Here is a 115,343-nt window from a genome sequence, read left to right as displayed (position 1 = left end):
CGAGCACGGCGGCAAATCGTTTGTCGAGTCCGAGCGCGCGAGCGGCCAGGAAGATCACGAAGAACGTGATCAGCGAGACGATGGTCGCCTGTCCGATTGCGACCGGTCCCGCCCACACGAGCAAGGTGAAAGGCAGCGTGGCGCCGAGCAGGACAATACCGACCTTGATATAGAACTCGACCCGCAAGGCTGGCACGAGCCACGCGGGCAGTGTCACCAGGTTCGACACGACCAGGCCCAGCGCCAGCGCGATCAAGGGCGGCTCAAGGTTGTAGGTCGATGAATTCACCCACGCGCCGGCCACGAAGATCAGTGTCGAGAGCACGAAGACGGCGAGAAAGCCGGGCAGGAACTGCGTGGCGCGTTGACCCAGCGCCGCGGCCGCGATGCCGAACAGGATGGCGAAGAGCACGAACAGCGCGATGTAGTTCGGCAGATGCTGCACGAGGTCGGAGGAAGCCTGTCCAATGCTGGCCCATTTGGCCGGCGCGACGGCCAGCCACTTGATGCTCGTGCCCGAGGCGAACAGCAAGTAGGCCACGACGATGATCCCGAGACCGATCCACACCGCCCACCAGTCTTCGGTCCGCAATGGTCCGCTCACGGATTGTTGAGGATTGCTTTCAGCTTTGTAAGGAGAGCTTGTTGTTTGAGTATTGCTCATTGCCGTCCTGATGAAAAAGGGAAAACTTCGATGCACCCATGTCCGGATTTCAAACCGGATTATTGGTGGATCGAAACGGCGGACGCCAATATCGATTCGCTATTCCTATATCGTGAATTTTCATTAGAGCGGTTTCGCCGGGGCGAACCGCGTCCTGCGCGACGCCTGGGCGCGGTGAGCATTGCTCGAAGCATTCACATGAAAAACAAGTGCCGGGGCGCAGCCGTTCATTCCCGGTCCAGCCAGGAATCCAGCGCCACGCGAAACGCCACGGCGGCGATGACCGGCACGGTCAGCATCATGACAATGCCGAAGTTTTCAATCGCGTCGCCGTACATGACGGTGTGATAAAGCACGACGCTCGACACGATAACGAGAGCGATAAAGCCCACGATCACCATCAGGATATGGCGCATTGCCTGGGACGGCTGCCAGCGTTCAGGTTTTCCCGACGGCGTGCCGCCCGGCCCCGGATTCGCCGGTGTGTTGGCGTCGGACTTTTGTGGATTTTCTGGCATGGCTAAGAGCCTGAATTAAGGACCGCATTTGCTCGGTGCAGCAAGGCTCGTGACGGCGTAGATAAACATATATGGTACTCGCGTATGCCAGCGCCTAGCCAATGGGTGCGGAATTTGTCTGCGGATTTCCGCTCCTGATTTACTTCGGGACCTCTGCGTTGCGCGCATCGTGAAGGAGACTGTCGGACCAGCCGCCACCCAGATCGCCAATGAGCGACGCCGCGTCGAGCAGACGCGACTCCTGCACGTTCAATGCCGTTTGCTGACTGTTCAACTGCGTTGCCAGCGCGGTGGCGACGGTGGTGTAATCCACGGTCCCCGCCTGATATTCGTTAAGCGCGATTTCGGCGGCGCGCGTGGCGTCGCGCACAGCGCCGTCGAGTGTGTCGGACTGCTCGGCCAGGATGCGCAAACCGGACAGGTCGTTCTCCACATCCTCGAACGCGGTCAGCACCGTGCCGCGATAGTTGGCCAAGGCCGCCTGATAGGCAGCCTTGGCCGCCGCGACTTCGCCGCTGCGCTCGCCGCCATCGAATAGCGTTTCGGTCGCGCTGCCGCCAAGCGACCACACGTAGTTCGCTACATGAAGCAAGCCGCCCAGCGGCGACTGGGTGAAGCCGTCCAGCGCCGAGAGCGATACCGTCGGGTAGTACGCCGCCACCGCCACGCCGATTGCTGCATTCTGCGACGCCATCTGGCGCTCGGCAGTCGCAATGTCGGGCCTGCGCTGCAGCAGTGTAGACGGAACGCCGACCGGAATTGCCGGCAGGCTTGGCATAGCGGTGCTGTGCGGAATATCGAGGTCTTCCGGGTTCTTGCCGACCAGTACTGCAATTGCATGCGCGTCTTGGGCGCGGGAAACGCCGAGCGCGATCAGGCTCGATTGCGCGTTTTCAAGCTGGCTGCGCGCGGTCAATACATCGGAAGGCGGGACAATGCCAAACTGGTCCTGATCGGAGACCACTTGTAGATAGTGCTGGTACGCCTTCACGGTTTGCTGCAACAGGTCGATATTTGCGTCGCTCGTTCGTAATTCGATCACGGCGGTCGCGAGCGCAATCTGTTCGGAGAGCGTAGCATTCGCGAGCGTCGCTTCACTCGCCTGCGCGGTGGCTGCATTCTGCTCGATCGTGCGGCGCACCGAACCCCACAGGTCGGGCGCCCAACTGACATTGCCTTCCAGCGAGCCCGAGTTGTTCACCGTCTGGATGTTGCCAAGGCCACGGCTCAAGCTCGCATTCGATGTTCCCGTTGCACTACGCTGCCGTGTAGCTGAACCCGTTACGCCGATGGTCGGAAACAGGCCCGAGCGCGCCACCTTCACCTCGGCGAGCGCTTCCTGATAGTTGGCATAGTCCTGGCGCACGGTCTGGTTGGAGACTTCCACCAGCGGTTCGAGTTCGTTGAGCAGCGGATCGTTGAAGCCGGTCCACCAGGCGCCCTTGGGCCCGTCGGCATCCGGGTGCGCCTGCGTCCATCCGGGCAGTTCGCTGAACGTCGCCGGCACGCTGACGGGCGGCCGGTGATAGTCCGGACCGACCATGCAGCCGCCGAGCAGCAGGGCCGCCGTGGCGGCGAGGGGTGTGCGGGAAATCTTCATCTTCATGCCTTCGTATCCGTTTGCCCGAGCGTGTCGGCTTGCCGGTTCCACGGCAGTCCCGAAGACCATCTGACGAGCTTGAAACGCAACCGGTCCAGGTACAGGTAGATCACCGGCGTGGTGTAAAGCGTGAAAAGCTGGCTCACGATCAGTCCGCCCATCACGGTAATGCCGAGCGGCTGGCGCAGCGACGCGCCCTGGCCAATGCCGATGGCAAGCGGCACCGCGCCAAGGACAGCCGCGAAGGTCGTCATCATGATCGGCCGCAGACGCACGACCGCCGCTGCATGAATCGCGTCGCGAGCCGCCATGCCTTCATTGCGCTGCATCTGGATTGCCACATCGACCATCATGATCCCGTTCTTCTTGACAATGCCGATCAGCAGGATGATGCCGATCAGCGCGATCACGGAAAACGGCGTGCCGGAAATCAGCAACGCGAGCGTCGCGCCAATCCCGGCCGATGGCAGTGTCGACAGGATCGTGAGCGGGTGAATCGAGCTCTCATAAAGTATGCCGAGCACGATGTACACCACGCCGAGCGCGGCGAGGATCAGGAGCGGGACCGTGCCCATCGACTGGGCGTAGGCTTGCGCCGCGCCCGCGAATGCCCCATGGATGCTCGCCGGCATACCGATCTCGCGAGCCGCGTTCTGAAGCGCTTCCTGGGCGTTGCTCAACGATCCGCCAGGCGGCAGGTTGAACGAAATGGTCGCGGCGACCAGCCCGCTCTGATGGTTGACCTGCGTCGACGTATGGTTGCTCACGTAGCTGGCGAGCGCGGGCAACGGCACCATGGTCTCGGCCGATGTACTGTCTGCACTGCCGCTCGAACTGCCGCCCTTGCTGTTGGAAATGCTGTTGGTGGTCGCGTTGGCTTGCGCATTGGAGTTGAGCGAGTTCGTGCTAGACGCACTCGACGCAGCGCTGACCGCACTCGCGCCTGTCACGCCCTTGACCGTCGCGCCCGGCATTTGCGTTTGCTGCGTGCCGGTAGGATTGCCCGCGGCCGTGCTCAGGAAAATCTGCTTGAGCGTTTGCGGATATTGCCAGTACTCCGGCGCCACTTCCATCACCACGAAGTACTGATTGAGCGCATTGTAAATGGTCGATACCGTGCGCTGGCCGAACGCGTCGTACAGCACGTTATCGATTTGATTGGGTGCAAAACCGTACCGTGCCGCCGTCGCGCGGTTGAAGTTGACGTAGGTCTGCAAGCCGTTTTGCTGGAGGTCCGAGTTGACGTCGAGCAGGGCGCTGCGATCCTTGTTGAGCGCGGTCACCAGCTTGGGCGTCCAGGCGAACAGCGCGGCGGAGTCATCGCTTGTCAGTGTGTACTGGTATTCGGCGGCGGACTGCCGGCCGCCGATTCGCAGATCCTGCTGCGCCTGCACGAAGAGCCGCGCGCCCGACACCTGATTGAGCTTTGGCCGCAGGCGGTTGACCACTTCGGTTGCGGTGACATGGCGTTGCGCGAGCGGCTTGAGTTCAATGAACACGTTCGCCGTGTTGAGCGCGCGGCCGCCCGTGAATCCGGCGACCGATGCAACCGCCGGATCCTTCTGCACGATCTGCTGCAACTGGGCGAGTTTCTTTTGCATCGCCGGGAAGGAGATGCTCTGGTCCGCGATGATCTGCCCGATCAATATGCCCGTGTCCTGCTCAGGAAAGAACGTGGCGGGCACGAGCTTGAACAGGAACACGTTCGCGATCAGCAAGCCGATCAGCAACAGGATCACCAGCAGCGAGTGATCGAGCACGGCTGCGAGCGAACGCGCGTAGGCATTCTTGAAACGCTCGAACTGCGTTTCGACCCAGCGCGCCCAGCGTGCCTGCGCGTGTCCGGCGTTCTCGCGGCTCAGCACATAGGCGCACATGGCCGGCGTGACCGTGAGCGAGATCACGAGCGAGATCAGGATCGCAATCGAAAGCACGACCGCGAACTCATGGAACAGCAAGCCCACGATGCCCGGCATCAGCAGGATTGGCAGGAACACTGCGATCAGGGACAGGCTCATGGAAATCACCGTGAAGCCTACTTCGGCGCTGCCTTTCAACGCGGCCTCTTTTGGACCGAGCCCGAGTTCGAGATGACGCACGATGTTCTCCAGCACCACCACGGCGTCGTCCACCACGAAACCCGTGCCAATGGTCAGCGCCATCAGCGAGAGGTTGTCGATGCTGTAGCCAAGCAGGTACATCGGTCCGAAAGTGCCCACGATCGACAGCGGCAACGCGACCGCCGGCACGAGCGTGGCGCGCGGCGACTGCAGGAAGATGAACACTACCCCCACCACCAGCAGCACGGCAATGAACAACGTGCGCTCGGTGTCGCCCACCGACGCCCGTACCGACTCCGAGCGGTCGATCGCGACGTTGACGTGAACGCTGCTCGGCAGCGTTGCTTCGATGGAAGGCAGCACGTTCCGGATCTGCCTGACCGTGTTGACGACATTGCTGCCGGGCATTGGGTAGACAATGACCAGGATCGCCGACTTTGCGTTGAAGAGCCCGGCGTTGCGGATGTTCTCGTTGGAGTCGCGCACCTGGGCGACATCGCTTAGCAGCACCGGCGCGCCATTTCGGTATGCGACCACGAGTTGCCGGTAAGGCGCCGCCTTGGTGATCTGGTCGTTGGACACGACCACGTAGCGCTGGTCGCCCTGATCGATATGACCCTTGGCGCTGTCCGCGTTGGCCGCCGAGATTGCCGCGCGCACGTCTTCCAGGCCGATTCCATAGCTGCTCAGCTTGCCCGGCTGCAACTCGACGCGCACCGAAGGCAACGCGCCGCCGCCCAGCGTGATCTGGCCCACGCCATTCACCTGCGAGAGCTGCTGCTGGATCACCGAATCGGCGGAGTCGTAGAGTTGCGCTTTGGTGAGTGTGTCGGAGGTCAGCGCGAGCACCATGATCGGCGAGTCCGCCGGGTTGTACTGGCGATACGTCGGATTGGCGCGCAGCGTGGTCGGCAAGTCGGCGCGCGCGGCCTGGATGGCCGCTTCCACGTCGCGCGCGGCGCCGTTGATATCGCGGTTCAAGGCGAACTCGACCACGATCATCGAAGAACCCACGTAGCTGATCGATGTCAGTTCCTCCACGCCCGCAATCGTGCCGAGCCGCCGTTCGAGCGGTTCGGCCACCGTGGAGGCCATGATGTTCGGGCTCGCGCCCGCCATGTTGGCCTGCACCACGATCACCGGGAAGGCGATGTTCGGCAGCGGCGCGACCGGCAGCCGGAAATAGGCGAGCGCGCCCGAGATCAGGATCGCGATTGCCAGAAGCGTGGTCGCGACCGGGCGCCGGATGAATAACGCCGAGATGTTCACGGCGCCTGCTCCGTCGGCGTGTCAGGCAGGTTGCTCCGGCGATTGCGCCGGCTCTGCACACGCGTCGCCATGCGGTCGAAGAACAGGTAAATCACCGGCGTGGTGAAGAGCGTGAGCATCTGGCTCAGCGTCAATCCGCCGATGATCGCAAGCCCGAGCGGCCGGCGCAGTTCCGACCCCGTGCCGCTGCCGAGCAGCATGGGCAATGCGCCGAGCATGGCTGCGAGCGTTGTCATCAGGATGGGCCGGAAGCGCAGCAGCGACGCCTCGAAGATCGCATCGCGCGCGGATTTGCCGTGGTTGCGTTCGGCGTCGAGCGCGAAGTCCACCATCATGATGGCGTTCTTTTTCACAATGCCGATCAGCAGCACGATCCCGATAATGCCGATCACATCCAGGTCGCTGCCCGCGATCATCAACGCAAGCAACGCGCCAATTCCCGCCGATGGCAATGTGGAGAGAATCGTCACCGGATGAATGAAGCTTTCATAAAGCACGCCGAGCACGATATACACGGCGACCAGCGCGGCGATCAGCAGATACACCTCGCTCGAGAGCGAATCCTGGAACGCCTGCGCCGCGCCTTGCAGCGACGACGTAATCGACGGCGGCAGCTTGACCGCCTGTTCGGCTTCGTGAATGCGGTCGACCGCCGTGCTCAGGGACGCGCCCGGCGCCAGATTGAACGAGATGGTGACGGCCGGAAACTGCGCCAGATGACTGATCACGAGCGCAGACTTGGTGATCTGGATCTTCGCGATGGCCGAGAGCGGCACTTGCCCCGTGCTGCTCGTCTGGCTTGGCAGGTAGAGATCGCCTATCGATCCGACGGTGGGCAACGACTCGGGTCTCGCCACGAGAATCACCCGGTACTGATCCGACTGCTGGAAGATGGTCGAGACAATGCGCTGGCCGAGGGCGTCGTACAGCGCGTTATCGATGGTCGCCGGCGTGATGCCGAAACGCGCGGCCAGTTGCCGGTTGACCTCCACGTTCACGCTCATGCCGTCGGTGTTCATGTCGCTTTGAACGTCGGCGAGAGACGGAATTTGCTTCAGGCGCGCGATCAGTTCCGGGACGTACTTCTGGAACGCCTGCTGGTTCGGCCCGCGCAGCACGAAGCTGTACTGGTTCGGCGAGACCGTGGTGTCGAGCGTCAGGTCTTGCTCAGGCTGCATGTAAAGCTTGATGCCCGATACGTTGGCGACTTCCTGCTGCAAACGCCGCGCGATTTCCTGCGCCGTGTCCGAACGCTTGTCGCGATCGCGCAGGTTGATCAGGAAACGGCCATTGTTCAGTGTGGAATTCGTGCCGTCGATACCCACGTAGGAAGTGAGCGACGTGACATCGGGATCTTTCAGGATCGCGTCGGCGAGCGCCCGCTGGCGCGTGACCATCGCCTTGTAGGACACCGAGTTGTCGGCCACGCTGATACCCTCGATCACACCGACGTCCTGCGTCGGAAAGAGGCCCTTCGGGATCACCACGTACAGCACGCCGGTCAGTACAACCGTGCCGATCGCCACCATCAGCGTGAGGATCTGGTGATCGAGTACCCAGCGCAGGCCCCGTTCATACGCCGCGAGGGTTTTATCGAAGAGACCTTCGCTGATGCGCTCGAAGCGGCTCGGGTGGCGCTCCGCCTGCGCGCGCAACAACCGCGCGCAGAGCATGGGCACCACGGTCAGCGAGACCACCGCCGACAGCACGATGGTGACCGCGAGCGTCACCGCGAACTCGCTGAAGAGGCGCCCGATCACGCCGCCCATGAAGAGCAGCGGAATCAGCACCGCGATCAGCGAGATGGTCAGCGAGAGAATGGTGAAGCCGATCTGCCCCGCGCCTTCGAGCGCGGCTTCTAGCGGCGTCTTGCCTTCCTCCAGATAACGCACGATGTTCTCGATCATCACAATCGAGTCATCGACCACGAAGCCGGTGGCGATGATCAGCGCCATCAGCGAGAGGTTATCGATGGAGTAGTTCAACTGATACATCACTGCCAGCGTGCCGATCAGCGAGACCGGCACCGAAATGCTCGGAATGATGGTGGCCGGCACGTTGCGCAAGAACACGAAGATCACGGCGACCACCAGCACGATGGCAAGCACGAGTTCGAACGCGGCGTCGGATACTGACGAACGGATCACGCCCGTGCTGTCCGACACAACCGTGACCTTCATGCCGGCTGGCAGCGTGGATTCGAGCTGCGGCAACTGCTTCATGATCTGGTTGACGGTCGCGATCACGTTCGCGCCCGGCTGGCGCTGCACGTTGAGCACGATTGCCGGCGTGCCGTTGTACCACGCGCCGCGCTCCACGTCCTGGGGCGCCTGGGTCACCTTGGCGACGTCGCGCATGAATACCGGCGCGCCGTTCTGATACGCGACGACCGTGTTCAGGTAGTCCTTCGGATCGGTGATCTGGTCGTTGCCGTTGATGGTGTAGTCCAGATCCGGGCCGTCGAAGTTGCCCTTGGGCTGGCTCACGTTGACGTAGCTGAGCAGCGTGCGCAGGTCGTCGAGGTTCAGCCCGTACGCGGCCAGTTTCTGAGGGTCCGCTTCCACGCGAATGGCAGGGACATTGCCGCCGCTGGTGGTGACGACACCCACGCCCGACACTTCCGAGATCTTCGTGCCGAGACGGTTGTTGGCGGCGTCTTCGAGTTGCGTGAGCGACATCGACGTGGAGGTGACCGCGAGCGTCAGGATCGGCTGGTCGGCCGGATTGACCTTGGCATAGGTCGGCGGCGCCGGCAGGCCGCTCGGCAGGAAGCTGTTGGCCGCGTTGATGGCCTGCTGGACGTTCTGCTCGGCAATATCGAGGTTCAGCGACAAGTCGAACTGCAAGGTGATGACCGAAGCGCCGTCCGAGCTGTAGGACGTCATCTGCTGCAAGCCGGGAATCTCGCCCAGTTGCACTTCGAGCGGCGCGGTGACGGTCGTCGCCATCACGTCCGGGCTCGCACCCGGATAGAAGGTTTGCACCTGGATGGTCGGATAGTCGACGTTGGGCAGCGAGGAAACCGGCAATACGCGCACGGCGACAATGCCCACCAGCACGAGGGCGATCATCAGCAGCAGCGTGGCTACGGGTCTGAGAATAAACAGGCGGGAAATGTTCATCGGCGCGTGGGTCCGCTTCTACGAAGCAGCTTGCGCTGCGGACGCTGCGCCGCGGGCCTGCCGATGCTGTGCCTGAGAGCCGCTTGCCGGCGTTGCGGCACTGGCGCTGCCAGATGCGGGCTTCGGTTCCGCCGCCTGGATTTTCGCGCCGTCGCTGAGCCGGTCGGTGCCGTCGGTCACTACGATATTGCCCGCCGAAAGTCCCGACGTGATCACCGTGTTCCTGCCGTCGCTCGGGCCGAGCGTGACCTTGTGCACGGAAACGGTGTTGTTGGCGTTCACGAGATAGACATAGTCGCCCGGCGCACCGCTTTGCACCGCCGGCGTAGGCACCAGCACGGCGTTTTGAAGCGTATCTACCAGCAGTTTCACGTTCACGAACTCGCTTGGGAACAACGCTTCGTCCTCATTGGCGAAGGTTGCCCGCAAGGTGACTGTTCCCGTGCTTGTCGCCATCTGGTTGCTGACGGCGTAGAGCGTGCCGGTGGCGATCTCCCGCGAGTTGTCGCTGCTGTACGCGGTGACGGACAAGCGGGTGCCCCCGTTCATACGCTGCAGCACGTTCGCCAGCGAATCCTGCGGCACCGTGAATTGGACCGTGGTGGGCTTCATGGTGGTGATGACCACGATACCCGGCGACGACGAAGCCGTGACGTAATTGCCCGGATCGACGAGACGCAGGCCGACGCGCCCGGACACCGGTGCTGTGATATGGCAATAAGCGAGGTCAAGGTCGAATTGCGCGATGTTCGCGAGATCCACCTTGACCGCTGCTTCGTCCTGTTGCACGAGGAACTGCTGGTCGGCGAAGGTCTGCTCGGCAATCGACTTGCGCTCGTTCAATTGCGTGAAGCGGGCGAGGTCGGCGCGCGCCTGCGCGAGCGAAGCGCGGTCCTTGGCGAGTGTCGCCTCGGCTTGCTGCTTGTCGATCTCGTATTGGCGCGGATCGATCTGGGCGAGGAACTGTCCCTTCTGGACATCCTGCCCTTCGTGATATCCGACCGCTGTCAGGTAACCGCTCAGTTGCGGCAGCACGGTGACAGTCGCCGTGGGCGTCACCGTGCCCAGTTCGCTCAGGATTTCCGGCATCGAACCCAGGGTTGCAGTGGCCACGCTCACGACTTGAGGCGGCGCGGGTCGCGGGGCTTTTTTCCTGCCGAGCAAGTGGACGATCACGACCACGATCACAGCAAGAAGTAACACTGCCAGCACGATTCGCAACACAGATGAGCGCTTGCGCGGCTTCGGGGATTCGATACTTTGATCGGATGGCGTCATAAAGACCTTGGCAACATCTCAAAAATATTACGCACGGGTTCAATCGAGATTACGGCGTCTGATTCGTAGCGGATTGACACAGGCCGTGGAATCGATTGTCGCGGGGCATCGGGATTACATAATCAATACGATATGCATTACGAAGTATTTACTTTACGCATGCAGTTGGTTGTCAGCGGGCGCTGGCTCAATTCCAGATCGTATCAATCGTTGACATCGATCGGGTTACTGGAACATTGCACATTGTTACCAACGGGGGATGAGAGGCGGCACGAACCCTTTGCATCAGGTTCGGCGAGGACCTGAAGTAAAGATGGATTTCCTCAGGGAGGGTTGTGCCAAGGCGTTCCACAGAAATGCGGGACACCTGGGTTTTAACCGTGGACCATCGAGGGTATTTCGATTGATGACGTTGCGTCCACGGCTCCGTGCTCACGCGTGCAAAACCAGCTTCTGCACGCGCCAGTTAAGTAGCTCGGCGACGAAAAGCACGTTCTCCGACGGACACGCCATCTGGTGAATCCAGCCGAACTGCTTGAGCTGTTTGCCCGATTCACCCAGCACGCCGAGCAATTTGCCGTCGAGCGTCATCTTGTAGATGCGTCCGGGGAAGGCATCCGCGCTGTACAAGACCGGATTGGGACCCGGCGATATACAGATCGCCCAAGGCGAGCCGGGCGCAAACGTCCCGGCGGCAATGGCCGCTTCATCCGGCGCATAGCCAATTGCCGCACGCGCGCCCGGCGGCACGGGGACATCGATGGTGAACTGCCTCTGGAAATTGCCTTCGCCGTCGAACACCTGGATTCTACGGTTGCTTCGGTCCGCCACATACACGAGCCCTTCGGCATCGAGCGCAATGCTGTGCGGCGTGTGGAACTGGCCGGGACCCGTGCCGCGTTCACCCCACGATTTGAGCCAGTTGCCGTCGCGGTCGACCTTCGCCACGCGTGAATTGATGTAGCCGTCGCTGATGTAGGTGTTGCCTGCGGCGTCCCACGCGACATCGGTGACCTGGCGGAACCGGCCCGGCTCCGCGGGAAGCGGCGGGTTCGGATGCTTGAGAGGACCCGTTTCCTCGTCGGCGGCTTCCTGCTTGCGGCCGAACACCATCGCCACGCGGCCGTCCGGCGTGAACTTGATGACCATGTCAGAGCCCTTGTCGGTGACCCAGATGTTGTCCTGCTTGTCGACCTTCACGCTATGTGCGAACGACCACGCGTAAAGGTTGCGGCCGATCTCGCGGACGAACCGGCCGTCCGGGGCGAATTCAAGGAGCTGGGCTGCCGCGGCGGCGTACGCGGGTCCGCTCGTGTTACCGCGCGACAGCACGAAGATGTGGCCGTGCGAATTGAGTGCGACGCCGGAGCATTCGCCAAAATAGACATCGCGGGGAAGACGGACGGGGTTTGGAATGGAATCGAAAGCAATCTCGGGGACGCTTTGCGCGCGGGCCAGTTGCGGCGTAAGCGCCAGCGCCGCTGCGGCGCCCACGCCCAGTCGCAAGAAACCTCGCCGGTCGAGGCCGCGTTGTTCGATCCCGCAGCACGGGCATGACATCGAGTGGTATTGGCTCATCTGTGTTTGTCTCCGTTTTTGGTTGCAGGCCTATGCTAATCCGATTAAGTGAAACGCGACCGGTGGCGCAACCGGAACCGGCGGGCCGCCTGCATCGCGTTATGGGAAAATCCCCCACGAATACATGCGAACTGCAAAAGGCGTTGCCCATGCTTCAAGCGGTGATTCGCGAGACGCGGGCAAACTACATCGATCTCGACCAGGTGAGTGACGAAGATGAAAGTAGCGGTGATGGGTGCGGGTGCGGTCGGTTGTTACTACGGTGGCATGCTGGCGCGCGCGGGACACGAGGTGACGCTGATCGGCCGTCCGAATCATGTCGAGGCGATCACGCGTGACGGGCTGCGCATGCAGACCCTGCGTTTTGATGAACACGTGCGTGTGGCCGCGAGCACGCAAGCAAGCGCGGTCAAAGGTGCGGCACTGGTGCTGTTTTGCGTGAAGTCCACCGATACGGAAAGCGCCGCTGCCGAAATCAAACCGTATCTCGCGGACGACGCGCTAGTGCTGGTATTGCAAAACGGCGTCGACAACGCCGGCCGCGTGCGCAAGATCGTGGCGCAGGAAGTGGCCGCGGCCGTGGTCTACGTGGCAGCCGGCATGGAAGGTCCCGGGCACGTCCGCCATCACGGACGCGGCGACCTGGTGATCGAGCCATCGAGCGCAAGCGAGAGCGTCGCCCGCACGCTGATCGATGCACAGATTCCCACTGAAATTTCCCCCAACGTGACCGGCGCCCTCTGGGCCAAGCTGATCCTGAACTGCGCGTACAACGCGCTCTCCGCGATCACGCAACTGCCTTATGGACGCCTCGCGGAAAACGCGGGCGTGCAGGCTTCAATGCGCGATATCGTCGGAGAGTGTCTCGCGGTCGCGCGGGCGGAAAACGTCACCATTCCCGGCGATGTCGATGCGTCCTTGCGCATGATCGCCGAAACCATGCCGACGCAGTTTTCATCGACGGCTCAGGATGTGGCGCGTTCGAAGCCGACGGAAATCGACCACTTGAACGGACTGATCGTGCGTCTGGGCGAAGCGCATGGCATTGCCACGCCGGCCAATCGCGTATTGCACGCGCTCGTGAAAGCCATCGAGACGAAATACCCGAATCCGGCTTGATCTGAAAGTCTGCGCTGGAGGTCTGCATTGAAGGCCTGAAGATTGCGTGACGTCGCGTGGATCCAGCCACTTCATACGGGAGGCGCCAGCGTGAAAATCGCAACGTTCAACATCAACGGCATTCGTTCGCGCCTCGCCGCGCTGCTTGAATGGCTCGAGCGCGAATCCCCGGACGTTGTCTGCCTGCAGGAGCTCAAGGCGCAGGACGCGGCCTTTCCCATCGACGAGATCCGTGCGGCCGGGTACGGCGCGATCTGGCACGGGCAGGCATCGTGGAACGGGGTGGCGATCCTTGCAAAGGGCGGCGATCCGCTCGAAAGCCGGCGCGGCCTGCCCGGAGACAAGAACGATACCCACAGTCGCTATATTGAAGCGGCGATCGGCGGCATGTTGATCGGATGTCTTTATCTGCCCAATGGCAATCCGCAACCCGGACCGAAATTCGACTACAAGCTCGCGTGGTTCGAGCGGCTGATCGAATACGCGGCCAAGCTTTACGCAAGTGGGCATCCGGTGGTGCTGGCGGGCGACTTCAACGTCATTCCTACCGATGAAGACATCTACAACACCCGCTCTTGGAAGAAAGACGCGTTGCTGCAGCCCGAAAGCCGTGCCTGCTATGCGCGTCTCCTCGAACAAGGCTGGACCGACGCGCTGCGCGCGACGCACCCCGACGAACGCATCTACACGTTCTGGGACTATTTTCGCGAACACTGGAAAACCAATTCGGGCCTGCGCATCGACCACGTGCTGCTCAGTGCGGATCTCGCGCCAAGGCTACGGGGCGCGGGCGTTGACCGCTGGGTGCGGGACCGCCCTCGTGCGAGCGATCACGCGCCGGTCTGGATTGAACTGGGCGCGAGCGGCAAGGGTAAGGCAACGAAAAAAACCGGCTGAAGCTGGGCGCAATGACAGGAAAACGCCCCCTTGCGCCAATAACGCAACGTTTTCTGATCGTGGCCGCGCGTGCCGCCGGCGTTCGGCGCCGCCATGGCACGCATGATTTTCTGGTGGCTCGCCTTGCGGCGTCGGCCTCGGGACGCCCGAAAAGGTCCGCTTCGCCAAGGAGGCGCGGGATAGGTGGAACAGTTTTGAATCATTTTTGGAAGTTGGCTGGGAATGGCCTCTCGCGCCAAGGATTCCGCGATCAAACAGGCCCTTCCGGAAGATTTTTCGAACCGCGATGGGCCTCTGGTAAGACATTTGGCAGACAAAAGGGCTACGGGGATTAATCGTACGGATAACCGCCGGTCCCCGCTGATTTGTTCATAACTGAAACAAAAATCTTTTTGCCTCCAATGTTCGGTATGGCCTATCCCTTTCGCTTCCTTGATGGCATTGGGTTTGACACCTATTGGCACGGTCCTCGCTATGTATGTGGTACAGCGCTCGTTACGGTCGACAGTTAAAAACAATCAAACGACTTTGACGAATGCGCTTCGGGGCTGGTCGAGAACCGCGTTTCAAATGGATGCCGTCAGATGCATCAGGAAGGCGCGGAATTGACCGGAATAAAAGTACGGCGCATAGCGCAAGAATATAAAGAGAAGAACATCATGTTGACCCTTCAGTCCGATTTGCACGGCAACCATCTGTTGGGCGCGCTTCCCGCGCACGAATGGCAGGCGCTTACGCCTCACCTGGAACTGGTTCAGCTTCGTACGGAGCAGTTGCTCTGCGATTCGGGACAGCGCATTCACCACGTCTATTTCCCGACGACAGCCATCATTTCGCTCCTTCACACGATGGAAGACGGCGGCTCCGTGGAAATAGCCGCGATCGGCCGCGAAGGCATGACCGGCGTTCCGGTGCTGACCGGTGGCGATACCATGCCGACCCGCGTCCAGGTTCAATGCCCCGGCTTCGCTTATCGCATGAGCGCGTCCGCCTTGCGCGAGCAGTTCGGCCGTTCCGACTTCCTGCGCCGCCTGATGCTGCTTTATATGCAAGCACTGCTCACGCAAGTGGCGCAGACCGCGGCGTGCAACCGTCATCATTCGCTCAGCAAGCAGTTGTGCCGCTGGTTGTTGATCGAGATCGACCGGACGCCCACGGACCAGTTGCAGGTCACGCAGCAGATGATTGCCGACATGCTCGGCGTACGTCGCGAAGGCGTGACCGAAGCGGCAGGAAAGCTTCACGATGACGGCCTGATCCATCACAGCCGCGGTTGCATCAAGGTGCTCGATCGTGCGGGTCTGGAAGCGCGCGCGTGCGAATGCTACGGCATCGTCAAGCGCGAATTCGACCGGATGCTGCCGCGCGTGCGCCAGATCGAAGAAGTCTGCTAAGTCTTCTCGCGCGTGTGTGTCATGTTGGAAGCCATGCGTGGGGCGGTCTGCTAGGAGGCAGTGCCGATACTCGTCCCATGTCTCAACGATGGACGTCGTCAAGCTCCGGCAATAACATCACGCTTTCCTGGTCGTTCGGGTCGGTACGGGCAATGACCGTGACGCACGGCTCGGTGCTGCTCGGGTTATATGGCACGTGCGGAACATTCGCCGGGATATAGAAAAATTCGCCCGCTGCCACCGTTTCGTGATGCTGCAGGTTTTCCCCATACCAGACGCCGGACTCGCCGCTGATCACGTAGATCGCGGTTTCGTGCGCCTCGTGTTTGTGCGCTCGGGCGCGGATCATGGGCGGGAGTGTCGCAAGCTGCATGTGAATATGCCTTGATCCGACGGTTTGCGCCGATATGCCTTCCGCGTAAAGCAGTTTTTGTTTTCCGGCGCGCGCGGAGCCTGGCCGCACTTTGCGGCAGGCAGGGGTGACATCGACAGGTGTGTTCTCGGACATCATGTGAACTCCTGCTGTGGGTATGTTCGTTTCCCCTTGAGCGATTGACTCCCGCACGCCGGGGCGGTTGCCTGTCATGCCGGCTCCCGGAAATAACAACGCTTCGCCCGATCGTTCTATTCCATACAATCTGCCGGCGAGTAGCCGTGAGCACGGCGGGCCATCCTGTTGACTGCACTGCGCGGATTCCAATTTCACTGTAACGTCGCAACTTCGGGCGGCCCGATTCAAGTACGCGGGACGACGCGCGCGCTCTACGGCATCACGAACCGCGAACCACGATCAACCCCGGGTCACGCACGCACCCCGGGATTTTCCATTGTTGAACCGATCCTCATGAACCGACGTTTCCTGCAGCTAGCCATCGTGCTGGGCCTCATCACCGCCGTTGGCCCGTTTGCCATCGACATGTATCTTCCCGCGCTGCCGTCCATAGGCGGCGCGCTCCATGCAACCCCCGCCGAAGTGCAGCTGAGCCTGATGATGTTTTTCGTCACGCTCGGAGTCTGCCAGCTCGTCTACGGTCCGCTTGCCGACATGTTCGGGCGCAAGCTGCCGATCTATGCCGGTCTCGCGATCTTCACAGCCGGCAGCGTGGGCTGCGCGTTTGCACCGGACGTGCACCTGCTGATCGGCTTTCGCGTGCTGCAGGCACTCGGCGCGTGCGCGGGCATGGTCGTGCCGCGGGCGGTCGTGCGCGACCTGTACACGGGGCACGACGCCACGCGCCTGATGTCCCTGCTGATGCTGGTCGTGAGCATATCGCCCATTCTTGCGCCGCTGACGGGCAGTATCATCATCGCGGCGTTTGGCTGGCGTGGGGTGTTCTGGGCGCTGACGGTTGCGGGCGGTATCGCGTTCCTGCTCGCGGCAACGCAACTGGAGGAGACGCGCGAAGCGCATCATCGCGCCGATAGTTCCTGGGCCAGCGCATTCGCGGGTTATCGCAAGCTGATGACTGACCCGTCGTTTCTTGGGCTGACACTCGTTGGCGCGTTTGGCATGGCGTCGTTTTTTGTCTATCTGGCGAACGCGTCGTTTGTGATCATCGATCATTACGGGTTGACGCCGACCATGTTCAGCCTCTGCTTCGCGCTCAATGCGGCCGCGTTTTTCGGCGTCAGCCAGTTCACGGCGCGCTTTACCGCGAAGTACGGACTGCCGCGCGTGATTCGCGTCTCGGTCTCGGGCTTCGCACTTTCGATGGCGATCCTCGCCGTGTTGTTCGTCGCGGGCGCAGACAGCCTGCCGCTGATGATGCTGTTCCTGTTTATCGGCTATGGGTTCCTGGGACTCGTCATGCCTACGTCCGCGGTGTTGTCGCTCGAACATCACGGCGCGATCGCGGGCACGGCGTCGGCATTGATGGGCGCGTTGCAGTTCGTGGTCGGCGCGGCCGTGATGGCGCTCTCGGGGCTTGTGACAAACGGCGCGCCGAAGCCGATGGTGATTTGCATCGCCCTCGCGGCCATTACGGCGTTCGTGTTCGCGCATGTCACGCTGCGCGCGCAGCATTTCCGTTTGCCGGCAGCAGCGGAATAGACAATCCCGCCGGGCTGGCACAATCAACGGACCTTCGCTTCACCCGGGACCCTCATGTCACACGCTTTGTTGCCGCCGGAGCCCGCGCCGCCTTCGAAAGCGGTCGAACCGCTGTTCGCGCTGCTACCGTTCCTGCGTCCCTACGCCGGGCGTTGGGCGCTCGCGTTCCTCGCGCTGATAACGTCGGCAGGCGCTACCCTGGCGTTGCCGGTGGCGTTCAAATATCTGATCGACCGGGGCTTCGCCGGAGGCAACCGGGCCCATATCGACCGTTATTTTTTTGCGTTGTTCATTGTTTCGCTGGTACTGGCCGGCGCCACGGCGTTGCGCTTTTATCTGGTGTCATGGCTGGGCGAGCGCGTCACGGCCGACCTTCGGCGCGCGGTCTACGACCATATGCTCGGCATGAGCCCACAGTTCTTCGAGACCACGCAAAGTGGGGAAGTGCTGTCGCGGCTTACTGCCGACACCACGCTGATCCAGACGGTAGTAGGAACCAGCCTGTCGATGGGATTGCGTAACTTCTTCCTGCTCACCGGCGGCGTGGCGATGCTCGCGGTAACGAGTCCGGTGTTGTCGGGTTACATCATCGGCACCCTGGTCGTGGTGATTGCGCCCATTCTCATCTTTGGCCGTCGTGTGCGGCGGCTTTCGCGCGCGAGCCAGGACAAGATTGCCAACGCGAGCGCGCTGGCGGGCGAAGTGCTCAATGCCATGCCCACAGTGCAATCGTACGCGCAAGAACCGTTCGAGACGCGGCGCTTTGGCGGCGCGGTGGAACTGGCTTTTGAAACCGCGCTCAGGCGCATCCGGGCGCGTGCATGGTTGACGGCGGCGGTGATCGTGCTGGTGTTCACCGCGATCGTATTCGTGCTTTGGCTCGGCGCGCAGGCAGTGTTGGCCGGGCGCATGACCGCGGGGCAGTTGTCCCAGTTCATCCTCTATGCGGTGTTCACGGCCGGTGCCGTGGGCGCGCTCGCCGAAGTGTGGGGCGACCTGCAGCGGGCCGCCGGCGCCACCGAGCGGCTTCTGCAATTGTTATCGGCACGTTCGCCCGTGATGCAGGCCGCGACGACGGTCGCACTGCCGGCGCACGGTGAGGGCATCCGCTTTGACAACGTGAGCTTCTCGTATCCGTCCCGTCCTGGCATTGCGGCACTTTCGGGTCTCACGCTCAACGTGCGTTCAGGCGAGCATGTTGCGCTGGTCGGGCCATCGGGTGCCGGCAAGACGACGCTGTTTCAACTGCTTCTGCGCTTTTACGATCCGCAAACGGGCGGCATTCTGATCAACGGCGTTTCCACGCGCGATGTGCCGCTCGCCGACTTGCGCCGGGAAATCGGGGTCGTGCTGCAGGAATCGGTGATCTTTTCAGGCAGCGTGCTCGATAACATCCGCTACGGCGCACCTGAGGCCACGCTCGCGCAAGTACAGCGGGCGGCTGGGATGGCAGCGGCGGCGGGGTTTATCGAAGCATTGCCGCAGGGCTATGAAACGTTTCTTGGCGAGCGCGGCGTGCGTTTGTCCGGCGGGCAACGGCAACGCATTGCCATTGCCCGGGCGATCCTGAAGAATCCGCCTATCCTGCTGCTCGACGAGGCAACCAGCGCGCTCGATGCAGCAAGCGAACGGCTGGTGCAACAGGCACTGGACAACGCGGCGCACAACCGCACCACGCTGGTCATCGCGCACCGGCTCGCGACGGTTCAGCAAGCGGATCGTATTGTGGTGATGGAACAAGGGCGCATTGTCGCGCAGGGACGTCACGCCGATTTGCTTCTCAGCTCGCCGCTTTATGCGCAGCTTGCGGCGCTCCAGTTTGGAAGTGCCGAACTGCCATTGCACCAGTAAGCGCGTGATGCTGAGCGACCCTGAATATCGCTTTTGAGGCTTGATCAATGCTGCGTGAAGCAAGTGTGGTTATTGCGTGCCGGGGCGTTTTGGCGGCGGAAGTGAAGGATCGAGTCGGGCGGAATCCCTGACCAGGCTATCGGTCATCGCGGCTGCGACGGGATTTGTCCGGCGGCGGGACGGATCGTCATGAACGAGTGGGGCGGGCGGCGGCAACGCCGGGTCCAGCTTGGCGGACTCCCTGACAAGCTCATCCGTCACGACAGATGTCGCTGGTTTTGGGTTGTGGCTGCGCGTACTGTCGCGCGTGATATCGGCACGCGCTGTTTGCGCCGGACTCCTTGCGGGAGTGGATGGGCTGCGCGGGTTGGCTGCGTCGAGCGTTTGCGCGGGCGGCGGATTCGGCTTCGTGGCCGGTTGCGGCGGTGGCGCGATATTCGCGATAGGCGCAGCGGGCTCTGACGCGATATTCGCGATCGTGGACTGCGTGGGTGCATTGGCGACGACCCCTTCGCTGCCAGCGGAAGCTGTGCCAGCGATACTTCCCGCCGTGACATGCGTATCGCTCAATCCGGGGTCCGACTCCTCTTCAAGCGTGGAGCCGTCCGGTGCTGCGTGGGTTTCCGTCGACTCGTCGCCTTTGTGAAACACAAGATAAGCGCCCACGGCGAGTTCCGCGAGAAGCACCGCGATTATCAATGTCTTGCGGGTATTCCTCATATGAAGCAATGGTTCGTTTAAGCGACGCAATGCGGCCATGATAACCGCACGCTCGCCACGCTTCCCGAAAACGCGGGTTGTGCGGCGACGGCCACAACGCGCGCGACCGTGCGAGAAAGCATGTGACGAACGCCGCATGATCCGGACGTTTGAATGGTGGCCGGGCACGCAGGGTATCGTGCCCGGTCATGAAGCGCGCTCAGGTGTCCGGGTGGGACGACGAGAAGCTTGTGAACGCGTTGTACGGCTGGTTCAGCGTTGCACCGCTCACCATCAGGCCGTAAGTATCGTTGCCGCTGTCGAGCACGTAATACATGGCGGACTGGATGTTGTGCGTCTTTCTGGCGTTATAGAACTCGCCCAATTGGGTTGTGATGTAGTTCGCTCGATAAGCCGCACTCTGCTCGGGACCCGTGTTCCATTCCGTGATCATGAAAGGCACGTTGTAGCGAGCCTTGCAGTAGGTTGGCAGATCGAATCCCGGACCCGAACCGTCTGAACCGATGTTGAATATGTCGCCATACACTTCGTAGTTGTGCCACGTCGTGATGTCCCATTGGACTCTTGGATAGCCTCTGCTGCCATCGGGCTGCATGCCTTCCCACAGCGCATCTGCGGCTCCGACGTCGGCGACGCAGAAGTTGATGCCGCACTTGGCGTTCGACTGAACCGACTTCACGCCGTCGATCATGCCGCGCATCACACCTCGCATGGCCGGCCAGTTCGTATTGTTGAAGTCAACCGCTTTGGTGCCCGCTTGGGTGAAGTCCAGAATGGTCGAGTTCTGGCGGGTCAGCTCGTTGCCGCATTCGTACATGGTCACGCCATACTGCTTCAAAGTATTCGCAACAGTCGAAGCGACCGCGTAGCCCTGACTATAGGCAGCGTCCTCGCTGCCGAAGACATTGCCGTTGTTATCGGTCATGCCCTGGTTGATCAACACAAAGAGGGTGAGGCCCGCAGCCTGAAATGCCGCCGCCAATTTCGTTACAGCGGCAAGCTGCTGTGGATCATTGGTGCAACCTACGCGGAACGTCGTGCATCCCATTCCCTTCAAGATGGAGACGACCTGAGCCGGGGTATAAGGGTCATCCCAATGGCCGTTCATGCCGTAGAAGTTGCCCGGTATTGCAGCGCTCGCATGGCGCGGGTCGCTGGCTTGCAACCATCCGGCTGCGTCAGTCCAGAGATAGCACTGGCCTGACGTGTTCGTATGCCACATTCTGCCGCCGTACCACAGGAGCAAGGCGACGTTGAAGTTGACTCCGACAACAGAACCGTCGCGGTAGATGACTCCGTTGGATACGGTCCAGACGCGGCCTTGCGCGTCGATGATGGAGGACGCCGGGGGAATCATGGTGGCGTCCGCTGACATGTTGCTCACTGCTGCATTGACAACCGCTTTTCCACTCGATGCGCTGTTGACGGCTGCACCTGAAACGCTGCCGCCGTCGCTGGAACCGCCGCACGCAGCCAACATATAGCTACCGCTCAAAGCCGTGAGGCAACCTAGAAATTGACGTCTTTTTAACATGGCGAGTTGTGTCCAATGTCGAAAAAAGGCTCGACAAAAAAATGGTGTTGATTTCAGTTTGGGAGGCATGAAGCACTTGAAAGCCGTGCACTGATATCGCTCAAATAATTAGTAGAACTAAAAACTTAATGCTTGACCTCATTCTTTCAATTCCCGGGATAGCCACTGAAGACAGTGTTTCAGTTCGGACTACGAACCGAATGCCATGACCCGGCGCTGGTGTTCTGGAAACAATGTCCAGAATGTCCAGGCACGTCAATCGGCCGGATGGAACGTTTTCGCAAACGTTTTACCCAAAACATGCCATTACCGTGTTCTGTCCCGGCAAACTCTACCTTTTTCATCAAAGGCAGGCGCAAATCCTACCCGGAATGTCCGGTAGCGCTCAAACGAATTAATTTTTTTCGGGGAAAAAGGGAAAATTTTCTAATGCACCGGCGCATCCCACAAATATTTCCTCAGGAAATTGTTTGATTAATATGAGGAATACGATCATGATGTCTGATATTTGCCGGTTATCTCATTTGATTGGGGTAATTAATTCCTGATTATGTAACAATTTCTTATCGATATTTAGAAGGCAATCAATGGTGCCGATCCCGCCTGGATAAAGGGACTGATGAAGATTGGAGGACAGCCGGATCTTAAGGTGAGGGCGAGATTGAACACTATTAGTAATTAAAGCTCGTTTCCCGCGATTTGGTCCGTGACGGCCGGGCGTGCCCACAGGAGCTTTGCTTTGATCATATGGGATGGTTTAAGAAAAACTTCAACTTCATTGGTTAAGGCCGCTAAGTTTTTTGTGCGAAAAAGAAAGATTTAAAAATGAGATTAAATAAGGTGTTTTAACGGATTTATAAATTGGTGTAATTTAGATTATCTGGGTTTGTTTTATCGTGGTCGCGGAACTTTAAAGTGTATTTTTAAATACAAATACTTGCGCGTGCATTACGGAATATCTAATACTCGGTCCCCCGCTGTGCGATCCGGCGATGCGCCATTGTGAGGCGCGCCGTAATGCGTGATGTGTGGCTACATACGGGAAAGACACACAGGCGTGAAGGAGCCGGGGTCCTGGGTCGTATGAACGCAGGCCAGGCGAGGTTCAATAGCGCCTGATTATTACGGCGGTTAAATTTGTGACTTGGACCTTGGGCGCCATCAGGACTATTCTGCATTTTCGCTTGAACGGATCTTCGATTGCAACGTATGGCGGTTGCATCCATCCCGTTCAAGCGATCTGTAAGGAGAGCGCAAAAATGGTCGAAAAAACAGTGGTCCAGGCTTTTATTGCTGTTGTCGCAATGCTTGTGTACTTCACGCCGTCGATCGTGGCGGACAGGCGAGGGCGGCGCAACGTGCTGCTTCTCGCACTCATGAACGCGTTGCTTGGGTGGACGATCGTCGGATGGCTGAGCGCGCTTTACTGGGCGCTTCACCGCGACAGTCCCAAGAAGGTCGACCGCATCATGCGCCGCCAGATGCGCATCAAGGCCCATGCCACGGCCGATGCAATCGTCGAACGGGCGCTTGCGCGCAACGTTCCGCCAGCGAAGGCAATACGTATTTCCCGCGAACCCTACTGACAGGCGACGCGCAAGGCATCCGGCGTGCCTCATCGCCCGAGAGCGAGCGCACGCGAACGTCTGCGGCTCAACCCGCGCACCATCCATAGTCCAGCCACCATCACGGTAAAGGACAACGTGGTGGTCATGGTGCCAAGCGCGTAGATAACCGGCGTGGTCACCGAGGTCGTCAACCCCTGCAATTCAAGCGGCAACGTGTTCTGGTCGCCGATTGCCTGCGAGGTGCGCGCGATCTCGTCCCAGGACAACGTAAAGCCGAACATGCCCACGCCAATCACCGACGGCCCGATGATCGGCAACACGACGTGCCTGAAACTTTGCCACGGCGATGCGCCAAGGTCGCGCGCTGCTTCTTCGTACGCCGGGTTGAATCGATTGAAGACGGCGAACATCACGAGCAAGCCGAAGGGCAGCGTCCACGTGAGATGCGCGCCGAGCGCTGATGTATAAAGACCCATCGAGGTGGTGTAGTTGTCGACGAAAGATTCGTGCCCCATGAGCGTGGCGAGATATTTGACGCCGTTATCGAGTAGCCGGAACGTGAGTCCAATGCCCAGCGAGACAATGATCGAAGGCATGATCAGGCTTGCAACCGATACATAGAACACCGCGGTATCACCCCAAAAGCGCTTGCGAAACGCGAGTCCCGCAGCAACGGAGAACAGCACCGTCAAGACAGTCACCACGGCGGCGAGACGCACTGAACGTCCGAACGCAGCCCAGATGTCGATGTCTCCAACGCCCTGGCGCAGCACTTCGAACCAGTGCAATGACACACCGCGCATGGGGAAGGTGAGGCCGCCCTCCGGTCCCTGGAATGACAAAATGAAAATGGTGATGACGGGGCCGTAGAGAAACAGCACGAACAATGCGAACACGAGCGCAAGCCAATAGAAACTGGCAGGCCTGCGCTCGCGGTGTCTGAGACGGATCGCCGCCATGTCACAGCTCCTTGCGGATATCGACTACGCGGGTCAACGCCCACACGATCATGAGCACCACGGCGAGCAGGATGATCGCGTTGGCGGCGGCTGCGGGAAACTGCAGATAGCCCGTCTGCACCTGAATGATCTTTCCCACCGACGCAATCTGCTGGCCCCCCATCACGCCCACGGTCAGGAAATCGCCCATGACGATGGTGATCACGAAGATCGAACCAATCACGATTCCCGTCTTCGATAACGGCAGCACCACTTCGCGCATGACTTGCCAGCCGGTGGCGCCGGCGTCGCGTGCGGCCTCGAGCAGGGACCGGTCTATGCGCATCATTGCATTGAAGATCGGAACGATCATGAAGAACGTATAAAGATGTACGAACGCGAGGACGACGGAGAAATTCGAGTACAGCAGCCATTCGAGCGGCCGGTCGATCATATGCGTGCTTATCAGCGCCTGGTTCACGAGTCCGTTGCGCCCGAGCAGCGGCATCCACGAAATCATCCGGATCACATTGGAGGTCCAGAACGGTATGGTGCAAACGAGGAACAGCACGGTCTGCATGCCCGATGAGCGCACATGGAATGCAAGGAAATAGGCAATCGTGAAGCCGATCAAAAGCGTGACGGCCCATACGATCGCGCAGAACTTGAGGGTCGACGCATAGGTCTTGAAGGTCACGCAAACATCGGTTGTCGATGAACATCCGTCGAAAATCGCCGCATAGTTTTTCAGCGTGAACGCGGGGATGATCTGGTACTCGTTGAAGTCCCAGAAGCTCACAATCAACGTGATAATCAGCGGCACGACGAAGAACAGCGCAAAGGTCAGCGTCAGCGGCGTTGCCTGCAGCCATGCGGTGCTTCGCCGGTGTTTGACCGGCGCATCAAGTGTTTGAACGGGAAGCTCGATCGATGCCATTGCGTGACGATTCCCCATGAATGAACTGATGTGGCGGGTTTCATGCAAGGCATGAAGCCGGCACCCGCGAACTCAGGCCGCGATGAACTCATTCCATTTCTGGACCATGTAGATGTTCTCGTCCATCACCGCATTCCAGCACGCGATTGCGCCCATACGCTGGTTGTACGAGCCGCCGTCGCGCACGGTGCCGGCCTTTTCCAATAACTGGCCGTCGGGCGCCTTGATGTCCTGCGCCGCAGGCTTGCCCTCCATCCAGTAATCCCATTCGTAGGCCTGCATGTGGGGCTTGGCGGTGTCGGGCACGCCGGGGTAATAGCCCTGGCGCATCAGGTAGGCGCCTGCCCAGCCGTCCTGGAACCAGTTGATGAATTCATACGCGGCGTCGAGCTTGCGGCCCTGCAGTGAACGCGGCAGTCCAAACCCCGACGCCCACGACCGATACCCCTCCTTCAGCGGCTGGAACCTGCAGGCAACGCCCATGGTGCGGACCTTCGTCACGGCTGGCGACCACATGGACTGGATGACGACCTCGCCTGACGCCATCAGGTTCACGCTTTCGTTGAAGTCTTTCCAGAAGGCCCGGAACTGACCCGCGCGCTTCGCCTCGATGAGGATCTTGATGGTCTGGTCAATCTCGGCCTTGGTCATGTTGCCCTTGTCGCCGTACTTCATGTGGCCCATTGCCTCGATAGCCATCGCCGAATCCATGATGCCGATGGCCGGTATGTTGAGCAGCGCGGCCTTGCCCTTGAACTCGGGGTTGAGCAGTTCGGACCAGCTCGCGATTGGACGCTTGATCAGGTCGGGGCGGATGCCGAGCGTGTCGGCGTTGTAGGTGGTGGGGATCAGTGTCATCCATTCGGTGGGCGTCGCGGAAAATTGCGTCGAGCGTGGGCCTGTCAAAAACATCACTTTCTTCGGTGCGGTGCCCTGGTCGCCAATTTTCTTGCCGTCGACTTCGCCGCGAGTGAGCACAGGCGTGATCTTGTCGGCGAGCTTGATCTTCTTCGCGTCCATGCCGGCGAGTGTTCCGGCGGGGATCAGCTTCTTCAGCGAGAAGTACTCGGTGTCGACAATATCGAACGAGTTCGGTTGCGTGATGATGCGCTTGGCGACGTCGTCGGTCGTGACCGGGATGTACTGGATCCGAATGCCCGTGTCTTCCTGGAACTTCTTTGCGATATCCGAGCTCTGGTTCACCGCTGTGCCGAGATAGCGAAGCGTGATCTTTTCCTGCGCGTGCACGAAGGGGAACCCCGCAAGACCCGCTGCCGCCACCGCGCCCTTGAGCAAGCTGCGGCGCGTCAAGCCGTGGCCCGAGCCGAGGCCCGATTCAGCGGGCTCGCTTGCCGTAGTATCGGACGGGTATTCGTTTCGCTCGCTCATTGCAATCTCCCTTGGTTGACGTTCTCGCGCAGTCCCGCGCGGTTTTCATGTGGTGCGGCGCCGCTCGATCTTTCATGCCGCCAATGCGTGCGCATCGTGCTCGTTCCACCAGACCACGACGCGCGCATCGGGGCAAAGACGCTGCGGGTCGTATTCGTTATCGGGCAGCAGTGAGATGAGTTCGGGCGAACCGTCGAGCGGCGCCAGCGTCATGCGCAGATGCGTGCCCTGATATTCGGTCTCGCGGACCGTGCAAGGAATGCCGCCGATACGGCTAAGCCCGCCGTCGCTGGCCGTCGGCTGCACGGGCGTCGCGCCGTGGGGCGCAATTCGCAGATGATCGGCGCGCACGGTAAAGGCGCGTCCGTTGGCGCTGAGCACGTTATGGCCGCCGAGGAAACGCGCGACGAATTCAGTGCGCGGCCGGTTGAAGACTTCATGCGGAGAACCACTTTGTTCTATGCGTCCATGGCTCATCACCACGACCATGTCGGCGAGCGCCATCGCTTCTTCTTGCGAGTGCGTGACGTGCACGAAAGTGATGCCGAGTTCCTTCTGCCAGCGCTTGAGTTCAGCGCGCATCTGGATGCGCAGGAACGGGTCGAGCGCCGACAACGGTTCATCCAGGAGCAGGCAACGCGGTTCGTTCAGAAGCGCGCGGGCGAGCGCTACACGTTGTTGCTGGCCGCCCGATAACTGCGATGGCTTGCGTTCGGCGAACGCGCTCATTGCAACGAGTTCGAGCAGTTCGCCCGCGCGCTTGCGGCGCGCGTCTTTCGCCACGCCCCGCATCTTGAGGCTGAACGCGACGTTGTCGAGTGCGGACAAATGCGGGAACAGCGCATAGCTCTGGAAGACCATTGCGGTGCCACGCGTGGCGGGCGGTGCGCGCGTCACGTTGCGCTGGCCTATGAGGATGTCGCCATCGGTGATCGATTCGTGACCCGCAATCATCCGTAGCGTCGATGTCTTGCCACAGCCCGAAGGCCCGAGCAGGCAGCAGTACTGGCCGCCCGGAATGCGCAGGTCGATGGCGTCGACCGCGAGCGAGTCGCCGTATTGCTTCGACACGTGAACGAGTTCTATGTCAGCAGCTTCGGTCTTCACTACGGCTGAAGTGGACTGACTCATATGGACGGACTCACGAACGAACTCATGCGTTGCGTTTCCTGATCGATAACTGCACCAAGGGCTGCGGCCGGCTGATGCACCGTGAATTGCAAGACACATGCCACTTTGTTCGTGGTGCATTGCGTTTCATGCAAACCATCGCCCCTATTGAATGTCGACGATATGGCGTGTAAATTGCACACGATTCAAAATCGATCTGTCGGCGATCCAGGACCGAAAGCCGCACGGTCACGGTGCGTCGGCAGTCCGCGACAGTGCGCGATCCACCAAAAAGGTTCACGCGCAGCACGTTTCGTGTTGAGGTATTCGGGGGTTTTCGCACATGGTCATCATTAGTCACGCTGGCGCGTCGCACGGACCAGCGTTCGGTCCGCTCGCGACGCATGAGCGGTTTGCGTATCGCGCCATTTCCGATACCGATTCGTTTCGATGGCCGGGAGACACCGGACTTGCCGTTTATCTCGGCTTCAATATCGAGCACTTTGCGTTTGGCGAAGGACTGGGCGCGGCGCTTGGCCCCGTTTCGCCGCAACCCGATGTGCTCAACTACAGTTGGCGCGAATATGGAAACCGCGTAGGTGTATGGCGCTGCATGGAACTGTTCGATCAGCTCGGCCTGCCGTGCGGCACGCTGATCAACACGGCGCTCTATGATCATTGCCCCGATGTCATTGATGCATGTCTCGCGCGAGGCGACGAACTCATCGCGCATGGCCATACGAACGCGCAACGCCAGAGCGACCTGAACGAAGCCGATGAGCGTGCGTTACTGCTTCACTGCCGCGAGCGCATTGCGTCACATTCGGGGACGCCACCTTCGGGTTGGCTCTCGCCATGGATTTCAGAGTCGCACCTGACGCCAGACTTGCTCGCGGAAACGGGCTACGCTTACACGCTCAACTGGTGCCACGATGACCGCCCGGTTCGCATGGCGACGCGCGCCGGTTCACTATGGTCGATCCCGTATCCGCAAGAACTCAACGACTTGCCGATGATCATAGGCCGTCAGCTCGACGCACGCGCTTTTGCGGACATGATCATCGATCAATTTGACGAGATGCTCGATCAAGCCAGCAACAGCCGCCACAAGCAGGCGCTCGTGATGGGTATCGCGCTGCATCCTTACCTCGTTGGACAGCCGTACCGGTTGCGTCATTTGCGGCGTGCGCTTCGGCACATCGCGGCCGCGCGAGCGAATGGCGATGTCTGGATGACGACGCCCGGCGCGATTGCGCATCATATGGACGAGATGGAACGCGCAGGGCTCACCGGCCCGGAACATGCCACTTTTCATGCACGAACATGACACCCAGACCCGCGCTTCGAGTCGCGCAAAGGCCCGATACCTCACAGGAAGACATCGACACACGCCTCTATCAGGCGATCTTCGACGGCGTGCTCAATCATCGCCTGACGCCCGGCACCAAGCTGCCGGAACCGGAGTTGTGCCAGTTGTTCGGTGTCGGCCGCGCGGTCGTGCGGCGCGTGCTGGAGCGGCTGGCTTACGAAGGTATCGTCTCGTTGCGTCCGAACAAGGGCGCCGTGATTGCCGAGCCAACGCCTGAGGAGACGCGCGAGATTTTCGAAGCGCGCCGGTCGCTGGAACGCATCCTGGTGGAACTTGCGGTGCAACGCGCAAGCGCGCGCGATATCGACGTATTGCGCCGCCAGCTTGCCGACGAACACGAAGCAATGCATCGATTTGATCAGCCGTCATGGGCACGGCTTGCCAGCGGCTTCCATTTGCGCATAGCGGGACTCGCGGGCAATTCGATTCTGCAGCGCTATCTGAGCGAACTCGTATCGCGATGCTCGCTGATTGTCGGCGTGTACGAGCCGCCGGGCAACGCGCCATGCGAGCACGACGAACACACGGCAATTGTCGATTGCATTGAAGCGCGCGACGCATCCGGCGCAATCAGCCGCATGGAAGCGCATCTTCGTGAGCTGGAAGAACGCATTGAAACGTCACGCATGCAAGGCGAGCAAAGTCTCGGGCAACTGCTTGGTCTGCTTCAACCCTGAACCACTTGCACGCTGCCTCAAACCTGAACGGGCCATCATGGAAATCGACTTCGAAGCCATTACGGAATATCAGCGCTACAAGCTCATGGCGAGCCTGATCGTGCCGCGGCCCATCGCGCTGGTCACCACGTTGAGCGCGACCGGCACGATCAACGCCGCGCCGTTTTCGATGTTCAACATGATGGGCGAGGAGCCGCCCATTGTGATGATCAGCATCAACCGTCTCGATGACGGCTCGCTCAAGGACACGGCCGTGAACATTGCACGCAGCCGCGAGTTTGTCGTGCATCTGAGCGACGAGGCGATGGCCGGGAAAATGCATCGCTGTGGTGAGCGCCTGCCGCCCGATGTCAGCGAGCTAGAGAAAGTCGGGCTGACGCCGGTTGCAAGCTCGTTCGTGGCGCCGCCGAGAATCGCAGAGGCGCCTGTCGCATTCGAATGTACCTTGTGGGAGACGCTGGAAACCACGAGCCGGCACATCTTCATCGGGCGGGTTCACAGGTTGCACGCACGCGATGAACTCATCGATACTGAAACATGGCGCGTGCGGCTACAGCATTATTTTCCGGTCGGGCGGTTCGGTGCGAGCGACTACGTGAGCACGCGCGAGCGTTTCACGCTGGGTTAATCAGCGCCCAAGCAATCAGCGCCGCTGGCCGACCAGATCGTCGACCAGCGGCACGACCGCCAGCATGACAAGCATGGCGGAAAGTGGAATGGTTGCGACGAAACCCACGTATTTGAATCCCATCGCGCCCGCAATCCCGCCGATAAAAAACATCCCGAGCAGCGACGCCAGTAGCGCGAGCTTCGCGCGGTCGGCCTTCACCGCCTTCATGCCGGGCGCATCTTTGGTTGCGTTCCAGTACACGAGCTTGCCCAGTTCTATACCCACATCCGTCACGAGCCCAGTCATGTGCGTGGTGCGGATTTCCGCCTTCGAAATCTTGGTGATCATCGCGTTCTGCAGGCCCATGACAAAGCAGAGCAGCGCGACGGTCGCCGGCACGAACAGGATCCGGTCCTGTTCCAGGTTGGCGCCGAGCAAGCCGAAGAAGAGCAGCAATGCGGCTTCCAGCAGCAAGGGCAACGCGTATTCGCTTTGCGCGCCGCGCCGCCGGCCCCAGTTGATCATGATCGCGGACGTGGCGGCCCCGGTCATGAAGGCCAGAAGCGAACTCAGGCCGGCCACGACAAGACCGGTTTCGCCAAGCGACAGGTTATCGGCGAGCGCCGACACCACGCCCGACATATGGGACGTATATTGACCGACGGCGATAAAGCCGCCGGCATTCGCCGCGCCGGCTATGAAGGCCAGGCAACGCCCGAGACGCCGGTTGCTCTGGTCGGTGCGTTCGGGCCGCGTGAAGCTGCGCAGGTAATTCAGGGGCATGTGTTCCGCCATCGGCATGGCAGGCCGGGACCTGCGCGCGGCTGATCAGACTTCGGCGAGCCGCTCGCTATCGATAATCCGGATCTGCTTGCCGTTCGTATCCACGATCCGTTGCTTTTGCAGCTTCGAAAACATCCGGCTCACGGTCTCGAGTTTCAACCCGAGATAACTGCCGATCTCCTCGCGGGTCATGCGCAGATTGAATTCTGCCGCCGAATAACCGCGTGCTTTCATACGCGACGAAAGATTCATGAGGAACGTGGCGAGACGCTGCTCGGCGGTCATGGTGCCAAGCATCATCATCAGCCCGGACTCCCGTACTATCTCGCCGCTCATCATCCGGTGCACGTGCTGCTGCATGGCCTTGATGTCGTGGCAAAGCTCTTCGAGCAGATCGAAGGGGATCACGCAGACCTTGCTGTCCTCGAGCGCGACCGCGTCGCAGTTTTGCTCGTCGGAGCAAACACCGTCGAGACCCAACGGCTCGCCCGCAATGTGGAAACCTGTCACCTGCTCTTGTCCGTCACGATGCGCAATAACCGTCTTGAAGCATCCGGTGCGTACGGCATAGATGCTCTTGAACGCGTCGCCGGTCCGGTACAGCGTCTCGCCGCGCCGCACGAGCCGTGTCGAGCAGATGATCGCATCGAGCCTGCCAAGTTCGGCCTCGCTCAGTTGCGTCGGCATGCAGATGGCGTGCAGCGAACAGGCGGAGCAACGTGTATCGGGGCGGGAACTTGGCGAAAAGCCGGGAACGGCCGGACGTGCCGTGCGAGCCGAAGGTGGCGGGCTCGCAACTGAAGATGCGCAAGCAGTCGCTGAAGTCATGACGTCTTCCGTGAGTGGTGTTTGCATCAATGCGTTTGCGCGGCAATTCATACGGTGCAGTGTCCAACGCGCGCATCGGTACGCGCCACGGGTGTGTCGCGCAGAAGATTCAGCGGCTGATCGATGGGGTGCTTGCCGACGTGAGTCGATGACCCCGGAATCGGCCGACGCTCAGTGAGGGAGTATGGTCCACTCTGTCTCAAAATAAAATCAGCGAGCGGCGTCAGACAATGTAGGTATTCAAGAATTCATGTAGGAAATGGACTACAAAAACGTGAACGCCAGACTGTGGCGCTCAGGTTTCGTGGTCGTCTTCGAAGAGCTTGTGCCGCACGGCGTAGCGAATCAGCGCTGCGTCATGCGGCATCTGCATCTTGTCGAGAATCCGGGTCTTGTAGGTGCTGATGGTCTTGGCGCTGACCGACAGCGCCTGGGCGATCTGCGTGATCGTTTCGCCGCCCGCGATGCGCCGGAATACCTCGAACTCGCGGTCCGAAAGACGATGATGCGGCAGGTCGTCGCCGTGCTCGTTCAGACTTTGCGCAAGCCGTTCGGCCATTGTCAGGCTCACGTACACGCCGCCCGATGCAATCTTGTTCACCGCCGCGACCAGTTCGGCGCTCGCGCTTTCCTTCGTCAGATAACCCGACGCACCGGCTCTGAACGCGCGTACCGCGTATTGCTGTTCGGCGTGCATGGTCAGGACCAGCACGCGCAGCGCCGGTTTTTCGTCCTTGATCTGCTTGAGCAGTTCAACGCCGTTGCGCCCTGGCATGGACAGGTCGAGGACGAGCACGTCCGCCGTGGTGTCGCGGATCATTGCGAGGGTCGTGGCGCCGTCGCTGGCTTCGCCCGCCACCTCCACGCCGCTTGCGCGGTCGAGGATATGGCGCAGTCCGTCGCGAACGAGCGCATGGTCATCGGCTATCAGGACACGGGTCATTGCAGGAAATCTTCTTCAGTGCGTTCGGGGAAAAGTTGCGCGCGTCGGGTTTCCCGTCCGAACGGGGCTCGCGGACGGTAAAAAGATGCCCGCGAAATAGCGGGCATTAAGAATTGCGCACGGACACTGAGTCACGCGCGCAACACTGGTTCTTGGGACGTCGAGTCGACATTAACGAGACATTAATGAGACGTTAATGTCTCGTTAATGGGACATTAGCACGGCTGCGGTCATACTTTTTAACAAAGTTCGGGTAACGCCGCCGAGAACGCGTTCCTGAAACCGCGCATGTCCGTACGCTCCGAGCACCAAAAGTCCCGCGCTGGTATCGGCCAGCACATTGAGCAGGGCCGCGCCCGTGCTCACGCCCCACACGTGCGGAATCGATAAAACGCCGGCCCGCACCCGGTGGTGCCCGAGGTAGGCGGCGAGCGCGTGTCCGGCGCGCTCCGGCGTTCTGGCGCTTTCATCGCTCGTGGCGCGAGGCTGCTCGATGGTCACGATCTGCACTGAATGTGCAAGCCGGAGAACGGGAAGGGCGTCCGCTACCGCGCGTGCCGCAGCCCGGCTGCCGTCCCACGCAATGAGCACTGTCTCGCCAAAACGTTCGATGCGGCCGGCATACGGAAGCAGGATTGCCGGCCGCCCGCTGCTCATCACGAGGTCTTCGGGGAAATGCTTGCCAATGTACGCAGCCGGGTCCGCCGGATCCGGCTGGCCAAGGACGATCACATCGGCGTGGCGCGCGTGGAGGATCGCGGTATCGGCGGGCGGCCCGATGGGTGCGCGCCATTCCGATGTGCAACCGGACAGGCGGGTCGCCGAGAGAAAATGGTCGTGCGCCCGTTCAAGGCGCGCTCTCGCCTGTGCCTCCTGGACCGCGAGGTTGAGGCTTTCTTCCACGTTCAGGAAGGGCCGCAGCGCGTCCTGGCAGACCACGTACAAGCCGATCAGATGCGCATTGTGCTTGAGGGCGAGATCGACAGCGAAGTCGACCCGCGTGTGACTGCGCCGGCTGTCATCTATATGTACAAGGACGGTCTTGTAGCTCACGGTGTTGCTCCCGTGGCGTCCGGTTCCTTTTGCGGGGGCGAATCATGCGGGATCAGCAGCACCGGCCGCGTCGAAATGCGCACGAAGTGCTCGGCGACGCTGCCGAGGACGAGCCGCCGCCAGCCGCGCCGTCCATGCGTGCCCATCACCACGAGATCGGCCTCGAAATCTACTGCGGCATGCTCGATGCGCTGCGCGATGTCGTCGCGAAGCGGCTCGACTTCAATCAGGCTGGTCGAGCCCTTGCTGTCTTCAATGCCCCCGCGGCGCATCTTCGCGGCGGCATCGGCCAGCACGTGCTTGCCTTCCTCGACGAAAGCGGCGCGCACCGGCACGGGATCGAACGCCACGCTGGAATATGACAGCGGCGGGACATCGACCACATAGACCGGTCTTAACTCCGCGTTGTGCTCGCGCGCCAGTTCGATCGCGGCGTCAAGGGCGCGCGCGGACGTTTCGCTGCCATCGACTGGCGCGAGAATTCGCTTATACATGGGTATTGTTCCTGTGATCAATGCGACATCAGTACAGGCACGGTCATTGACTGGAACATGCTGCGCGTGGCGCCGCCCATGACCAGTTCCTGCCAGCGGGAATGACCGTAAGCGCCCATCACGATCAGATCCGCGCCCAGTTGCGATGCCTGCGAAAGCAACAGTCGCCCGGCTGGCGTGTTCTCTGCCCGGTCGATCCGGTCAAGCTGGACCACGTCCGCTTTGACGTTATGCCGGGCGAGGACGAGTGCAATGTCGGCGCCGGGAATACGGTTGCCGCGCGTCGTGTCGCGGGGCTCGTCGACCGTCACCACGGTGGTCCGCGTGGCGCGTTTCAGCAGCGGTAATGCGTCATGCACCGCGCGCACGGCCTCGCGGCTGCCGTTCCACGCAACCAGTGCGTTTGCGCCGAATGTATCGAATTCGCCTGCGTACGGATAGAAGAGCACCGGCCGGCCTGCTTCCATCACGAGGGTTTCCGGAAAGTGATCGGCGATAAACGACTCCGGATCGTTCGGATCTTCCTGGCCGGCAATGACGAGATCCACACGTCGGGCGAGACGTACCACGTCATTGGTCGGATCGCCGGTACTTTCGACCCAGCTTCCCGTAACACCCGCATTTCCCAGTTCCGCGTGAAAGGCCTGTTCAAGCGCGTTATGGCGTTCCTGGCGGAGAGTGCGATGGTCCTCGTAGTACTCGGAATATCCGGCCATGACGTAGAACGTGCGCGGGTCCGGCGTGAAGCACGACAGCACGCCCGTGAGATGTGCGCCATATTGCCGGGCAAGCCGCAACGCAAAGCTCAGGCGTGCCGGGGAACGTGAGCTCGTGTCGAGCTGGACCAGGATGCTTGTATAGCTCATCGGAAGAACTCCGTTGGTGAGTGAGCCGAGGGCTTCGCGCTGCCATCGGTTCGGTAGGCGGTGCCTGCAAAAAAGTCTATGAGCCCGCCACGTTCATCCGTTGATGTAGATCAACGCTCTCGCTGACAAGCGTGCGGCGGCATCGCCGATAATCGCTGCCTCATTACATCGGAGGTAATTGAACATATTCGGGCGCTCCCTAAGATGAGAGTCATCGCCTGGCGCGGCGCTGAGCATCAGAGCGCAAAGGCGGTCGTTTTTACATCTTTCAAAGGAGCTGGCAATGCATCATTTTTCTCTTCATACAGTTGAATCGGCACCCGAACAATCCAGGCCGACACTCGCGGCCCTCGTCAAGAAATTCGGCTTCCTGCCGAACGTCATGGCGACAATGGCCGCCAACCCGGTCTTGCTCAATGGCTTTGCAGGCAGCTTCGGAAGTTTTCACAGCGGAAGTCTGGACGAGTGCGAGAAACAGACCTTGTTGCTGACGAACGCAGTCACCATCAAGTGTCCGTGGACGGTCGCGGCCCACTCCACCTTTGCGCTCGAAGACGGCATGGACGAGGCCGATGTCAACGCCATCCGCGCCGGGAAATTGCCGGCCGATCCGAAATACGCGGCGCTTTCGGGCATGAGCCAGGCGCTAATCAAGAAACCGGGCAATGTAAGTGAGGAGGACATCGAGCGGTTTACATCGGCTGGATATTCTCCGCTTCAGATCTTCGAGGTGATCACGAGCATTGGCGTGTCGACCATGGCTGCAACAACAACCAACATGGCGGGCACGCCGGTCGAGGATCGCTTCAAGGCTCAGGCCTGGGTTCCTGCATAAACCCTGGAGCACATGCATGATCCCGCTCGCGCGGGGTCATGCGCGAGATGCCCAGTGGGTTTGGACGTATTCTTGCTAACCGAGCTTTTCAACCGAGTCTCGCATTGAACGAATCTCCGATGAAGCCCTCGCCTCGCACCACGAAACCCGTTACCGAACTTGGCACGCTGCTGCGCCAATGGCGAAGCACGCGCGGCAGGAGCCAGTTCGATCTGTCGCTCGATGCCGGGATATCGCAGCGGCATGTGAGTTTCATTGAAAGCGGCCGGAGCGCGCCGAGCCGCCAGACAGTTATCAACCTTGCACAGGCGCTCGACATTCCGCTTCGGGAGCGCAACACGTTGTTGCTTGCGGCGGGCTTCGCGCCCATTTATTCGGAAGGCGCGTGGGACGCTGACGAGATGCAGAGCGTCACGCGTGCGCTCGCGCGCATGTTGAAACAGCACGAGCCGTTTCCGGCGGTCGTCATGGACCGCTACTGGAATGTGCTTCTGCCCAACGACGCCGCGCCGCGCTTCTTTAACGGTTTCATCGATCTGAACGCGCGCAAGAGCCCGCGCAACATGTTGCACCTGATGTTCGATCCAAACGGCATGCGGCCGTTCATCGCGAACTGGGACGCGGTGGCGAAGAGCCTGATCCAGCGTGTGCATCGCGAATCGGTCGGGCGGGTTGTCGATGAAAAGACCCGTGAGCTGCTAGCCGATCTGCTTGCCTATCCCGGAGCGAAAAGCGGCTGGGAATCGCCTGACATGCTTGATGCAGGACCGGCCACGCGCACTATGCCCGTCATTCCCATCAGTTTCATGAAAGACGGTACAACGCTCAATTACTTTTCCATGGTCACGACCGTTGGCACGCCGCAAACGGTCGCCGCCGAGGAACTGCGGATCGAATCCATGTTTCCAGCGGACGATGCAACCGAGGCGCTTCATCTGCGAATGCCGGGCGACGTTCACGCAGCTTGAGCGCGGCGACTGCTTTTTGGTTGTCGTGGCACGGCTGTTAAAGTTGCGCATTCCACGCCACGGACCCGTTTCGACCACGATGAACCTTTGTCCCCGGCACCACGCGGCGGCTCGCTGCTTGCGCATCTTCAAACCCGGGCTGTCGTGCGTGCCGCTCGTTCTCGCGGCTGCCGGCGCGGCGCATGCGCAGGGCACGGTCACGCTTTACGGCACGATCGATACAAGCATAGAAGTCACGAATCCGGGCAACGGCTGGACCACGCGCATGGACTCCGGTGCATATCGAGGATCGCGCGTCGGGTTGCGAGGAAACGAACCGATAGACGCAGGAACCAGCGTGATCTTCGACCTGGAGAATGGCTTTGGTTCGACCAACGGCAGTCTCGACACTCCGGGCAGCATTTTCAACCGGCAAGCCTGGGTCGGCTTTGACGCGCCCTGGGGGCAGACGCGCTTCGGCCGCCAATACTCGCCGCTCTACATACCGTTCAAGGGCGGACTCGACGCATTCGGCGCGGGCACGATCGGCTCGGGCCTGAACAATCTTTCGAAGATCACGCCCTACACGGACAACGCGTTCACGTGGATCTCGCCAACCATTGCCGGTTTCGATGTCACTGGCATGTACGCATTGCGCGATCCGGGCGACGGCAATGGCATAGGCGGTTACTACGTGACGGCGAACTATTCGCTCGACAAGTTGCGCCTCTCGTATGCCCGGCAGCAAACGCACGGCGACGCCAGCTTGCGCGCCAATTTCGGGGGCGTCTCGTATCTGTTCGGGCCGGTGCACGCATACGCAGCCATCTTCAACGGCGACGGGGGCAGTCCGCGTTATCACGACGACGGTGTGTCGATATCTGCTTCGTGGGATTTATCGACCCAGGCTCGCGCGTCGCTGGGATTCGCTCATGCGCGCGATCGCAGCGGCCAGGGCAACAACGCCGATCAGTTCAGCGTGGCGTTCGAATACACGCTGTCGCGTTCCGTGGTTCTTTATTTCACCGCTGCGGATCTGGAAAACCGCGGCAACGCGCAGTTCGTATTGCGAGGCGTGAACGTGACCGGATTGCCCGTAGCGTATCCGGGCGCGCCGGTGCGTGGTGTGCAGGCGGGCATGATAGAACGGTTCTAGTGTTGCAGCATCAACTCGCTGAACCGGTCCAGATCGACATTGCCGCCGCTCAGTATGATGCCAACGCGTTTGCCTTTCAAACTGGCTTTCATCTGTCTTGCCGCCGCGAAACCAAGGCAACCGGTCGGCTCGACAATCAGCTTCATGCGGGACGCAAAGAAACGCATGCAGTCGATGAGTTCCGCGTCGCTCGCCGTCAATACGTCGGTCACGTCGCGACGGATGATCGGAAAAGTGTAGTTGCCCAGATGCTGGGTTTGCGCGCCATCGGCGATGGTCTTGGGTGTTTCGATATGCACGATGGAACCCGAGCGGAACGACTGCTGCCCGTCGTTTCCCGCTTCGGGCTCGACTGCATACACCGCGCAATCCGGCGACAACGCGCGCGTGGCGAGCGCCGAACCGGAGATCAGTCCGCCACCGCCGAGGGGCGCGAAAAGGGCGTCGAGCGGACCGGTTTCCTCGAAGAGTTCCTTGGCGGCGGTACCCTGTCCGGCGATGACGTCAGGATGATCGTAGGGCGGAATAAGCGTCAGGCCGTGTTTGCCGGCAAGCTCGCGCCCGATCTGCTCGCGGTCTTCTGTGTAGCGGTCATAGATCACGACGTTGCCGCCATAACCCTTGGTGGCCGCCACTTTCGCCACCGGGGCGTCGTGCGGCATGATGATCGTGGCGGGCATGCCGAGCAGCTTTGCGGCCAATGCGATGGCCTGCGCATGATTGCCGGACGAGAAAGCGACCACGCCTGCGCGCCGCTGGTGTTCGTCGAATCTGGATAACGCGTTGAATGCGCCGCGAAACTTGAATGCGCCCATTCGCTGCAGGTTTTCGCACTTGAAGAAGACTTCGGCGCCAAGTTCTTCATTGACCGTCTTCGACGTAAAGACTGGCGTTTTATGTGCATAACCCTCGATGCGCGCCGCGGCGGCGAGAACGTCATCGAAAGTGGGAAGGGTCAGTGTATTCATAGGAAAGGTTCACTCAACGGGTTACGGACCGGCTGGAAAAAATACCTGCATTTCATTTCGTGTCGTTATAGACCGTGGCCCGCGACACGCCCAGATGCTGCGCGATGATCTCCATGGACCGGCGCACTTCGAGGTATCCGGCTTCCTTGAGTTCCTGCATCAAGGTGCGCCGTTGTTCTGTCTTGAGCGACTGCGGCGTGGTTGCAAGACTGATTGCGAACTGGTCGATCCGCTCTCGTATTGTTTCCGCATTGGCCGGATCGAGCGACTCTTTTATGGCCGCGCCGTTTGCGCTGCAAAACTGATTCAGGATGTCCTGTATGCTACGAAACAGCGTAACGTCGATGTTCAGGCAGAGCGCAGCAATGTAATGCCCCTTTGAGTCCTTGATGCCGACTGATGTGCTCTTCGCGCGCCGGCCATCGGCAAACTGGTTGGTGTAATTGGCGAGCACCTGGGGATAATTTTTGTCCGCGATGCGCGCAAGCCCGAGTTCCGTTGCAGGATCACCAACTTCTCTGCCAGAGAGATTATTGTGAATGGCAAGAATGGAGTGTTCGGGCGTTCGCAGGTCGTGCACGACGATTTCACAAAAGGGTGCGAAGGTTGCGCCGAGTCCTTGGGCGATCTGCTTGATTTGCTCGACGAGCGATTCCTGCTCGGAGTTGGGCGGAGGACGTTTGCGCGAGAGGTCTTTCATGCTGGACATTTTATCCAGAGTTGTTTGTTTTGTATATATTAGTCGAGCGTTACCTGGAAAATTCGTCAAAGCATTTTCTTATTATCGGAGGATTGATGAGCCAGATGAAACCTGTTGAATATGCTGAGGCTTCGCCTGAAGTAAGGGCTGTTTACGATGACATAAAGGAGAAGCGGGGCGTGCCGGACGTCAATAATTTCTGGAAGTTCGTGGCGCAGCATCCTCCTACGCTGGCGCGTACGTGGGACAGCGTGAAAGATGTCATGGCGCCGGGTGCGCTTGATTCGCTGATCAAGGAGTTGTTGTATGTGGCGGTGAGTGTGACGAATAACTGTGGTTATTGCGTGGCGAGTCATTCGGCGGCGGCGCGCCGCGCGGGCATGACGGACGAAATGTTTGGCGAATTGATGGCAGTGGTTGGAATGGCGAACGAGACAAACAGGCTTGCGGTGGGATACCGGGTTCCGATTGACGCCGCATTTGAATGAGGGGAAGAGAACGGGTTGGGCGCGCGTGGACTAGCCCGAGAACACTGGTGGCGAAGCGTGTGGATGTAGGGATACGGAGGGGAAGGGTTTCAGGTGTTGGTAGTTATGGCGACAACGGTTCTTTTGAAGTCCCAAGCAGATGAAACTGCACGCTTGGTCCACTTAAGAATTAGCGGTTGAAAGGCGTTTTCTTTGCTTCGTTTCTTTTTCGCCGTTGGAAAAAGAAATGAAGTCCCGCCACGGATAGTGGCTAACAGTGCTAAAAATGACAGATAAAACAAACCGCGCGAAGACCTAAACAGCAACAACCCCAACACAAACTACCCTCTAACCCCCAAGTGCGAACGAACCCCAATCCGATTATTCCAACCGCCGCTTAGCACCCCACGAATCGATGGTTCGCACAAGCCCGACGCGCTGCTAAATTGACGGCGTGCATCCCACGCGCTGCACCGCATTTCTCGCCCAAACAATTTCCGCAGATCAAACCATAATGAAAATCAAACTTCTCGCCGCGGCTCTTACGGGGTCATTGCTATTGATATCGAGCGTCGCTCACGCTGACCGCCTCGACGACATCAAGAAATCCGGCGTGCTCCGCGTCGCTACCTTCGACAGCAATCCGCCATTCGGTTTCGTTGATCCGAAGACCAACAAGATTGTCGGACTCGACGTGGACTACGCCAAGGCCGTCGCCGACAAGCTTGGCGTCAAACTCGAGATCCAGCCGACCAATCCTGCCAACCGCATTGCGTTCCTGACATCGAAGAAAGTGGATCTGGTGTTCGCCAACTTCACCATCACCGATGAACGCAAGAAGGAAGTCGATTTCAGCACGCCGTACTTCGCCTCGGGCACGCAGTTCATCGCCAAGAAAGGCACGCTCAAGTCGCCGGAGCAATTGAACGATCTGCGCATCGGCGCCGACAAGGGGACCACGAACGAGCAACAGGTCCGCACCCAGTTCCCGCGCGCGACCATCGTGGCATACGACGACACACCTTTCGCATTCGCTGCGCTTCGAACGGGCAATGTGCAGGCGATCACGCAGGACGGCCCGAAGCTCGTGGGCTTGCTTGCCAACGTGCCGGATCGCGACAAATACGAAATTCCGGCCTTCACCATATCGAACGACTATGAAGGCGTGGGCGTTCCTAAGGGTGAGCCGCGCCTGCTGAGCTTTGTCAATGACACGCTCAAGGGTCTTGAAGCAAATGGTTCGGCCGGTCACATTTATGATCAGTGGTTCGGACCGAAAAGCGCCGCACCGTTGCCACGTTTGTTCAAGATCGGTGATCCGCAAAAGAGCTGATCGCGGCGCGTCTGACGAAGACCGGTTCGACCGCAAACGGTCGAACCGGGCGTGCCATGTAAACTTTCCATTCGTGTGTTGCTAGCTGATGATTCCGATGAACGGATGGCTCGCGCCCAAATACCTGACATGGCTGCTTCAGGGCTTCGGCATGACGCTTGGGTTGTCGGTGCTGGTGATCGTCGCGGCGACCGGTTGCGGTTGCTTGCTGGCGCTTGCCCGCACTTCGCGTGCGGCGCCTTTGCGCCGTGCCGCCGCGCTTTATGTCCTGGTGTTTCGCAATTCGCCACTGATCGTGCAGTTGCTGTTCTGGTATTTTGGCGTGGCAACTCTGCTGCCCGATGCGACCATGACCTGGCTGAATACGCCCCATGTTGCAGATATTGGCGGACTCAGATTGCATTGGCCGTCTTTCGAATTCGTGGCGGGATGGATCGGCCTGACCTGCTATTCGACCACGTTCATTGGCGAGGAGTTTCGATCCGGATTATCAGGCGTTCCATCCGGGCAGCATAATGCGGCAGCGGCCCTTGGACTGACTCCGCTCGCCGCGTTCTTCCATGTGATCCTGCCGCAAGCGGTCAGGATCGCAACGCCGCCATTGTTCGGGCAGTACATGAATATCGTGAAGAATTCGTCGCTGACCATGGCGATCGGATTGGCGGAGCTGTCGTATTCATCTCGTCAGGTCGATACCGAAACCTTCAAGACGTTTCAGGCATTTGGCGCCGCAACCGTGCTTTATATATTGACTATCGCCATGCTGGAAGTGGCGCTTATCGTAATTCAGCGCAGCGGTGCGCGCGGCGTGGTGCGCCGATGAGCGACGCCTTCTCCGCCATTCTCGCGAACGTGCCATATTTGCTTGTGGGCTCTTTTCCAAACGGGCCGCTGGGCGGGGCGTCTTTGACGCTCGTGATGGCCGCGATTTCGGCCGTGTTGTCGGCTGCGCTCGGGCTGGCAGGCGGTATTGGACTTGCCATGACGCGTGGCGTGATTCATACGATCCTGCTCGCGTTGATCGGGTTCTTTCGCGCCATACCCGTATTGATGCTGATTTTCTGGACCTTCTTTCTATTGCCGGTCTTGCTTCACGTCGATGTGCCGGGCCTCGCGACGGTGGTCGCGGCGCTTGCGCTGATCGGCGGCGCGTATCTGTCGCATTCGGTTCATGCAGGCATTGTCGCGGTGGGGGACGGGCAGGCTCAGGCTGGATTGTCGCTTGGGCTCACACGCTGGCAATCCATGCGGTACGTGTTGCTGCCGCAAGCGGTTCGGATCATGGCGCCGTCGTTTGTTAATCAGTGGGTGTCGCTTGTTAAGGATACGTCATTGGCGTATATCGTCGGGGTGCCGGAGCTCGCGTTTCTCGCGAATCAGGTCAATAGCCGGTTGATGATCTATCCAGTGCAGGTCTTTTTGTTTGTCGGGGCTCTTTATCTCGTCTTGTGTACGGCGCTTGATGCTTTCGCTAGTCGGGTTTTGATGAGGCGTCAGGGAGTTGTTGGGCTTCGTGCGCAAGCGGGGGGTGGGGCTGTTGTTGCGTCGCCGGAGTAGCTTTGGGCGTTTGGAGTTGCTGCTCTTTGGGTCTTCGCGCGTTCGTTGTTCGTTGATATTTTTAGCACTGTTAGCCACTGTCCGTGGCGGGACTTCATTTCTTGGTCCTTCGGCGACAAAGAAACGAAGCAAAGAAAACGCCTTTCAACCGCTAATTCTTAAGTGTCCCCAGCGTGCAGTCTTGACGTTTTTGGTCCTTAAGTAGAACCGTTGCCGCCATAACCACCGGCACCTGAAACCCTTCCCTTCCGTATTCCTACATCCACACGCTTCGCCACCAGCGGTCTCGGGCTAGTTCAAATGCTTAGCGTACCAATCGCCAAAATTTTTGGGGTTGCACTTTTAGCCCCCGACGCGCCGTCCAATCCAGGCGCGTCGATAACATTATCCGGAATCAGTCGTTTTGAACCGTGAATAGCATCTCTATACTTTGATGCTTCAAGACAAGTTTCCTGCTCCCGCCGTCTGCGCCTGGCGCACATCACTCAAGGAATGAACGCATGACATCAGTGCAGGCAGCCGCCTCGACATCTCGGCTCCATGCCGCATTGGCCAACCTGCCAGCACTGGCAAACGAGATCGGCAAAGACAGCGCCGCGCGCGAATCACGGCGCGAACTACCATTCGACGGCTTCACCAAGTTCAGAAAATCCGGCCTCGGCTTGTTGCGTATTCCGGCGGAATGGGGCGGCCTCGGCGGCTCACTGCAAGACTTGTTCGAAGTGATCGCCACACTCGCCGCAAAAGAGTCCAATGTCGCGCACGCATTGCGTATTCACTTCGACATGACCGAGTCGCTATTGATCTCGCCAAGATCGGAATTCAACGACAAACAAATCCGCCGCGTACTGGAAGGCGCAATCTTCGGCGGCGCCTCAACCGAGCGCGGTACGTCGCGCCCCGGCGAAATCGGTACCGTATTGCGCCGCGACGGCGACCACTTTCGCGTGAATGGCAAGAAATATTATTCGACTGGAACCGCGTTCTCAGACTTTGCACGCATCAACCTCCAAAACGAAGAGAACGAATCCGTCAGCGTCATCATTCCCGTCAACCGGGAGGGCGTGCACATTCTCGACGACTGGGACGGCATGGGCCAGCGAATGACAGCCAGCGGTAGCCTGGTCCTCGAAAACGTACAAGTCTTCGCGCACGAAGTCATGCAACGCGGCTCTACCACGCTTGCCGGCAGACACGGCGGCGCACTCCGGCAACTGCATCTGGTCGCGACCGCAGCCGGCATCGTGCGCAATGTGGTCGCAGACGCCGAACATTACGTGATCAAGCACGGGCGCCCCGTGCTGCACAGTCCAGCCGAATCAGCACGTACGGATTACTTCATCCAGCAAGTGGTGGGCGATCTGGCGGCTCACAGTCACGCAATCGATGCGCTGGTACAGCAGAATGCTCGCGTGCTCGATCGTTCAGCCGATGCCATTCGCAATCACAGCGACAACGCCGAGGCGCTCGTGCTGCAAGGCGCGCTCGCCACGGCGAAGACGCAGATCGTGGTCAGCAAACTCGCGCTGCACGCGGGAGAACGTCTGTTCGAGGCGGGCGGCGCATCGGCGACTTCCCGCGTACATAACTTCGATCGACATTGGCGCAACCTGCGAACGCTTTTCAGCCATAACCCACTGCTACACAAGGCACGTGTGATTGGCGATTACCAGTTGAACGGCGACACGACTCATCTGACCGAAGGGCGCGTGTTTTGATGCAGCAATGATCGAAACTTTTATCGGAGAATTCGCAGGCCGAGTGTTCGAGGCAGATTCCCATCAAAGGAGAAACGCGATGAGCGCAGCGCGGGCAATAAATACGAACGGCATCAAGGTAGTTCCGCTATCCGCGCATATAGGCGCGGAGATTCACGGTGTGGATCTGACCCGGCCACTTGCCGCCGAACACGTCGCCGCAATTCGCGCTGCGCTGCTGAAGTGGCGCGTTGTGTTCTTTCGCGAGCAATTCCTGACCCACGAGCAGCATGTGGCGTTTTCCGCGCAGTTTGGCAAGCCGACCCTTGGACATCCGGTCTTCGGCCATGTGGAAGGTCATCGCGAGATCTACTCCATCTCCAAGTTTCGAAAGGCGACGCGTTTTGAAGGACAGCCGTTATTGCGGCCTTGGACAGGCTGGCATACGGACGTCACCGCCGCCGTCAATCCGCCGTTTGCATCGATCCTTCGAGGTGTGACAATTCCGCCGTATGGCGGCGATACGCAATGGACGAATCTCGTCGTGGCCTATGAAAAATTATCGGCGCCGCTGCGCGGTTTCATCGATGGCTTGCGCGGGATTCATCGGTTCACGGCGCCCGTTGGCGCTAGCGCAACGGACGCATTCGAACAGGCAGTGAAAGAGCGCTCGCTGGTGAGTGAGCATCCGCTCGTGCGTGTGCATCCGGAAACGGGCGAGAGAGCGCTTTATGTCAGCCCGAGCTTTCTCAAGAGCATTGTTTGCCTGACCCCGCGCGAAAGCCAGGCGCTTCTCGATTTGCTCTGGGAGCACGTGACGCGTCCGGAGTTCACGGTGCGCTTCAAATGGGAAAAGGGCAGCGTCGCGTTCTGGGACAACCGGTCAACCGCGCATCTTGCACCTTCGGATATATTCGATCTTGAATTCGACCGGCAGTTGTACCGGACAACGCTTGTTGGCGATATTCCGCTTGGACCGGACGGCCGTGCTTCCGTAGCAATCGAAGGATCGCCGGTCGATGCAGCCGCGGCAGTCGAACTGAACTGAGAACTGAAGCGACTGGTCAGCATCTGCGTTACCGGAATCATGCTGATGCGTTCGCTTTCCCAAAACCGTTGCGTCGAGCGCGCCAAAGGGCTCGTCGGGAGCGTTAATTCTCCAGCACTGCCTGCCGCTCGGTTTGATAGCGATTGACCGGCCGCGCCAGTCCGAGATTCTCCCGCAACGTTTGGCCCTCGTATTCCGTGCGAAACAATCCACGCCGGCGCAACTCCGGCAACACCAGCTCGATAAAGTCGGTCAATCCACCGGGCAGCGTCGGTGGCATCACGTTATAGCCGTCCGCGCCGTGGTTGACGAAGCGCTCCTCGAGTTGGTCGGCGATGTCTTGACCGGTGCCCACGAGTTGCCAGTGCCCACGTGCACCGGCTACGCGCAGATAAAGTTGCCGGATGGTCAGGTTCTCGCGTCTCGCAAGTTCGATGGTCAATGCCTGACGGCTCTTGCTCGCATTGGTTTCGGGCAATTCCGGAATGGGGCCATCAAGCGGATATCCCGAAAGATCGATACCGCCGGTAAGACCCGATACAAGGGCAAGTCCGACCACGGGGTCGATCAACGATTGCAGTTCTTCGAACTTTTCCTGCGCTTCGGCTCGCGTGCGTCCGACAATCGGAAACACGCCCGGCATGATCTTGAGGTCGTCGGGATGACGGCCGTTGACGGCGAGACGGCCTTTGACATCCGCATAGAAGCCGGTCGCATCCTGAAGGGTCTGCTGGGCAGTGAAGATCACTTCCGCCGTGCGCGCAGCAAGCGTGCGGCCGGCCTCGGAAGAGCCAGCCTGCACGAGAACCGGATGTCCTTGCGGAGAGCGCGCGACGTTGAGCGGTCCCTTGACCTGGAAGAACCGGCCCTTGTGATCGAGCACGTGGCGCTTGTCCGGGTCGAAAAAGCGGCCCGAATTCTTGTCGCGTAAAAAGGCGTCGTCTTCCCAGCTGTCCCACAGAGCCCGCACCACCGTCGCGAATTCGTCCGCGCGCCCATAACGCTCGGCATGATCGAAATGCGTGTCGCGATTGAAGTTTTTGGCTTCATGTTCGCTCGACGACGTCACCAGGTTCCAGCCCGCCCGGCCGCCGCTGATATGGTCGAGCGACGCGAACTTCCTTGCGACGTGATAGGGCTCGTTGAAGCTGGTCGATGCCGTTGCGACGAAACCAATCCGGCTGGTTACGGCCGCAAGCGCCGACAGCAAGGTGATCGGCTCGAACTGCGCAATGTAGCTGTGCGCGGTGCGGCTGAGAAAGTCGAGATTGTCTCCGCGCGTGCCGACTCCGTCGGCGAGAAATACCAGATCGAACTTTGCCGCCTCAGCGGCCTGCGCAAGCCGGACGTAATGCTGGAAGTTGATGCCGGCATCCGCCTGACTGTCAGGATGACGCCACGCGGCAATGTGGTGTCCCGACGGATAGAGAAAAGCGCCGAGGCGCATGTGTCCAGTTCGTTTTGGCATAGGTGGGATATCGGGAAGAGGCGGGCCGGCGCGACGTATTTCTCATGTAACGCGGATTATCTTGCGATAGAGCCGGCCGATTCGTTGCACGCAACTCCGATCATAAGGAGCGTTGCAACGCAGCGGAACCGAGCATTGCTTCGATCGTTTCCACGTGCGGTGATTTGCGCCTCGGCCCCGTTTCCCTTTGCCGCCGAGCGCCTCAGAACTCGATGGTCGAACTCAGTTCGAGCGTGCGCGACAGCCCTTCGCCAATCTGACTTGAACCCGTTGCGCTCCAGTAGCGCTTGTTTGTCGCGTTCTCGAGATTGGCCTGAAGCGACACGCGTTTTCCAAAAATGCGCGTCGCGTAACGCGCGCCTGCGGTGTAAAGCGTGTAGCCGCCAATATAAGCCTGATCCGCGCTATTCACCGGACGTGGCCCGATGTAATACATGCCGGCGTTGAACGACAGGCCCGCGACAAGCGGCACTCGATACTCAGCGAAAAGACTCGTGGTCACGTGGGGGGTGTTTTCCGGCGTTTTACCCAGCAACGTGGGATCGCTGGAATCAATTTGCTTGGCGTCTATATAGGTCGCCGAGCCGATAAACGAGATATCCCGCGTGAGATCTCCCTGAACCGAAAACTCCACGCCGCGATAGCGCGCGTTGCCGTCGAGCACAAAGAGGTTGTCGGCGTTGGTATCGGCGGAGGCCTGCTTGATGTTGAACAGCGCAACCGATACAAGCGTGTTGTTGGCGAAACGTGTGCGCACGCCGACTTCTTCCTGCTTGCTGACGGCGGCGGGCAGGATCTGGTTGGCGTTGCTTGCTGTCACGGGCGCGCTGCCGGCGGATTCAAGCGCTTCAACGTAGCTTGCATACACGCTGGCGGCGGGCGTCAGCTTGTAGATCACGCTGCCCGATGGCGACGTATGGCTGATATCCGAACTCGGCGTGCCCGCTTGCGAGGTCATGTATTCGGATCTGCGCACACCGGCGACAAATTGCCATTTCGGTGTCAAGTCGATCCGGTCATACAGGTACGCGCCGCTATTGCGCACATGCTGCGCAAAAAATTGCTTAGGTGTACCGCTGGGCGTCAACTTGGTTATATCGATCGGATCGTAGATGTTCTGGGCGGCGGTGAAGAAGTTCGTCGTGAAATCGGGCTGATAAAGCCAGTCTTGCGAGACGCCCAAGGTAATGTCGTGGTGGATCGAACCCGTCTTCACGTCGCCGTTCACTTCCAGCCGGACAATCTTGTTTTCATACATCTGGCCGTTTTGCTGGCTTGCCTGCAGCGTGCCTGCACCGGTCGCGACGTTGTACTTCTGGAACACCCATGCCCATCTGTCTCGCCCCGTGATCGACTGGCCGAGGCTGAAGTTTGCGGACCAGTTATCGGAGATCGCGTAGTCTGCACGCAGCAACTGCGTGGTGGCGCTCGCCTTCGTGGGTTTGTCGCCGCTGACCAGCAGCTTGGTTGGATCGGGCAGTCCCGGCAGCGAGATCACGCCGTTTTTCGCGGCAAGCGGCGTAATGCCGGCCTGCTCGACAATGCTTGTCTCGATGTGCTCCAGGTCGTATTGAAGCTTGAGCTTGCTGTTCACCTTCCAGTCGAGCGCGGCGCTGACGAACTTGCGATAACCATGATCGCCGTCGATAGGGGTATCGACGTGTTCGTCCATTGCATTCACGCGAACGCCAAACTGGTCGTTCGTGCCGAAGCGCCGGGATATATCCACCGCCACGCCGACCGATCCATGCGAATCGCCAAGTGCCGATACGCTCGTCACGGGCTCCGTGCCCGCACGTTTGGTCACCATGTTCACGATGCCCGCAGGCGCCGCGAAACCATAGTACAGCGCAGAGGCCCCTTTCAGGACTTCGACGCGCTCCTTGTCTTCCATCGGCATCCAGATGTTGTTGTCGATGGGCAATACGCCGTTGAAGTAATAGCTCGCACGGTTATCTAGCGGTATGCCGCGAATCGAAAGATTGTCGTATGCGAGGCCGCTCAATTGTTGCCGTGAGACGCCGGCTACGTTGCGCAGCGCATCGTACAAACCAGTGTCGCCCTGGGCGTCCATGACTTCGCGCGTAACGACGTTGACCGTGGCGGGAACATCGAGCGCATCGAGCCCGCGATACGGGCCCGTTTCCACCGATACCGGCGCAAACCCCTGGTCTTTCTTGCCTGTGACCTGAACCGGCGCGAGCTGCTGCGTCTCGTCTTTCGCGGTTGCCGGTGCGGCGTCGTTTGAGTCGTCCGCTTTTGCGGGATTGATCATCGAACCCGCCATGCCGATCGCCAACACCGCGTTAGCGAGCAAGATATTTTTTTGGAGCAACGAACGCTTGCCCGCACCTTTACTACGACCCATGAACATCCCCGATTTAAGTAGCGAGCGCAATGTGAACCGGCCGGACTTAAGGCTTGAGCTGATTCTTACTTTCGTCTTTCATTGAAAATAAATGAATGCAACCGATTCGCGTTTGCATTTATATTGAACTCTATATTTCTGGTCAAGCTAAGCCGTCAGACAGGAGGGTCTTTGACTCTGCGGATTGGGTGTCCACGTAGTCAGGCGTCAAGAAACCTGACGAAGCGATTACGGAATCGTCGAGTGCGGGGACGGCGCCGGTGTGGCGCTTGATCGTTTGCGAGGCGCATAAACCAAGGCCATCTCTCCAAATTGATCAGGAAACCATATTAAAAAAATGGGCGTTCATCTGCTGTCAGATGACAATTTTATTAAAAGCCGCTATTTAATTTCGCGTCAACATATTCCATTACAAAAAACCAATTTCGGGCTGACATCTCCCCGGAATAATGCGCAGGGCAGGGACGTTTATGGTCTGGCCGCTCATGCAGCGTGTGGGCACGCGGCCGTCCCGCTACTCAATGAAAGGTGTGAATCCATGCAGTCATCCGAGCGCGCTTCTTCCTATTCGAAGCCTGCGATGTTCTTCCATTGGGCTACGGCAGTGTTCATTCTGGTTGGGCTTTTCGCCATCAACATTCGAGGTCCGAAAGGAACCGATAGCCGGCTCTTCTGGAACAGCGTTCATATATGGGCGGGATCGCTGATCCTGGCTTTGTCGATAATGCGGTTGCTGTGGAAACTCTGGCACGGCGCGCCTGCTGAACTCGCACACTCGCCCGTGCAGCTTTTCATGGCGCGCCTTGTGCATCTCGCGCTTTATTTGCTTATTTTCGTGCAGCCCTTGCTTGGCATTGCAATGGTCAACACTGGCGGCAACGCCGTGACGCTGGCCGGGACCGGATGGCATATCCAGTGGTTTTCAAAGGACCCGGTTGCCCATCAATTCCTTCACGATGCCCATTTCCTGATAGGCAACGCGGCCTATTGGCTGATCGGGTTGCACGCCTTCGCAGCGCTCGCGCATCATGTCGTGTTCCAGGACGCGACGCTCACGCGCATGAGCCGGTTTTCGCGCGACAGGTGAAACGCAAATTACTTGCGCAATAACCTCAGCCCGTTGCCGACCACCAGGAGGCTTGCACCGACATCGGCGAAGACGGCCATCCACATCGTCCCCATTCCGCCCAGTGTGAGCGTCAGGAAGATCGCCTTGATGCCTAGCGCCAGCGCAATGTTCTGGACCAAGATGACGTGGGTCGCCTTCGACAGACGAACGAATGCAGGAATCTTGCGGAGGTCGTCATCCATGAGTGCGACGTCCGCGGTTTCGATCGCAGTGCCGGTTCCCATGGCGCCCATCGCAAAGCCGATGTTGGCGCGCGCAAGCGCCGGGGCGTCGTTGATGCCGTCGCCTGCCATCCCGACGACAGCCCCGTTGGCGCCAAGGTCCTCGATTGCCTTGAACTTGTCTTCGGGAAGCTGATTCCCGCGCACTTCGTCAATGCCGACTTTCCTCGCGATCGTCTCCGCCGTATGCGGGTTGTCTCCCGTCAGCATGGCGGTACGGATGCCGAGGCCATGCAACTGCCCGATTGCTTCGCGGCTCGTTTCCTTGACTGTATCGGCGACCGCGTAGAGCGCCAGTACTTCGCGGTCATCGCTCAGCGTGACGACGGTCTTTCCTTCGCGCTCGAGTGCGTCGATACGCTGTTCGATAGAAGGTGAACACAAACCGGCTTCCTCCGCGAGGCGATGATTGCCGAGCGAATACGATCGTCCCTCGACCACTCCACGCACGCCGCGTCCGGGAATAGCTTCGAATTCGTCGATCGGAAAAAGCTTGACCCGATCATTTTCTGCAGCACGTGCGATCGATTGCGACACCGGATGATCCGATCGCGCTGCAAGGCCCGCCGCGATCCGCCGGTTTCTTGCGTGACCGAGTCCGCTGAGTTCTTCATAGTCAGTTTGTACGGGCTTGCCATGAGTGATGGTGCCGGTCTTGTCGAGCGCAAGCCACGCAAGCTTGCGGCCTTCTTCGAGGTACGCGCCACCTTTGATCAGGATTCCTTTGCGAGCCGCCGCGGCGAGGCCGCTCACAATGGTGACCGGCGTGGAAATGACGAGTGCGCATGGGCACGCGATCACAAGCAGGACAAGCGCTTTATAGATCCATTCGCCCCAGCTTGCATCGAGGAAAAGCGGCGGGACAAGCGCCGCGGCCAGCGCGATTGCGAACACAGCAGGCGTGTAGACACGAGCGAACCGGTCCACGAAACGTTGAGTCGGCGCCTTGGCGCCCTGCGCCTGTTCTACAGCGTGGATGATCCGCGCAAGCGCAGTGTTGCCGGCCACGGTCGTCACCGTGAACTCGAGCGAGCCGGACTCGTTGATCGTGCCTGCGAAGACCGTGTCTCCCACGGTCTTGTCGACCGGCAGACTTTCGCCGGTGATGGGCGCCTGATTGACTGCCGAGCGGCCGCTTGTCACGATACCGTCCAGGCCAATGCGCTCGCCGGGTTTGATGCGCACCACCGCGCCGATCTGCACGGTCTTTGCGTCCACATCGGCCCATGTGCCGTCGGCCTGGCGCACAGTCGCTTTCGCGGGCGTGAGCTGCATGAGCCCCTGAATAGCATGGCGCGCCCGATCGAGCGCCCTGGCCTCGATGAGTTCTGCAACGGTGAAAAGAACCATGACCATGGCCGCTTCGGGCCACTGCTGGAGAACGAGCGCACCGGTCACGGCAATGCTCATCAGTGCATTGATATTCAGGTTGCCGTTGGAGAGCGCAACCCAGCCCTTCTTGTAGGTACTCATGCCGCAGGTGAGCACCGCCGCGATCGCGAGGATTGCGCAAAGCCATGCTGACGCGCCTGACCAGCTTGCTGCTTCCGAAGCAACAGCCGCAGCGCCTGCGAGAGCGAGCGGCCGCCACGCTTTTTCGGACTCGACGGCCGCGGCATCGGGCTTGCCGGCCGGGCCGGGCAGATCCGGTGTGAATCCAAGCGATCGGATCGCGTCCAGGATGGCATCGAGCGAACCGGGCGTGTGCTCGACGGTCAATACCCGCTGCATCAGATTGAATTCGAGGCTTTTGACGGACTTCATCGCGCCGAGCTTCTTTCTGATGAGGGTCTCTTCAGTCGGACAGTCCATCTGCATGATCCGGATCGGTGTCCGGATATTGCGGCCGGTTTGCTGCGAGCCGGAGACGCTCGCCGGGGCCATGGCGGGGGCCACTGTGCAGCACGAGAGGTCAGCATGACCAGGATCGTCGTGCTCTCGATGCACACGGCTTGCGGCCCGAAGTCCGCAGCAATCGTGACCGCTCTTTTCGTGCGGAATGTGCTGTGGGCTTTCTGGTCCGATATCGGTTGAATCATGCATTGTGGCTTCCCTGCTGGATTTATGATGTAGTAGACACCTTGAAGTTGCTTCAAGGTCAAGCACTATCGGGAAACCATCGGGAGGTCGCATGAAAATCGGAGAGCTTGCGAAAAGCGCGCGTTGCACCACGGAAACCATCCGCTTTTACGAGAAAGAGGGGTTGATGCCCGATGCCGAGCGCACCAGCGGAAACTATCGGGATTACTCCGCCGTCCACGTCGAGCGGTTGCGCTTTATCAGGAACTGCAGGGTGCTCGATATGGCGCACGACGAGATCAGGGCATTGCTGCAACTGACCGACAAGCCGGCGGAGCAGTGCGGCGCCATCAATGCACTGGTCGATGAACACATTTCTCATGTGGATCATCGGATAGAAGAGTTGCAGCAGTTGAGGGCACAACTCGGCAAGCTAAGGAGCAGATGCGCGGTGGAACAGGCCGTGGGCGATTGCGGCATCGTGCAGGAACTGACGGCCATGGAAGTCACTCCCCCGCGCGTGAAACACTCTCACGTCGGATAAAGCCGGTTTCTCGTAGGATGTCGAGGCGCCGATATGCCACACGCATTGCCATAAGCATTGGCGCGCATCAGATCAACCAAGCTTTCTTTAAGGTCCAACCATGACAGAGCAAGTTGCAATAGGCATTGCCGGTGTCGGCAAGATTGCTCGCGATCAGCATTTGCCTGCTATCGCCGGGCACGCCGGATTCAGGCTCATTGCAGGCGCAAGCCGGAATGCACGAATTGACGGTGTCAACAATTACCCGAATGTCGAGGCAATGCTTGAGGCCGAGCCGCAATTGCAGGCTGTTTCGTTGTGTGCGCCGCCGCAGGTCCGCTTCTCGCAGGCACGTGCGGCGCTCGAAGCAGGCAAGCACGTGATGCTCGAAAAACCGCCCGGCGCAAGCGTGACCGAGGTTCAGGTGCTCGCCGCGTTGGCGCGGCAGAATCAATGCACCCTGTTCGCATCGTGGCATTCGCGTCATGCGCCGGGTGTTGAAACCGCACGCGCATGGCTTGCCGACAAAACCATCACGGCGGTCAACGTGCTATGGAAAGAAGATGTGCGCCGCTGGCACCCGGGGCAGGACTGGATCTGGCAACCGGGCGGCCTGGGCGTATTCGATCCGGGCATCAACGCGTTGTCCATTGTCACGCGTATCCTGCCGCGTGCGTTTTTCCTGAAATCGGCGGAGTTGTTCGTGCCGGCGAACAGGGACAATCCGATTGCCGCGAATCTTGATTTCAGCGATGCATCCGGCACGCCGATCCGTGCTGAATTCGACTGGCGCTTTGGTCCGCAGGAGTTGTGGCAGATCGAGGTGACCACGGGCAGTGGCGTCCTGCATCTGGCTCAGGGCGGGAAGTTCCTGAAGATCGATGACAAGGTGCACGACATCGGCGCGGAGCGGGAGTATCCGGGTCTTTATGAACGGTTCTTCGAGTTGATATCGACGGGGACGAGTGATGTCGATATCAGTCCGCTGCAGCATGTCGCCGACGCCATGCTGCTTGGCAAGCGGCGTGAGGTCGAGAAGTTCGAGGATTAGGCAGATCAGGCGGCGTCTATAGCGCGCCGCTGTCGGCAGCGGCGGCGCCACTCACGTTGTCGGGCGCTTGAAAAGCGTCAGGCCCGCCGCGTGGCAGCCGAGCGTCCGGCAAACAAATAATGCAGCAGCGCGAGCAGGGGAAACACGCTCCCGACACTCGCAATCAGCGTCCAGCCGCCGCGCTCGAACATCACGCTCGCAATCGCCGAGCCGCACGCACCGCCAATAAAGATGCTCGTCATATAAAGTGCGTTGAGACGGTTACGGCTTGCGGCATGGAGTGCATAGATTTCCCGTTGGCCGATAACCATGTTCATCTGCACGGCGAAGTCGAGCACGACGCCCGTCACTACAAGCCCGGCCACGCCCCACGCCGGATGAATGAGCGACGGCATGAATGACAACGCGCCAACGACCAGGGCAAGCAGCGTTGCGCGCCGGGAATGGCCGGCATCGGCGAGCCGTCCTGCAAGCGGTGCGGATGTCGCGCCAATTGCCCCGACCAGCGCGAAGAGCGCCACGCCGTTCTGCGTCAATCCGTAATGACGGATCAGTTCCACGGGCACGGCGGTCCAGAACAGGCTGAACGTGGCGAACATCAGGCCCTGGTACAACGCGCGATGCCGAAGGACTGGCATGGTCGCGACCAGCGTCCCAAGTGAGCGGATCAGTTGTACATAGGTTGCCTGGTGATCGGGCTGCCGCGCCGGAATGGTCAGCGCGAGGACCGCCGTCACGATTGCCATGAGCACCGCAGCCGAGCCGAATACCACGCGCCATCCGAAGTGACCTGCAATGAAACTCGAGATGGGCCGCGACAGCAATATACCCAGCAGCAAACCGCCCATGATCGTGCCGACCACGCGTCCGCGCGACTCATCCGGTGCGAGGTGCGCCGCGAGCGGAATCAGGATCTGCACCGCGACGGAGCTAAAACCGACCAGTAGCGAGATGGCAAGGAACGCGTGCGGCTGATGGACGAGTGCGGCGGCCGTGAGACTGGCGATTGCGACGAGCGCAGTCGTGATCATCAGCTTGCGGTTTTCCAGGAGATCGCCGAGCGGCACGAGGAAGAATAATCCCAGCGCATAGCCGATCTGCGTGAGCGAGACGATCAGGCTTGCCGCGCTGCTCGACAGGTGAATATCCGGCCCGATCAGTTCGATGATCGGTTGCGCATAATAAATATTGGCGACAATGGCGCCGCAGCAGAAGGCGAACAAGGCAATCAGGCCACGGGTCATCTTGACCTGGGCCGGACGCGCGGCGGCGGTCGGCGAATTCGAGGACATGCATACTCCACAGATTGAATGACTGGATGCTGTTTTTGAGGTGCGGACTGCCGGCAGGCATGCGAGATCGTTCCGCCGATGCCGGAACGCTGAATGAGGTTGCACCGTGGCGACCCGCCGGTGAGATGCCTGCAATCCACGCCATGGCGAGGACATCCGGTTGCGGCACGATACCACTAGCGCCAGGAGCTTGCTTGGCCGCCATTAGGCGCAGACACGCATTACCGCCCGAACCCGCGCCGCGCGATAAAGATAAACTGGTGCGCCGTCACACTGTTTCGATCAAAGGAGGCTGACCCTATGTACATCGCCATGAACCGCTTCAAAGTGGCCCCCGGATCCGAGGCCGAGTTCGAAGAACTCTGGACCAGCCGGGATACGCATCTCAAGGAGGTTCCGGGCTTCGTGGAATTCCACCTTCTGAAAGGGCCAAAAAAAGAAGACCACGTCCTGTATTCCAGCCACACGATCTGGTCGGATTACGAGGCTTTCGAAGGCTGGACGAAAAGCGAGGCGTTCCGTGCCGCGCATCGCAATGCGGGCAATGGAACACGCTCGCTATACCTGGGGCATCCGGAGTTCGAAGGTTTCGAAGTGATCCAGACGGTTAAATAGGCGCGTTGCTGAATGCGCCGAAGGTGCTGAATATGCGGAAAGCCGGCGGATTCACGCGATTGCGGGCATGGCCGCGTATGAATTCGCGCAGGCATTGACGCCTCGAACGGACTCCGCCGCGAGCAGATCGAGCACGACCAGCATGACCGGCTGGTTCTCCTCGTTGATCGCAATACCAACCACGTCACTGAGCCAGCGGCCAATCTTGGTCGCCGCGAAGTCGGCTGGCCGCGCTGTCTTTCTCAACGCGACGCCCAGTTTCACCGCGCGATAGTGATACGAAGGGACCTTATGCTCGGCGGCGATTCGCGAGAGCCCGCCCTTGTGGCTGGAATCCCGGCCCAGCGTTCCCGCGAGCACCACACGTTCATGGCGGTCAAGTCCGCCAACGAACTCGCGCGCGAGTTGCCGCACGCGTGCTTCATCAAGGCCATGCTGCAACAGCACCGAATTGACGGGATCGTCGAGGGCCTGGGCGTGTTCGTCAACCTGCTGGTCGATGCCGCTTACTTCCATCGATACATTGCGTTGATGGCTCGCGCTGCGTAGGCAATCGATCAGATAGCGCCTGAAATAAGCGCAAATGGCGTAGTTGTTCGATGGCGCGCTCTCAGCGCAGGACTTGGCGCTGGAGTGACCCGGTTCGAGCCGCAGCACCTTGGCGTAAATAAACTGCGCGACGAGTTCTTCTTTATCTTCGCGCAGTGACTGGAGTTCGAGCGGATGGTAAGCGCGCAGCGCGCCGCGTACCAGATGGTACATGGACACCATTTCGTCATGCGACAGATGTGTGCGGCGGCGCCAGAGATCCGGAAGTATCGCGGTGTCGGGGCGTGCGGCGCACGCGCGCATTGCCGTGGTGTCCATGGTGTTCTCCCTCGAATTTTTATTGGATGTCGAGCGGAAGTATGGTGATCGGACGCGGGTTCGGCTATATGGCTAAAGTAATAGCCGTCGGGTAAACTTGTGTAAGGACCTTAAGGTCCTTACCATTTCCTTGGATGTACACCACAACTCGTTCTAGCTGCAAGGTTCCTTGTCGTGCGGTCTTGAGTCACCCGAATGCATCACTATGTGCGTCAGCCAGGCGCGCAACCGGTAAAAAGGGGCTGACAAGATGCAGAACGATTCTATGCGGCGCGAAATAGAAAAGGATCTGGCCAAGGTCCTTTATGCGCAGGACCCCATTGCATTCGTTACACACTGGTTGTCCATTGCGGCCCTGAGCGCCGTCTATTTCCGGGCCATCCCGCAGCAAGGCCTGTTCACGGCCTGGATCGTCTTCTATAGCATTGCTAATTGTGGCGGAATTGCACTGTGGGCGTGCAACCGTTATTGGCCACGGGTATTCGGTCCGCGTCAGTGGATCAACCTTCACGCGTTGCGCAGCGTCGTGCTGTACAGCGCGCCCGGCCTTTCGATCTGGTTCGCGTTTCATAGCCAGCAGGCCGACCTGCCGATCCTCCATACCGTGCTGCTGGTCACGCTGGCGGCGGGCGTGTTCATGTCGAGCGGCTTTGACCTGTGCAACTTCTCCAGCGCAATTCCGTTACTCCTGATGCCCGCGATCGTGCTGAACTTCAGCTCGCCCACGCGCGACCGGATCGTGATCGGCGTGGTGCTTGTCGCGTTTTTTATCGCGATGAACGTGTATGCGGCGCGTTACCGGAAGCTGTTCAGGCGTGTCGTCGAGGCGCGCGTGAACCAGCAGGTCCTGGCCGAGTCGCTTGCTATCCAGCAGCGCGTGACGGAGGAGGCCAGCCGCGCGCGGACGCGCTTTTTCGCGGCGGCGAGCCATGATTTGCGCCAGCCCTTGCATGCCATCGGCTTGCTGGCGGAGTCGCTGAAGGACACATTGGCCTCCGTTACCCTACGCAGCGAAACGGCCGACAGCATCATTGCAAATGTTGAATCACTGAACGGACTTTTCAATCAGGTGCTCGACCTGGCGCGCCTCGAAAGCGGCGTGACGCAGGTGATTCCGCTGCATTTCCGGCTCTCGGAGATTTTTGCCCGCATCGATAACCAATACCGGCCGCTCGCGGCGGCGAAGGGTCTTGCATTGCGTATCGCGCCGACCGACGCCGTCGCCTTCACCGATCCGGTATTACTTGAGCGCGTACTGGGAAACCTTATATCGAACGCCGTGCGTTACACCGCGCGCGGCGCGATATGGATGGGTTATAGAAGCAGCGGCGGGCAGGCGACTGGCCGGATCGAAGTGCGTGACTCGGGAATCGGCATTGCGCCGGAAGAGCAGGAGCTTGTGTTCGAGGAGTTCTATCAGGCAAGGCTGCCAGACGGCAAACCACGCGAGGGACATGGGCTGGGATTGCCTACCGTCAGACGATTGGCGAACCTGCTTGGCGGTGATGTCACGCTGCGCTCTGCGCCGGGACGCGGCACCACAGTCTGCGTACCGGTCAAGCGCGGCGATGCGGCCCTGATCACGGCGAGACTGAGTGACGCAGCATCGGCAGGCCCAACGGCTGCAGGGCGGCGGATTCTTTGCATTGACGATGACCCCGCCATTCTCGCCGCGCTGGAACGGCTGCTTGGCCGCTGGGGTTGCATCGTGCGCAGCGTGCGGGACGAGCGTGCGGCGGTGCAGGCAGTCGAAGAGGATTTCGTTCCTGACGCGCTTCTCTGCGACTACCAGCTTGGCAACCACCGGACCGGCGCCCAAGCGGTGCGCGCCGTTCGGCAGGCGCTGTGGGAGCGGGGCGATGGCGACATTGTCACGCTCATGATCACGGGCGACATGGCGTCGTCCGAACTCAGCACGCTCGCCGCGCAGGGCATTCCCGTCCTGCACAAACCGGTGACGCCCGCCCGCCTGCGCCGCACGCTCGACGCGCTCTGGCAGCAGAGCGAACGCAACGCCGAGCTGGAGCGCCACCCCCCGGCGTCCTGATCAAAGCGTGCGGCCGGTTTCCAGCCAGCCGCCGATCAGTGCGATCGCGGCCGACCGGTTGTGAACGCACAGCGCGCGGAACATGACGGACAGATGCACCTTGACGGTTCCTTCCGCGACACCGAGTTCGCGCGCGATCATCTTGTTGGTCCAGCCGCGGTACACGAGCCGCATGATTTCCTGTTGCCGCGGCGACAGGTTTTCCATCAGGTGCCGATGATGCGGCTGGATCCCAACGGGCGACGACTCAATCACAGCCGCGCCCGAACGCTCGGCAGGCGGAGCGGGTGCGTGCGCCGGGCCAAGCAGACTAAGCGCTTCAATAGGAACGTAGGCGCCGCCGAGAAGCACGAGTTCGATCGCCTTGAGCATGACGCTGGCGGGTTCGCGTTTCGGCACGAAACCAAGCGCGCCGGCGGCTAGCACCGCGCGCATTTCGTCTGCGGATTCTTCCGCCGACAACACCACCAGCGGCAGTGCAGGATTCGCCTTCAACAGCGTCTGCAGCGATACCGCGCCTTCCATGCCGGACATGTGCAGGTCCACTATCGCGAGGTCGTGATTCGCGTCCGGCCTGGCTGCCGCGGCGAGCGTCTCCCAACTGTCGGCTTCGTCGAACTGGGCGTCGGGGTCGAGGCCGCGCAACAGCGCTTTCACGCCTTGTCGAATCAGTTCGTGGTCATCGGCCACCAGAAACCTCATGGCATCTCCGTGTTGCAACGCTGCTTGAAGCGTGTGGCGTAGGCGGGGTGTTCTTCAAGAATACGTAGCTTGCGTCCGTTGTGGCAAACGGAAGTTTGCTTGGAACTGCCGCGAAGGCGCCGCAGGTTGCCGCGACCCAACCCACCGCCTGCGCTAGTTAAACGAGCGGAAGACACGGTTTTTGAACGCGGCGCGCGCGCCGCTCAACCGTCAAAGCACGGCGAGCCACCCGCCATCGACATAAATGATCTGCCCGTTCACATAACTCGACGCCGCCGATGACAAGAACACCGCCGCGCCAACAAGCTCCTCCGGCGTGCCCCATCGTTGCGACGGATTGCTGCTTTTGACCCACGCGTCGAAGGCGGGATTCTCGACCAGCGGCTTGTTCATGTCGGTGAGGATGTAACCCGGCCCAATCGCGTTCGCCTGGATATTCGAGGCGGCCCACTCCGCGCTCATGGCGCGCGTGAGCATCTTGATGCCGCCTTTCGCGGCCGTATATGCGCCAACAGTCGCACGCGCGCCCTCGCTCGTGAGCGAACCGATGTTCACGATCTTGCCGCCAGCTCCGCGCTCGATCATGCGTCTGGCTGCCTGCTTTGACACGATGAACGCGCTCGTGAGATTGGTATCGATCACGCGTTGCCAGTCGCTTAGTTCAAGCTCGACAAGCGGCTTTCGAAACTGGATGCCGGCGTTGTTGACGACAATGTCGACCTGCACGCCTTGCCTGTCCCAATCCGCAAAGGCGTCGTGCACGGCCTGTTCGTTCGTGACATCGAATGCGTGGCCTTGCGCATTCAGTCCTTTGTTCGTCAGACGCGAGACTGCTTCGTTCACGGTGTCGGCCCGCGTTCCGTTGACGATCACGCGCGCGCCCGCATTCGCCAATCCTTCGGCGAGCGCGAAGCCGATGCCGCGCGCGGAACCGGTGACAAGCGCCGTGCGGCCGCTCAGATCGAAAAGCTGTGTCATGCGTCTGTCCCTTTCATGCCGTGTTGTGCCGGGCCGTCAAGGCTACGCTCTATCGGTGCGGGCCGCTTGCAGGCTTCCGCGTGCCGTGAGCCTGCCTCAAACCGCCGCCGCTTCCTTCACGGTGAAAAGCCTTACCGCTTCATCGAGCACGTCCGCGCGTTCGGCGAGCCGCAGCGCTGTCGCAGCCGCCTGCTCGACCAATGCGGCGTTCTGCTGGGTCGATCCGTCCAGATGCGCGACCGCCTGGTTGACCTGCCGGATGCCTTCGGCCTGCTCGCTGCTCGCGTTCGCCACTTCCGAAATGATCGCCGATACACGATGCACGGCGGCATCGATCGCGCGCATCTGGCTGGTCGTGCGCGCCACGAGATCCGTGCCTTCCGCGATCTGCGCAACGCTCGTCTCGACCACGACCTTGATCTCTCTCGCCGATGCCGCGCAGCGCTGGGCCAGGTTGCGCACTTCGGTTGCGACCACTGCGAACGAGCGGCCGGCTTCGCCCGCGCGCGCCGCTTCAACCGCCGCGTTTAACGCGAGGATATTGGTCTGGAACGCAATGCCATCGATCACGCCGGTGATGTCCGCGATCCGCTGCGACGCTGTATTGATCCCCGCCATGGTTTCTTCAACGCGAATGGCGATCTTGCCACCATCGCTTGCTGCCGTCTGCGCTTCCTTCACGAGTTCGAGCGCCCGTACGCTTGCATCCGCGTTGCCCGTCACGGTACTGGTCAACTGGTCCATGGTCGCGGCCGTTTGCTCGAGCGAAGCCGCCTGTAACTCGGTGCGTCGCGACAAATCCATATTGCCGCTGGAGATTTCGCGCGCCGCGTCCATCATTCCGCCAATCTGTCCACGCACGTCCAGCACAATGGCCGACAGATTCGCCTTGAGCTGGTTGAGCGCGTGCTGGACTTCGCCGAGGTCGTCGCGTTTGCCGGCTTCCATCGATACCGTCAGGTCGCCTGCCGCCATGCGTGACGCGTAACCGGACATTGCGCCCACGCGCGCGCCGATCTGGCGCGACACGCTGGCCCAGCCGAACGCGCTCACCAATGCGCTCACGCCAAAAGCGAACCACAACGGCAGCGGCGGCGCGCCGTTATACACAACCAGTCCGCTAGCCAGTACTGCAAGCGGCGCGCTTGCATAACCGAGCGCCACGCGTTTGGCCACGGGCATGTGCATCAATGCCCCGAGCTTGCCCAGGACCCCGCGGCGCACAAGCACGCCTTGCTGAAGACGCAGCGACCCCATCGCGCCGGCTCGCATACGTGCGTACAACGCGTCGGCGCTCGCTACTTCGTCGCGGCCGGGCTTGACGCGCACGCTCAGGAAACCCACCGCCTTGCCGTGTTCGATAACCGGCGTCACGTTCGCGCGAACCCAGTAGAAATCGCCATTTTTGCGGCGGTTCTTGACCAGCGCCGTCCAGGGCCGGCCGCCGCAGATGGTCGTCCACATGTCGGCGAAGGCATCGCGCGGCATGTCGGGGTGGCGGATCAGGTTGTGCGGCTGGCCGATGAGTTCGTCGCGCGAATAGCCGGATACGTCGATAAAAGCCGGATTGCAATACTTGATATTTCCAGAAAGATCGGTCGCCGAGACAAGCATTTCCGTCGATGGGAACTCGTATTCGTGCTGCGTGACAGGCTGGTTGTTGCGCATTTGATGTGTCCTTTCTCTCTTCTGGAAGGCGACGCACCGTTAGGTGGCGGGCGCGCTTTTCATGCATTTACGTTACCCATGGGTAACGGCATGTACCCACAAATTCTTTAGGGTTTTTATGCTTAAGAGTGTGGAAAAGGGCAGTGCGCGACGCGGCACGAAGGGTCTCTGAGCGCAGTGGAGCAGCAGTGCGCCTGAACTTAAAGCTTCGAGAAAACACGCCGTAAACCTGTCATGGGATGAACCCATATAAAGCGGCCAGCGTTAAGGTTCGCGCACGCCAACGCCAACGCTAACGCTAACGCCAAATAGACAAGGACAATCCAATGCGTGGTGCCGGAGGATCCGTTCGGCAATTGCCGCCCGCGCGCATCGGCGCGACGTTTAGCTCTCTCGCGATCTCGATTTCAACGTCGATTGCCATTGCATTCCGCCGCCGCGATGCGGTGAATGCATCCGGCTTCCGGCGAATGGCGTCCGCGTTCATCTTGAGCGTCTGTTCAATGCTTGCGCTGCCGGCGCTTGCGGCCGGAAATGTCTTGCGGGTCCTGGCGTGGCCCGGCTACGCGGACAGCGACCTCGTCAGGCAATTCGAGTCGCGCTATCACGCGAAGGTCGAAGTCACGCTGATCGACTCGGACGAGGCGCTGCACGACAGGATGCACGCGGGCGCCGCGCCCCAATTCGATGTCTTCGCTGCCAATACCGCCGAGATCGAACACTATTCGCACGAAAACCTGCTCGCACCGCTCGATCTCGCAAGCATTCCCAATACCCGGCGGCAATTGCCGCGCTTTCGCGAACTCTCGTCCGTGGGCGCTCTGACACGCGACGGCGAGGTGTACGCCATTCCATTTACGTATTCGTCGATGGGGCTTATCTACGATCGCAGGCAGATCGCCGTCGCGCCACGGTCCATGAACGAACTATGGAATCCGCGTTATCGCGGCAAGGTCCTGGATTTCAACAGCGGCCAGCACAACTACTCCTTCACCGCGTTGGCGCTGGGCTATCGCGATCCGTTCAATCTAAGCGCATCGCAAATGCGGACGATCACGCGCAGGCTGATTGATCTGCGCCGCAATCTCCTCACTTATTACACGCTGCCGGAAGAGGCGGCCGCGTTTTTCATCGAACATAAGGCGGCCTTGATGTTCGGCAACTACGGCACGCAACAGGTCGCGTTGCTGCGACGCGCCGGCGCGGATGTGGGCTACGTCATTCCCGACGAAGGTGCGCTCGCGTGGCTGGATTGCTGGGCCATCACGAACTCGGCGGTCAATCGTCCGCTCGCGCTGGCGTGGATCAACTTCATGCTCGAACCGCGCGTGAGCGAACAACTCACGCAGCGCCAGGGCCTTGCCAACACCCTGAGCGCGGAACCGGAAAGCAGCGGGCATGCGCACATTGTCTGGATCGAACCGGTGGAAGACAGTCAGCGGCGCGAGGCCCTGTGGAGCCGAATTGTCTCGGGCGACCGGCCGGGGCGGTTCTGATGCTGCGCCCCGGACTGACGTTCAGGCTGTCCGTCTTGCTTGCGTGCATTGGCGTGCTGGCGTCCGGCGCGACCGGTTACTACGCGTATCGCGCGAATCGCACGATGCTCGTGAAGGAGGCCGAGCACAGCCTGATGACATCGACGGAACTGCTGGCGCAGCGCTCGTCGGTCGCCATCGAGGATATTGCAGCCGACGCTCAGGTGCTGGCTTCGCTGCCTTCGTCGGCGGCGATCGCGCAGGCCGATGACGGCGCGGGCAGGAACGCCGCCCGCGAGAGACTCGCCCAGGTTTTTTTCAGTTTCATGGCGCATCACCGGGAATACCTGCAGGTCAGGCTGATCGCGCGCGGACACCACGGTCTCGAACTGATCCGCTTCGACCGTGACGCGAACCGCGCGGTGCGGGTCGAAGACAGCGGGCTGCAGGAGAAGGGGCAGTTTGCGTACGTGTTCGATACGCTTGCGCTCGGCGTGGGTCATATCTATGTATCGCCGATCACGGTCAATCACGAACGCGGCGCGCACGCGGCTGAAGGACGCCCCACGCTGCGCCTTGGAACGCCGGTTGCGAACGACCATGGCGTGATGGTCGGCGTGGTGGTGATCGACGTCGATCTTGCAAAGCTGCTTGAACGCTTGCAGGTCGACTTGCCAGGCAACTACGAGGTCTACCTCGCCAACGAATGGGGCGATTTCCTCGTTCATCCGGATGCATCGCAGACATTCGGTTTTGACAAGGGACGCCGGATCTTCATGCAGGAGCGCTTTCCCGCGACGCGGCCGCTGTTCGAAGCAGGACGATCCGCCGTGGTGCTGAACGGGCTGGCGCAGCCCGTTCAGGCGTCGGCGCGAATACTCGCTTTCATACACAGGCCGTTTGGCGAATCCGAAGGCAACCGGTTTGTGGTGCTGGGTTTGTCACGCCCTCTTTCGGACGCACTCAACGGCGCGAGCATGCTCGGCAACAGCATTGTTCGAATGGTGCTGATCTCGAGTCTGCTTGCCATCGTCCTGGCGGTCATGTTCGCGCGTGCACTGGTCCAGCCGCTGCAAACGCTCGCGCACGCCGCAACCCATTTCTTCGCCGATCACACCATGCAGGCGCTGCCGGTGCGCCGCACCGACGAAATCGGCGTGCTGGCGCGCTGCTTTGAGCGCATGCGCGGCGAAATCCGCTCGCACATCGACGGGCTGCACAGCAGGCAACACGAACTGGCGCACCTCGCGCGCCACGATGTGCTGACGGGACTTCCCAACCGGATGCTGTTCATGGAGCGGCTCGAGGAAGCGATCCGCGACGCTGCAGCGAGCGCCGCACCGCTTGCGGTCTTGTTCGTCGATCTGGATCGATTCAAGCAGATCAACGATCAATACGGCCACTCGGCCGGCGACGACGTGCTCGTTGAAGTCGCGCGGCGCCTGCAGGGTTTGCTGAGCAGCGCCGACATGGTCGCGCGGCTCGGCGGCGACGAATTCGTGGTCTTGATCAACGGTACGCGTTCGGCGGGCCCGGCGCCCGAAATCGCGTCCCGCATCAAGGAAACGCTGGACGACGTGCTGCTTGTCAACGAGCGGCGCATGACGGTGGGCGCGAGCATCGGCATCAGCCAGTTTCCCGGGGATGGCATCTCGGCTGGCGCGCTTTTGCTCAATGCCGACGCCGCCATGTATGCTGCGAAGTCCGACGGAAAATGCGCCTATTTGCGATACCAGGACTTGCCTGAAGCACAGCGCTCGCGCAAGACGGCAGGCCTGGCTGGCGAGTTCGACACTGACGATCTCGCGGCTGCGGCCGACGACGCTGGCGCAATGCTTTGATCCAGGGAAGCTTTGTCGTAAGGAGGTGCGCCTTCATCTGTCAAGTTTTCGAATGGCGCCGCCGTTATTCCGGATACACCTTGAAAACAGAGTGGACCTTGAAAACGGTTTGGAATCGCCACGCCTGGATTCATATTCGCATTGAATAAAAAAACGGTAGTGCTATTAAATGATTAGACAAATACTCGGCGGTTTATTGAAACGCGAATGCAATAGTTCTGTTGGAGTTTTGCAGCATTTTGTCGCTATTTTTTGTTTTGAATTCGGGCGCTGATTCTGCAGTCCGCGTAAGATATGATCAAATAATTGACTAAAGGCGACTTACTGTTTGGGCCAGCACCGGAGCGTTGGTACTTCGCGGTGCTGTGAAGCGGACTCGCAGGTTGAAGTTGACTCCAGATGTGAACGCGTGAGCGGCGGCATCGGGTGAATCTGGCGGGACGCGCTGACGGGGCGGCAGTCAGAGAATTTTTTCTGGAGTTGCTGATGATGGTTGAAGAAGACGGCCTGGACCTGTTTACGTGGTTTGGCACGACCAGCCCATGCTGGCGGCTGTCGATCGATAGTAACGCGCTCGAACTTGCTACCGTGCGGGGACCCGCGAACGTGAGCGTGCCGCTCGACGCGTCCCAAGCCGCGCAGATCAGGGCGCTCACGGGCGTAACGTCTCATCTGGCGCTCGACATCAAGATTTTCGGTTATCCGTACCGGCTGCATCTGGTCGGTAAAAAGATCAATATTCGTGAATGGGCCGGCACGGCATCGGACTATACGGACACGTCGTCGGTCGCCCGTGATCTTGTCCATGGCCTCGCATTCGCGGAGCAAGTTGTTTCCGAAGTGAATTCGCTCGTCGTCATTCTCGACGGCCGCGGCATTATTCAGCGCTTTAACCGCATGTGCGAGGAAGTCACCGGCATGCGCGAGGAAGACGTCATTGGCAAGAGCGCATACGTGCTTTTCATGTCGGACGACGAGGGCGCGGCATCGCGAAGCAATATCAACGGCTTTTTTGCAAGCGGCCAGCCGTATCAGGTCGAGAGATATATCAACACGGTCACAGGACCTCGTCTTTTTCTGTTCCGCAATAAATTCGTGCAGAGCGGCAGCGGTGTGGACGAGCGTTTTCTCATCTGCTCGGGTACGGATATCACCGAAGAACGCAAGGCCCAGCAGTTGCTCGTCAAGCAGGCAACAACCGACGAGCTGACAGGCTTACTCAATCGCAAGGCCATTCAGGAAGAAATCGAGAACGCCATCGCGGCCGAAAAAGAGGCGGGAGATAACGTTGGCGAAGAACACCTCGGCATCCTGTTTCTCGATCTCGACAACTTCAAGAAGGTGAATGACCACTACGGGCACGTGGTCGGCGACCGGCTGATCCGCGAGGTCTCGGCGAAGATCAAGAGCTGCCTGGCCCCCGGCGATACGCTCGCGCGGCTCGGTGGCGACGAGTTCGTCGTGGTCATTAGGAAATCGACCATTGCGCTCTTGACGAAGACGGCGGAAACCATTCTGAGCAGTTTGCAGCAGCCGTTCGACTTCGGTCTGATCAAGCTCTATACAGGCTGTTCCATTGGGATTGCGCTATACCCCGAGCACGGCGACCGGCTCGAGAGCCTGATCCGCAGTGCGGACACAGCCATGTATGTTGCGAAGGATGACGGCAAGCATACGTATCGCGTGTTCACGCCGGAAATGAACCGCAAGGTCGCGGAATACGTCTGGCTCGATACGAACCTGCGCAAGGCGCTGGAAGAAAGGCAACTCGAGCTCTACTACCAGCCGAAAGTCAGCCTGAGAACCGGCGAGGTCGACAGCGTCGAGGCATTGGTCCGGTGGAATTCGCCGGAGCGCGGCGTGGTCTCGCCGCTCGATTTCATTCCCTATGCAGAAGAGTCCGGACTGATCGGTCCGCTAGGACGATGGGTCATGCATGCCGCTGCCACCCAGGCGTCGAACTGGCAGATGCAGGGCATCGACTTGCGTATATCCATCAATGTGTCCGCGCGCCAGTTACGCGATACGGATATCGTCAAGCATTTCACCGAGGTGCTGGCGGAAACGCACTCGCGTTCATGCATGCTCGACGTGGAACTGACCGAGAGCTGTTTTATTGAAGACGAAGCAGCGGCGCTCGTGCTGATCGGCCAGTTCCGGAAGATGGGCGTGCGCGTGCATCTCGACGACTTCGGTACGGGCTATTCGTCGTTGTCGCAGTTGTCACGTATTCCGCTCGACGCCATCAAGCTTGATCGAAGCTTCATCAAGGGAATCGATGTAAACAGCAAACCGCAAGCGCTTGTTCGCGCCATGGTGGCGATTGCGCATGAATTGCGTTTGTCCGTGGTCGCTGAAGGTGTGGAAACCGAGGCTGAAGCGGATTTCCTGCGTGGCCTTGGTGTCGATCTTGTGCAGGGCTTCCTGTATGCGCGGCCCATGCCTGCCCGCGCATTCGAAGCATGGCTCGCCGAAAAAAGAAAGCTCAGGCTTATCGCCTGAGCTTCTCCTGGTTAAAGAGCCTGACCAAAGAGCGTTAGTGAAGCCTGATGCAGCTTAATGATGGTCGAGGTTCGCCATCTTCAGCTTGGACACACGGCGGTTTTGCAACATCACCAGCCGCTCCATGAAAGCCAGGTCCTTCTCTTCAATTGTGAAAGCGGCCCGCACCCAGTCCTCGGTAATCTCGATCAGTTCAGCGCGCGGCAACGCCAGTACGCGTTGCCGCGCCTTGATCATTGCGCGAATGCCGTTGAGCTTGGGACGGACGCCATCTATGAAGGTGCGCGTCGCGAGGAATGCGTCGCCGGGCTGGAACGTCTGATCGACAATTCCCTTCTCCGCGTACCAGTCGCCGGTATGCGCTTCTCCGGTACTGATCAACTCTTCGGCCAGCCGCATGCCGGCCTTGCGTTCGACCAGTGAATAACCGCCCATGCCGGGAAAGAGATTAAAGGCTATTTCAGGGAAACCCATTTTTGCATCGTTCTGCGCGAGCAGAAAATGGTGTGCCAAGGCTGACTCGAATCCACCTCCCAATGCCGTGCCTTCGACCATTGCAATGGATATGGCGCCGGTCCCGAATCCGCTATAGATTTCATGGAGTCCGTCGATACATGAGCGTGCATAAGCCATCAGCAATTCACGCCGCCCGGATCGAATGGCATCGACAAAGAAATCGAGATCGCCGCCTACATTGAAGATATCCGGAACGAGAGAACCGGTGACCCAGAAGTCAAAGCGCAAGCCTGACTCTCTTGCGGCGCGCGCGAGATCAATGATGTCATTGACGAGTTCTTGCGTGAAACAGGGACGTGGACGTGAACGAAGCATCATCCACATGGTGCGGCGTTCTTCCTCGTAATATGCGGAAATTTGTGACAGGTCTCCGGCCTCGAGGAAGGGACGGCAAGCTGGGTTGTTTTTAAGGTTCATGGCGATGATCCAATTTAAAAAGGGTTGAACTTGGGTAAAGCCATGAGAGGGTAAAGCACAGAATTTCATATCGGATGGGGTATACGAGGGGAAACCCACACTCGCGCAAAGCATTAATGACGCGTCAAAATTGGCTCAAAAAACGCGATGATTTAACGTTGCTAAGCGAACCATCTGGCTTTGAAAAAGTGTTCGCTTAGCAACGGCGAATCGTCGCGTTATGAGGTTTGCTGGGTGTGCTCGAATGGCTGACGACTTCCGGTAACAACTTGGTTTGGGACGGTGATCGTGCAGGTGGAACTGGCTGAAACATCCAAAAATGCCGCTGTGTTTCGGGTCGATGCCGTAGCAGCGATGTACCGCGTCAGGTGTCCGGTCCGACAAGGCGGCGTTGCTGGGCATGCTTGCGTTGGTCAATAACAGGTGCGGTCACGACTTTCGTTTATTCAGATCAAGATTTTGGCTAATAAAACTACTTTGGATTACGAATCAACTCAGAGGCGGAAAATTTTCACATGGGTGAGGCCAATGGCCGCACGTTCCGTATTCGGCTAATCATTGCCGGTCGGTATTGTGATCGCGTCTTCTGTGTGGGATTCAAAGTTGCTTGGCTCACAACCGCGGACGGTGCTTACGATTGGGACATGCGCCGGCTTTGGAGCCTGGCGGGAAGGACAATTGATGGATGATCGGTTTTCGCTCGCGAAGGAAAGCCATCGCAAGCGAAAACACCGCATTCTGATCGGACCCTTCACGTATGGCGTTCTTCGGCAAACGTGCCGCGCGGCGCGCTTTCCAGGGCCGTATCGTGTTTGAGCAGCAGCACGGCGGCAACGCCCACCAGCCCAGCGCCCGAGAGGCACAGCAGTCCGGCTGCGAAACTGCCGGTGCTGTCCTTGATCCAGCCCATCGCATAGGGTCCGAAAAAGCCCGCAAGATTGCCAAGGGAGTTCACAGCGGCAATGCCGCCTGCTGCCGCCGCGCCTGAAAGAAATGCCGCGGGCAATGTCCAGATAACGGGCAGGCAGCCGAAGATGCCAAAGCCGGCAATCGACAGCGCGATCATTTTCAGTACCGGATTGTCCAGCGCGGTCGATGCCGCGATTCCGCCGGCCGCAACCAGTAATGCAATCGCTACATGCCATTTGCGCTCGAGTTTGCGGTCCGAATGACGTCCCCAGTACACCATGCTGATTGCACCCACAACGTAGGGCAGCGACGTCACCAGTCCCGTTTGCACATTCGTCAGGCCGAACCCCTTAACGATCTGCGGCAAGAAGAAGCTCAAGCCGTAATTCGTTGCATTCGCACCGAAATAGATCAGTGCAACGGCAAGCACGCGCGGATTGAACAGCGCTTCCTTGACGCTGAAGCTGCGTACGGCTTCGCGTTGCTTGCGCTCCTCAGCCTGGCGGTTGACGAGCCAGTCGCGCTCTTCGTCGCTGAGCCACTTTGCGTCGGCGGGTTTGTCGGTGAGATAGGCTAGCACCGCGAATGCGAGAAGCAAGGCCGGCAACGCTTCGATCAGATACACCCATTGCCAGCCGGCAAGACCACCAAGCTTGTCCATGTTGAGCAGCGCACCGGAGATAGGCGCACCAATGACTGTGGACAACGGGATCGCGACCATGAAGTAACCGACTACACGCCCGCGATAAGCGCCGGGAAACCAGAGCGTCAGCAAGAAGATGATGCCGGGGAAAAATCCCGCTTCGGCAATCCCGAGCAGAACGCGCAGCGCGTAGAACACGTGCGCGGCGGACATCCCCGTATACCGTGCTATATGCGGAATGAAAGCCATCGCGCCTGCGAGGATGCCCCAGGTGAACATGATCCGTGCAATCCATCTGCGCGCGCCGAATTTCTCGAGCAGCAAATTGGACGGCACTTCGAAGAAGAAATACGCGATGAAGAAAATGCCTGCGCCAAAGCCAAAAGCGCTAGGTGAAAATCCAAGGTCCTTGTTCATTTGCAATGCCGCAAAGCCGACATTCACGCGGTCCAGATACGCGATGAAATAACAAAGAATAAGGAAGGGCACTAGCCGCGCGGTCACGCGGGCAAGGGTACGTTTCTCGAGGTCCATTCGCCATGTCTCCTGTTTTTAGGTCGTGATTCGTCTGAAACGTTTCATCCAGATACAGCAGTTTCGGCGGGCGCGTGTGCCGTGCTTTCACGCACCAGTAACTCCGCCGTAAAACTCAAATGAACACATTCATCCTGCTGGCCGCTCAAGAGCTTGAGCATCAACTGCCAGATAGCATGGCCGATGGCTTCCACAGGCTGGCGGATCGAAGTGAGATACGGCCGCAGTACGGACATCCACGGGGCGTCGTCAAAGGAAAGCAGTGACACGTCCAGGGGAATCCGCAAGTCGGCATCGCGAATGGCGCGCAGCGCGCCCAATGTGGTGACATTGCAGCCGGTGAAGAGGGCGGTCGGACGCATCGAGCCGCTCAAGATCTTCAACGTCGCCGCGTGGCTTTGCGCGGCTGTCATACCACATTCGACCACAGAAACGTATGTGTCGAGGTTGGCGTTGTGCATTGCGTCCATGTAGCCTTCGGCGCGCTCCCGTGAGTTCACAAGCTTGAGTGTGTTCACCAGGAACGCAATGCGCTTGTGACCAAGCGCAATGAGGTGCGCGGTTCCTTCGGCGGACGCGCTGCGGCTATTGGTCGTCACCGTGTTTGCAGGGAAAGTGTCGTCCACGCGATCCGCCATGACGAGCGGCACATGACATTCGCGGGCCTCGGCAATTGCGTGTTGAGCGCGTTGATAACCGCTGCACGGGATGACGATCATGCCTGCAACCTGACGAGACATGACAAAGCGGATGCGTTCCGTTTCGCGTTCCGGGTCCTCGCCGGCGTGAGCCAGGATGAGCTGGTAACCGTGCTGAAGCGCATGCGTTTCGAGGGCGCGCGCGATATCGACGAAGAACGGGTTCGTGAGGTCGGGGAGGACCAGACCTATGGAAGTCGGACGGCCGCGGCGCAGATCCGCTGCGATTCCATTTCGCCGATAGCCCATTCGACGTGCGGCATCCCAGACGCGGCGTGCACGCTCGGCGCTCACGCCCGATGCGCCGGAGAGTACCTTCGACGCCGTGCCGACAGACACTTCCGCCGCATTCGCGACATCACGCAGCGTGGGAACGGTTCTGTCAGAAACGCGCATGGAAAGCCCACTCGCTATCGACTGAAACGTTTCAGAGGATAGGTGATGAATGAAGCAACTACAAGATAAGCGGGCTTAGGGTATACGGTGGATTCGGGTAACTCCGGGTCTGATGGCGAGCCGCGTCAGTGACAGTACAAGTCGTTCTCGGCGATGAACATGTCGAAGGCAAGCTGCTTGGCTACCGTCTCGCGCACGGTTGCAAGCCATCGGCTCTGGCGCCAGCCGCGCACGGCGGTATAGATGAAACGCATGCTTGCGGCATCGCCGCCGGGAGTCGCAATGAATGCGGGCGTGGGCGCGATGGCGCCGGGAAGTACCCTGTAATAGCTCCAGTCGGGTTGCTTCAATAATGACTTGATGATGAGCTCGTCGTCCACCAATGCGGTGCATTCGCCGGCCTGGAAGGCCAGCAGCGCGTCCAGCGGGCGATCGAACGCCAGAAGGCGCGCGCCGTGCAGTTTCGCGGCGCGAGAACCGTACACGTTGCCCGTCGACGTGCAGATCGATCCCGCATGCAAGTCTTCCCAGTCGTGGACCTGTCCGTGGCGCAGGACGAGTCCCAGGCCTCGGCCGTTCGCGTAAGAGACGGGGGCAAAAGATAGCGATGCATTCGGTTGAAACGGCAGGCCATCGATTGCTACATCTGCCTTTCCCGTCGCGACGGCGGCCGCTGCTGAATCAGGATCGCGAAGCAGCAGGTCGACAGATAATCCGAGACGGCGTCCCAGGTCAGCGGCCAATGCGGCCGACAAAGGGTCAGGCGAGCGCAACGTACGATCCACGTGGCCGACGTTCAACACGGGTGCGGGCCGTGGTGGCACGGCGACAATCAGCGTGCCGCGAAGACGTGCCGCCGCGAACGGCCTCTCAAGACTGACAAACTGGCTTAACGCCACGCCGGCAAGTACGAGAACCAGCAAAAAAGCGGCCGCGCGATTGCGCGTGCTTGACCATGACCAGGAATTGGGAAAGCGAGCGCTATCGCTAGCCATTTTGTGTAATGCCAACACGCCAGCGCAGCAGCTTGCGTTCGAGCAACGACAGGCCGTAGTTGATCAGCAAGCCAAAGAGCGCAAGCAATACGATACCCGCGTACATATCGGGAATCTGAAAAGTCTCCTGCGAGTTCAGCGTGTAGAAACCAAGGCCCGAGCGCGCACCGATCATTTCAGCGGCGACCAGCGCGGTGATGCTGTATGCGCCGGCAAGGCGGATGCCTGTCAGTATCTGCGGCAAGGCCGCAGGCAAAATAACCTTCGCAAAGATAAAGCCTTGCGTGGCGCCCATCGACCGGGCGCAATCGATAAAGATTCGCTCGACCTGCTTTACGCCAGACAGCGTGTTGAGCAGCACCGGCCAGAATGCGGCCCACACGATGATCGCGATCTTCGACGATTCCCCAATGCCAAGAAAAAGCATGAACACAGGAAACAACGCGAATGCGGAGACCTGCCGCAGCAATTGGTAAAGGGGATCGGCGACGCGTTCGACACGCCGGAACCAGCCCAGCAAAAATCCGCCGACAATTCCGGCCGCGACGGCGAGCAACAACCCGGCGAGCGACCGGAACGCACTGGCGCCAATGTGCTTCCAGACTTCGCCGGTATCGAAGAGATGCGCGATTGCGATCATGACCGACGACGGTGGACTGAGATACGCCGAGCTGACAATGCCAAGGCGCGGCAGCAACTCCCACAACAGCAGGAATCCAATCAGCGCAATGCTGCGTTCGAAGACACGCACGGCATGAATGCGCAGCGGCGAAGGTTCTTTTAATGGCGAGCCGGCAGCGCTGTTGGATGCATCGGATGCGAATGGCTCGCTCGCAGCAAAGACGGCGGTAGCAGTTGATCGATTACGCATGGACGGTCCTTGTTTGCTCTTGAGCAGGCGCATTGCGTACTTCGGCGACCTCGGTTTTCAGCAGGCTCCAGGCGCGTTGCCGCAACGCCAGGAACTCCGTCGAATTTCGCACGGTCTCATCGCGCGGCCGTGGCAGCGTGATATCGACGATTTCCTTGATCCTGCCGGGACCGCGCGTCATGATCGCCACGCGGTCAGAAAGAAATATCGCTTCGTCTATGCTGTGTGTGATGAACACCACCGTCTTTGCGCTCTTCTCCCAAATGCCAAGTAGTTCGCTTTGCAACGACTCGCGCGTTTGAGCATCGAGCGCACCGAAGGGCTCGTCCATCAACAGCACTTCGGGTCCGTATGCCAGCGCGCGTGCAATGGCAACGCGTTGGCGCATGCCGCCTGAAAGCTGGTGCGGGTAATGATCGCCATACGCTTGCAATCCGACGAGCGACAGAAATCGCGCGGCTTCAGCACGGCGTTCGGCCCGTTTCACATCGCGAATCTCAAGACCGATTTCAATGTTCTCCATGACGGTACGCCACGGGAACAGCGCATACCCCTGAAACACGACACCCAGCTTGCGACTGACGCCGCTGAGGATCTGTCCGTCTATGCGCACATCGCCGCGGGTCTGCGGCACGAGTCCGGCGAGTATGTTGAGGAAGCTCGATTTGCCGCAGCCGCTCGGTCCCAGCACCGAAAGGAATTCACCCTCTCGCACTGACAGGTTGAAATCGTGAAGCACAACGTTGCTGCGTGAGCGCCCCGGCGTTCCCTGATCGATGTAGGCAAGGCCCAGCTGCTCGGCGACGATCTTGCCATGATGAAGCGGCACGCTGCTCACGATGCCGCTTCCGCCGGCGCATTCATCGCGGACTTGCCTGCATTCGTTGATGCATTCGCTCGCGCGGGAGGCTGCGCATACGGATTGAATTCGTTGGTGTACACGTCCTCGACTTTCACCTTGCCCTTTGGAATCTTGCCCGCTTGTTCGAGGATATCGATGTAGTACTGGATCGGCGGCGTGGTCACGACGAGGTCCTTGACGTAGGCATAACGCTCGACTACATCGACATCGATTCCCAGCCGTTCGGCGGTCAGCTTGCGGGCCTCATCGGGATGCGCGTTGACCCAGTTTCCAGCCTTGGCAATGGCGGTTACGAAGTCGCGTACCGCTTGCGGATGCGCGCGTGCAAACCCGCCGTTCACGCTATAAGGGGCCATTCCGCCAAGGCCGTGATCCTCGTCCCAGTCGCTCCAGAGCTTGTGAAGTTGCGGGTCGTGTTCGGCTGCGCCGGAGAACGGCGGGTGAATGATCGCGATGTCCACGTTCTTCGTGACCAGCGCCTGTTGCGACTGGTTGTCGGGAACGACCAGCCAGTTCACTTTTGAAACATCCACGCCATGCTGCGAGAGATATTTCTTGGTGACGAACTCCGCGCATGCGCCAAAACTGTTGAACGCTACCGTCTTGCCTTCGAAGTCCTTGGGCTGCGTGATGCCGGAGTCCTTGCGCGAGAAGTACTTCATATGCGGTGCGTCGGGCAATGTCTCGCCGCCGGCGGATACGACCTTGATGTCGGCCCCGCTTGCGATTGCGGAGATCACGAGTGGCACCATGCGCGTACCGAAGTCGATCTCGCCCGTGCCGACCAGAGGAATGATCTGTGGCGCCGATACTTTGCCCACGTATTTCGGACGCGTGCTGGTGCCATCGAAGTAACCCAGCTTGTCCGCGAGATAAACGAGGTCGAACGCGGGATTGTCGGGATACTTGAAGTAAGTGACCTTCGTGGCCTCGACGCTGCTGGCCGATGCAGTGCCCGGTGTTGCATCGCGGGAATTGCAGCCGCCTTGCAGGATCAGCAATGACGCCGCAATCGACGCAATGGCGGCGTACATCACGCGTTCGCGTAGACGCAAACGGGTTGGGACAGTGAGCATCGGGACACCTGAATATTTAAGCGACGAAAATACGGCAGGCGCGAATGCGGCCGCACATGGGCGAGCGCGCGTGTTCGAGACCTGGAGCTAAAGCAATTTTCGCGTTTGCCTGTCCCGTGCTTAACCAATTAAAAATGCTTTCGATATCAGGAAAGATGCGAGAGAGGAACAACATGCGGGCTTGAGCATGTGCAAGCCCGCATGTCTCGTGCGCTCAATCGATGTCAATGACAGCTATGTCCCGTCTCCCGCGGCGCGCTGGCGCCTGCATGGCCGGGTGCACTTTCATAACGATCGTGATGCCGCATCCAGTCGGTCATGCCGTGCGTTTCGTCGCGTCCTTTCGGCGTGATGTCGAGCAGGTCATAGGCGCCTATCAGGGGTTCCACGCCGCGTCCATACGCCGAGAACGTGTGATACACATCGCCGCGTTCGTCTTTGTAGAACACACTGACGCCGGGCATCTCGTCGCTGTCGAAACCGGGTTCCCTGGTTTCGTGTATCTGGAAGTTGTATTCGATCTTTCCCGTGGCTCGCTGCTCGGGCGAAAACGACACGTGATGGTCGAAATTGAAGTCGCTGCCGAACGACGATACCCATCGAAAATGCCAGCCCATGCGTTTCTTGAAGGCTTCTATTTTTGCGAGCGGCGCACGTGACACCGCGACATAGGCGACATCGCGCTGCTCGACGTGCATCAATGCGCCATCCATATGATCCGATACGAATGAGCATCCTGTGCATCCCGCTTCCCAATCCGGTCCCAGCATGAAGTGATACACGATCAACTGGCTACGTCCGTTGAAAAGGTCGGCAAGCGTCTTGCGGCCACTGGGTGTATCGAATATATAGCTTTTCTCGACCTTTACCCACGGCAGGGCGCGACGCTTTTCGGCGAGCGCGTCACGCGCATGCGTCAGGGCCTTTTCCTCGGCCAGATGCGCTTTTTGCGCAGCAAGCCATTCTTCCCTAGAAACGATCCGATGCGGTTCCATCTTTGCGTCCTCCTCCAGTAATCAGGCGAATTCCCGCACAAGCCCATCGAGGATTTCGTTCCATCCGGCCTCGTGGTTATCGCGCGCGGTTTCATCGAAGAACTGCTCGTGTTTCAGCGTGAGCAGCGTGAGTTCGCCATCGCGCCGCAGCGTGAACGTGACGAGCGATTCCCGTTCTGGCGTGCTGCGCCAGGCCCAGGTGTAGACGAGTTTTTCGTCCTGCACGACTTCCTTGAATACGCCGCTTACGTCGTGCTCCTCGCCAGCCGGCGAGCGCATGATGATCCGGAAGCGCCCGCCCACGCGCACGTCCATTTTCGCGTGGATCACGTCGTTGTTGTTGGGATGCATCCACTTCACGAGTTGCGACGGGTCCGTCCACGCGGCGTAGATTTTGGCGGGACTTGCATTGATTCGGCGCTGGAGCGTGAGACTGGGTTTGGCGGGCATGGGTCTTCCTCCACAAAGGCGGCGAGGCGATCGAGCGTGTCGGTCCAGAAGCGTTCATAGCGGGCGAGCCACTGCATCGCTTCCTCCATCGGTCCGGCGGCGAGCCGGCATGCGACGGTGCGGCCCGTCTTGGTGCGTGTGATCAGACCGGCCTCTAACAGCACATCGAGATGCTTCATCACCGCGGGCAACGACATGGCAAAGGGCTGCGCCAGATCGCTGACGGACAGGTCCGCGTTGGCGGCCATGCGTGCAAGCAGGGCGCGCCGGGTAGGGTCCGCTAACGCGTTGAATGTGCGGTCCAGGGCCGCTTCCTGAAACTTAACCATAAAGTTAAGTTTAGGACATGATCGACTGAAGTCAAGGAAGCTTAAGGCGAAATTTAAAGGCTAGGTGTTTACGCGGGTCACGGGCGGCTCCTGCAATCGCGAGGTGGGCGCACCGCTAAAGGGAAACTGGATTTGCAATCGCCGGGCGGACTGCAGAACCCTGTATTGAACGCCGACAAGACCGCGATTTCAATATACGACAAATCGCAGTGAAAAATAAAAGTTTCATCCGCTGAAGCGGCGGAAGACGCGACTTTTGTGCGTCGTTAGCATCCTTTCGTGATGAAACGTCGACAAGAGCCGCGCGGCATGACAATCACGGAAGGCAAGGCTTAAGGTTAGTCATACGAAATAAAAAGCGTTTTTGATAAATCCAAATCACGGGAAGATAAATGACGAAAATAGCTTCTATCGCCGCGGCAGCGGCGCTCGCGGGTGTCGCTGTTTCGGCGCACGCGCAAAACAGCGTGACGCTTTATGGCGTGATCGACGAAGGCCTCAACTTCACCAGCAACGCCAGAGGCCATGGCACGGTCCAGATGAAAAGCGGCGATACATACGGCAGCCGTTGGGGATTGAAAGGAAGCGAAGACCTTGGCGGCGGATATCGCGTGATCTTTCAGTTGGAGAATGGCTTTGACGCAAGCAACGGAACGCTGAAACAAGGCGGCCGTGAATTTGGCCGGCAGGCGTACGTCGGCATCCAATCCGACACTTACGGCACGCTGACGCTGGGTCGCCAGTACGATCCCACGCTTGACCTATGGAGCGGTCTTACGGGTGCGGGATCAATGACCGGCGATGTCTCGTCGCATCCGTTCGATAACGACAATGCCGACTTCGATTACCGCATCAACAACTCGGTGAAGTACACGAGCCCTTCTTATAGGGGATTCAAGGGCGAGGCCATGTACGGCTTCAGCAACGACACAGGCTTTGCGAACAATCGCATGTATAGCGCGGCCGGCCAGTATCAGAATGGCGGCCTGACTGCCGCAGTTGGTTACCTGAAGCTCAACAACGCGGGAAGCGCGACGGGCGCGGTTGCAACCGATACGGTTTTCGTAGGCTCGTCGCAGCAGAACATTGTGGCGGGTCTCGCCTACAAATTCGACAACACGAAAATAGGCTTTTCCTATTCGCATGTCGACGTGTACAACCCGACCAGCAATGGCTATTTCGCCGCGGCCGCGACTCAGCCCGCCGGCGGAAAATGGACATCGTGGAAATTCGATAACTTCGAAATCAACGGCAAATACCTGTTCACGCCGAGCTTATGGCTAGGCGGCGCGTACACATTCACCGAAGCGCATGTTCATTCCACGGTCGGCGACTTCCTGCCCAAATGGCATCAACTGTCTCTTATGCTCGACTATGACCTGAGCAAGCGGACGTCGGTATATGCACAGGGTGTTTATCAGCACGTGGTCAGCGCGAACACCGGTACCGGCTTCGATTTCGCGCAGACTCCGGCGTCGGCGGGGGTATCGTCGGGAGAGAACCAGATGGTTTATCGCGTTGCGATGATCCATCGTTTCTAATCAGCGGGCTGCATGGGCGTGGCTTGGGCTATATGTCTGCAGGAGTCACGCATGCTTACCCATGCAGCGGGCGAAGTATGGAAGCAATCCCTTTCGACGAAAGCGCGCTCTCGATCCCGAGCACCGTCCCGCCAATCGCGCCAGCGTATTGATTCAGCGCCGTGTTCTGGATCAGCAGGCTGCGTGTGGCGAGCGGCAGCGCTCGCCGGTAGACGACCGCGCGAACCCCGGCCAGCAGGTCGTCGCTGATCCTGGCCATGCGCCCGCCAAGCACGATGGCGGCGGGGTTGTACATATGCACGAGCATGGCGATGATTTCGCCGATCTCCTCAGCCGCCGCGCGAATCAGCCGCACTGCCTGAGGGTCGCCGGACCGCACGAGGCGCACGAGGTCATCCACGTTTTGCGCGACTACATCGGGCAGGGCCTGCAGGTTGGCGAGAACCGCGTGCGTGGATGCAACCGCCTCCACGCAGCCTATGTTGCCGCAGCGGCAGACCACGTCGTCGCGGCCCGGCACCCTGATATGGCCGATGTCGCCCGCGGAGCCATCGGCGCCACGGTGCAGCATGCCCTCGGACGTGATGATGCCGCAGCCGATCCCCGTCGATACCTTGGCGAAGAGCAGCGGCGACTGGTTGGCGGGCCGCGTGCGCGCTTCGCCCAGCGCCATGAGGTTCACGTCGTTATCAACAAGAACGGGCGTCTTCAGGCGCGCCTGAAGATACTCGGAGACAGGAAAGCCGTCCCATCCCGGCATGATGGGCGGGCGCACGCAAATGCCGCGGCTGAAATCCACGGGACTCGGCAAACCGACCACGACGCTGCGCACGGATTGATCGAGGAGCCGGTGCTCGTGCAGCAATTGACGGAATTGCTCGATGATCGATTTGAGTACCGGTTCCGGCCCAAGCGCAACGTCAATGCCGAACACACGTTCGGCGAGTCGCCGCTGCGCGAGATCGGAGATCACAAGGCGCCCGTGAGTCGCCCCCATGTCCGCGACGAGAACGACGCCGGCGCGGGGATTGAGCACGAGCATGGTTCCAGGCCGGCCTCTCGCCGACGCGCTTTGCGTCTGTTCTTTCACCAGGTCGCATTCAATCAACGGCTGGATCAATTGCGACACGGTCGAGCGCGCGAACCCGGTATTGCGTGCAAGGTCCGCGCGGCTGACGCCCTGCGACGACGCAATCAGTCTCGCGAGCTTGCTGTGCACCTCGAACTCTTCCAGCCGGAACGCGCGGTCGAAAGTAGCGAGGCGGGACGGAGCGGGCTGATTGCTTTGAGTGTGCATGGCGGCCAGGGCTTGGGAAATTGAGCTTACTTTAATCCGTGCACTAGCCACAAGTACGAATCTCACGCCGATAGGCAAAGTATTTATGTCGTAAATCGAATTAAATAATACAAAATGTCTTCGCTAGCGTGGCCTCGGTATTGTCCACTCAACCAAATGGAGTTTAAAAAAATGGCTGAGACAAAACCGGCTGGAACGCTGGGCGTGGCAATCGTCGGCGCCGGGATGATGGGCGCGGTGCATTCCAGGGCGAGCCGCCTGGCGGGTGCGCAGATAAAAGGTATCGCGACGTCCAGCCCGGAACGCGCCAAAGAGGCCGCGGCTCAACTGGGTATCGGGCGCGCGTATTCAAATGCCGACGAAGCCATTGCAGATCCGGCCGTACAGGTCATTCATATATGCACGCCCAATTCCACGCATTACCCGCTTGCCATGGCGGCGCTCGCCGCAGGCAAGCACGTGGTGTGCGAGAAGCCGCTTGCGACAAGCCTCGCCGATGCAAAAGCGCTGGCGAACGCCGCGCATTCGGCGCAGCGCGTGGCGGCCGTGCCGTTTGTTTATCGATATCACCCGATGGTGCGTGAAGCTCGCGCACTCGTGAAAGACGGGACCGTGGGCGCGCTGCAACTCATCCACGGAAGCTATCTGCAAGACTGGCTGCTGGGTCGCGACGATACCAACTGGCGTGTCGATGCTGCGCTCGGCGGCCCGTCACGCGCGTTCGCCGACATCGGGTCGCACTGGTGCGACCTGATCGAGTGGATCAGCGGCGAGCGCTTCGAATCCGTTGTTGCGACGCTTCAGACCACCATGAAGGATCGTCCGGCGGGATCGGTCGCGACGTTTTCAGCGGTGACGCCGGATGCATCGGCGGCAAGACAGGCCGTGACGACCGAGGACATCGCGGGCGCGTTGTTCCGCACGCAAGCCGGCGTCCTGACCACGCTGACCGTGAGCCAGGTGTCGGCGGGCCGCAAGAACCGCTTGTGGTTCGAGATCGATGGCGCCAATGCAAGCCTTGTATTCGATCAGGAAGAGCCCGAAAAACTATGGCTGGGCGAGCGCGACTCGACTCGCCTATTCGTGCGCGACCCATCGCGCGGCAGTGCCGAGCAGCGGCGTCTCGCGACCTTGCCGGCGGGTCACGCTCAAGGCTATGCGCAATGCTTCGAGGCCTTTGTCGCCGATACGTATGCGGCGATCCGCGGCGAAACGCGCGAGGGCCTGCCGACATTCGACGACGGGTATCGCTCGGGGCAGATCATTGATGCCGTGCTGGGTTCATCGAAAGCAGGCGCGTGGACGCAGATCTAATTCGAGGTGGTGTGCATCGATTAAAAACCCGCGTGAGCGGAATAACAGGAGACGAAGGATGAACGTACAAAAATGGCTCAAATCGACAACGGGCGTTGCAGCAGCGGCGCTGACGCTGGCCGCGTGGACGCCGGCGCAGGCGGCCGACATTGCCATAGTCCTGAAGACGCTGGCCAACCCGTACTGGGTCGCCATGCGTGACGGCATTCAGAAGGAAGCGAAAGCGAAAGGCGTCACGGTCGACATCCTCGCGGCCAACAGCGAAGAAGATATCCAGGGCCAGCAGCGTCTGGTGGAAGACGTGCTGAACAAGAACTACAAGGCTATCGGCGTTGCGCCCATCTCGCCCGTGAGCCTGATCCAGGCCGTCAGCGCCGCGACGAAAAAGGGTATCTACGTAGTCAATATCGATGAAAAAATCGATCAGGGCCAGTTGAAGGCCGCAGGCGGCGCGGTGATCGCGTTCATCTCGAGCGACAACGTGGCGCTCGGCAACAAGGCGGGCGATTACATCGTACAGAAGCTTGGCAGTGCGGGCGGCAAGGTCGCGATCATCGAAGGAAAAGCGGGCAACGTGTCGGGCGACGCGCGTCGTGACGGCGCCAAGCAAGCCTTCGCAAAAGTACCCTCTATCAAGCTCGTGGCAAGCCAGCCGGGCGACTGGGATCGCTCGAAAGCGCTCGACGTGACGACCAACATCCTGCAGCGCAATCCCGACCTGAAGGCCATTTACGCGGCGAACGACACCATGGCGCTCGGTGCTGCTCAAGCCGTGAAGAACGCGGACAAGCTCGGCAAGGTCGTCGTGGTCGGCACCGACGGCGTTCCTGAAGCGCTCGACTCGGTCAAGCGCGGCGAGCTGACCGCAACGATTGCGCAGGATTCCGCGGCCATGGGTGCAAAGGCGGTAGACCTGCTGGTCGACGCGTTGAAGAACAAGCCTGCTATCGACCCGAACAAGACGCCGGAATTCCTGCCGATCGAGTCGCATCTGATCACGAAGTAACACGGCCTGGCGAGGATCGGATGAACGATGTTCTGGTGGCTGTGCGCGGCATCACGAAACTGTTTCCCGGCACTACGGCGCTGAGCGACGTGAGCTTCGACGTTCGCGCTGGCGAAGTGCATGTGCTGCTCGGCGAAAACGGCGCCGGGAAATCGACGCTGATGAAAATCCTCAGCGGCATCTACGAGCCGACTTCGGGCGTGATCGTCGCGGGCGGAAATGAATACCCGAAGCTCTCGCCGTCATTGTCTGCCCAGCTTGGCATTTGCCTGATCTATCAGGAACTGAGCGTCATCGACTATTTGAGTATCGAGGAAAACCTGTTCGTCGGGCGTATTCCGACCATCCGGCGACTGGGCGTTTCGGTGGTGGATCGACGCAAGATGAATGCGAAAGCGCGAGAGGTTCTCGCGCGCGTCGGGCTTGCACGGGACCCGCGCACACTGGTTGGCGATCTCGGTATTTCGGAGAAGCAGCAGGTCGAGATTGCCAAAGCGCTCGCGAGCGAGGCGCGGCTCATCATCATGGACGAACCGACTTCCTCGTTGACCGATACGGAAGTCGCCAAGCTCTTCAACGTGATCGCCGACCTTAAGCGCGAGGGCGTGGGCATTGCTTATATCTCGCACAAGCTCAAGGAGATTCCGGTGATTGGCGACCGGGTCACGGTGCTCAAGGACGGCAAATACGTGGGCACGTATGATGCAAAGTCGATACCCACGGATCGCCTTGTCGCGTTGATGGTCGGCCGCGAGATTGTCCATGGGCGGCCGCAAGGTGAAGATGCCACGCATGGCGAAGTGGTGTTTTCGGTCGATCATCTTTCGTCGCGCGACGGCTGGGTGCGCGACGTCTCCTTCAATGTGCATCGCGGGGAGATTTTCGGTTTTGCGGGCTTGATGGGATCCGGTCGCAGCGAGTTGATGGAAACCATCTTCGGCGTGCGTCGCAAATCCACGGGACGCATGATGCTCAACGGACGCGAGATTACCATCGACTCGCCGTATCAAGCCGTGAAACAAGGGCTTGCATTCGTGACCGAAGACCGGCGCGCGACCGGCTTTTTTCATAACCTGAACATCGAAGAAAACATCTTCGTGGTGCCTGCTTTGCGCAGCACGCGACGCGCGTTGTCGCTTGGACTGATCGATCGTGCGCGCCAGCGCGAGCTCGGCTTGCGCTACAAGGAGCGGCTGCGCATCCGGTGCGCGTCGTCAACGCAGAACATCACGGAGCTTTCCGGCGGCAACCAGCAGAAGGCGATCATCGCGAAGTGGCTCGCGGCGCACAGCGACCTCTTTATCTTCGACGAACCTACCCGCGGTATCGACATAGGCGCGAAGGCGGAAATCTATTCGATCATGCGCGGCCTCGCAAACGAGGGGAAGGCGATCCTGATGGTGTCGTCGGAATTGCCGGAACTCATAGCGGTATGCGACCGCATTGCGGTGTACAAGGACGGCACGGTGGCAAGCACGCTTGCGAATGCTGACGCCACGGAAGAATCGATCATGCAGGTCGCCACGTCATGAGCGACCACGAAGGAGGCAAGATGAACCCATCCAATACATCGGGCGCGCCGCTGCCTGCGGCGCCCCGGCGTGATTTCGCCACGATATGGCAGACGTACGGCACGTTCGGCATTCTCGTGCTGCTGCTGATCCTGTGCAGCATTGCGTCGCCCCAGTACTTCCTCACGCGCGACAACCTCGTGCAGGTCCTGCTGCAAAGCTCCGTCATGGTGCTGCTTGCGTGCGGCGTGTTCTTCACCATCCTGATTGCGGGTATCGACTTGTCGATTGGTTCCGTGCTGGCGCTCTCCGGCATGGTGATGGCGAAGCTGATGATGGCGGGCATGCCCGTCTGGCTCGCGGTGCTGATCGGCGGGGTCGGCATGGGTGCACTGCTCGGTGCGATCAACGGCGCGCTCGTCAATCTCACCCAACTGCATCCGTTCATCATCACGCTTGGGACCGCCGCGATTTATCGCGGCGTCACGCTCATTGTTTCCGACTCGCGCTCGGTGTTCGGCTTTGATCGGTCGTTCACCGACGTTGTCGCCGGGCGTGTTTTCGGCGTACCTATACCGATTGTCATCGCGGTTGTCGTAGCGGGCTTTTTGCTTTTTCTCACCAAGTTCACCAAACTCGGCCGCAACATCTATGCGCTCGGCGGCAATGCGCAAGCTGCTTTTTATTCCGGTATCAGCGTGAAGCTGCACACCATGGTCGTGTTCATCATTGCGGGAACGTGCGCGGGCATTGCGGGGATTGTCACGACTGCGCGGACCGCGGCCGCCGAGCCCAACGCCGGGGTGGGATTCGAAACCTTCGCCATTGCCTCGGCGATCATTGGCGGGACGAGCTTCTTTGGCGGCCGAGGGCAGGTCACGGGCGTGGTCATTGGCGGATTGATCATTGGCGTGATCAACAACATTCTGAACATCATGAACGTTGAGACCTATTACCAGCAGATCGTGATGGGTGCATTGATCATAGCCGCTGTCACGGCCGACAAGCTGTTCACCCGAAAGTCACGCTAATTCCTTTTTGCGAGAGACGCGCGCCAGTGCTGGCCGCGTCGCCGCGTCAGCAATTCCTTTCCTGGAGTATCCCCTTGTCCCCGATTCAAGCCGCAGAGAAAATCCGCCTGTTCATTGCGCCGTCGCCGCGTAGCGTCGAAGACATATTCAGTCCCGCCGATCTGGAACGCCTTCATGCGCTGGGCGATGTGTTCATTCACGAAGACGGCCCCGTGACAGATGACATATTCAACCAGCATGCTGTCGATGCACACGTCATGGTCGGTCAGTTCGACATGCCCGCCGAGCGCCTTGCGCGTGCCACGAATCTTCGCGCCATCGTGAATGTGGAGGGCAACTTTCTGCCGAACGTGGACTACGCGCAATGCTTCCTGCAAGGCGTGCGCGTGCTGAATGTCAGTCCGGTATTCGCGGAACCCGTCGCCGAGGCGGCGCTCGGCATGGCGATCGATCTGGCGCGCGGGATCAGCCGTGCGGACCGGCGCTTTCGCGATGAAACGGAGCAATATGGACTCGATGCCAACAGGGACGCGTTCTCGCTCTATGGCGCGCCGGTGGGGTTTATCGGCATGGGCGATCTGGGGCGCGCAATCCTGCCGCTGACCGCGCCGTTTCGCGGCGTTGCAAGGGCGTTCGATCCCTGGTTGCCGCCGGCGTATATCGAAGCGCTGGGGTGCAAGCCGGCGTCGCTGGAAACCGTCTTGCGCGAGTCTCAAGTCGTGTTTGTGGTGGCGGGTGTCACTTCGCAGAATCAGGGCTTTCTTACGCGCGAGGAATTTGCATCGATGAAGCAAGGCGCCGCGTTTGTGCTCGTGAGCCGGGCAGGCGTAGTCGACTTCGACGCCATGCTCGACGCCGCCGCGTCAGGCCATATCCGCGTGGCGACCGATGTCTTTCCCGAGGAACCGCTCTCGCCGGGCCACCGCGCCCGGTCCATCGACAACGTGTTGCTTTCGCCGCATCAGGCCGGCGCGTTGAGCGCTGTGCTGCGCGAAATCGGCCGCCGCGCGCTGGCGGATATCGAACTGATCGCGCGCGGTCTGCCGCCCGTCATGTGCAAGGTTGCGCAGCCTGAAACAGTCAGCCTGATGCGCAGCAAACCGGTGGCGAAGAGCTGAGCGATGCTCAATCGCATATCGCACTTTGCCGGAGCCGCCGCCGATACGCTTCGCGAGTTGAAATGGATCGAGTATCGCGGGTGGAACGCGTTGTCGATGCGCGAGGGCACGGTCGAACTCGTTGTCGTGCCAGCCATTGGCGGAAGGTTGATGAGCATCCGGCATGAAGGCGTCGAGCTGGCGTATGTCAACGACGCGCTGGCCGGCCGCGTACCGGACTGGAGCGTGGAACAGTGGCGCGCGCTGTGCGGCGAATGGAATTTCCCGCTGTGGGGCGGCGGCAAGACATGGATCGCGCCGGAATCCGAGTGGCCCGACGGCGCGCCGCAGCGTGATCTCGATAGTGGTCCATATGAAGTGACGGATACGTGGTTCGACAACCGGTCGATGGGCATAGAGTTGCTAAGCCCTGTCTGCCGGCAAAGCGGCTTGCAGGTGCGGCGGCGGATCGCGTTGTCCGCGAGCGATGGCGCATGGACAACGTCGCACGAGCTTAGCAACCGCGGCGAGTCGGCACGCTCCTGCGCGATCTGGGACGTACTCATGCTGCGGCGGCCGGGCCGTGTGGAGACCGGCATCGAAAACGGACAACAAGACTGGCGCGTGTCCGTCATGCCGTTTCTTGCCAAGGGGCCTTTGGGCGATGTGCGCGATTCCGGTTTCGTAACCGGCTCCAACAGTCATGTTACGACGCAATGCACCGACGCGGTCGAGTTCAAACTTGGTATCAACAATTCACCCGGCGTCATGCATGTAGTGTTCGATTTGCCGGACGCTAAGCTTACGTTGAGCAGGCGTTTCCCGGTGCTTCCAGAGGCAAGGTATGCTCACGGCTCGCCGCTTGAAATCTTCAACGCGCCGAAGCTGCCTTATTTCGAAATCGAGTCTCACGGGCCGCTGGTGTTCTTGCGTCCGGGTGAATCGACCACGCTTGATGTACATGAGGCAGTTGGCGGCGTTGAAAAACTTCGTTAGCGATTCGCTGTTCCCTTTCTTTCTTCGCTGCTCATGTTGCTCAATCAAGTCGAATTTCGCGTGTCCTGCTTTCTGTTCGACATGGACGGAACCCTGCTCAATTCACATGCGCCGGTGATCCGCGCGTACACGGACTGGGCGCTGCAGCGCGGGCTGGATCCCGCCATGGTCTTGCGCGAATGCCAGGGGCGGCGCGTGATCGACACCGTTCGCGCGCTGGCGCCTCCGGGAACGGATGTTCTAGCCGATACCGCCGCGCTGAAGCAGCGCGAACTCGACGACGTGGACGGCATCGTGGAGATTCCAGGCGCGCGGGCGCTGCTGGCAGCGCTGCCCGAAGATCGTTGGGCGGTCGTGACTTCCGCGGAACGTCCCCTCGCGATACGGCGCATGCAGGCAGCCGGACTGCCGGTTCCCCGGTTCCTCTTCACCTCGGATGACATTGCGCGTGGCAAGCCTGCACCGGACGGATTTATCGCGGGCGCGAAAGCGTTGGGCGCCGCACCGGAACAGGCACTCGTATTCGAGGATTCGGCGGCCGGGATTGCTTCGGGACTCGCGGCGGCGTCGAAGGTGATCGCATTGACGTCTACACTGGATGTGGCCCGGATCGATGAGCTTGGGGCTTCCGGCTATCTCCACGATTTTCTCGGCGCGGATGTCATTGAAGATCGAGGCCAATGGCTATTTCGAGTAGCTTGAGGACTTCGCCTGCGTACTCATTTGTTTTTTCCGTTCTCGGCATGTTGAAAGGCTCCCCGCGCTACGCGCGCCATTGCGCTCGCGCGGCCGACGCCGGGAAGCAATCCAATCATGTCCGATCGAATCATCAGGCCGATCAGCATCACGGTGAGCGCTGCTTCGCCAATCACGCGTGCAATGGCCATGCCGATGGCGCCGTATAGCGGTGCGAGAAAAAGCGCTGCAACCAGGTTGGCGAAACCCGACGTGATTCCGGCGATTGCAAGCAACCGATCCTTCTGGCGCGGCACGAACACATAGAACGCGACGAATTCGTTGAAAGCGGCAAACGGAAACATCAGGGCAAGACACTGGAGTACGTGTGCGCTCGGCGTGAACGCCTTGCCCAGGATCAACGGCATGAGAAAGGGTGACAAGCTCAGCGCGGCAAGCAGCGCGAGCAGCCCGTAACCCATCAGCAACGTGGCGCCACGCCGGCTGCTTGCACGCGCGCCTTCGGTGTCGCCCTGCGCGAGTTGCCGGGAAATGGTCGGGATGAAAACCTGGGCGGCGGGCCCCATCAGGCTCAGCCCGATTGTCGCGAAGCGTTCGGCCGCGCCGAAGTATCCCACCTGATCCGGCGACGACAACAGCGTAAGCAAATAGGTCGACGATGCCGTCAGCACCGCTGAGCCGGTGGAATAGGCGAACAGCATGGTCGAGCCGCGCATCAGGTCCATCACGCCGCTTACCTTGAAGCGCGGTAAGCCCACATGCGCAAAGGTCAGTCCGTACGAGATCACCGAAGAGATCACGCCCGCTATCAGAAGACTCGCGACGACCCAGACCGAGTCCTGCGGCCCTCTGACTATGGACAGGATTAGTACGAGGCTGATTGCAAAGCCAATGACCTCGATAATGATGGGTGTGCGAAAACGCTGGCGTCCCTGGAACAGCCAGCCAAGATTCAGTGCGGACACAAGCCCGAGCAGGGTTGCGAGCAGACCCATGAGAGGCCTCTCGGAGAGTGTGGGCGAACACATCGTTGCGATGACACCCACTGCCAGTCCAACCGCGCCGGTGAAGACGCGTGCGCTCGAATGCAAGGAGAAAACTGCGTTGTGGTGACTGCACTCCGGTGACTTCGCGACATCGCGCATGCCAACGAAAGTGAACCCATAGCTTGCAAGCATCCAGATCACGTTCATGAGCGACATGGCGGCAAGGACACGGCCGTATTCCGTCACGCCGAGCACACGCCCATAGAACGGAATCACAATGATGAGATACAGATACCTCATCACATACCCGCCGTACACGAACACTAAAATCTTGGCGTTTTCTTTTTTATCCATGCTTCTTTGTTTGAACCCGCCGGGCGGCCCCGATTGCGCCGCGTGATGCTCTAGCGCAGCGCCCTAGCGCGTTGCAGCGCGGCGGCGGCCCAGCGGGTTGGCTATATAACGGACCGCGAAATCCGACAGGGGTGAATACGGTAAAAGGCACATGCTCGACAGCACGAGCGTACCGACTTTCTTTTTAAGGCTCCAGAAAGGGTTCGCAATGATCGAATGCAAATAGCTGCGCGACTCTCGCGTCATCCAACGCCACCGGGTTGTAAGCGGCGCATGATAAACCCGCGAGCAAAAGTGCGCCTTCTCGTGCGAGAAGTCATGAAACGATACCGGCAAATCGACTTTCAGGCGCGAGCGCGCAATCTCCTGCAAGGTCGCCCACCTCATGCCAAGCGCGCTCGACCCCTTGACCATGCTTTCCGCATTGGCAAACGAGACGCTTGGCGCACTCGTATGATGCACCCGATAACCGCCGAGCGACTTGGGAATCGTCGCGACAGCGCCTAGCAACACTACGCCGTAGATGGCGTAGAAATCGGCGCCATAGCGATTGACGCCGGATTCCGGCACGGGAAAAATCTGCTTCAGGGCATCGACCCGATACGCGTTTCCTGACGCAGGCGGAGAAGGGTATAGCCAGCCGCGCTTGAGCAGCGCGCCGCAATCCGGCGGCGGCTCCGAGTGCGGCACGTGCACGCCCATTTGCCCTCCGGCGGAATCGATCACGTCAAGGCGAAACTGGACCTTCGCATAGTCGCCGCTCATGAAGACGCGCATCACGTCCGACACGGCGCTCGAATACAGGATGTCGTCCGAATCCAGCAGGATTGCGTAGTTCGTCGCGATGATGTCAACGGCGTGATTGTAGGCGGAGACCTGGCCTCCGTTCTCCTTGAAGAACGTTGAGATGCGCGACCCATAACCTTCTATGAGCGCGCGCGAGCCGTCGGTCGAACCGTCGTCGACCACGACCACGCGCGTGGCCGGATAATCCTGGGCAAGTGCCGAATCGATTGCCTGCGCGAGATAGCGCTCGTAGTTGTAGTTGCAGATGACGATCGTAACGGGTTCCATATTGCCTCGGTGCTGACCAGAGATTCCGTGCCGCAATCGAGAGAGACCGCAAGGCGCGTTCGAGGAACGCTGCCCAGACGGCTTTGCATTGCTCCAGATCTCGAAAGTGCAGGGCGATTGAAGGACAGTGACTGGAGTCAGGACTCGGATTTGCTGCGTCCCTGGTAGAACGTCCAGAGGCGCGATTGAGCGGATGCGCCGCGCGCACTTCTCTCAATCGAAAGGCCGATGCCCTTAAATTGTTACCTGGGAAAGAACATGTCGGATGCACGGTAATACTTGCATGCACGTGTTTATGCTGCAGTGAAGCATAGACTGGTCAAATGGCATGACGCGGCATGCGGCGCAAAGTCTGGAGCTAATGGCCGATTAAGCTGAGGAAACCTGCGACTCAATGTGATCGCGGCACTGTTGCTTCGTCGCGCCATATGCTTGTAATGAAAATTAGGTATTTGGATATAGTCAGTAATTCTTAACATTGTTATGGCGTCGTCTTACACTTTCATTATTGGTATTGACCAAAGCACGCTGTTCGTGACCTACTACGCCGTGTAGAGCGGAACATGCCCGGCAGCGTGGAAAGTATCGGCATGGGACGTCGCGCTGGCAGCCTGAACAGCTTGCATGGAAAACTGGAATTACATAATGCGCGTAGATGTTGAGACATTGGTTAGAAAGTCTATAAAAAAGGCGGCTCGTTACAAGTTCGACAAACACCACGAGTCGCAAGCGAGAACAATATTCAAGGCGCTCGAGAAAAAGCATGGCAAAACCGACCCGGTCAATTTGAGGTTGGCTGACACCTATGCGCAAGAAGTGCTGGGAGATGCCCGCTATGCGCCCTGGCTTCGGGTTTATACAGCGTTCACCGGGACCTTCAAGGAGGGATGGATCCCAGACAACTACTACGGGACCGTTGTGGTGCCCAGAATGAAAGGCCTGTATGGAGACATATCGGGTCTCAAATCGCTGTCGAACATTATTTTTAGCAGCGACACTTTCCCGGATATAGCTTATTTCGTAAATGGTCTTTTTTTCACCGCCAACCATATCGCGGTTCCTGAGTCCGAGGTCGAGGACCTTGTTTTTGCGAATTCCGAGAAAATTGTATTCAAGCTCGATAGTTCTTTCCAGGGCAAGGGCATCTTGTTTTTCAATCGCCAGACCTTCAACGTCGATACGATAAAGTCGTTGGGAAACGGCGTGATTCAGCGATTTATAGTTCAACACCCGTTATTCAACGACTTTGCATCCAATGCCGTGGCGACGCTCCGGGTGACATCGGTGGTGGACGACGCGGGGCTGATTTCTATTCGGGCATGCTTTCTACGCCTCGGCAGGGTCGCCGACACGCACATACAGCCGGACAGAGAAATCTGCGTTCCAGTGGATATTTCAAGCGGCAAGCTATACGCGCAAGGGTATCTGCCCGACTGGATGGCGCTTGATGAGCATCCGGATTCAAAGATCAAATTCGACGGGATCAGCGTGCCGGCCTTCCCGGAATGTGTCGGTGTCGTGCTCGAGCTTCATAAAAAAATTCCATTTGCGCGATGTGTAGGATGGGATTTGACAGTCGATAAGAATGGCAGCGTTCAGGTCCTGGAATGGAATGCCGAACACAATGACGTCAAATTTGGCGAGGCCACTCAGGGGCCTTGTTTTACGGACCTGAAATGGGAACGGTTGAGGCCTCTGAGCAAAACGTGAGATGGCTGGCGCGGCGGCATGAAGCTTCTTTCAGTTGCTTGAATTCTTCCACGCCTTTCTGCTGAAAATCCGCGTTTAGGCCGCGCCAGACTTCTGTAGACGGTTGCAGTTTCACGCGGACACAAGCCCCATTGCATGCAGCGCCGCGAAAAGTAATCAGGATCACTATTTTATTTGTTCGGAGCCAGGGCATTTGCCGGCCTATCGAACGAATATGACCAGCGCGAGAAAAAGCACAAGCAACCAAAAGCGCGAACATTCCGGCCCTTTTTTAGCCACGCCGGTTCTTAACAAGCCTCCTGCAAAAAAATCCACCAAACGCTAAACATTCCAGCGCATCTGCCGTTAATGCGGATGAAGATGCGCGTGGCTTGTTTGCCGCATTCACTGACCGCCTGGCGACCTCTCGGCCAGGCGACTCGTCAGCCCCATCGATGCCCGGCACAGTCTGGTCCATCAATTCATCGTACAAAATTGATTTCGTCGAATGCCCGACGCTGGAGAAACTCGTCATGCTCAGTCGCCGTTCATTCTTGACTCGTGTTTGCGCTGTCGGCGGCAGTTACGTACTTGCCGGATGCGGCGGCGGTGGCGGCGGATCGGATGGCTCGGCCGGCTCCAAAGGCGTCAGCGTCGCAGCGTCGCCGGGCGGCAGTAGTTCAGTACCCGCGAGCCCGCCCGTCGCCGTTGCGCCTGCGGCCGTGCCGGCAGCCGCCAGTGGCGCGGCGTCCGAGGCGGCAGTTCCGGAGCCGGCGAGCGTAGCCACGGATAGCTCGGTCAACGCCGCGACCGGCATGTTCTACGGCATGAACGGGCACTACGATTATCTGTACACGCCCGCGCAAACGGTTGCGATACTTCAGGGGCTGGGATGCACGATGTATCGTTTGACGTGCTTCGATACGCCATCGCTGAATGCGCTCGTGAACATGGCGAAGGCGTTTGTTGGAACCGGCATCAATCTTTTTGTCTGCATCGACGAAAGCCTGACGGATGCGTCCGGCGCTGTCTGGAGCAGCGAGGCCGCCGCTTACAACCAGGGCTTTCAATCGGGGTCGACCATTGCCGCTGCGCTCATGCCCTATGGCGTAACCATGTATGAATGCGGCAACGAATTGACCCGGCGGTCGCAGACGATCATGGACTCATCCTCGGCGGGTAACAGGGTCACGGACTTCAACAACACCAACTGGCCGGTGATGCGGGGCGTGATGCGCGGCATGATGGATGGTGTCAGGTCGGTGCAGCCCAACGCGAAATGCGGCATCAACTTCTGCGTGGCGGACATTGGCGCATCCGACGCGCTATGGGACGGCACGCAGCCCGATGGCACCACGGGTCATCCGCAACTGCGCTGGGATATCACCACGTGGCACAACTACGAAGTCTATGGAGATATCTTCAACATAGGCGTAAATGGCGGCGGACCGAATTTCGATCTTCCCGCGTACTGCAAGAAGCGCTACGGCGTGCCGTTCATGATCTCGGAGTGGAATGCCAATCCCGAGGATAGCCAGGCGTTCCGCGCGTCGTACATTACTGATCGGCTGACGCATTTTTATGCCGCTCGCAAGACCGACAACATCGAGTCGGTGATGTATTACTGCCTGGATAGCGGGAATACGTCCTGGGGCGTGCTGATAGACGGCAAGATCATCGACCCCGAATACAGCGCGTTGCGGGACTTCGCGCTGGCAAATCCAGATAACTGAGCCGGATAACTGAGCCAGACAACTGAGAGAGTCCGCGGGCTACTTCACCCGTTTGGGCTTGGCTTTCGCTTTCACACTTGCCGCGTTAAGAACCAGCGCTTCTTGGATAAGCGCGGTGAAGGTAGCCGCATCAATCTCTTCGCCTTCGTGAATGTCGATTGCGCGCCTGACATTACCATCGAGGCTCGAGTTGAAGAGTTTGGCCGGATCCTTGAGCGAGGCTCCTTTGGCAAAGGTCAGCTTGACGATGGACTTGTAGGACTCGCCGGTGCAGATGATTCCGTCGTGCGCCCAAACGGGCGTGCCCATCCATTTCCACTGTTCGACCACGTCCGGGTCGGCTTTCTGGATGAGCTTGCGCATCCTGCTCAAGGTTTCGCCGCGCCAGTCGCCAAGTTCGGCGATCCTCTTGTCGATGAGTTCAGACGCCGGCAGGTCCTGACTCGGACTCGATTTTTTCATGTTTTTCCTCCTGAAACATCAAGACGTCAAATACCGAATTGATTTTCATACTCGGTCTTGAGGCGCGGCCAATCGAACTTCATCGCTTCGCCGCCCACAATGCGTCCAACGGGATTGCCGCCCACGAACCGGTCGAGCACGTCGAGGCAGATGTGCCAGCCGGCCGCGCCCATCGAGATGAAGTTGCGATCGATGTTGTGCCAGAGCGTGAGACGCGTGCCGTCGCCGAGCGGCTCGAGTTGCCATCGAAGATCGTTTTCGCCCCAGCGATATTCGAGCAGCCTCGGCGCGTCGGCGCGGGTCACTTGCGTGTCCGACACTTGCGGCGCCGGCGTGCCGACCGTGGAAAGCCTGACGGAACCGACAGACGCGAGGCTGCGGTCAGCATCGAATGGCGCCCATTCGCGCAGACTGGCAGGGTCGGTGAGGGCGCTCCACACTTTTTCGGGCGAATGACGCAACTCGCGCACGAGCACCAGCGTCCACTTTTCACCGTCCTTCGTGACTTTTGCGCCCACGGCCGGGCCCGGCATGTATTTGTCGCTCTGACTCATCGTTTCTTCTCCTTCCGGCATGGCACAGGATCGATCTGATCAAGATGGCGTTCGAGCGCGTCGACATGGGCCGACCAGAACCGGCGAAACGGCGCGAGCCACGCGTCTATTTCCGCGAGCGGCTCCGGTCTGATCCGGTACACGCGCCGCTGCGCATCGACGCGCGACTCCACGAATCCGGCCTCCCGAAGCACGCGCAGATGCTTCGAGACCGAGGGCTGCGAAAGGTTTAGCGCCTCTTCGATATCGCCCACGGTCTGCTCGGAAGATGCGAGCAGACTGAGGATGGCGCGGCGGCTTGGCTCGGCGATGACGGCAAATGTCGATTCCATAGTGCTTATATACCTGGTGAGGAATATAAATGTCAAGCCATGCGCACGCGCACCGAGCGGCGGCGCGTCAAACCATGCACTCGCGACGGGCATCGTGTCGATTTCCGAGACGACAGGCACAATACGCGGCGATAACGCCGCACCACGCTGCGTTCAATACCCGGACGGACCGATGCAGCATCACCGCATTCCGCCCCTTCGATGCTTTCATGACCCACACTATTCCCGCCCGCTCCGTACTTCCCGCGCCCGTTCCGAACTCGCCGCGCTTCCTGCTGTTTCTGATCTGCCTGTTCGCCTCGGCAGGGCAGCTTGCAATCGATATCTACGTGCCAGCGCTACCCGCAATGGCGCGCTTCTTCGCCACTTCGCCCCAGGCGATCCAGTCGAGCGTGTCCGGCTACATGGTGGCTTATGCGTTCGGCCAACTCGTCTTCGGCCCGGTAGCCGATGCATACGGGCGCAAGCCGGTTCTGGCGTTCGGGCTCGTGATCTTCACGATCGGCTGCCTGTTGTCGCTCGCCGCGCCGAACCTTGAGACATTCCTTCTTGCCCGATGCCTGCAGGGTTTTGGCATCGCCACGACCAACCTGCTCGCGAAGGCGATCATCACGGATTCGTTCTCGGGGCAGGCGCTGCTGCATGCGTTCACCTACATGTCGATTGCGTGGGGGCTTGCGCCAATCGTGGCGCCGGTGATCGGCGCGCATCTGCAAACATGGTTTGGATGGCAGGCATGCCTCGTGTTCCTGCTCGTCTATTCGCTTGTGATGTGGGGCTTGCTCTGGCGTTATCGTGAAACGTTGCGGCGGCCCGTGCATCTTGCGCCGCGCACGCTGATTACAAATGCGGGCAAGGTGCTCGCCAGTCCCGTATTTCAAAGCTGCTTTCTCGCGCAGGGCCTGTGTTACAGCATCCTGCTCGTCTTCAATATCATTGGGCCGTTCATGGTGCAGAACACCCTGCACAAGCCGCCGACCTATTTCGGCTATCTGGCGCTGGGTATCGGGATGATGTATTTCCTGGGCGGCCTGTCGAACCGCGTCCACGGTCCGCGGTTGCCGAGCGCGGAGCAGCGCCTGCAGATCGGCGCGCGCGTGATGGCGGGGACATCCATTGCGATGCTGCTGCTCGCGCTTACGCTCGGCCTGCGCGTATGGACGCTCGCCATACCGGTGCTGGTAATGGGATTCTGCGCAGGCGCGATGTATCCGACGTTGATGGCCAAGGGCAATTCGCTGTTTCCGCATATCGCGGGGTTGACGAGCGCGATCCTTGGATGTGCGTTGCTGCTCGTCTCTTCCGCGATGATGGGACTCGCCGGCTTCCTTTCGGTGCAAATCCTGACACCGCTCGCGGTGTTCTTCGTGATCCTCGCGCTCGGCGTGGTCGGAATGGTGACGAAACTGCTGCGGCATCTGGCGCAGTCGCCGCCCGTCGCGGCCACGAGCCACAGCGAAGAGGCGGCCTGAGCGCGGCGTGGACTTCGACTGGGCCTTGAAGTCGGTTCCGCTCGCCGCCGGAGCCAGGATCGAACCAGTGCCAACGGCTCAATTCGTCCCCGGATCTGATTAATATTTTCTGCGACCTAGTTTCGCCGGAAAAATATATTGGACGTCTTACCGGCGGTCTCGCAGAATTCGCCTGTTCCCATGCGCGGCATGCGGGGCGCGCTGTCCCCACGCCCGCCGCAATACCATTTTCACGACAACAATATCTGAGGATACAGATGCCCCACTATCGGTCGAGAACATCTACCCATGGCCGTAACATGGCCGGCGCCCGCGCCTTGTGGCGCGCGACCGGAATGAAGGACGATGATTTCGGCAAGCCCATCATCGCCGTGGTGAACTCGTTCACGCAGTTCGTGCCGGGTCACGTACATCTTCGGGACCTGGGCGCGCTGGTGGCGAAGGAGATCGAAGCGGCCGGCGGCGTCGCCAAGGAATTCAACACCATCGCGGTCGACGACGGCATTGCCATGGGTCACGGCGGCATGTTGTATTCGCTGCCTTCCCGCGAACTGATTGCCGACTCGGTCGAGTACATGGTCAACGCGCATTGCGCCGACGCCATGGTGTGCATCTCCAATTGCGACAAGATCACGCCGGGCATGCTGATGGCCGCCATGCGCCTGAACATCCCCGTGGTATTCGTCTCCGGCGGTCCAATGGAAGCGGGCAAGGTCAAGTCGCCCACCGACGGCCAGGTGATCGCGAAGATCGATTTGATCGACGCAATGATCAAGGCCGCCGACTCCCGGGTCAGCGACGCGGAAGTGGCGGAAGTCGAGCGCAGCGCGTGCCCCACGTGCGGTTCCTGCTCGGGCATGTTCACGGCGAATTCGATGAACTGCCTGACAGAGGCCATCGGCCTGGCATTGCCCGGCAACGGCACGATTGTCGCCACGCATGCATGGCGCAAGGGTCTGTTCGAGCAGGCCGGCCGTCTGGTCGTGGACCTGTGCCGCCGTTATTACCAGGAAGAAGACGCGTCGGTCTTGCCGCGCAGTATCGCCAGCAAGCAGGCCTTCGAGAACGCCATGACGCTCGACGTCGCCATGGGCGGTTCGACCAATACCGTGCTGCATCTGCTCGCGGCGGCGCAGGAAGCCGGCGTCGACTTCACGATGTCGGACATCGACCGCATTTCGCGCAACGTGCCGTGCCTGTGCAAGGCCGCGCCCGCAACCGACAAATATCACATTGAAGACGTGCATCGTGCGGGCGGCATTCTTGGCATTCTCGGTGAACTGGCGCGTGCCGATCTGCTGGATCTGTCGTGCGGCAACGTGCATAGCGGCACGCTCGGCAACGCGATCGCCAAGTGGGACGTCGCGGGCGGCGCGGGTGAGGAAGCGCAGAAATTTTTCCGCGCGGCGCCCGGCGGCATTCCGACCACCGTTGCGTTCAGCCAGGAAGCCACGTTCGCGTCACTCGATACCGATCGCAAGACCGGCTGTATCCGCAGCAAGCAGGACGCGTATTCGAAGGACGGTGGCCTCGCCGTGCTGTACGGCAATCTTGCGGAGAAGGGGTGTATCGTCAAGACGGCGGGTGTGGATGAATCGCAATGGATGTTCTCCGGACGCGCGCGCGTTTTCGAAAGCCAGGACGACGCCGTCGAAGCCATTCTGGGCGACAAGGTCGTGGCGGGCGACGTGGTCGTGATTCGCTACGAAGGCCCGAAAGGCGGCCCCGGCATGCAGGAAATGCTGTATCCCACGTCGTATCTGAAATCCAAGGGGCTGGGCAAGCACTGCGCGCTTTTCACCGATGGACGTTTCTCGGGCGGTTCGTCGGGACTCGTGATCGGGCATGCGTCGCCGGAAGCGGCCGAAGGCGGCACGATCGGGCTGGTGGAAGAGGGCGATGTGATCGAGATCGACATTCCGAAGCGCAAGATGCATCTGGCGGTATCGGATGCGGAATTGGCACGCCGGCGCGAAGTCATGGAAGCGCGCGGCGACAAGGCGTGGATGCCGGTGAATCGTGAACGGGTGGTGTCGCTCGCGTTGCAGGCCTATGCGGCGCTTGCAACCTCGGCGGATCGCGGCGCAGTGCGCGATATCTCGCAACTCAAGCGCAAGTAAGGCGCGTTGGCTCCGCCGCGGCAACTGCGACGGAGCCAATCGCCTGGCAACTACATTGAACGCTCGATCGCCTGCCCGAGCAGTTCCAGGCCCAGGTCGATCTCGTCCTCGCTGACCGTCAACGGCGGTGCGATCCGGAAGACGCCGCCCATTCCCGGCAATTGCACGATGTTCATGCTGAGCCCGAGGTTCATGCACTCACGGGTGATCGTTGAACCAAGGCCGTCGGCGGGCTCTTTCGTGCGGCGATCCTTCACTATCTCCATTCCCAGAAGCAGCCCTCGTCCGCGAATATCGCCGATGCACTCATAGCGCTCCATCAGGCCGTGCAATCCGCGCCTGAGCCGCTCGCCCATCACGTTCGCACGCGCAACCAGCCCATCGCGCTCCACCACATCCAGCACGCGCAGGCCGATTGCGGCGGGAAGCGGATCGGACACATGGGTCGTATAGAACAGGTAGCCCAGTTCGTGGGCCCGTTCTTCGATTTGCGCTGAAGTCACCACGGCTGCAAGCGGAAGACCGGCGCCCAGCGTCTTCGACAAAGTGAGGATGTCGGGCGTCACGCCATCGCGCTGGCAGGCGAACATCGTTCCCGTGCGCCCGACCCCGGTTTGCGCTTCATCGAGGATCAGCAGCATGCCGCGCTCCTCGCACTTGCGCTTCAGTGCCGCCATGTAGCCCACCGGCAATTCGATGATTCCGCCCGAACTGAGGATAGGCTCCGCAATGAAAGCCGCGAGATTGCCGCTGGACTGCCGATCGATGAGATCGAAGGCGTAGTCGAGTTCAGACAGGTAATCGTATTCGCCGTTGCGCTCGAAACGTGGCCGATACAGAAACGGCGCGGGAATCGCGAAGGAGCCGACGGCTGCGGGGCCGACACCCTTGCGCCCTGCGCTGTAGGTGGCGGACGCCGCCGCGCCCGTCATGCCGTGCCAGGACTGCGCAAAACCGACGATTTCATATTTTCCCGTGACCAGCTTCGCCATGCGAATGGCAGCTTCGTTGGACTCCGCGCCGGTGCTGAGCAGGAGCGCCCGGTCGAGCCCGTCAGGCGTGATCTCGGCCAGGCGCGTGGCCAGGTCGACCACTGGGCGCGAGAGCATTCCGCTGAAGAGGTGGTCGAGCTTTCCGGCATATTCGTTGATGACCGACACGATTTCCGGATGGCTATGCCCGAGCACCGCGCTCATCTGCCCCGATGTGAAATCCAGTATCGCGCGGCCGTCCGCGTCATAGACAAAACTGCCCTGGGCTCGCTCGATGATCATCGGCTCGAAGGTGCCGCCGTAGCGGATCAGGTGCTGGCGGGCGTTATGCCAAAAGGTTGCATCATCGTTTCGGGACACCTGTTTCTCCTGGACTGGACTGGCGTGGCGGGAATGACTTGCAGTCTAGATGGCTCTCTGGTTTCATAGAAACGAATAGTTCTTATGGAAGATAGAAGCGAGCCTGATACCTTGAGCCTTTCTCTTGAAATCGATTTGCTGCGAACGTTTACTATCGTGGCCGAAGTCCGGGCGCTTAGCCGCGCCGCCAGCCGGATTGGGCGGACCCAGTCCGCACTGAGCCAGCAGATGAAGCGCCTGGAAGAAATTGTCGACCAGCCGCTGTTTCAGCGCACGGGTCGAGGCGTCGTCTTGACCAATCCCGGCGAGCGCTTGCTGATCCATGCCCAGCGCATTTTGCGATTGCACGACGAAGCGATGGCCGATTTGTCCGGAAAAGGCTTGTCCGGAACCATCCGGTTCGGCTGCCCGGACGACTACGCCGCTGTTTTTCTCCCGCATTTGCTGCGTCAGTTTTCGAGCCAGCACCCGCATGCGCTGGTGGAAGTCATATGCGCGCCCACTCCGCGATTGCTGGAGCAAATCGAGATGCATGCGCTCGACCTCGCCATGATCTCGTTGCCGGAGGATGCGGCAAACGGTGACATCATCCGCCGCGAACCGCTCGTCTGGGTCGGCTACGCGGGCGTGGATGCCGCGCGCTTCGACCCGTTGCCGCTCGCACTTTCAGATCCGGATACACTCGATCACATCGCGGCTTGCCAAGCGTTGCGGCGCGCGGGCAGGGCCTACCGCGTCGCCTACGCGAGCAGCAGTCTTGCCGGACTTACGGCCCTGGTCCGCTCGGGTCAGGCGGTGGCTGTCATCACCCAGACGGCCGTTGCTCCGGACCTTCACATACTCAATGGCGAACCCGCACTTCCGCCGTTGCCGAGTATCGGCATCACGCTGAAGTTCGAGCGGGAGCGTCCGTCGCACCTGACCACAGCGTTCGCCGAGCACATCAGGCTTACGCTGTCCTTGCTGTAATTGAGCGAGGCTAAATACGGCCGCTCCGTGCGTTTTTAGCCAGATCAATCGTTGCTGACATCTGGCAACTTCGCGATCACCTTGATCTCGAACTGAAATCCATAGAGCCACGTCACGCCGACGGCAGTCAGCGTCGGGTGTGGCGCGGCGCCCCAATACTCGGGTACGAGTTTCCAGATGGTGTCGAACTTCGACTCCGGATCGACGATGAAGACCGTCACGTCGACTATGTCGTCGAAGGTGCAGCCTGCGGCCGCGAGAATCGCATTGAGATTGTCGAACGCGAGCCGGACCTGAACTTCAAGATCGGGCTCGGGCGAGCCATCCTCACGGCTGCCGACCTGCCCGGACACGAACAGGAAGCCATTCGACCGGACTGCCGGCGAATAGCGATTGTGTTCATAAAGCGCCTGGCGCCCTGGCGGAAAAACCACATCGCGCGTTGTCATGAATTACCTCCAGTCGGTGGGTCGACTTGACCCGTTATCAACGAAGAACGGACTTTAAGGATTCATGCGCTGCGGATAAACGCGCATCTCTGACCATCACTGTTTGTAGAATGCAAACAATCCCCGAACTATTTGGAGCACGGATCAGATGGACCGTTTTGATGCAATGCAGGCATTCGCCCGGGTGGTGGAATCGGGCAGCTTCACGAAAGCCGCCGAGACGCTTCACATCAGCAAGACCAGCGTGACGCAACTGGTGCAGCAGCTTGAGGCACGGCTGCGCGTTAGGCTGCTCAACCGCACCACGCGCCAGGTCAACCTCACTGCCGACGGCGCCGTGTACTACGAACGCGTGGTCAGGCTCCTCGCCGACATGGACGACGCCGAGACCGGTTTGTCGAGTGCGTCGGTGTCGCCGAGGGGACGGCTGCGGGTGGATGTGCCCAGCCCGCTGGCCCGCCTGATCCTGGTGCCGGCATTGCCCGCGTTCCACGCGCAATACCCCGACATCCAGCTTGATATGGGCGTAAGCGATCGCACCGTGGACTTGATTGGCGAGACGGTGGATTGCGTCGTGCGGGGCGGCGAGCTGACCGACCAGTCCCTGATCGCACGGCATGTGGGCGATCTGCAACTCAGGGTTTTCGCGGCGCCGAGCTACCTGGAGCGCGCCGGCACGCCCACGCATCCGCAAGAGCTGGAAGATACGCATCACCGGATCGTGGGTTTCCGCTGGGCGCGCACCGGCAAGGTCTTTCCCTATGCGATGCGCGGTGACGGCGAGAGCGTCAACGTGCTGGGCCGCTATGTGCTGGCTGTCGATGACGGTAATGCCTATCTTGCAGCCGGTCTGGCGGGCCTAGGCGTTCTATGGCTGCCGGACTACATGTCGGGGCCGCATCTGGCGCGTGGCGAACTTGTGCCGCTGTTCGAAACCTGGCGCCTCGATCCGATGCCGCTTTATGTGGCGTTTCCACCGAACCGGCATGTCAGCATCAAGCTGCGCGTTTTCATCGACTGGGTTGCCGAGTTGATGAAGGAACATGCGCCGGTCGCAGGCCGCGGCGATTCGCAATAATCAACGGGCGCGCTGAGACGCCGTTTCGCCCATTCACTCTTCAGCGGCTGCGGCAGCTTCCAGCAGGCTCTTTCGCACAGCGAGAACGCTGCGCCTGAGCTGCCGGAGCGCGTCCGGCGAGAGCCCCGTCGCCCCATCCACGCACGACGGCATATCACGTGCCTTCTGCCGCATCGCTGCCCCGCTCCTGGTCAGGCACACGCGCACCTGCCGTTCGTCGGCGGGGTCGCGGTTCCGCGAGACGCATCCCATCGCCTCGAGCCGCTTGAGCAGCGGGGTGAGCGTATTGGACTCCAGGAACAGTTTCTCGCATAACTCGCCGACGGTCTGATCGTCGCTCGCCCACAGCGACACCATCACGATGTACTGCGGATAGGTGAGTCCCAATGACTTCAACAACGGCTTGTACACGCGGCTGAACGCGTGCCCCGCCGAGTACATGGCAAAACAGACGAAGTCGTCGGGCTGCAGCGCAGCTTCCCGTTTCTCAGAGACATTGGTCATTGGCATTGCTCCCACGTGTGAGCCTCAATTCTAATACAAGCCGATTATATCTCATGCGATTTAATCTTTCGCGCTTGACACGAGCGGAAGTCCGTATAGACTATGTCGTACGCGATTAAAGCGCATAAGATATAAATCGAAGCAACAGCCGCCCGCGAGGCTGCGCGAAGACGATGTCATCGCCCGGTTTTTGTTGGACGGCTGCGTTCTTGAGGAGTGGGTCATGGAAATGCAGTCGCACGGTCCGAGGAAGTATCCGAGTTCGACGGTTGTCGCGTCCTCAGCGGGCAAGAACTGGCGTGAAATCGCCGGCGAGCTGCGCTCTCATCCCGTGAGCGAGATGCCCGGACTGGTGCCGCAGCAGATGGAAATATCGATTGCCCTGCGTGGACGGCATGACGGATGGGTAATACGAACGGGAGCGGGCGAACGCCAGAAGACCCGCCCGGTGGCGGGCGCGATCTGGTTGTCGCCAATCGGTATTGCCGATACGGATATCAGCATCACCAAGCCGCTTCCCAGAATCCTGCATCTGTACATACCGGCTCATAGCTTCAGGCTTCTTGCGGACGAGTATGACCTGCCGGCATCGCCGGCGCACTCGATCCACTATCTCGCCGGACTACAGGACGAGTTGATCCGGCAACTTGGTCTGGCCGTGCTCTCCGAGATGTGCCAGGAGACCGCGTCGGGCCGCATGCTGGTCGAGACCTGCTCGCTGATCCTCGCAGCGCGTCTCGCGCACCGCTATGGAGATGGCTGGTCCGCGAAGATTCCCAGGAACAACGGGCGGCGGCTCGATGAACTGCGTCTGCGGCGGGTTCAGGACTATGTGGTCGAGCATCTGGAAGAAGACATCTCGGTTGCCGATCTCGCGGCCGCAGCGAACCTGAGCGCATTTCACTTCACCCGGCTTTTCACGGCAGCCACGGGCATACCGCCGCATCGCTATGTCGGGCAGCAGCGCCTGGAAAGGGCAATGACGTTGCTGGCGGCGGGCACCATGCCGCTCAGCGTCATAGCGCTCAACTCCCGGTTCTCGTCGCAGGCCAGTTTCAGCCGCGCGTTCCGCCGCGCGACGGGTACGTCGCCAGGGCAATATCGCCGGCTTTTCAGGCAGGCGGCCGAGGAGGGTGCCAAATGAGCAGGCCGGGTAAAAACTCAAGCATGCACGGTAAAGACGCGCGCGGTCCGCCCGTACAAAATCCATCCGTTGAATGCAATGACGGTGCGATAGCGCTACTCCGAATGCATCAACGGCTCGAACCTCTCGTCATGCCCGCGACATTACGTGCGGCACCGCGTATCCAACTTACTGAATCGAGCAAAGACAATGAACCGATCATCCATAGTCCGGGCAATCTGCCTGATAGGAGCAAGCATCGTGACCCAAGCCGCCCTCGCCGCCCCCAATGTAGCGGACGACCCGCATCTGGATCCCCAGGTCCGTTCGTTCCTGGTCCAGATCAACAAGGACAGCAGCCCGTTCTGGACGCTGCCTCAACCGAAGCCTCAGGAAGCTCTCACCGCGCTGCAGTCACAAACGCCGGTGGACATGTCAGGTGTGACCACGACCGAGAGGACGATCACGCAGGACGGGCATCAGGTCAAGTTGTACATCATGAAACCGGAGCACGTGAAGGGCAAGCCGGGCGTCCTGCTGTTCCTTCACGGTGGCGTGTGGATAGTCGGCAATTTCCAGAATCATCAACGCTTGCTGCGCGATCTCGTCGTCAAATCAGGGCAGGTTGGGGTGTTTGTGGAGTACACGCCGCTTCCGGAAGCCAAATATCCCACGCAGCCTGAAGAGTGCTACGCGGCTTTGAAGTGGGTTGCCGAGCATGCCAATGAGTTCGGCGCTGACGGCAGCCGTATTGCGGTTGCGGGAAATTCGGTCGGCGGCGATCTTACTGCCGCGGTCACGCTGATGGCGAAGGACCGCAAGGGCCCGAAGATCAGCTATCAGGTGCTCTTCATTCCGGCGACGGATGCAAGCGTCGATACGGAGTCCTACCATAATTATGGAACCGATCGCTTCCTTTCGCGCGACTTCATGAAGTATGGCTGGGACCTGTACGCACCGGACGAGAAGACACGCAACAATCCTTATGTGTCGCCGCTGCGGGCGAGCACCGAGGAACTGCAGGGCTTGCCCGCAGCGCTGGTCGTCACGGCCGAGAACGATCCGCTGCGGGACGAAGGAGAGGCGTACGCGCGCAAATTGAAGGAGGCTGGCGTGAGCGTCAATGCCGTGCGATACAACGGCACGATTCATGACTTCGTGTTGCTGAATGCCTTGCGGCATGTGCCGTCCACCGAGGCTGCGATCCAGCAGGCAAGCGAAGCCATCCGTCTGCATCTCAACCCCTGACGAAGCCCATGACGCGGTGCGGGCGCTGAGCCGCACCGCGTTGGAATGGGTCGCGGAGTTGGATCAGAACGGTATCAATGTTTGGTAATAGCCAAGGTATGGGGCCGCGTGGCCGCGTGGCTCCAGACTATGCGTGCCATGCGTCGGTTTGCTGACGTCTGAACATAGGCGACGAGTTTCATTACTACGGCATGGACGCACTGCAAAAAGTGGTAGTAATTGGCAGCTTGCTTCTCCGATAGAAGCGACCCACCCTAGTTGACCCTTCTTATTCACACTTCCTACGCGTACAAACGCGCACGGATGCACCACAACGCTGATCCGCGACGATCCTCAAGACGTCCCAACGCGGAGGCGGACGCCTGTGCGTTTCCTGTTGCCTGAAGATGGGTGTCAGCTTCAACTCGCGGCCGGCGTTCGGCCCCGCGGCGGACCTTCGTGCCGCGACCGGCGCGAAATTCATTCATTGAGCATTGATCTAAATCAATGCCTTAAGCGCATTTTGTGCATCGAAAGTTAGTCCGCATTTCAGCCGTATAAAGAGCCGCTCACGAATCTTTTTGGCGCTAACATGAGGCGTCTTCGTCACCTATCATTATCCAGATCGACACGGCTGCCTGGCCAATCTCAGCCTCCGCCAACGCCCTTTTATTGCATTGCGCTTGTGTGTTTCCAAGGTGGTTGTGTCTGGCCAATGTGCCGTCACATCGTGCCAAGATCCGATCTATAAGCGAGAACTGCATCGTGATAGCCAGCGTGCCCGCGATTTCCCCGCTGCTGCGTGAACTGACGGAGCAACTTTCATCCGATCGTTCAAGCGTGATAGATCGCATGTATGCGACGCTGATCAATATTGAGGGTTATCGCGATCTCGATCTGGCCGTCAAGCTTGATATTCGCGATTCAATAGGCTGGTCCGCGAAGTTATGGTTCGAGTCGATCCTGAGCGGAGCGCCGCCATCGGAAGAGGAGCTTCAAGTCTTCCAGGCGTTCGGCCAGAGACGGGTGCATCAGGGCGTATCGCTGCAGACGATCTTGCAAGCCTTCAGGCAAGGCACTCGCGAACTCTGGTGCCTGTATATCGAGTCGGCCGATAAAAGCAACGAGCTACGCGACGAATTGCTTTTTCGGATTTCCCCGTACCTGATGGATTATTTCGACGTGATGGCTCAGATAAGCGCCCGGTCGTATCTCGACGAACAATATCGGCACACAAGATGGCGCGAGTCGCTCAGGTACCAACTGAACACCATCGTGATGAATTACCCGGAAGACAGCGATGGATTCAACAGAACGGCAGCGGCCCTGGGCCTTGATGCGTCGGTGCCAAGGATCGCGCTCGCCGTCGAGGTTGGGCCCATCGACAATAATTCGCCGACGTTCGATAACGAACTGGACCGTATAGTGGCGGCTATCGGGCGACGCCTGAAGGTCTTGAGTAACGATCTCCTGAATACCTGGTATCGCGGGCGATTACTCGTCTGGGTGTCTTGCACGGTAGGAAACCCCATCAATGAAAACGACCGCCGGATTGCTCGGGATATCGTTTCGGCTGCGCCATTATCCCCGGAGATCATGGCGATCGGAATCGGTCTGATGGGCGTGGGCGCAGCCGGTTGGGCGGCGTCTGCCAACGAAGCCGCGCATGCGCTCAGCTTCGGCCGGGCCCATGCAGGCGAAGACCGCGTTCGGCTTTATTCGGACATTGTCATCGAGGAGAGCGTGCGCGGTACGAGCAACGCGCCGCGCTATATCGTTTCGCTGCTGGAGCAGTTATCGAGTGAGCCGGACTTGCTGTTGACGTTGCAAACGTACTTCGAACAGGCCCAGCGGAGAAAAGCCACAGCGAGCGTTCTGGACATTCATCCCAACACGTTGAATTACCGTCTTGAACGGATCGAGAAACTGCTGGGCGCTGACCTCGACGATGCGGGCTGGCTTGCAAAGCTCGACGTCGCCATCAAACTGCGCGGCGAGCGAAGTTTGTGACCGCCGCCCGCGCGCGGCTTGTTTTGACGAAGTTGCGAAAACGAATGAAAGACCCCGACCTCATGTTGAGAAGCATGCTGTCATTGTCCAGATGAAGACTCATGTTGGAAAAACAGCAGATCCATTGTTACTTTGCACAAGGCTATTTTCCGGAATTTGGCCTATGCTTATTGGCGCCGGACTAGGCAAGTTCCCTTGAGGAGCACGAGCAAACCTACTCGATGCCGACCTTTCATACTTCGAATCCGATGCATGAGCGTGAGACCACCGGTACGAGAGCAGATTTCAATTTCGTCAAAGTTGAGGACATTCCAACCGTTCCATTTTTAGCGTCCCGATCAGGCATTGCTATTGCAACCATAAAGGCGCGAAAAGTATGTCTTTGACTATCAAATTCGCGGCTGGACAGCAAGCATTCTGTCCCTCGTCGTGCCCGCCCGATCAAGTAATAAGCGAAGCAAAAAGCGGCATCGCGAAACGGTCTGGAGAGAAGTGTTCGCAATGCGCGATGAAGGCGATTTGCATGCCGCCGGAAATCAGCAGGATCGAGTTGCTTCGCCTGGATTCCATTATCTGCACCAAGCGCGACATCAACCGCGGTCAGCCATTGTTAAAGGCCGGCGATCCGTTTTACGGCATTTATCTGGTGCGCACGGGGTGCTTCAAGACCAGTGTGATAACCGATAGCGGCCGCGAGCAGATAACCGACCTGAATCTGACAGGCGATCCGCTTGGCCTCGACGGCATCTCTGCCGTCAGTCATCGTTTTAACGTGATCGCGCTTGAGGACAGTACCGTGTGTGTCGTTCCGTTCCATTCGTTCGAGCAGCTATGTTCGGAAAGCGAGACCATGCAACGTCACCTGTACCGGCTGTTGAGCGACAGCATCGTACGGGAAGCGGGACTGGCCGCGATACTCGGAACGATGTCCGCCGATCAACGCATCGCAACCTTTCTTCTGGGCCTGTCTTCGGCATTCAAGACGCGCGGCTACTCCGAGAAGCGGTTCACGTTGCGGATGAGTCGCGAGGAAATCGGCAATTATCTGGGCATGACGGTCGAAACTGCCAGCAGGGTGCTGTCCAAATTCGAACGGAACGGCCTCCTGGGCATTCGCGGCAGACAGGTTCATCTGCTGAATCTCGACGCGTTGAGGGCGAGGGGACGCGCGGCTTGAACTGGCGATTGCCGAATGCTCATCGGTTCCCATCGATTTATTTGCGGCTATTCACAAGGTTGTCATATGGATCTCCTCGGCCGATAACCGGATGAATGCGCCCGCGCATATTTTGACTTTTCACAAGGAATGTCATCGGCGGGAACGGTGATCGCCGCGATCGACGGTAGCTTGGCATCTTGAGTGCTTCTCGAGGAGTCAAGTATGTCCGATGTACCAGACGCAGTGAAACGCCTCGCGGCGCCTGCGCAGGATGCGGCGGAGTATTGGGTCGATGCATGGCAGCGCGGCACATTGTTTCTTGACGTGCTGCGCCAGCGAGGCGACCTCTATATCGATCACATGCACGCCGGCAAGCCTCCCGTGCTGACTTTCGACTACGAGCTTGTCGCGAGCGGCCGCGATTTGCCGGCCCCGGCGAACTATGCACTTGCGCGCATCATTGCTCCGCCTGGCCTACCCGCGATGGATCCGAAGAAGCGTCCATTCGTTGTAATAGATCCGCGTGCCGGACACGGCCCGGGTATCGGCGGCTTCAAAATGGACAGCGAAATCGGCATTGCGCTGCAACAGGGGCATCCCTGTTATTTCGTGTTCTTCTATCCGCGGCCGGAACCGGGCCAGACCATCGAGCGCGTTGCGCGGACCGAGGCCGCGTTTCTCGAACGCGTCGCCGAACTGCATCCCGACGCCGAAGGCCAGCCCTTCGTGATCGGCAACTGCCAGGGTGGATGGGCGCTGATGATCCTTGCCGCATCGGAGCCTGAACGTGTCGGGCCGATCCTCCTTGCGGGGTCGCCAATTTCATACTGGGCCGGCGTCGAGGGCAAGAATCCAATGCGCTACTCGGGCGGCATGCTCGGCGGGACGTGGCTTGCTTCGTTAGCGGGCGATCTCGGCAACGGCACGTTCGACGGCGCGTATCTGGTCAATAACTTCGAACAGATGAATCCGGCGAACACGTATTGGAAAAAGCTCTATAACGTGTACTCGCATATCGATACCGAACCGCCGCGGTTTCTGGAGTTCGAGCGATGGTGGGGCGGCCATTTCCTGATGAACAAGGAGGAAATGGAGTGGATCACGCAGAATCTTTTTGTGGGTAACCGGCTGTCGGCGGGCGAGGTGGTATCGGCGAATGGCGAGATACGCATTGATCTGCGCAACATCCGCTCGCCCGTTATCGTCTTTGCATCCTGGGGCGACGACATCACGCCGCCGCAGCAGGCGCTCAACTGGATTCCCGACCTCTACGACAGCGTGGAGGCGATCCGTCTCCACGAACAGACAATCGTCTATTGCCTGAACGAAAAGATCGGACACCTTGGCATATTCGTGTCGGCGGGCGTGGCAAAAAAGGAGCATGCCGAACTCATCAGCGCACTTGATCTGATCGACACGCTACCGCCCGGTTTATACGAAGCCGTCATTGAGGACACCCGGCCGGATCTGCCCGGCCTGGAGTTTGTCGAGGGGCGCTATCTGATCCGCTTCGAGATGCGTGAGATCGAAGACATCCTGGCGCTCGGTGACGGTCGAGATCACGAGCGCGCATTCGAGGTAGTCGAACGCGTGGCCGAGATCAACCAGGGAATCTATGACACGTTCCTGTCGCCCTGGGTGAAAGCCCTGTCGAATCCATGGACTGCCCAATGGAACATGCACATGAACCCGGCACGCGTCGAGCGATGGCTGTTCTCGGATCTGAATCCGGCGATGTGGGGCGTGAAGATGCTCGCCGATACAGCACGGCAGAACCGTCATGCGGTTTCATCGGACAACGCATTGCTCGCGGGCGAATACGCCATGTCGCACGCGATCGGGCAAGGGCTGGACGGGTATCGTGCCGGCCGCGACTCGGCGGTCGAACTCATCTTCAAGTCGATCTATGGATCGCCGTGGCTCGCAGCGCTGGTTGGTCTCAAGCCGGCATCCGCGCGACGCCGCGCGCTGGAGACGAATAGCTGGATTGAAGAGGAGTTCAAGCGGCTGAAACGACGCGAACTGGAAGCGACGTTCGAACACGGCACGTTGCTCGATGGCGCAATACGCATGCTCATCTATTGCGGCCGCGATCTCCACGTGGTCGACGAGCGTCCGTTCAATGCAATGCGCCACATGCTCCGCGAGTCCGGTCTGGATGACCGCATACGCATTGCCGAGCTCAAGCAGGTCGTGAAGCGTCAAACGTTCCTCGTGCTGTGGAATGAAGAGCGCGCGCTTGCCGGCCTGGCTCGCCTGTTGCCGACGCCAGCAGACCGCCGCCGGGCGCTCGATGTAGTGCGCACGCTTGCGGCCACGCGCGGTGAAATCGTCCCGGCGCAGCAGGCGCGTCTTGATCGCGTTGCGGAGGTCCTTGCAATCGAGCCGCGCGAGAAACGCGTGAAATCGGCTCAAGCGAGTTGACGGGGACGACATGGAACGCAAACGCGAAAAATATGAACGCCTCGTTTCATTCGCGGCGACGCTGGCGCCGACTCCGACCGCCGTCGCGCATCCGTGCGATGAAAGCTCGCTTGGCGCTGCGGTCGACGCAGCGAAGCTGGGCCTGATTGCGCCTGTTCTGGTTGGACCCGTGTCCCGTATCAGGGCCGTTGCCGACGAACATGGCATCAATGTGTCGAACCTGCCGATAATCGACGCACTGCATAGCCATGCATCCGCCGCTGCGGCGGTTGCGCTCGTGCGCGAAGGCAAAGCGCAGGCGTTGATGAAGGGTTCGCTGCATACGGATGAACTGATGGCGGCAGTCGTCGCACGCGACAGCGGATTGCGCACGGAGCGTCGTATCAGCCACTGCTTTGTGATGGACGTGCCCGGCCACGAAGATCCGCTGATCATCACCGACGCGGCGGTCAATATCGCGCCAACGCTCGAAGACAAGATGCATATTGTGCAGAATGCGATCGACCTTGCGCACGCGCTGCGCTTTCCGGCCGCGCGCGTTGCGATTTTATCGGCGATGGAAACCGTCAATCCCAAAGTACCTTCAACTGTGGAAGCTGGGGCGTTGTGCAAGATGGCCGACCGCCAGCAAATCACCGGCGGCATACTCGACGGTCCACTTGCACTCGACAACGCAATCAGCGTCGAGGCCGCGAATATCAAGCACCTCGTTTCGCCCGTTGCCGGGCGTGCAAATGTGCTTGTCGTCCCGAATCTGGAAGCGGGCAACATGCTCGCAAAAAGCCTGTCGTTTCTGGCTGGCGCGGACGCAGCGGGCATTGTGCTCGGCGCGCGCGTCCCGGTGATTCTCACCAGCCGGGCGGATTCGGTCATCACGCGGCTCGCGTCGTGCGCGGTCGCGTCACTGGTCGCACTGTGGCGGCGCGAGCCGTCGCGGGTCGTCGTCGGGTGACGCGCCATGGATGTCATCCTCGTGATCAATGCGGGTTCGTCGAGCATCAAATTTTCTGTATTTGCCCTGTCCGGCAGGACGCTCGAGCAGATCTATAGCGGTAATTTCGCGGAGATCCAGGCAGAGCCACATTTCCTGGTCAAGCACAGTAACGGCGAGGTGTTCGACGAAAAGCGCTGGCCCGAAGGAGATCGGCTCGGCCATGACGGTGCGATCACGTTCTTGTTCGAATGGCTGCGGGGTCACTCGGCTGGTTATACGCCGGTTGCGGTGGGTCATCGGATCGTTCACGGCGGCAGTCAGTATGCTGAACCGGTGCGCGTCGACAAAGAAGTGATAGGCAGGCTCGAAGCGCTTATTCCATTAGCGCCGCTGCACCAGCCGCATAACCTCGCAGCGTTGAAGGCGATTGCCGCGCACCGCGCCGGACTGCTGCAGGTGGCGTGTTTCGATACGGCCTTTCATCACGGCCAGCCGCCAATAGCAACGCAATTCGCACTGCCGCGCGGGATCACGCGGCAAGGCGTGCGGCGCTATGGATTCCACGGGCTGTCATACGAATACATTGCGTCTGTGCTTGCACACTACGACGAACGCGCCGCACGCGGCAAGACCGTGGTGATGCACCTGGGCAATGGTGCGAGCATGGCTGCCCTTGCGAACGGAAAGAGCCGGGCGAGCACGATGGGATTCACCGCCGTGGAAGGACTGCCGATGGGCACGCGCTCGGGCAGCATCGATCCCGGCGTCCTGATCTGGCTGATGGACCAGCACGCAATGGACGCGCGTGCAATCGAGACACTCTTGTACCAGCGCTCGGGATTGCTCGGCGTGTCGGGGATATCGAGCGACATGCGCACGCTGCTCGCGAGTGGCGATCCAGCGGCCGCCGAAGCGGTCGACCTCTTTTGTTATCGGATTAGCCGTGAACTCGGATCGCTTGCGGCAGCCCTCGGCGGCCTGGACGCGATTGTGTTCACGGCAGGGATCGGCGAGCGGGCGTTTCAGGTACGTGAACGCGTGTGCCGTGATGCGGCGTGGCTGGGCGTATCGCTCGACCCGGCCGCGAACGCGAATCACGGCCCGCGGATCAGCACGGCCGACAGCACGGTTGCCGCATGGGTGATTCCGACTAACGAAGAACTGATGATCGCCTCTCACACTCTTGATCTACTGGAGACGTAGATGCCCGTTTCATCTAACCAGCCACTTCTTGGACGCAAGGCATTGATTCTCGGCATTGCAAACGAGCATTCGATTGCTTACGGCTGCGCGCGCGCGTTTCGCGAACTCGGCGCCGAACTGGCGATCACGTATCTGAACGAAAAGGCGAAGCCGTATGTCGAGCCGCTAAGCAAGGAGCTTGAAGCAACGCTGCTGATGCCGCTTGATGTGTCGAAGCCGGATGAAATGCCTGCACTCTTCGACACCCTCCGATCCACCTGGGGACGACTGGACATTGCCTTGCATTCGATTGCGTTTGCACCGAGGGATGACCTGCAAGGCGGCCTCCTCAATAGTTCGCCCGAAGGGTTTGCCACCGCAATGGACGTGTCCTGTCATTCGTTCATCCGCATGGCGAGACTGGCCGCGCCGTTGATGGACGAAGGCGGATCGATGTTCGCAATGAGCTATCTCGGCGCCACGCGCGTGGTACCCAACTACGACCTGATGGGACCGGTCAAGGCCGCGCTCGAAGCGTCGTGCCGGTATCTCGCACACGAACTCGGTCCCCGGCGCATACGCGTTCACCCGGTTTCTCCGGGACCGCTTAAGACGCGGGCCGCGTCGGGATTGAAGGACTTCGACTTGCTGCTCAATGAAGCGCTGGAGCGGGCGCCGATGGGCGAACTCGTTGACATCATGGATGTCGGCTTCGCCTGCGCCTATCTGGCGACTCCCTATGCACGGCGCATCACGGGCAACACGGTGTTTATCGACGGCGGCGTCAGCATCATGGGTTAAGCGCGCTGCGCGTCATGGAGAGAACGGACATGAAGCTCTGGATCAGCAATCTGGCGCCTGAAACGAGTGACGACGCGTTGCGCGAGTTCATGCGCAAGTACACACAAGTGGAAATCGACAGCCTGACACGTATTGAAGGTGACGGCTCGCGTCCGGGCGCGCTGGTTGAAGTAGCCGGGGCGACACAGGCTTTGCTGACGGAGATGCAACACCGTCTGCATGGCATGTACTGGAATCAGCGTCGCCTGGTTGTGCAGATCATGTCGTTCTCCGATAACGAATAGGGAGGCGATTGCCGGCGTTCCTTCATGTTGTTGACGGCGAGGGCAGGCCGTCAGGCAGATGAGTGCGCCGGATCGCCTGTCTCTATCAATCGAAAACAAGGAGCGCCGATGTCCTGGTTCACTGAAACGCTGCAGCACTATCCCGAGATTGCGGTATTTCTCTCGCTTGGAATTGGCTACTGGGTTGGTGGAAAGAGT

At 59.9% G+C, this 115,343-nt stretch carries 99 protein-coding genes and 1 pseudogene (2 of these 100 cut by a window edge); 51 read left to right on the top strand and 49 right to left on the bottom strand.

The genetic code is table 11. From position 1 onward, the window contains the following. The 7 genes from AWB64_RS21210 to AWB64_RS21180 form a co-directional block, all read right to left on the bottom strand. Positions 1–664, bottom strand: partial view of a YeiH family protein gene (locus AWB64_RS21210; protein ID WP_060857386.1) — the 5' portion only. The gene continues 752 nt to the left of window position 1, outside the view; 664 of the gene's 1,416 nt are visible here — the first part of the coding sequence; it begins with the start codon at positions 662–664; its stop codon lies beyond the left edge, outside the window. Between the two features lie 227 nt (positions 665–891). Further along, positions 892–1,182: a hypothetical protein gene (locus AWB64_RS21205; RefSeq protein ID WP_060857385.1), complete on the bottom strand. Its 291-nt coding sequence runs from the start codon at positions 1,180–1,182 to the stop codon at positions 892–894. A 139-nt stretch (positions 1,183–1,321) separates the two neighbouring features. Next, complete coding sequence (locus AWB64_RS21200) at positions 1,322–2,782, bottom strand: efflux transporter outer membrane subunit (RefSeq protein WP_060857419.1); 1,461 nt, start codon at positions 2,780–2,782, stop codon at positions 1,322–1,324. Positions 2,783–2,784: 2 nt separating this feature from the next. Beyond that, positions 2,785–6,111 (bottom strand): efflux RND transporter permease subunit, encoded by a 3,327-nt coding sequence (locus AWB64_RS21195; protein ID WP_060857384.1) that lies wholly within the window; start codon positions 6,109–6,111, stop codon positions 2,785–2,787. Then, positions 6,108–9,233, bottom strand: coding sequence for an efflux RND transporter permease subunit (locus AWB64_RS21190; RefSeq protein WP_060857383.1), 3,126 nt, complete (start codon positions 9,231–9,233; stop codon positions 6,108–6,110). The genes AWB64_RS21195 and AWB64_RS21190 overlap by 4 nt, the downstream gene beginning before the upstream one ends. An 18-nt stretch (positions 9,234–9,251) precedes the next feature. After that, complete coding sequence (locus tag AWB64_RS21185) at positions 9,252–10,511, bottom strand: efflux RND transporter periplasmic adaptor subunit (protein ID WP_060857382.1); 1,260 nt, start codon at positions 10,509–10,511, stop codon at positions 9,252–9,254. Positions 10,512–10,943: 432 nt separating this feature from the next. Continuing rightward, positions 10,944–12,089 (bottom strand): peptidyl-alpha-hydroxyglycine alpha-amidating lyase family protein, encoded by a 1,146-nt coding sequence (locus tag AWB64_RS21180; protein ID WP_060857381.1) that lies wholly within the window; start codon positions 12,087–12,089, stop codon positions 10,944–10,946. Positions 12,090–12,305: 216 nt separating this feature from the next. Between AWB64_RS21180 and AWB64_RS21175 the strand changes: the two genes are divergently transcribed. The 3 genes from AWB64_RS21175 to AWB64_RS21165 all read left to right on the top strand — a co-directional run bounded on the left by AWB64_RS21175 (position 12,306) and on the right by AWB64_RS21165 (position 15,499). Further along, positions 12,306–13,208 (top strand): ketopantoate reductase family protein, encoded by a 903-nt coding sequence (locus tag AWB64_RS21175; protein ID WP_060857380.1) that lies wholly within the window; start codon positions 12,306–12,308, stop codon positions 13,206–13,208. 90 nt (positions 13,209–13,298) lie between these two features. Further along, the gene (gene xth / locus AWB64_RS21170) at positions 13,299–14,105 is read left to right on the top strand and encodes an exodeoxyribonuclease III (RefSeq protein WP_060857418.1); all 807 of its coding nucleotides are present in this window, start codon (positions 13,299–13,301) and stop codon (positions 14,103–14,105) included. Between the two features lie 659 nt (positions 14,106–14,764). After that, on the top strand, positions 14,765–15,499 hold the full coding sequence (locus AWB64_RS21165; RefSeq protein WP_060857417.1) for a Crp/Fnr family transcriptional regulator: 735 nt from the start codon (positions 14,765–14,767) through the stop codon (positions 15,497–15,499). An 82-nt stretch (positions 15,500–15,581) separates the two neighbouring features. On the opposite strand, the gene AWB64_RS21160 is transcribed toward AWB64_RS21165, so the two are convergent. Continuing rightward, positions 15,582–16,010, bottom strand: coding sequence for a cupin domain-containing protein (locus tag AWB64_RS21160; protein WP_244164139.1), 429 nt, complete (start codon positions 16,008–16,010; stop codon positions 15,582–15,584). Positions 16,011–16,343: 333 nt separating this feature from the next. Here AWB64_RS21160 and AWB64_RS21155 point away from each other — a divergent pair, with 333 nt between their 5' ends. Further along, on the top strand, positions 16,344–17,549 hold the full coding sequence (locus AWB64_RS21155; protein ID WP_060857379.1) for a multidrug effflux MFS transporter: 1,206 nt from the start codon (positions 16,344–16,346) through the stop codon (positions 17,547–17,549). A 54-nt stretch (positions 17,550–17,603) separates the two neighbouring features. After that, positions 17,604–19,400 carry an ABC transporter transmembrane domain-containing protein gene (locus tag AWB64_RS21150; RefSeq protein WP_060857378.1) on the top strand — a complete coding sequence of 599 codons (1,797 nt, stop codon included), beginning with the start codon at positions 17,604–17,606 and terminating at the stop codon, positions 19,398–19,400. A gap of 69 nt (positions 19,401–19,469) precedes the next feature. On the opposite strand, the gene AWB64_RS21145 is transcribed toward AWB64_RS21150, so the two are convergent. After that, positions 19,470–20,120, bottom strand: coding sequence for a hypothetical protein (locus AWB64_RS21145; RefSeq protein WP_060857377.1), 651 nt, complete (start codon positions 20,118–20,120; stop codon positions 19,470–19,472). 199 nt (positions 20,121–20,319) lie between these two features. Then, the gene (locus tag AWB64_RS21140) at positions 20,320–21,654 is read right to left on the bottom strand and encodes a cellulase family glycosylhydrolase (RefSeq protein WP_060857376.1); all 1,335 of its coding nucleotides are present in this window, start codon (positions 21,652–21,654) and stop codon (positions 20,320–20,322) included. Positions 21,655–22,913: 1,259 nt separating this feature from the next. Here AWB64_RS21140 and AWB64_RS21135 point away from each other — a divergent pair. Beyond that, positions 22,914–23,240: a superinfection immunity protein gene (locus AWB64_RS21135; protein ID WP_060857375.1), complete on the top strand. Its 327-nt coding sequence runs from the start codon at positions 22,914–22,916 to the stop codon at positions 23,238–23,240. Positions 23,241–23,269: 29 nt separating this feature from the next. On the opposite strand, the gene AWB64_RS21130 is transcribed toward AWB64_RS21135, so the two are convergent. From AWB64_RS21130 to AWB64_RS21115, 4 genes are all read right to left on the bottom strand, one after another. Further along, positions 23,270–24,181: an ABC transporter permease gene (locus AWB64_RS21130; RefSeq protein ID WP_060857374.1), complete on the bottom strand. Its 912-nt coding sequence runs from the start codon at positions 24,179–24,181 to the stop codon at positions 23,270–23,272. Position 24,182: 1 nt separating this feature from the next. Further along, positions 24,183–25,097: an ABC transporter permease gene (locus tag AWB64_RS21125; protein ID WP_060857373.1), complete on the bottom strand. Its 915-nt coding sequence runs from the start codon at positions 25,095–25,097 to the stop codon at positions 24,183–24,185. Positions 25,098–25,169: 72 nt separating this feature from the next. Beyond that, positions 25,170–26,486 (bottom strand): ABC transporter substrate-binding protein, encoded by a 1,317-nt coding sequence (locus AWB64_RS21120; protein WP_060857372.1) that lies wholly within the window; start codon positions 26,484–26,486, stop codon positions 25,170–25,172. 72 nt (positions 26,487–26,558) lie between these two features. After that, positions 26,559–27,617, bottom strand: coding sequence for an ABC transporter ATP-binding protein (locus AWB64_RS21115; RefSeq protein ID WP_060857371.1), 1,059 nt, complete (start codon positions 27,615–27,617; stop codon positions 26,559–26,561). Between the two features lie 322 nt (positions 27,618–27,939). Between AWB64_RS21115 and AWB64_RS21110 the strand changes: the two genes are divergently transcribed. Genes AWB64_RS21110 through AWB64_RS21100 form a run of 3 tightly spaced genes read left to right on the top strand, consistent with a single transcriptional unit; the run spans position 27,940 to position 30,270 of the window. After that, on the top strand, positions 27,940–28,923 hold the full coding sequence (locus AWB64_RS21110; protein ID WP_060857370.1) for a polysaccharide deacetylase family protein: 984 nt from the start codon (positions 27,940–27,942) through the stop codon (positions 28,921–28,923). Continuing rightward, the gene (locus AWB64_RS21105) at positions 28,920–29,642 is read left to right on the top strand and encodes a GntR family transcriptional regulator (RefSeq protein ID WP_060857369.1); all 723 of its coding nucleotides are present in this window, start codon (positions 28,920–28,922) and stop codon (positions 29,640–29,642) included. The genes AWB64_RS21110 and AWB64_RS21105 overlap by 4 nt, the downstream gene beginning before the upstream one ends. A gap of 37 nt (positions 29,643–29,679) precedes the next feature. Next, positions 29,680–30,270, top strand: a complete 591-nt coding sequence (locus AWB64_RS21100) for a flavin reductase family protein (protein ID WP_060857368.1) — start codon at positions 29,680–29,682, stop codon at positions 30,268–30,270. 15 nt (positions 30,271–30,285) lie between these two features. Here the strand turns inward: AWB64_RS21100 and AWB64_RS21095 are convergent, their stop codons facing one another. The 6 genes from AWB64_RS21095 to AWB64_RS21070 all read right to left on the bottom strand — a co-directional run bounded on the left by AWB64_RS21095 (position 30,286) and on the right by AWB64_RS21070 (position 35,219). Beyond that, positions 30,286–31,035, bottom strand: coding sequence for a YoaK family protein (locus tag AWB64_RS21095; protein ID WP_060857367.1), 750 nt, complete (start codon positions 31,033–31,035; stop codon positions 30,286–30,288). A gap of 45 nt (positions 31,036–31,080) precedes the next feature. Then, the gene (fnr, locus tag AWB64_RS21090; protein WP_060857366.1) at positions 31,081–31,863 is read right to left on the bottom strand and encodes a fumarate/nitrate reduction transcriptional regulator Fnr; all 783 of its coding nucleotides are present in this window, start codon (positions 31,861–31,863) and stop codon (positions 31,081–31,083) included. A 295-nt stretch (positions 31,864–32,158) separates the two neighbouring features. Further along, positions 32,159–32,806, bottom strand: a complete 648-nt coding sequence (locus AWB64_RS21085) for a response regulator (protein ID WP_060857365.1) — start codon at positions 32,804–32,806, stop codon at positions 32,159–32,161. Between the two features lie 204 nt (positions 32,807–33,010). Further along, positions 33,011–33,859 (bottom strand): universal stress protein, encoded by an 849-nt coding sequence (locus AWB64_RS21080; protein WP_060857364.1) that lies wholly within the window; start codon positions 33,857–33,859, stop codon positions 33,011–33,013. Further along, entirely contained in the window at positions 33,856–34,353 is a 498-nt protein-coding gene (locus AWB64_RS21075; RefSeq protein WP_060857363.1) for a universal stress protein, read from the bottom strand. Before AWB64_RS21075 ends, AWB64_RS21080 begins: the two co-directional genes overlap by 4 nt. Positions 34,354–34,370: 17 nt before the next feature. Further along, on the bottom strand, positions 34,371–35,219 hold the full coding sequence (locus AWB64_RS21070; RefSeq protein ID WP_060857362.1) for a universal stress protein: 849 nt from the start codon (positions 35,217–35,219) through the stop codon (positions 34,371–34,373). Between the two features lie 283 nt (positions 35,220–35,502). Between AWB64_RS21070 and AWB64_RS21065 the strand changes: the two genes are divergently transcribed. From AWB64_RS21065 to AWB64_RS21055, 3 genes are all read left to right on the top strand, one after another. After that, positions 35,503–36,054 carry a carboxymuconolactone decarboxylase family protein gene (locus AWB64_RS21065; RefSeq protein WP_060857361.1) on the top strand — a complete coding sequence of 184 codons (552 nt, stop codon included), beginning with the start codon at positions 35,503–35,505 and terminating at the stop codon, positions 36,052–36,054. Between the two features lie 119 nt (positions 36,055–36,173). Beyond that, positions 36,174–37,022, top strand: coding sequence for a helix-turn-helix domain-containing protein (locus AWB64_RS21060; RefSeq protein ID WP_060857360.1), 849 nt, complete (start codon positions 36,174–36,176; stop codon positions 37,020–37,022). A 79-nt stretch (positions 37,023–37,101) separates the two neighbouring features. After that, positions 37,102–38,157, top strand: coding sequence for a porin (locus AWB64_RS21055; protein ID WP_060857415.1), 1,056 nt, complete (start codon positions 37,102–37,104; stop codon positions 38,155–38,157). Here AWB64_RS21055 and AWB64_RS21050 read toward each other — a convergent pair. Both AWB64_RS21050 and AWB64_RS21045 read right to left on the bottom strand, forming a co-directional pair. Then, entirely contained in the window at positions 38,154–39,125 is a 972-nt protein-coding gene (locus AWB64_RS21050) for a threo-3-hydroxy-L-aspartate ammonia-lyase (RefSeq protein ID WP_060857359.1), read from the bottom strand. The two genes, AWB64_RS21055 and AWB64_RS21050, sit on opposite strands and share 4 nt — an antisense overlap. A 52-nt stretch (positions 39,126–39,177) precedes the next feature. After that, positions 39,178–39,834, bottom strand: coding sequence for a helix-turn-helix transcriptional regulator (locus AWB64_RS21045; RefSeq protein ID WP_374728642.1), 657 nt, complete (start codon positions 39,832–39,834; stop codon positions 39,178–39,180). Positions 39,835–39,920: 86 nt separating this feature from the next. Between AWB64_RS21045 and AWB64_RS21040 the strand changes: the two genes are divergently transcribed. From AWB64_RS21040 to AWB64_RS21015, 6 genes are all read left to right on the top strand, one after another. Further along, entirely contained in the window at positions 39,921–40,313 is a 393-nt protein-coding gene (locus AWB64_RS21040) for a carboxymuconolactone decarboxylase family protein (protein WP_060857358.1), read from the top strand. A 493-nt stretch (positions 40,314–40,806) separates the two neighbouring features. After that, entirely contained in the window at positions 40,807–41,625 is an 819-nt protein-coding gene (locus tag AWB64_RS21035; protein ID WP_060857357.1) for an ABC transporter substrate-binding protein, read from the top strand. Positions 41,626–41,722: 97 nt separating this feature from the next. Beyond that, the gene (locus AWB64_RS21030; protein ID WP_060857413.1) at positions 41,723–42,448 is read left to right on the top strand and encodes an amino acid ABC transporter permease; all 726 of its coding nucleotides are present in this window, start codon (positions 41,723–41,725) and stop codon (positions 42,446–42,448) included. Beyond that, positions 42,445–43,182 carry an amino acid ABC transporter permease gene (locus AWB64_RS21025; protein ID WP_060857356.1) on the top strand — a complete coding sequence of 246 codons (738 nt, stop codon included), beginning with the start codon at positions 42,445–42,447 and terminating at the stop codon, positions 43,180–43,182. Before AWB64_RS21030 ends, AWB64_RS21025 begins: the two co-directional genes overlap by 4 nt. Positions 43,183–43,682: 500 nt before the next feature. Next, on the top strand, positions 43,683–44,900 hold the full coding sequence (locus tag AWB64_RS21020) for an acyl-CoA dehydrogenase family protein (RefSeq protein WP_060857355.1): 1,218 nt from the start codon (positions 43,683–43,685) through the stop codon (positions 44,898–44,900). A gap of 79 nt (positions 44,901–44,979) precedes the next feature. Further along, complete coding sequence (locus AWB64_RS21015) at positions 44,980–45,927, top strand: TauD/TfdA dioxygenase family protein (protein ID WP_060857354.1); 948 nt, start codon at positions 44,980–44,982, stop codon at positions 45,925–45,927. A 103-nt stretch (positions 45,928–46,030) separates the two neighbouring features. Here the strand turns inward: AWB64_RS21015 and AWB64_RS21010 are convergent, their stop codons facing one another. Continuing rightward, positions 46,031–47,395, bottom strand: a complete 1,365-nt coding sequence (locus AWB64_RS21010) for an LLM class flavin-dependent oxidoreductase (protein WP_060857353.1) — start codon at positions 47,393–47,395, stop codon at positions 46,031–46,033. Between the two features lie 202 nt (positions 47,396–47,597). Further along, positions 47,598–49,670, bottom strand: a complete 2,073-nt coding sequence (locus tag AWB64_RS21005; RefSeq protein WP_244164138.1) for a TonB-dependent siderophore receptor — start codon at positions 49,668–49,670, stop codon at positions 47,598–47,600. 10 nt (positions 49,671–49,680) lie between these two features. Here AWB64_RS21005 and AWB64_RS32315 point away from each other — a divergent pair, with 10 nt between their 5' ends. Both AWB64_RS32315 and AWB64_RS21000 read left to right on the top strand, forming a co-directional pair. Next, positions 49,681–49,848 carry a hypothetical protein gene (locus tag AWB64_RS32315; protein WP_244164137.1) on the top strand — a complete coding sequence of 56 codons (168 nt, stop codon included), beginning with the start codon at positions 49,681–49,683 and terminating at the stop codon, positions 49,846–49,848. A 453-nt stretch (positions 49,849–50,301) separates the two neighbouring features. Next, positions 50,302–50,850 (top strand): cytochrome b, encoded by a 549-nt coding sequence (locus AWB64_RS21000; protein ID WP_060857351.1) that lies wholly within the window; start codon positions 50,302–50,304, stop codon positions 50,848–50,850. Between the two features lie 8 nt (positions 50,851–50,858). Here the strand turns inward: AWB64_RS21000 and AWB64_RS20995 are convergent. Beyond that, positions 50,859–52,943 (bottom strand): annotated as a pseudogene (locus AWB64_RS20995) (heavy metal translocating P-type ATPase); the annotation flags it as partial. Positions 52,944–53,244: 301 nt separating this feature from the next. Here AWB64_RS20995 and cadR point away from each other — a divergent pair. Further along, a complete protein-coding gene (gene cadR, locus AWB64_RS20990) occupies positions 53,245–53,676 on the top strand; it encodes a Cd(II)/Pb(II)-responsive transcriptional regulator (protein ID WP_060857350.1) in 432 nt (143 codons plus the stop codon). Positions 53,677–53,776: 100 nt separating this feature from the next. Beyond that, positions 53,777–54,706, top strand: a complete 930-nt coding sequence (locus AWB64_RS20985) for a Gfo/Idh/MocA family protein (protein WP_060857349.1) — start codon at positions 53,777–53,779, stop codon at positions 54,704–54,706. A gap of 77 nt (positions 54,707–54,783) precedes the next feature. Here the strand turns inward: AWB64_RS20985 and AWB64_RS20980 are convergent, their stop codons facing one another. After that, positions 54,784–55,998, bottom strand: a complete 1,215-nt coding sequence (locus AWB64_RS20980) for an MFS transporter (protein WP_060857348.1) — start codon at positions 55,996–55,998, stop codon at positions 54,784–54,786. A 300-nt stretch (positions 55,999–56,298) separates the two neighbouring features. On the opposite strand from AWB64_RS20980, the gene hmuQ reads away from it, so the two are divergent. Continuing rightward, complete coding sequence (hmuQ, locus tag AWB64_RS20975) at positions 56,299–56,613, top strand: heme-degrading protein HmuQ (RefSeq protein WP_060857347.1); 315 nt, start codon at positions 56,299–56,301, stop codon at positions 56,611–56,613. 51 nt (positions 56,614–56,664) lie between these two features. Here hmuQ and AWB64_RS20970 read toward each other — a convergent pair whose 3' ends face one another. Next, entirely contained in the window at positions 56,665–57,480 is an 816-nt protein-coding gene (locus tag AWB64_RS20970; RefSeq protein ID WP_060857346.1) for a hypothetical protein, read from the bottom strand. Positions 57,481–57,730: 250 nt separating this feature from the next. Between AWB64_RS20970 and AWB64_RS20965 the strand changes: the two genes are divergently transcribed. Further along, on the top strand, positions 57,731–59,527 hold the full coding sequence (locus AWB64_RS20965) for an ATP-binding response regulator (RefSeq protein WP_060857345.1): 1,797 nt from the start codon (positions 57,731–57,733) through the stop codon (positions 59,525–59,527). Here AWB64_RS20965 and AWB64_RS20960 read toward each other — a convergent pair whose 3' ends face one another. The 3 genes from AWB64_RS20960 to AWB64_RS20950 form a co-directional block, all read right to left on the bottom strand. Beyond that, positions 59,528–60,229 (bottom strand): response regulator transcription factor, encoded by a 702-nt coding sequence (locus AWB64_RS20960; protein WP_060857344.1) that lies wholly within the window; start codon positions 60,227–60,229, stop codon positions 59,528–59,530. It abuts the gene before it with no gap. A gap of 210 nt (positions 60,230–60,439) precedes the next feature. Beyond that, positions 60,440–61,207, bottom strand: a complete 768-nt coding sequence (locus AWB64_RS20955; RefSeq protein ID WP_060857343.1) for an SDR family oxidoreductase — start codon at positions 61,205–61,207, stop codon at positions 60,440–60,442. Between the two features lie 96 nt (positions 61,208–61,303). Continuing rightward, complete coding sequence (locus tag AWB64_RS20950) at positions 61,304–62,875, bottom strand: methyl-accepting chemotaxis protein (RefSeq protein ID WP_060857342.1); 1,572 nt, start codon at positions 62,873–62,875, stop codon at positions 61,304–61,306. A 503-nt stretch (positions 62,876–63,378) separates the two neighbouring features. Between AWB64_RS20950 and AWB64_RS20945 the strand changes: the two genes are divergently transcribed. From AWB64_RS20945 to pdeR, 3 genes are all read left to right on the top strand, one after another. Continuing rightward, positions 63,379–64,371: an extracellular solute-binding protein gene (locus tag AWB64_RS20945; RefSeq protein WP_244164141.1), complete on the top strand. Its 993-nt coding sequence runs from the start codon at positions 63,379–63,381 to the stop codon at positions 64,369–64,371. After that, a complete protein-coding gene (locus AWB64_RS20940) occupies positions 64,371–66,191 on the top strand; it encodes a diguanylate cyclase domain-containing protein (protein WP_060857341.1) in 1,821 nt (606 codons plus the stop codon). Before AWB64_RS20945 ends, AWB64_RS20940 begins: the two co-directional genes overlap by 1 nt. 486 nt (positions 66,192–66,677) lie before the next feature. Continuing rightward, the gene (pdeR, locus tag AWB64_RS20935; RefSeq protein ID WP_060857340.1) at positions 66,678–68,693 is read left to right on the top strand and encodes a cyclic di-GMP phosphodiesterase; all 2,016 of its coding nucleotides are present in this window, start codon (positions 66,678–66,680) and stop codon (positions 68,691–68,693) included. 54 nt (positions 68,694–68,747) lie between these two features. Here pdeR and AWB64_RS20930 read toward each other — a convergent pair whose 3' ends face one another. From AWB64_RS20930 to AWB64_RS20885, 10 genes are all read right to left on the bottom strand, one after another. Continuing rightward, positions 68,748–69,626 carry a crotonase/enoyl-CoA hydratase family protein gene (locus AWB64_RS20930; protein WP_060857339.1) on the bottom strand — a complete coding sequence of 293 codons (879 nt, stop codon included), beginning with the start codon at positions 69,624–69,626 and terminating at the stop codon, positions 68,748–68,750. 751 nt (positions 69,627–70,377) lie between these two features. Further along, positions 70,378–71,712 (bottom strand): MFS transporter, encoded by a 1,335-nt coding sequence (locus tag AWB64_RS20925; protein WP_060857338.1) that lies wholly within the window; start codon positions 71,710–71,712, stop codon positions 70,378–70,380. 44 nt (positions 71,713–71,756) lie between these two features. Then, positions 71,757–72,806 carry a LacI family DNA-binding transcriptional regulator gene (locus tag AWB64_RS20920; protein WP_060857337.1) on the bottom strand — a complete coding sequence of 350 codons (1,050 nt, stop codon included), beginning with the start codon at positions 72,804–72,806 and terminating at the stop codon, positions 71,757–71,759. A gap of 125 nt (positions 72,807–72,931) precedes the next feature. Beyond that, complete coding sequence (locus AWB64_RS20915; protein WP_157766666.1) at positions 72,932–73,729, bottom strand: type 2 periplasmic-binding domain-containing protein; 798 nt, start codon at positions 73,727–73,729, stop codon at positions 72,932–72,934. Between the two features lie 64 nt (positions 73,730–73,793). Further along, on the bottom strand, positions 73,794–74,672 hold the full coding sequence (locus AWB64_RS20910) for an ABC transporter permease (RefSeq protein WP_082850568.1): 879 nt from the start codon (positions 74,670–74,672) through the stop codon (positions 73,794–73,796). Beyond that, entirely contained in the window at positions 74,665–75,510 is an 846-nt protein-coding gene (locus tag AWB64_RS20905; RefSeq protein WP_374728640.1) for an ABC transporter ATP-binding protein, read from the bottom strand. Before AWB64_RS20905 ends, AWB64_RS20910 begins: the two co-directional genes overlap by 8 nt. Continuing rightward, positions 75,507–76,610 (bottom strand): ABC transporter substrate-binding protein, encoded by a 1,104-nt coding sequence (locus AWB64_RS20900; RefSeq protein ID WP_060857335.1) that lies wholly within the window; start codon positions 76,608–76,610, stop codon positions 75,507–75,509. The genes AWB64_RS20905 and AWB64_RS20900 overlap by 4 nt, the downstream gene beginning before the upstream one ends. A 224-nt stretch (positions 76,611–76,834) precedes the next feature. After that, positions 76,835–77,605 carry a DUF899 domain-containing protein gene (locus AWB64_RS20895; protein WP_060857334.1) on the bottom strand — a complete coding sequence of 257 codons (771 nt, stop codon included), beginning with the start codon at positions 77,603–77,605 and terminating at the stop codon, positions 76,835–76,837. Between the two features lie 21 nt (positions 77,606–77,626). Next, entirely contained in the window at positions 77,627–78,055 is a 429-nt protein-coding gene (locus AWB64_RS20890) for an SRPBCC family protein (protein WP_060857333.1), read from the bottom strand. Beyond that, complete coding sequence (locus AWB64_RS20885; protein WP_060857332.1) at positions 77,962–78,384, bottom strand: ArsR/SmtB family transcription factor; 423 nt, start codon at positions 78,382–78,384, stop codon at positions 77,962–77,964. The genes AWB64_RS20890 and AWB64_RS20885 overlap by 94 nt, the downstream gene beginning before the upstream one ends. Positions 78,385–78,776: 392 nt before the next feature. Between AWB64_RS20885 and AWB64_RS20880 the strand changes: the two genes are divergently transcribed. After that, positions 78,777–79,925, top strand: a complete 1,149-nt coding sequence (locus tag AWB64_RS20880) for a porin (RefSeq protein WP_060857331.1) — start codon at positions 78,777–78,779, stop codon at positions 79,923–79,925. Between the two features lie 55 nt (positions 79,926–79,980). Here the strand turns inward: AWB64_RS20880 and AWB64_RS20875 are convergent, their stop codons facing one another. After that, positions 79,981–81,222 (bottom strand): ROK family transcriptional regulator, encoded by a 1,242-nt coding sequence (locus tag AWB64_RS20875; protein WP_060857330.1) that lies wholly within the window; start codon positions 81,220–81,222, stop codon positions 79,981–79,983. Between the two features lie 171 nt (positions 81,223–81,393). Between AWB64_RS20875 and AWB64_RS20870 the strand changes: the two genes are divergently transcribed. The 7 genes from AWB64_RS20870 to AWB64_RS20840 all read left to right on the top strand — a co-directional run bounded on the left by AWB64_RS20870 (position 81,394) and on the right by AWB64_RS20840 (position 88,879). Then, the gene (locus AWB64_RS20870) at positions 81,394–82,536 is read left to right on the top strand and encodes a Gfo/Idh/MocA family protein (protein WP_060857329.1); all 1,143 of its coding nucleotides are present in this window, start codon (positions 81,394–81,396) and stop codon (positions 82,534–82,536) included. 58 nt (positions 82,537–82,594) lie between these two features. After that, positions 82,595–83,542 carry a D-allose transporter substrate-binding protein gene (gene alsB / locus AWB64_RS20865; protein ID WP_060857328.1) on the top strand — a complete coding sequence of 316 codons (948 nt, stop codon included), beginning with the start codon at positions 82,595–82,597 and terminating at the stop codon, positions 83,540–83,542. 20 nt (positions 83,543–83,562) lie between these two features. Then, positions 83,563–85,074: a sugar ABC transporter ATP-binding protein gene (locus AWB64_RS20860; RefSeq protein ID WP_060857327.1), complete on the top strand. Its 1,512-nt coding sequence runs from the start codon at positions 83,563–83,565 to the stop codon at positions 85,072–85,074. A gap of 20 nt (positions 85,075–85,094) precedes the next feature. Continuing rightward, the gene (gene alsC, locus AWB64_RS20855) at positions 85,095–86,084 is read left to right on the top strand and encodes a D-allose ABC transporter permease (protein ID WP_060857408.1); all 990 of its coding nucleotides are present in this window, start codon (positions 85,095–85,097) and stop codon (positions 86,082–86,084) included. Positions 86,085–86,158: 74 nt separating this feature from the next. Next, positions 86,159–87,202 carry a hydroxyacid dehydrogenase gene (locus AWB64_RS20850; protein WP_244164135.1) on the top strand — a complete coding sequence of 348 codons (1,044 nt, stop codon included), beginning with the start codon at positions 86,159–86,161 and terminating at the stop codon, positions 87,200–87,202. Between the two features lie 3 nt (positions 87,203–87,205). After that, entirely contained in the window at positions 87,206–88,177 is a 972-nt protein-coding gene (locus AWB64_RS20845) for a hypothetical protein (protein WP_060857326.1), read from the top strand. Between the two features lie 60 nt (positions 88,178–88,237). Beyond that, the gene (locus AWB64_RS20840) at positions 88,238–88,879 is read left to right on the top strand and encodes an HAD-IA family hydrolase (protein ID WP_157766665.1); all 642 of its coding nucleotides are present in this window, start codon (positions 88,238–88,240) and stop codon (positions 88,877–88,879) included. A gap of 17 nt (positions 88,880–88,896) precedes the next feature. Here AWB64_RS20840 and AWB64_RS20835 read toward each other — a convergent pair whose 3' ends face one another. Both AWB64_RS20835 and AWB64_RS20830 read right to left on the bottom strand, forming a co-directional pair. Then, on the bottom strand, positions 88,897–90,213 hold the full coding sequence (locus AWB64_RS20835) for a lipopolysaccharide biosynthesis protein (protein WP_060857324.1): 1,317 nt from the start codon (positions 90,211–90,213) through the stop codon (positions 88,897–88,899). A 63-nt stretch (positions 90,214–90,276) separates the two neighbouring features. Then, positions 90,277–91,287, bottom strand: coding sequence for a glycosyltransferase family 2 protein (locus tag AWB64_RS20830; protein ID WP_060857323.1), 1,011 nt, complete (start codon positions 91,285–91,287; stop codon positions 90,277–90,279). Between the two features lie 624 nt (positions 91,288–91,911). Here AWB64_RS20830 and AWB64_RS20825 point away from each other — a divergent pair. Further along, on the top strand, positions 91,912–92,997 hold the full coding sequence (locus tag AWB64_RS20825; RefSeq protein WP_244164134.1) for a sugar-transfer associated ATP-grasp domain-containing protein: 1,086 nt from the start codon (positions 91,912–91,914) through the stop codon (positions 92,995–92,997). Between the two features lie 512 nt (positions 92,998–93,509). Beyond that, on the top strand, positions 93,510–94,709 hold the full coding sequence (locus AWB64_RS20820) for a hypothetical protein (protein ID WP_060857405.1): 1,200 nt from the start codon (positions 93,510–93,512) through the stop codon (positions 94,707–94,709). A gap of 39 nt (positions 94,710–94,748) precedes the next feature. Here AWB64_RS20820 and AWB64_RS20815 read toward each other — a convergent pair whose 3' ends face one another. Genes AWB64_RS20815 through AWB64_RS20805 form a run of 3 tightly spaced genes read right to left on the bottom strand, consistent with a single transcriptional unit; the run spans position 94,749 to position 96,057 of the window. Further along, on the bottom strand, positions 94,749–95,171 hold the full coding sequence (locus AWB64_RS20815; RefSeq protein ID WP_060857322.1) for a DUF1801 domain-containing protein: 423 nt from the start codon (positions 95,169–95,171) through the stop codon (positions 94,749–94,751). A gap of 26 nt (positions 95,172–95,197) precedes the next feature. Next, a complete protein-coding gene (locus AWB64_RS20810; protein ID WP_060857321.1) occupies positions 95,198–95,725 on the bottom strand; it encodes an SRPBCC family protein in 528 nt (175 codons plus the stop codon). After that, positions 95,722–96,057, bottom strand: a complete 336-nt coding sequence (locus AWB64_RS20805; protein ID WP_060857404.1) for an ArsR/SmtB family transcription factor — start codon at positions 96,055–96,057, stop codon at positions 95,722–95,724. The genes AWB64_RS20810 and AWB64_RS20805 overlap by 4 nt, the downstream gene beginning before the upstream one ends. A 209-nt stretch (positions 96,058–96,266) precedes the next feature. Here AWB64_RS20805 and AWB64_RS20800 point away from each other — a divergent pair, with 209 nt between their 5' ends. Together AWB64_RS20800 and ilvD are read left to right on the top strand one after the other, a co-directional pair. Further along, a complete protein-coding gene (locus AWB64_RS20800; RefSeq protein ID WP_060857320.1) occupies positions 96,267–97,529 on the top strand; it encodes a multidrug effflux MFS transporter in 1,263 nt (420 codons plus the stop codon). Between the two features lie 257 nt (positions 97,530–97,786). Next, entirely contained in the window at positions 97,787–99,649 is a 1,863-nt protein-coding gene (ilvD, locus tag AWB64_RS20795; RefSeq protein ID WP_060857319.1) for a dihydroxy-acid dehydratase, read from the top strand. A gap of 50 nt (positions 99,650–99,699) precedes the next feature. Here the strand turns inward: ilvD and AWB64_RS20790 are convergent, their stop codons facing one another. Beyond that, positions 99,700–101,001 carry an aspartate aminotransferase family protein gene (locus AWB64_RS20790; protein ID WP_060857318.1) on the bottom strand — a complete coding sequence of 434 codons (1,302 nt, stop codon included), beginning with the start codon at positions 100,999–101,001 and terminating at the stop codon, positions 99,700–99,702. A gap of 84 nt (positions 101,002–101,085) precedes the next feature. Here AWB64_RS20790 and AWB64_RS20785 point away from each other — a divergent pair, with 84 nt between their 5' ends. After that, complete coding sequence (locus AWB64_RS20785; RefSeq protein ID WP_060857317.1) at positions 101,086–101,970, top strand: LysR family transcriptional regulator; 885 nt, start codon at positions 101,086–101,088, stop codon at positions 101,968–101,970. 44 nt (positions 101,971–102,014) lie between these two features. Here AWB64_RS20785 and AWB64_RS20780 read toward each other — a convergent pair whose 3' ends face one another. Continuing rightward, entirely contained in the window at positions 102,015–102,419 is a 405-nt protein-coding gene (locus AWB64_RS20780) for a RidA family protein (RefSeq protein ID WP_060857316.1), read from the bottom strand. 148 nt (positions 102,420–102,567) lie between these two features. Between AWB64_RS20780 and AWB64_RS20775 the strand changes: the two genes are divergently transcribed. Further along, positions 102,568–103,497, top strand: a complete 930-nt coding sequence (locus AWB64_RS20775) for a LysR family transcriptional regulator (RefSeq protein WP_060857315.1) — start codon at positions 102,568–102,570, stop codon at positions 103,495–103,497. A 33-nt stretch (positions 103,498–103,530) separates the two neighbouring features. Here AWB64_RS20775 and AWB64_RS20770 read toward each other — a convergent pair whose 3' ends face one another. Beyond that, entirely contained in the window at positions 103,531–104,001 is a 471-nt protein-coding gene (locus AWB64_RS20770; RefSeq protein ID WP_060857314.1) for a MarR family winged helix-turn-helix transcriptional regulator, read from the bottom strand. A 223-nt stretch (positions 104,002–104,224) separates the two neighbouring features. Here AWB64_RS20770 and AWB64_RS20765 point away from each other — a divergent pair, with 223 nt between their 5' ends. The 10 genes from AWB64_RS20765 to aspT form a co-directional block, all read left to right on the top strand. Next, the gene (locus AWB64_RS20765; protein WP_060857313.1) at positions 104,225–105,145 is read left to right on the top strand and encodes an AraC family transcriptional regulator; all 921 of its coding nucleotides are present in this window, start codon (positions 104,225–104,227) and stop codon (positions 105,143–105,145) included. A gap of 189 nt (positions 105,146–105,334) precedes the next feature. Further along, entirely contained in the window at positions 105,335–106,372 is a 1,038-nt protein-coding gene (locus AWB64_RS20760) for an alpha/beta hydrolase (RefSeq protein WP_060857312.1), read from the top strand. Positions 106,373–107,116: 744 nt separating this feature from the next. Continuing rightward, positions 107,117–108,361: a PucR family transcriptional regulator gene (locus tag AWB64_RS20755; RefSeq protein WP_060857311.1), complete on the top strand. Its 1,245-nt coding sequence runs from the start codon at positions 107,117–107,119 to the stop codon at positions 108,359–108,361. A 523-nt stretch (positions 108,362–108,884) separates the two neighbouring features. Next, complete coding sequence (locus tag AWB64_RS20750) at positions 108,885–109,538, top strand: helix-turn-helix domain-containing protein (RefSeq protein WP_244164132.1); 654 nt, start codon at positions 108,885–108,887, stop codon at positions 109,536–109,538. A gap of 204 nt (positions 109,539–109,742) precedes the next feature. Further along, the gene (locus AWB64_RS20745) at positions 109,743–111,944 is read left to right on the top strand and encodes a TerB family tellurite resistance protein (RefSeq protein WP_060857310.1); all 2,202 of its coding nucleotides are present in this window, start codon (positions 109,743–109,745) and stop codon (positions 111,942–111,944) included. Positions 111,945–111,954: 10 nt separating this feature from the next. Continuing rightward, positions 111,955–112,896, top strand: a complete 942-nt coding sequence (locus tag AWB64_RS20740; protein ID WP_060857309.1) for a phosphate acetyltransferase — start codon at positions 111,955–111,957, stop codon at positions 112,894–112,896. A 6-nt stretch (positions 112,897–112,902) separates the two neighbouring features. Further along, a complete protein-coding gene (locus tag AWB64_RS20735; protein ID WP_060857308.1) occupies positions 112,903–114,081 on the top strand; it encodes an acetate/propionate family kinase in 1,179 nt (392 codons plus the stop codon). Next, positions 114,082–114,861 (top strand): enoyl-ACP reductase FabI, encoded by a 780-nt coding sequence (fabI, locus tag AWB64_RS20730; RefSeq protein ID WP_060857307.1) that lies wholly within the window; start codon positions 114,082–114,084, stop codon positions 114,859–114,861. Between the two features lie 29 nt (positions 114,862–114,890). Then, complete coding sequence (locus tag AWB64_RS20725; RefSeq protein ID WP_060857306.1) at positions 114,891–115,145, top strand: RNA recognition motif domain-containing protein; 255 nt, start codon at positions 114,891–114,893, stop codon at positions 115,143–115,145. Positions 115,146–115,253: 108 nt separating this feature from the next. Then, a protein-coding gene (aspT, locus tag AWB64_RS20720) for an aspartate-alanine antiporter (protein ID WP_060857305.1) crosses the window boundary here: on the top strand, positions 115,254–115,343 show its 5' end (the start). 1,656 nt of this gene lie beyond the right edge of the window; 90 of the gene's 1,746 nt are visible here — the first part of the coding sequence; the start codon lies at positions 115,254–115,256; its stop codon lies beyond the right edge, outside the window.

Source organism: Caballeronia sordidicola (genome assembly GCF_001544455.2).
Taxonomy (GTDB): domain Bacteria; phylum Pseudomonadota; class Gammaproteobacteria; order Burkholderiales; family Burkholderiaceae; genus Caballeronia; species Caballeronia sordidicola.
Note: the sequence above shows the minus strand (reverse complement) of the source record. Positions and strands in the feature narration are given on the sequence as shown.

Bases quoted from the DNA above. Each gene is read 5' to 3' on its own strand.
- AWB64_RS21000 (WP_060857351.1), top strand. From the start codon at position 50,302: ATGCAGTCATCCGAGCGCGCTTCTTCCTATTCGAAGCCTGCGATGTTC.
- AWB64_RS20725 (WP_060857306.1), top strand. From the start codon at position 114,891: ATGAAGCTCTGGATCAGCAATCTGGCGCCTGAAACGAGTGACGACGCG.
- AWB64_RS21005 (WP_244164138.1), bottom strand. From the start codon at position 49,670: ATGATCAATCCCGCAAAAGCGGACGACTCAAACGACGCCGCACCGGCA.
- AWB64_RS20970 (WP_060857346.1), bottom strand. From the start codon at position 57,480: ATGGACACCACGGCAATGCGCGCGTGCGCCGCACGCCCCGACACCGCG.
- AWB64_RS20980 (WP_060857348.1), bottom strand. From the start codon at position 55,998: ATGTCCTCGAATTCGCCGACCGCCGCCGCGCGTCCGGCCCAGGTCAAG.
- fnr (WP_060857366.1), bottom strand. From the start codon at position 31,863: ATGACTTCAGCGACTGCTTGCGCATCTTCAGTTGCGAGCCCGCCACCT.
- AWB64_RS21190 (WP_060857383.1), bottom strand. From the start codon at position 9,233: ATGAACATTTCCCGCCTGTTTATTCTCAGACCCGTAGCCACGCTGCTG.
- AWB64_RS20810 (WP_060857321.1), bottom strand. From the start codon at position 95,725: ATGAGTCAGAGCGACAAATACATGCCGGGCCCGGCCGTGGGCGCAAAA.
- fabI (WP_060857307.1), top strand. From the start codon at position 114,082: ATGCCCGTTTCATCTAACCAGCCACTTCTTGGACGCAAGGCATTGATT.
- AWB64_RS21075 (WP_060857363.1), bottom strand. From the start codon at position 34,353: ATGTATAAGCGAATTCTCGCGCCAGTCGATGGCAGCGAAACGTCCGCG.
- AWB64_RS20815 (WP_060857322.1), bottom strand. From the start codon at position 95,171: ATGAAAAAATCGAGTCCGAGTCAGGACCTGCCGGCGTCTGAACTCATC.
- ilvD (WP_060857319.1), top strand. From the start codon at position 97,787: ATGCCCCACTATCGGTCGAGAACATCTACCCATGGCCGTAACATGGCC.
- AWB64_RS21085 (WP_060857365.1), bottom strand. From the start codon at position 32,806: ATGACCCGTGTCCTGATAGCCGATGACCATGCGCTCGTTCGCGACGGA.
- AWB64_RS21155 (WP_060857379.1), top strand. From the start codon at position 16,344: ATGAACCGACGTTTCCTGCAGCTAGCCATCGTGCTGGGCCTCATCACC.
- AWB64_RS20920 (WP_060857337.1), bottom strand. From the start codon at position 72,806: ATGCGCGTTTCTGACAGAACCGTTCCCACGCTGCGTGATGTCGCGAAT.
- AWB64_RS20765 (WP_060857313.1), top strand. From the start codon at position 104,225: ATGGAAATGCAGTCGCACGGTCCGAGGAAGTATCCGAGTTCGACGGTT.
- AWB64_RS20780 (WP_060857316.1), bottom strand. From the start codon at position 102,419: ATGACAACGCGCGATGTGGTTTTTCCGCCAGGGCGCCAGGCGCTTTAT.
- AWB64_RS21120 (WP_060857372.1), bottom strand. From the start codon at position 26,486: ATGAGCGAGCGAAACGAATACCCGTCCGATACTACGGCAAGCGAGCCC.
- AWB64_RS20880 (WP_060857331.1), top strand. From the start codon at position 78,777: ATGACGAAAATAGCTTCTATCGCCGCGGCAGCGGCGCTCGCGGGTGTC.
- AWB64_RS21045 (WP_374728642.1), bottom strand. From the start codon at position 39,834: ATGTCCAGCATGAAAGACCTCTCGCGCAAACGTCCTCCGCCCAACTCC.
- AWB64_RS20750 (WP_244164132.1), top strand. From the start codon at position 108,885: ATGCCGCCGGAAATCAGCAGGATCGAGTTGCTTCGCCTGGATTCCATT.
- AWB64_RS21110 (WP_060857370.1), top strand. From the start codon at position 27,940: ATGGTCATCATTAGTCACGCTGGCGCGTCGCACGGACCAGCGTTCGGT.
- AWB64_RS20945 (WP_244164141.1), top strand. From the start codon at position 63,379: ATGCTTGCGCTGCCGGCGCTTGCGGCCGGAAATGTCTTGCGGGTCCTG.
- pdeR (WP_060857340.1), top strand. From the start codon at position 66,678: ATGATGGTTGAAGAAGACGGCCTGGACCTGTTTACGTGGTTTGGCACG.
- AWB64_RS21175 (WP_060857380.1), top strand. From the start codon at position 12,306: ATGAAAGTAGCGGTGATGGGTGCGGGTGCGGTCGGTTGTTACTACGGT.
- alsC (WP_060857408.1), top strand. From the start codon at position 85,095: ATGAACCCATCCAATACATCGGGCGCGCCGCTGCCTGCGGCGCCCCGG.
- AWB64_RS21035 (WP_060857357.1), top strand. From the start codon at position 40,807: ATGAAAATCAAACTTCTCGCCGCGGCTCTTACGGGGTCATTGCTATTG.
- AWB64_RS21010 (WP_060857353.1), bottom strand. From the start codon at position 47,395: ATGCCAAAACGAACTGGACACATGCGCCTCGGCGCTTTTCTCTATCCG.
- AWB64_RS20960 (WP_060857344.1), bottom strand. From the start codon at position 60,229: ATGAGGTTTCTGGTGGCCGATGACCACGAACTGATTCGACAAGGCGTG.
- AWB64_RS20950 (WP_060857342.1), bottom strand. From the start codon at position 62,875: ATGCGCAACAACCAGCCTGTCACGCAGCACGAATACGAGTTCCCATCG.
- AWB64_RS21050 (WP_060857359.1), bottom strand. From the start codon at position 39,125: ATGAATACACTGACCCTTCCCACTTTCGATGACGTTCTCGCCGCCGCG.
- AWB64_RS21125 (WP_060857373.1), bottom strand. From the start codon at position 25,097: ATGGCATCGATCGAGCTTCCCGTTCAAACACTTGATGCGCCGGTCAAA.
- AWB64_RS20925 (WP_060857338.1), bottom strand. From the start codon at position 71,712: ATGGACCTCGAGAAACGTACCCTTGCCCGCGTGACCGCGCGGCTAGTG.
- AWB64_RS21095 (WP_060857367.1), bottom strand. From the start codon at position 31,035: ATGCCCCTGAATTACCTGCGCAGCTTCACGCGGCCCGAACGCACCGAC.
- AWB64_RS21100 (WP_060857368.1), top strand. From the start codon at position 29,680: ATGGAAATCGACTTCGAAGCCATTACGGAATATCAGCGCTACAAGCTC.
- AWB64_RS20940 (WP_060857341.1), top strand. From the start codon at position 64,371: ATGCTGCGCCCCGGACTGACGTTCAGGCTGTCCGTCTTGCTTGCGTGC.
- AWB64_RS20835 (WP_060857324.1), bottom strand. From the start codon at position 90,213: ATGGATAAAAAAGAAAACGCCAAGATTTTAGTGTTCGTGTACGGCGGG.
- AWB64_RS20985 (WP_060857349.1), top strand. From the start codon at position 53,777: ATGACAGAGCAAGTTGCAATAGGCATTGCCGGTGTCGGCAAGATTGCT.
- AWB64_RS20875 (WP_060857330.1), bottom strand. From the start codon at position 81,222: ATGCACACTCAAAGCAATCAGCCCGCTCCGTCCCGCCTCGCTACTTTC.
- AWB64_RS21185 (WP_060857382.1), bottom strand. From the start codon at position 10,511: ATGACGCCATCCGATCAAAGTATCGAATCCCCGAAGCCGCGCAAGCGC.
- AWB64_RS21105 (WP_060857369.1), top strand. From the start codon at position 28,920: ATGACACCCAGACCCGCGCTTCGAGTCGCGCAAAGGCCCGATACCTCA.
- AWB64_RS21060 (WP_060857360.1), top strand. From the start codon at position 36,174: ATGAAGCCCTCGCCTCGCACCACGAAACCCGTTACCGAACTTGGCACG.
- AWB64_RS20770 (WP_060857314.1), bottom strand. From the start codon at position 104,001: ATGACCAATGTCTCTGAGAAACGGGAAGCTGCGCTGCAGCCCGACGAC.
- AWB64_RS20775 (WP_060857315.1), top strand. From the start codon at position 102,568: ATGGACCGTTTTGATGCAATGCAGGCATTCGCCCGGGTGGTGGAATCG.
- AWB64_RS21030 (WP_060857413.1), top strand. From the start codon at position 41,723: ATGAACGGATGGCTCGCGCCCAAATACCTGACATGGCTGCTTCAGGGC.
- AWB64_RS21150 (WP_060857378.1), top strand. From the start codon at position 17,604: ATGTCACACGCTTTGTTGCCGCCGGAGCCCGCGCCGCCTTCGAAAGCG.
- AWB64_RS21130 (WP_060857374.1), bottom strand. From the start codon at position 24,181: ATGGCGGCGATCCGTCTCAGACACCGCGAGCGCAGGCCTGCCAGTTTC.
- AWB64_RS21200 (WP_060857419.1), bottom strand. From the start codon at position 2,782: ATGAAGATTTCCCGCACACCCCTCGCCGCCACGGCGGCCCTGCTGCTC.
- AWB64_RS21160 (WP_244164139.1), bottom strand. From the start codon at position 16,010: ATGATGTCCGAGAACACACCTGTCGATGTCACCCCTGCCTGCCGCAAA.
- AWB64_RS20955 (WP_060857343.1), bottom strand. From the start codon at position 61,207: ATGACACAGCTTTTCGATCTGAGCGGCCGCACGGCGCTTGTCACCGGT.
- AWB64_RS20805 (WP_060857404.1), bottom strand. From the start codon at position 96,057: ATGGAATCGACATTTGCCGTCATCGCCGAGCCAAGCCGCCGCGCCATC.
- AWB64_RS20845 (WP_060857326.1), top strand. From the start codon at position 87,206: ATGCTCAATCGCATATCGCACTTTGCCGGAGCCGCCGCCGATACGCTT.
- AWB64_RS20785 (WP_060857317.1), top strand. From the start codon at position 101,086: ATGGAAGATAGAAGCGAGCCTGATACCTTGAGCCTTTCTCTTGAAATC.
- AWB64_RS20900 (WP_060857335.1), bottom strand. From the start codon at position 76,610: ATGCTCACTGTCCCAACCCGTTTGCGTCTACGCGAACGCGTGATGTAC.
- AWB64_RS20885 (WP_060857332.1), bottom strand. From the start codon at position 78,384: ATGGTTAAGTTTCAGGAAGCGGCCCTGGACCGCACATTCAACGCGTTA.
- AWB64_RS20860 (WP_060857327.1), top strand. From the start codon at position 83,563: ATGAACGATGTTCTGGTGGCTGTGCGCGGCATCACGAAACTGTTTCCC.
- AWB64_RS20740 (WP_060857309.1), top strand. From the start codon at position 111,955: ATGGAACGCAAACGCGAAAAATATGAACGCCTCGTTTCATTCGCGGCG.
- AWB64_RS21070 (WP_060857362.1), bottom strand. From the start codon at position 35,219: ATGAGCTATACAAGCATCCTGGTCCAGCTCGACACGAGCTCACGTTCC.
- AWB64_RS20825 (WP_244164134.1), top strand. From the start codon at position 91,912: ATGGAAAACTGGAATTACATAATGCGCGTAGATGTTGAGACATTGGTT.
- AWB64_RS20895 (WP_060857334.1), bottom strand. From the start codon at position 77,605: ATGGAACCGCATCGGATCGTTTCTAGGGAAGAATGGCTTGCTGCGCAA.
- AWB64_RS21025 (WP_060857356.1), top strand. From the start codon at position 42,445: ATGAGCGACGCCTTCTCCGCCATTCTCGCGAACGTGCCATATTTGCTT.
- AWB64_RS21165 (WP_060857417.1), top strand. From the start codon at position 14,765: ATGTTGACCCTTCAGTCCGATTTGCACGGCAACCATCTGTTGGGCGCG.
- AWB64_RS20830 (WP_060857323.1), bottom strand. From the start codon at position 91,287: ATGGAACCCGTTACGATCGTCATCTGCAACTACAACTACGAGCGCTAT.
- AWB64_RS21140 (WP_060857376.1), bottom strand. From the start codon at position 21,654: ATGTTAAAAAGACGTCAATTTCTAGGTTGCCTCACGGCTTTGAGCGGT.
- AWB64_RS20760 (WP_060857312.1), top strand. From the start codon at position 105,335: ATGAACCGATCATCCATAGTCCGGGCAATCTGCCTGATAGGAGCAAGC.
- AWB64_RS20930 (WP_060857339.1), bottom strand. From the start codon at position 69,626: ATGAACCTTAAAAACAACCCAGCTTGCCGTCCCTTCCTCGAGGCCGGA.
- AWB64_RS21135 (WP_060857375.1), top strand. From the start codon at position 22,914: ATGGTCGAAAAAACAGTGGTCCAGGCTTTTATTGCTGTTGTCGCAATG.
- AWB64_RS20745 (WP_060857310.1), top strand. From the start codon at position 109,743: ATGTCCGATGTACCAGACGCAGTGAAACGCCTCGCGGCGCCTGCGCAG.
- hmuQ (WP_060857347.1), top strand. From the start codon at position 56,299: ATGTACATCGCCATGAACCGCTTCAAAGTGGCCCCCGGATCCGAGGCC.
- AWB64_RS20910 (WP_082850568.1), bottom strand. From the start codon at position 74,672: ATGCGTAATCGATCAACTGCTACCGCCGTCTTTGCTGCGAGCGAGCCA.
- AWB64_RS20800 (WP_060857320.1), top strand. From the start codon at position 96,267: ATGACCCACACTATTCCCGCCCGCTCCGTACTTCCCGCGCCCGTTCCG.
- AWB64_RS32315 (WP_244164137.1), top strand. From the start codon at position 49,681: ATGCCGATCGCCAACACCGCGTTAGCGAGCAAGATATTTTTTTGGAGC.
- AWB64_RS21015 (WP_060857354.1), top strand. From the start codon at position 44,980: ATGAGCGCAGCGCGGGCAATAAATACGAACGGCATCAAGGTAGTTCCG.
- AWB64_RS21055 (WP_060857415.1), top strand. From the start codon at position 37,102: ATGAACCTTTGTCCCCGGCACCACGCGGCGGCTCGCTGCTTGCGCATC.
- AWB64_RS20870 (WP_060857329.1), top strand. From the start codon at position 81,394: ATGGCTGAGACAAAACCGGCTGGAACGCTGGGCGTGGCAATCGTCGGC.
- AWB64_RS21115 (WP_060857371.1), bottom strand. From the start codon at position 27,617: ATGAGTCAGTCCACTTCAGCCGTAGTGAAGACCGAAGCTGCTGACATA.
- AWB64_RS21205 (WP_060857385.1), bottom strand. From the start codon at position 1,182: ATGCCAGAAAATCCACAAAAGTCCGACGCCAACACACCGGCGAATCCG.
- AWB64_RS20820 (WP_060857405.1), top strand. From the start codon at position 93,510: ATGCTCAGTCGCCGTTCATTCTTGACTCGTGTTTGCGCTGTCGGCGGC.
- AWB64_RS21065 (WP_060857361.1), top strand. From the start codon at position 35,503: ATGCATCATTTTTCTCTTCATACAGTTGAATCGGCACCCGAACAATCC.
- AWB64_RS21040 (WP_060857358.1), top strand. From the start codon at position 39,921: ATGAGCCAGATGAAACCTGTTGAATATGCTGAGGCTTCGCCTGAAGTA.
- AWB64_RS20735 (WP_060857308.1), top strand. From the start codon at position 112,903: ATGGATGTCATCCTCGTGATCAATGCGGGTTCGTCGAGCATCAAATTT.
- AWB64_RS21020 (WP_060857355.1), top strand. From the start codon at position 43,683: ATGACATCAGTGCAGGCAGCCGCCTCGACATCTCGGCTCCATGCCGCA.
- AWB64_RS20965 (WP_060857345.1), top strand. From the start codon at position 57,731: ATGCAGAACGATTCTATGCGGCGCGAAATAGAAAAGGATCTGGCCAAG.
- AWB64_RS20890 (WP_060857333.1), bottom strand. From the start codon at position 78,055: ATGCCCGCCAAACCCAGTCTCACGCTCCAGCGCCGAATCAATGCAAGT.
- cadR (WP_060857350.1), top strand. From the start codon at position 53,245: ATGAAAATCGGAGAGCTTGCGAAAAGCGCGCGTTGCACCACGGAAACC.
- alsB (WP_060857328.1), top strand. From the start codon at position 82,595: ATGAACGTACAAAAATGGCTCAAATCGACAACGGGCGTTGCAGCAGCG.
- AWB64_RS21180 (WP_060857381.1), bottom strand. From the start codon at position 12,089: ATGAGCCAATACCACTCGATGTCATGCCCGTGCTGCGGGATCGAACAA.
- AWB64_RS21145 (WP_060857377.1), bottom strand. From the start codon at position 20,120: ATGAGGAATACCCGCAAGACATTGATAATCGCGGTGCTTCTCGCGGAA.